We start from the raw sequence: 115,343 nt of genomic DNA, 5'->3' as shown, positions 1-115,343 counted from the left end.
TCGACGTCCTCGCGGAAGTCATCCCGATCGCCAAGGGCATCTACACGCAATACCAGAACACCGATCGCCTCGGCCTGAAGCGCATCGACCCCAAGCAGATCGGCTTCACCGTCGATACGCCGGTGCCGTACCGTCTGGTCGATTTGATCTCGCTGATCGACGAGCGCATGGGCAAGCTGGAAAACCGCTCCTCGCGCATCATCTATCACAAGCTGATCTCGCGCATCGAGGCGGTCCGCAACGATCCGCGCTATGCCTTCATGTTCGACAACGCCAATGTCGGCGGCGATACCATGGCCGAGGTGATCAGCCATCTGTTCCGCCTGCCGGCCAACGGCAAGCCGATGACGGTGATGCAGCTCGCCGGGTTCCCGGCGGAAGTCATCGATTCCGTCGTTTCGGTTCTTTGCCGGATGGCCTTCGATTTCGGCCTGTGGAGCGACGGCGTCTCGCCGATGCTGTTCGTCTGCGAGGAAGCGCACCGTTACGCCTCGGCCGACCGCAATATCGGCTTCGGGCCGACCCGCAAGGCAGTGTCGCGCATCGCCAAGGAAGGCCGCAAATACGGCGTCTATCTCGGCCTGATCACGCAGCGCCCCGCCGAGCTCGACGCCACCATCATCTCCCAGTGCAACACGCTGTTCACGATGCGTCTTGCCAACGACCGCGACCAGGCGCTGCTGCGCGCTGCGGTGTCGGATGCGGCTGCGAACCTGCTCTCCTTCGTCCCCTCGCTCGGCACCCGCGAGGTGCTGGCGTTCGGCGAAGGCGTCGCGCTGCCGACACGGCTGCGCTTCAAGGAAGTGCCGCCGCATCAATTGCCGCGCGGCGAAGCCACCATCTCGAGCGTGCCTTCGGTCACCTCCGGTCACGACATGCATTTTGTCGGTGCCGTGCTCGAGCGCTGGCGCGGTGCGACCTCGCAGCGCGATGTCCCGAACGACCCGGTGTTCCAGGCGCCGCCGGCCAAGACGCTGACGCCGGCCGAGACACCGATGCTGCAGCCCTCGATGGGGCTGGACCCCGACCGCTTCTCGCTGCTGAAGAAGCCGCTGCGGTAGAGTGGGCTCGTGTCCCGGACGCGGTGCAGCGTGCAACGCTGCTCCGCAGAGCCGGGACCCACGCCGCACACGCCGCTTTCTCGAAAAACATGGCCCCGGCTCTGCAGCGCACCGCTGAAGAAGCGCTGCGCTGCGTCCGGGGCACGAGACCTTGCGACGCCTCTGGAGCGTCTCGCCCGCATCGACTATGGTTGCCGGCCCCAAGCCGGAATCCATGCCCATGACAAAGCCCGCGCAACGCTTCCCCGCACCCGCCCTCGACACGCTCCCTGACGACATCCGCACGCGTCTCCTCGCCGTGCAGGAAAAGAGCGGCTTCGTGCCGAACGTATTTTTGACGCTGGCCTACCGGCCCGACGAGTTCCGGGCTTTCTTCTCCTATCACGACGCGCTGATGGAGAAGGACGGCGGCCTCACCAAGGCCGAGCGCGAGATGATCGTGGTCGCGACCTCGGCGGCCAACCAGTGCCAATATTGCGTGATCGCCCATGGCGCGATCCTGCGCATCCGCGCCAAGAACCCTGTGATCGCCGACCAGATCGCGATCAACTACCGCAAGGCCGACATCACGCCGCGCGAGAAAGCGATGCTCGATTTCGCGATGAAGATCTCGGCGGACGCGCAGCGGATCGCCGAGGAGGATTTCGCAAGCCTCGCCCCCCACGGCTTCAGCGACGACGACATCTGGGACATCGCCGCGATCTCGGCCTTCTTCGCGCTGTCGAACCGGCTGGCGAATTTCACCGGCATGCGGCCGAACGACGAGTTTTATTTGATGGGACGTCTGCCCAAGACGTGACTTGAAAGCAATGACGGAGCTCGACTGGCCCGAAATCCTGCTGCGCCTCGGCGTCGCGACGCTCGCCGGCAGCGCAATCGGCCTCAACCGCGACCTGCAGGGCAAGCCGATCGGACTGAAGACGCTCGGCATCGTCGGCCTCTCCACCGCGACCATGGTGCTGCTCGCACTGCAGCTCGCCGAACCCAGCAAGGTCGTCGATGCAACGAGCCGGGTGATCCAGGGCATCCTCACCGGGATCGGCTTTCTCGGCGCCGGCGTCATCGTCCACGAAAGCGAGTGGTTTCGCGTCCACGGATTGACCAGTGCCGCCTGCACTTTCCTAGCCGCCTGCCTTGGCATCGTCTGTGGTACCGGGCAATGGAAGATTGTCGCAGTAGCGCTGGCGCTCGCCTTCGTGCTGCTCACGGTCGGGCGACGCATCGAGCGCCACGCGCACCGCGCGCTCGGCGGCAAGGAGGAGGCGCACGAGGACCACCGGCAAACGTAGCGGCCTTTGCGCCCCCGCTAGCGCTTCACCATCAACGGAAGCGCCGGCGCAAAGCGCTCGGCAAATGTCAGTGTCCTGGCCTGGTAGACCGCGGCAAACGACGCCGAAATTCCTGCTGAGGCGACCGCGAGCAAGGCAATTACGAAAGCGAGACGGCGCATTGCTGCCTCCTGTGTGAGCTCGACTACCTTCAATACATGGGACGGCTTTGTTTCAGGACCACTTCGTGGGCGCGGAAAATGATTTCACTCAAGCGGCTGTGATGAGATCCGGCTCGCAAAGCTGCAGCACCTCAATCGTCGTCCGCCGGCCCACACCAGCCGGGCAGATAGATCGCATCCTTGCTCTTGGCCGCGGCCAGCGCCTTCTCCATCGCCTTGTCGAAATTGGCATCGACCGCCTTGCGCGTCAGCTTGCGGCGCAGGAAATCAGCCCACAGGAATTCGGAGAACGGCGTGGTGTCCTTGGCGAAGCCGCCCATGCGGCGGAGCTCGCCGGCGAGGCTGCGGTAGGGATCGTCCTTGAGGTCGTCGACCGATTTCGGCAGATCGCGGAACGGACGACGCTCGCCCTTGCTGTCGTAGGGATAGACCCAGCGCTTGTTGTCCATCACGCCCCAGAACGCCTCGCGGTCGACCATGCGGAGATCGCCGACGACGGTGACCAGCACCTGCTTGATGCCCTCATCGTGCAGCGCGCGGCCGAGATGGTGATGGTCGATCACGTAGTAGCGCCCGTCTGGGCCGGCGACGACGGGGATCATGTGGGTGCCGAGCAGGTCGGCCTGCTTCTTCTTGCCGTGCTCGCGCCAACGCTTACGCTTCTCCTTGACCTCGCGCATGCCGACCGTCATCTGCGTTGGCCGAAGCGACAGGATCGGTACCGGGTGCACTCTCGGCTCGCGCGCATTGGGGGTCATGATCGAAGGGCCTCTCAGTTGGTTGCAACGGCTGCTCCAGGTTCCCGATTATGCCATGGGCCTTGTGGCGGCAACATGCGTTCGAAGCGAGAGGCGCTATTGTCCGGTTGTTGTTGCAGCGCAACCCGCGCGTCCCTGACGCCGGGACGACAACCCGGTCCGACGCGCGTTCGCGGCGGTGCAAGCAAGCGCCCAAGAAATGTTCATGAAAGATGAAATGATCATGAAAGATAATGCGAATGCGCAATGCACGTGCGCGTTGAGAAGATTTTCTGCAACCCCTGTGTCGCCTATGCTATCTAAAAATCGCTGCTTCGGAGTGATCCCCGTCCCATGAAATCCCAGCGGCCCATAACCTCGGACGACGAGCACCGGGTGCTCCAGTTCAGGCCGCGCACGACGCCGCCCCCTGTGATCCACCGGGGCAGCGGCATCGTACAGCCGCTGCATGCGGCAGCCCCCGAACCGCCCGACCTGTCTCGTTACGAACAGCCCCGCGATGCGCCGGACGACTTCCGTCATCGCATGCTCGCCAATATCGCGGCGCTCGCCTTCACCATCGCGCTGACCGCGATCGGGATCTGGCTCGCCGTCAGCATCGCCGATTTGCGCCGAACCCAGGATTGCGTGCTGATGGGCCGGCGGGACTGCGTCAAGATCACGACGCCGCACATCTAGGCCCGGCCTGGCGCCGGAAGCCTCCCCGCCGGCAGACCACCCCGGCTGGGGCCTCCCGACCGGCATCCCCAGGGCTGTCCACGGCCCCGTCCGGCTCCATTGAACTCAGGGCGGCGCTCCGATATACGGGCTTTCGACCCGTCCAGAGGGGGTTAGAGGGCGTCATTCGGGGCGCGATGCCCACCCTCCGTGCCACCCTGGGATATCTTACAAATACCCGCAATATATCAAAGGCTTAGTGATGTCCTCCACATTCGATCAGGTCGCTACGATCATCGCTGAAACCTGCGACATCCCGCGCGACACGATCACGCCGGATAGCCATGCCATCGATGACCTTGGCATCGACAGCCTCGATTTCCTGGACATCGCGTTCGCGATCGACAAGCAGTTCGGCATCAAGCTGCCGCTGGAAAAGTGGACCCAGGAAGTCAACGACGGCAAGGCGACCACCGAGCAGTATTTCGTGCTGAAGAACCTGTGCGCGCGCATCGACGAGCTGGTTGCCGCCAAGGGCGCCAGCGCCTGATCGGGCGATCATGCAACTCGAATACTTCCACATGATCGATCGCATCGTCGACCTCAAGGTCGACGAGAAGAAGATCGTCGTCGAGGCCCAGGTCCCCAAGGAGAGCACCATCTTCGAGGGGCACTTCCCGGGCTATCCCCTGATGCCCGGCGTGCTCCTGATCGAATCGATGGCGCAGGCCTCGGGCTTTCTGCTGCTTGGCGTCTTGAAATTCGAGCGCATGCCGATTCTCGCCGCCGTGAAGGAAGCCAAGATGCGCGGCTCGGTGTTCCCGGGCGACCTGATGACGCTCGAAGCGAGCGTGGTCCATGAGGGCTCAGGCTATGCCATGACCGAGGCCAAGATCCGGGTCGGCGGCAAGCTGCGCGCGAATTCGACGCTGACCTTCACGCTGATCCCCTTCCCCAATTCGGATATGCGCGGATACATGGACGCGGTCGCAAAACGCGTTGGCTTTCCGCAACAGGCCATCTCGCCATGACTGACACCGCTTCGAAGCCGGGCCAGACGGAAGTCTGGATCACCGGCATTGGTCTTGCCACCTCGCTCGGCGAAGGTCTCGACGCCAATTGGGCCGCGCTTCAGGAGAAGCGCATCAATGTCGACGAGAAGGGCTTTGCGCCCTTCATCGTGCACCCGCTGCTGCCGGTGTCGTTCGACAGCCAGATCCCGAAGAAGGGCGACCAGCGCCAGATGGAAGCCTGGCAGCGCATCGGCGTCTACGCCGCGGGCCTGGCGCTCGATTCCGCCGGCATCAAGGGCAACAAGGATATCCTGTCGAAGATCGACATGGTGGTGGCCGCCGGCGGCGGCGAGCGCGATCTCAACGTCGACACCGGCGTGCTCACCGCCGAGGCCAAGGGCGCCAATGCGCCGGGCTTCCTCAACGAGCGCCTGATGAGCGATCTCAGGCCGACGCTGTTTTTGGCCCAGCTCTCCAATCTGCTCGCCGGCAACATCGCCATCGTCAACGGGCTCGGCGGCACCTCGCGCACCTTCATGGGCGAAGAGGTTGCGGGCGCCGATGCCGCGCGCATCGCGCTGTCGCGCATCGCCTCGGGCGAGAGCGACATCGCGCTGGTCGGCGGCTCGCACAATGGCGAGCGCAAGGACCTCATGGTCCTCTACGAATTCGGCGACTTCAACCTGAGGGACAAATTCGCTCCCGTCTGGGCGCGCAAGGACCACGCCGGCTTCGCGCTCGGCTCGGCCGGCGCCTTCCTGGTGCTGGAGTCGAAAGCGCATGCGGAAGCGCGCGGCGCAAAACCGTACGCGAAGCTGTCGAGCGTGGTGACTGATCTGGCCCGCCGCAAGCAGGGCGGCGACATGGAAGCGACGCTGGAGAAGCTTTGGGACAAGCTGCCGAAGCGCGATGGCAAGGGCGCGATCATCTCGGGCGCAACCGGCGCGGAGCCGGCGACGTCGGAGGAGCGCGGCTTCCTGAAGAAGCACGCCGACTTCCCGGTGCGCGCGACCGGCACGATGTTTGGCCACACCATGGAAACGCAATTCCCGCTCGGCATTGCGCTCGCGGCGCTCTCGATCTCGCGCGGCGCGCTGTTCCCGCCGAACGATACGACCGGGACCGAGATTGAAATGCAGGGGGCGCCCACCCAGATTGTCGTGGTGGGAGCCGGACACTGGCGCGGCGAAGGCATGGCGCTGGTCGAGGCGATTGACTAGCTCTAACGGGGGATCGACATGACAGCACCACGCGACAAACTCGGGCGTCCCGTTGTCGTCGTCACCGGCATGGGCATCACGACCTCGCTCGGCGCCGGCAAGGCCGACAATTGGTCAAAACTGGTCGCGGGCGAATCCGGCATTCGCACCATCACGCGCTTTCCGATCGACGGCCTGAAGACCACAATGGCCGGCACGGTCGATTTCGTCAGCGTCGATCCGTTCTCCTCCACCGGCCTGTCCGAGCGGATGGCTGAGCTCGTCACCCAGGAAGCCCTGGAGCAGGCCGGCATCGGCGCCAATGGCGATTTCCCGGGCCCCCTCTTCCTCGCGGTTGCGCCGGTCGAGGTCGAATGGCCGCAGCGCCGCGAGCTCGGCCGCGCCGTCGGCGCGCCCGACTTCACCTATGACGATCTCTTGCGCATCTCCGGCGGCGGCAAGTACAGCGCCTATCACCACCGCTTCATGTTCGGCTCGGTTGCTGCGCACCTCGCGGAGACCTTTGGCACCAAGGGCTCGCCGATCTCGCTGTCGACGGCCTGCGCGTCCGGAGCCACCTCGATCCAGCTCGGCGTCGAGGCGATCCGCCGCGGCGAGACCGATGCCGCGCTGTGCGTCGCCACCGACGGCACCGTCAATCCGGAAGCGCTGGTGCGCTTCTCGCTGCTCTCGGCGCTGTCGACCCAGAACGATCCGCCGCAGGCGGCCTCTCGCCCCTTCTCCAAGAACCGCGACGGCTTTGTCATGGCCGAAGGCGCCGGTGCGCTGGTGCTGGAGAGCTATGAAGCGGCGACCGCGCGTGGCGCAAAGATTCTCGGCGTGATCGCCGGCTGTGGTGAGCTCACCGATTCCTTCCATCGCACCCGCTCGTCGCCTGATGGCAAGCCGATCATCGGCTGCATGAACAAGACGCTGGCCGATGCCGGCATGACGCCGGACCAGATCGACCACATCAACGCGCACGGCACCGCGACGCCCGAAAACGACAAGATGGAGTACAACACGACTTCGGCCGTGTTCGGCGATCTCCTGCAGAAGATCCCGGTCACCTCCAACAAGTCGATGGTCGGCCACACTATCTCGGCTGCGGGTGCGGTCGAGGCGATCTTCTCGCTGCTCACGCTTGAGCATCAGCGCATTCCGCCGACCATCAACTACGACAATCCGGATCCCACGATCCTGTTCGATGTCGTCGGCAACAAGGCGCGCGATGCCCGCGTCACCGCCGTGATGTCGAACTCGTTCGGCTTCGGCGGCCAGAACGCCTCGCTGATCCTGACCCGCGAACCGGCCTGACCGGGCGCATGGCGCTGCTTCCTGCGAGCACGAAGGCCCGCGCGCGGGTGGCCGCAAAATCCATCGGCGGCGGCCTGATCGGTGCCGCCACCGTCGGCCTGCTCCGCACCACGCGCTATTTCGATCCGGTCAAGACCTCGGACTTTTTCGCGCGCGTCACCAAGCTGATCGGCCCGCGCCTGCGCGAGCATCGTATCGGCCGCGCCAACCTCGCCGCGGCCTTTCCCGAGAAGTCACCGGAAGAGATCGAACAGATCCTGATGGGCGTGTGGGACAATCTCGGCCGCGTCGGCGCCGAATTCGCCCATATGGACCATGTCTGGGACTACGACCGCGAGCATCCGGAACGCAGCCGAATCGAACTACCGCCACGCACCGTCGAGCTGTTCGATCAGATCCGGGACGACGGCAAGCCGGCGCTGATCTTCACGTCCCATCTCGCCAATTGGGAACTGCCGGCGATCGCCGCCGTCGCACACGGGCTTGATGCCGCAATCCTCTATCGCCGCCCGAACATCGCCTCTGCCGACCGCATCATCCAGGAGATGCGCCAGGTCAACATGGGCACGCTGATCCCGGCGGGGCGCGACGCGCCGTTCCGGCTCGCGCAGGCGCTGCAGGACGGCAAGCACGTCGCCATGCTGATCGACCAGTATCTGACCGGCGGCGTCGAGGTCAGCTTCTTCGGCCGCAAGACCCGCGCCAATCCGATGCTGGCGCGCCTGTTGCGCCAGGTCGAATGCCCCATCCACGGCGTCCGCGTCATCCGCAAGCCCGGCGGCCGCTTCCGCGGCGAGCTGACCGAGGAGATCAAGCCGGTGCGCGACGCTGACGGCAAGATCGACATCCAGGGCACGACGCAGGCGATCACGAGCGTGGTGGAAGGCTGGGTGCGCGAGCATCCCGAGCAGTGGCTATGGCTGCACCGGCGGTGGCGGTAGCAACTTGAACCGAAGTTGCATACAGTCCATTATTTTAACACGCGAAACCTGTATCAGCTAGCGAATCGAGCCGTTTGCATTCCGACATCGCCCCCCAAACAGCCGGTCTGGAGCAGCATGACCCATCCCTGCCGCGTCCTCATGATCTATCCGAAGTTCGTTCCGAACTCGTTTTGGAACTATACGCAAGCCTGCGAACTCGTCGGCGCGAAGTATCCGGCGGCGCCACTCGGCCTGATCACCGTCGCCGCCATGTTGCCGAAGCAATGGGACATCCGTCTCATCAACCGTAACACCGAGTCATTGACGGACGCGGACCTCGACTGGGCCGATCTCGTCATGATCGGCGGCATGCTCAACCAGCAGCCTGATGCGATCCACCTGATCGATCTCGCCCATCGGCACGGCAAGCCGGTCTGTGTCGGTGGGCCTGACGTCTCCTCCAGCCCGCATCTCTATGCGGATGCGGACTTCCAGGTGATCGGCGAGGCCGAGCAGATCATCGAGCACTTCATCGCCGCCTGGGACAAGGGCGAACGCAACGGCGTGTTTGTCGCGGAGAAATTCAAGGCCGACGTCACGCTCAGCCCCATGCCCCGCTACGATCTGCTGAACTTCGATCACTACCTCTTCATTGGCGTGCAATATTCGCGCGGCTGCCCGTTCACCTGCGAGTTCTGCGATATCATCGAGCTGTATGGCCGCGTGCCGCGCACCAAGACCAACGATCAGATTCTCGCTGAGCTGCAGGTGCTCTACGATCGCGGCTATCGCGGGCATGTCGATTTCGTCGACGACAATTTCATCGGCAACAAGAAAAACCTCCGCACCCTGCTGCCACGGCTCAAGGACTGGCTGGAAGAGCGCGACTATCCGTTCGAGTTCTCGACCGAAGCCTCGATCAACATCGCGGACGACAGCGAATTGTTGCAGGCCATGAAGGACGCGAACTTCTTCGCGATTTTCGTCGGCATCGAGAGCCCGGATCCGGAAACGCTCGTGCAGATGAAGAAAAAGCAGAACACCAGACGCAATATCGCGGAGTGCGTCCACAAGATCTACAGCTACGGCATGTTCGTCACGGCCGGTTTCATCGTCGGGTTCGATACCGAGAAAGCCTCGATGGGCCAGGCCATGATCGACTTCATCGAGGAGGCGAGCATTCCGGTCTGCATGGTCGGACTGCTCTATGCGCTGCCCGGCACGCAGCTGACGCGGCGGCTGGCCGCGGAAGGCCGCCTGCACCAGGGCCACGACCTCATGCTTGCCGAGCAGGCGGGCGATCAATGCACGCTCGGCTGCAATTTCGACACCAAGCGCCCGCTTCGTGACGTGCTTGCCGATTACAAGGCCGTGCTCGGACACGTGTACAGTCCCACCGCCTACGCAGGACGGCTGTCGCGTCTCGCCGCCATGCTCGACCGCTCCAACCGGCGCCGCGAGCTGCCGGATGGCGACGTGCGCAAGAGACTCGGCGGCATCGAAAGCGTGCACAGGATCATGCAGGCCCTGCCGGAGGTCCGCGAGCCGTTCTGGAAGACCTTCGTCGAGATCGCCAAGACCAATCCAGGCGCGCTGCGTTACATCGTGATGCTGATGGCGCTGTACATGCACCTCGGCCCGTTCGCCAAGCGCGTGATCGGTGAGATCGACCGGCGCATGGCCGAGCTGGACGAGATGCCTGCGGCGAGGGTCGCGGTAGTTAATCAGGCGCGAGCGCCGGTATAGCTAGACCCACTGACCGCGATATTCGCGGATCCAGCCCTCGATCACCGACGTGACCGCCTGCGTCTACGCGGGTGCGCAGCCACCGTCACTTCCCCGTCTTAACCCTGGTCCAGAGCCGGTTGATGATGCGCGGGATCGCGGGCGAGACGCGCGCGAAGGGCGCGCAGGCGCTGCGGACGGCAAGCACGTCGCCATGCTGATCGACCAGTATCTGACCGGCGGCGTCGAGGTCACCTTCTTCGGCCGCAAGACCCGCGCCAACCCGATGCTGGCGCGCTTGCTGCGCCAGGTCGAATGCCCGATCCACGGCGTGCGCATCATCCGCAAGCCCGGCGGCCGCTTCGCCGCGGAGCTGACGGAAGAAATTCCGCCGGTGCGCGACGCCGAGGGCAAGATCGACATCCAGGGCACGACGCAGGCGATCACGAGCGTGGTGGAAGGCTGGGTGCGCGAGCATCCCGAGCAGTGGCTATGGCTGCACCGGCGGTGGCGGTAGCGCCTCACTGCTCCGGCAAGCCTGCGTCGACCATGGACTGAACGACCTGATCGGCGGCTGCGAGATACACCGGGCTCGCATTCTTCCTCGGCGGCGCGACGTTGAGCTTGGTCGTGCCGGGCTGCAGCTTCAGGCCCTCTTCGATCGCAGCCTTCGCCTCCTCAAACCGCCCCGATCGCTGGTAGGCGACGGCGAGCAGCATGTGCGAGCGCCCGGTCGCCGGCGTAATCGCGATCGAGCGCCGTATCCAGGGCACCGCCTCTTCGCCCTGCCCCTTCAGCAGCGTCGCCCAGCCCGCGCCGAGCAGCCAGGTCCAGCGCGAGGCCGCCGGTGTGTCGTAGCGGTCGGCCTGGCGGAAGGTCGCGAGCGCATCGTCGAAGCGGCCGAGAAAGATCTGCCCGAGGCCGATCAGATAGAGCGCAGGCCCATTCCAAGGATCGAAGCTCAGCGCCTTGGCGCAGGTCACGAGACTCTCCACGAAATGATTGGTGGCGCTCTGGAAGCGGCAATAGGCCTCGAGCACCGGAATCGAATTGGGCTTCGACCGCAACGCCTGCTCGAGGGTCGCGCTGGCCCGGGCCTCGACCATAACGGCTTCATCCGGGCTGAACCAGCGCATCTGGATGCCGCGCATCTGAAGCGAGGCGAGCGCGACCGCGACGTCGAGATTGTCGGGCTCGTCGTTGAGAGCCTTCTGCAGCATGCTCTGTGCCGCGCCAAAACGCTCGCGCGTGGTGTGGTTGATCGAAGCGAGCGCCTGCTCGACGGCCACCTTGTCGCCGCCCGCCGACGATTTGCGGCTCGCGGATGACGATGCGCTCGGCTCCAGAATTTCATTCAAGCGACGCGCTAGCAGATGACCGACGCTGGCGACGAGCCGGGACTGCGCGAGCTGCGCGTCCGCCTCGTCCGCGGCGACCGACGCCGCGACGACCGACTGAACCTCGCCGGTGCCCGACTTGATGATGCGCGCGCGCAGTGTCCAGAGCTGATCGCCGTGCTGTAATTCGCCACGCAGCTCGTAATCGGATGATGCGGCGGACACAGCGCTCTCGCCGCCAGTGACCGCCAATCGTGGCGCAAGCACGCTGATGTTCTGGATCTTCGCAAAACCATCCGTGAGGCGAGCGGTGAGCTCGGCGGCCATCACGGCATCGCGGGAATCGTTGCTGTCGTCAACGATCGGCATCACGGCGAGCCGCGGCGGCGTTCGCTTGAACAGGAGATCCGGCTTCAGCACGGGCGCGGCAACCGCAAGCCCCATGACGATCACACAGAGCCCGGCCACGACGGCGACCATGGCTTGCCGGCTCAAACCGAACATGGCGCGCTGCGGCCTCACGGCGGCGACCTCGGACGGCGGCAGCGGCGCGACCTCGCCGGCCGGGTCCAGCCGGGTCTCCTCGGCCTGCACCGGTCCGGCATCGGGCGCAGTCACAACCTCCATCGCCAGCAGGTAGCCCCCTCCCGACGCGAGCTTGATCAACTGCCGCCGCTCGTCGCCGAGCGCGGCGCGAAGCTCGCGGATGCATTGAAACAGGCTGTCCTCGCCGACATGGACATTCGGCCAGACCGCCTCCATCAGCTCCTGCTTGCTCAGCACCCGGCCGCCGCTGGTCGCGAACAACCGCAGCATCTCGAAGGTCTTGGGCCGGAGCTTGATCGGAGTGCCATCGGCCCCGCGCAGCTCCGCGCGCTGCGGGTCCAGCTCGAAGCCGGCGAAACGAAGCAAATGATCCCCCAAAGCGTCTCCCGAGGCGGCTCGTATAGAGGAACTGTGTCGAAAAAGCCCCAGAATTTATCCTGAAGCGGAAATATCAGAAATCTTCAGAAAGCTCCTAACCCCTTATCAGGACACCGCCCCCGACCCGGTGCGATGAATCCTCTCGAGGACTCGCGACCGCGTGCTTTGGGGGAAGTTGGTGACGGGGAAAGATTGTTTCAAAGCGACCCGCCGTCTGCGGGCCGCGCTGCTCACGTCGTCTGCGCTGGCCTTGGCCTGGGCGCTGCCGGCCGTGCCATCGCGCGCCGCGTCGAATGGCACCTGGCTCCCCTCTCCCGGCAGCAACGACTATGCCACCGGCTCCAACTGGGACGGCGGCTTTGTGCCGGCGGGCACGGCTTCCTTCGGCACCTCGAACACCACAAGCCTGGTGATTACGAGCGCCAGCGTCGGCGGCTGGACCTTCAATGCGGGCGCCTCGAACTACACTTTTGACGTCAGCGGTCAGTTGAACTTCACGGGTGCCGGCATCACCGTCAACGGCGGCAGCGTCACGATCAACTTCAACGGCATCCAGTCGCACGCTGATTTCTCCAGCGGCACCCTTGGCGACGCCACCATCAACAACAATGGCGGCGACCTCCAGTTCTTCGCCGGCAGCACGGCCGGCAATGCCGCGCTGAACAATAACGGCAACGGTCAAATCATCTTCTTCACGTCGACGACGGCCGGTTCGATCGCCGGCAACGGGTATTATGACCTTCAAGGCAACCAGCTCACGGTCGGCTCCAACAATCTATCGACTGTCGAAAGCGGCCAAATCTATGGCGGTTCGCTGGTCAAGATCGGCGCCGGCACGCTGACGCTTGCGTCGTACCACACCATGACCGGCGACGTCACGATCAACGGCGGCACGTTACAGATCGGCGGTTCTGGCATGGGGACCTCCCAAGCCATCCAGGGAGCCGTCACTGTCGGCGCCGGCGGCACCTTCAGCGTCGTCAACTCCGACCTCGTCGGCGTCACCACCGTCTCCAACAGCGGGACCATGACGTTCCGCAACGATCCCGGCTATTCTAGCAGCGCCAGCTCCGCCAATATCACCAACAGCGGTACCCTCTCCTTCTACAACGACGGCACCGCCGAGAACGCGACCATCGCCAACACGGCCAGCGGCACAGTCAACTTCTACGACCGGAGCACGGCCGGAAACGCCACTATCACCACCGATCCCGCCAGCGGCAACCGCGTGACCGTCAGCTTCAACGACTCGAGCACTGCCGGAAGCGCTGCCATCACCAACAACAACACCCTGGCCTTCAACAATTCGAGCACGGCGGGAAGCGCGGGCATCACCAACAACGGCTTGATGAATTTCCGCGACAGCAGCACGGCCGGCAGCGCGACCGTCAGCAACAACGGCGGCCAGATATACTTCTACAACACCAGCACGGCCGGCAGTGCCACCATCGCCAACAACACCTACGGCCAAATCATCTTCAATGACTCCAGCACGGCCGCAAACGCCAGCATCACCAGCGGTTACTACAGCTTCGTCGGCTTCTACAATTCGAGCACGGCCGGCAGCGCCGCCATTACTGTCAACAACGCCGGCAGACTAACTTTCTACGACACCAGCACGGCTGGCAGCGCGACCATCACCAACAACAGCGCCGGCTCCACGTATTTTTACGGCACCAGTACTGCTGGCAGCGCCACGATCAACAACAACAACGGCGGCTCCATCACGTTTTACAACACCAGCACCGCTGGCAACGTAACGATCAACAACGACGGCTCAGTCGATTTCAGCCAAACAAGCACGGCGGGAAGCGCCGGCATCACCAACAACGGCACCTTGAACTTCAACGCTTCGAGCACGGCCGCAAGCGCAACCATCACCAACAACTTTGCGATGTCGTTCGTTGGCGCCAGCACGGCTGGCAGCGCGACCATCACCAACACCTATAATCTATTCTTCAACGGCACCAGCACGGCCGGCAACGCCGTCATCACCAACAATGGCGGCGGCATCTTCAACAATTCCGTCGGAATGATCTCTTTCCAGGGCACCTCGACCGCGGGCAATGCGCAGCTGATCAACAACGACCCGAGCGCCGTCTTCGATTTCTCCGGCAGCTCCGGCCCGAACGGCGACCGCAAGCTCAGCGCCGGCTCGATCGCCGGCAACGGCACCTTTTATCTCGGTGCCAACGAGCTAAGTGTCGGCGGCAACAATCTGTCGACCACCGTCAGCGGCGTGATCGCCGATGGCGGCTACGGCGGCGGCACCGGCGGCTCGCTGGTAAAGACCGGCACCGGCACGCTGACGCTATCAGGCGCCAACAGCTATACCGGCGGCACTACCTTCGCCGGCGGAACGGTTAGCGTCTCCTCAGACGCCAATCTCGGCGACCTCGCAGGCAGCCTGACTTTCAACGGCGGCACCCTGGAAGTCACCGGCACGACATTCAACGCCTCCGCACGCACCGTCAACCTGGGTGCCGGCGGCGGCACATTCGACATTGCGGACGCAGCCAACAATTTCGTCATTAGCCAGAGTGTCAGCGGCGGCACACTGACCAAGTCCGGCGCCGGCACGCTGACCTTGACCGGCGCCGGAAATTTTTCTGGCGCGACGGTGTCCACCGGTACGCTGGCGTTCAGCGCCAACGCCACGGCCGGCAACGCCGCCATCGCCAACAACGCCCAGCTGACCTTCGCCGACAACGCCACCGCCGGCAATGCCACCATCACCAACGCAAATCAGTTGACGTTCTACGGCCACACCACGGCCGGCAACGCGATCATCACCAACAGCGGCAATGTGCTGTTCGACGGCGATTCGACGCCCGACAACGCGCAGCTCATCAACACCGCGTCCACCGCCGTCATCAACTTCTTCACCCCCGGCCTGAACAGCGACGGCAAGATCAGCGCCGGCTCACTCGCCGGCAGCGGCCGCTTCGACATCAACGGCGCAGAACTGACGGTTGGCGGCAACAATTTGTCGACCACCGTCATCGGCGTGCTCACCGGCGACGGGAGCATCACCGGGACATCACTGATCAAGGTCGGCACCGGCACACTGACCCTGGCGGGCGTCAACACCTACACCGGCGCAACGGCAGTCGATGGCGGCACGCTCGCGGTGAACGGCTCGATCGCGTCCTCCAGCAGCCTCACCGTGAACAGCGGCGGCACGCTCGGCGGCACCGGCATCGTCGGCAACACGACGATCGCGAGCGGCGGCACGCTGGCGCCCGGCAATTCCATCGGCACCCTCACCGTCAGCGGCAATCTGGCGTTCACCTCCGGCAGCTTCTACGGGGTCGAGGTCTCCGCGTCCGCCGCCGACCGGACCAACGTCTCGGGCATCGCGACGCTTACCGGCGCCAACGTGCAGGCGGTGGCGATCCCGGGCAGCTTCCGCAGCCAGACCTACACTATTCTCAATGCGACCGGCGGGCTCGGCGGAACGCAATTCGCCGGGCTGAGCGTCACCGGCAGCTTCAGCCCCACGCGCAACCCGCATCTCACCTACGATCTGAACAACGTCTATCTCGTGCTCGATCCCGGCACGATCGTGCTGCCGGCGGGCACAGGCGCCAACCAGAATAATGTGGCCGGCGCCATCAACGGAGCCGTCGCAGGCGGCGGGACGCCGCCCGCCGGCTTCGATGTACTGCTCAACATGGGCCAGCCGCAACTCAACGGCGCGCTCGGCCAGGTCTCGGGCCAGCCGGGCGCCGCAGGCACGCAAGCCTCGTTCAACGCCATGCAGCAATTCGTCGGCATGCTCGATCCTTTCGGCGGCGGCAGCACAGATGGCGAGCGCGGCGCAGTTTCTGGCGATGCTGGTGCAATGGGCTATGCGTCCACCGGCCCGCGCGACGCCAGGGTGCGCGAGGCCTATGCCGCATTGACACCGCGCGAGGCCAGCGGCGAGGTCATCGACCGGCGCTGGGGCGTGTGGGCCTCCGGCTATGGCGGCGCCAGCACATTGAACGGCAACGCAGCGGCCGGTTCGAGCTCCACCACCAGCCGTATCTACGGCACCGTGGTCGGTGCCGACTATCGTCTCTCGCCGGACACGCTCGTCGGCTTCGCGCTCGGCGGCGCAGGCTTCAACTTCTCGGTTGCGGATGCGCTCGGCGGCGGCCGTGCCGATCTCTTCCAGGCAGGCCTCTATGCCCGCCACAACTTTGGGCCCGCCTATCTGTCGGCCGCGCTCGCCTATGGCTGGCAGGACGTCACCACCGATCGCACCGTGACGGTCTCGGGCACCGACAAGCTCACCGCCAACTTCAAGGCCAGCACCTTCTCAGGCCGACTGGAAGCCGGCTGGCGCTTCGCACCCATCCCCGCCTCCAGCTTCGGCGTAACGCCCTACGCAGCGGTGCAAGCCACCACGTTCCACCTTCCCGGCTACGGCGAGACCGCGATCGTCGGCAGCAACCAGTTCGCGCTGTCCTACACTGCGCAAGACACGACCAATGTCCGCACCGAGCTCGGCGCCCGCACCGACCAGCGCTTGCTCGTCAACAACGGCGTGCTCACACTGCGCAGCCGGCTCGCCTGGGCGCACGATACCAACACCAACCGTTTCGTGAACGCCGCCTTCCAGACGCTGCCCGGCGCAGCCTTCACGGTCAACGGCGCACGGCCCGCCGCAGACTCCGCGCTGGTCGGTGGCCGCGCGGAGATGAAATGGCGAAACGGCCTCTCACTCGCGGGCACCGTCGAGGGAGAGTTCTCCCGCAGCACGCAGATGTACACAGGCAAGGGCACAGTGCGGTATGAGTGGTAGGTGGCGCCTTGCGCTCGCGATGCTTCGCGTTGAGCGCGGTGTCCGGACCTAATGGCGACGATGCCATTCTGCCGGTGTTTTGCCCGACGAGTCAAATGACGCGAGCCCCACTCAGCGGCGTGCCCGACCGTGCAATTCATGCCGCGCGCGAGGTGCCACGAGTCTTTTTCGCCAGCGGGGCGATTCAACCAAGCCGCAGCTCGAATTAAGCACCGTCACCGCCGGCAACGCGCCGGCGGCGGTTCTACTGTGCATGGGGTTGTTTTGCGGAAATCGCGTTGCCGGGTTGGCCGCGGCCCCTCTACCGCCCCGTCTTCACCTTCGTCCACAGCCGGTTGATGACCCGCTGCGTCGCCGGATCTCGCGCCGTGATGACGAATAGCTTTGAGAGCGTGGCGTCGTCCGGATAGATGTTCTTGTCGTTCAGGATTTTCGGGTCGACCAGCTTCTGGCTGGCGAGGTTGCCGTTGGCGTAGGACAGGAAGTCCGAGTTCCTGGCGGCGACGTCCGGACGATAGAGATAATTGATCAGCTCGTAGGCTTCCCTGACGTTCCTGGCATCTGTAGGGATCGCGAGATTGTCGAAGAACATCTGCGCGCCCTCCTTCGGGATGGCGTAGCCGATCTCGATGCCGCTGCCATTGCCTTTCCTGGCTTCGGCAGCACGGGCGCGGGCCTGCATGATGTCGCCGGACCAGCCGACCACGAAGCAGATCTCGCCGGTGGCAAGCGCGCTCAGATATTCGGAGGAATGAAACTTGCGCACGAAGGGCCGCACTTTCGCGACGACATCGGCAGCCTTCTCCAGGTCAGTCTGCTTGGTCGAGTTCGGATCGAGCCCGAGATAGCTCAACGCCGCCGGAAAGATGTCGTCAGCGGAGTCGAGCATGTGCACGCCGCAATCTCTAAATTTTGCCAGGTTCTCCGGCTTGAAGACGATGTCCCAGCTGTCGATCTTCACGTCCGGCCCGAGGATCTGCTTCACCTTGGCGACGTTGTAGCCGATGCCCGTCGTGCCCCACATGTAGTTCGCGGCATAATCGTTGCCGGGATCGTAGGTCGCGAGGTTTTTGGTCACCATCGGCCAGGCGTTGGCGAGGTTCGGCAGCTTCGACTTGTCGAGCTTCTGGAAGATGTTGGCCTTGATCTGGCGCTGCAGGAAATAGGCGGTGGGCACCACGACGTCATAGCCGGACTTGCCGGCCATCAGGCGGGTCTCCAGCGTCTCGTTGGCGTCGAACGTGTCGTAGACCACCTTGATGCCGGTTTCCTTGGTGAAATTCTCAAGGAGGTCCGGCGCCATGTAGTTCGACCAGTTGTAGAAGTTGACGACCCGCTCCTCGGCGCCCGCCCCTTGCGAGAGCAACGTCAGCGCTGCGGCGATTGCGAGACCAATGCCAAAGCGAGAGCGGCTGACGTTCGTCATCTCGGTCTACCTCATGCGCCCGCGTATCGCGTCCGACAGCCGCTCCAGCGCGGTGTCGAGCGTCTGGTCCTTCTTGGCAAAGCAGAAGCGGACCACCGAGGTCACCGGGTCCTGCTCGTAGAACGCCGAGACCGGGATCGCCGCGACCTTGTAGTCTTTCACGATCCGCCAGCAGAACTCGGCATCGCTCTCGTTGAGCCCGAGCGGCGACAGGTCGACGGTGAGGAAGTAGGTGCCCTGCGACTTCAGCACGGGGAAGCCCAGGCTCTCCAGTCCCTTGGTCAGGCGGTCCCTGCTCCGCGTCAGATCCTTGCGCATCGACAGGAAGTACTCGTCCGGCTTGCCGAGGCCGTAGGCGACGGCGGCCTGGAGGTTCGGCGCGGTGGTGAAGGTCAGGAACTGGTGCACCTTGGCGGCGACGCGCAACAGCGGCGGCGCGGCGCAGACGAAGCCGATCTTCCAGCCGGTCAGCGAGAAGATCTTGCCGGCCGAGCCGACCTTGATGGTGCGCTCGCGCATGCCGGGGATGGTGATCAGCGGGATGTGCTTGTGCTCGTCGAAGGTGACGTGCTCCCAGACCTCGTCGCAGATCGCGATGACGTCGAATTCCTGGCAGTAGCGCGCGAGCAATTCGAGGTCCTCGCGCGGATAGACCACCGCGGAGGGATTCAAGGGGTTGTTGAACAGCACCGCCTTGGTCTTTGAATTGAAGACGCTTTTCAGCATGTCCTCATTCAGCCGCCAGCCCGGCGGCTCGAGCCGCACCAGGCGCGGAATGCCGCCGGCCTGGCGGATGATCGGCAGGTAGGAATCATAGACCGGCTGGAAGCAGACCACCTCGTCGCCGGGCTGCACCAACGACAGGATCGCCGAGGTCAGCGCCTCGGTGCCGCCCGAGGTCACCATCACCTCGCTCATCGGATCGAGCTTGAGGTTGTGCCAATGGCCGTAATGGGTCGCGATCGCCTGGCGCAGTTCAGGGATGCCCATCATCGACGGATACTGGTTGTAGCCGTTGAGCGAGGCGTCGGCGGCGGCGCGGCGAATGTCGTCCGGACCGGGATCGTCAGGAAAGCCCTGGCCGAGATTGATGGCGTTGTTGTCGCGCGCGGCCTGCGACATCGCCTCGAAGATGGTGACGGGAAGGTCGGCGAAGACCCTGTTCAGCGAAGAGCTCTTGGTCGTCATCGCCGGGTCAGCCACCGACCTTGCTGGGAAGACCCGCCGCCTTCCAGCCGAGCATGCCGCCGGCCAGATGCTTGTCGTAAGGCAGGCCCGCGGCCTGGGCGGCGAGCGAGGCGGTCACCGAGCGCTTGCCCGAGCGGCAGGCGAACACGACCTCCTTGCCTTGCGGATCGGGGATCGCCTTGGGGTCGAAGGTCGAGAGCGGCACGACCACGCCGTAAGGATAAGCCTCCGCCTCGACCTCGTTCGGCTCACGGACGTCGACGAGCAGATAGCGCCCTTCCGCGACACCCTTGGAAACCTCCTCGGGGGTCAGATCCTGTACTTGATTTGCCACATCATCCTCCAACGTCGCGGGGCGCTTTCCGGGCGATCCCGGCGGGCGGCAACCTCGCCTCTTGGCATGCGAAAATCAAGCGCTACAACGGCTTGAGCTGCCTTGCGCAAGTTAAAGCTAAATCGCAGCGACTTGAAGTGCGACCTTCAAACGGAGGATCAGATCGTGACCTGCGTGCCGACCTCGACCACGCGGCCGCTCGGGATCTGGAAATAGTCGGTGGCATCGTTGGCGGAGCGGCTGAGCGAGATGAACAGCCTATCCTGCCAGCGCGGCATACCCGAATGGGCGGCGGGCTTGAGCGCCCTGCGCGACAGGAAGAACGAGGTCGACATGATGTCGAACTGCCAGCCGAGCTTGCGCGCGATGGCCAGCGCCTTCGGCACGTTGGGCGATTCCATGAAGCCGAACTTCAGCGTCACCTTGGAGAAGGTCGGGCTGATCTGCTCCAGCTTCACGCGCTCGGCCGGATCGATGCGCGGGGTCTGCGCGGTCTCGATGGTGAGAATGACATTCTTCTCGTGAAGCACTTTGTAGTGTTTCAGACTATGCATCAGCGCGGTCGGCGCGCTCAGGGGATCGCTGGTCAGGAACACGGCCGTTCCGGGCACCCGTTGCGGCGGCCGTTTCTCCAGCATCGCCACGAGGTCGGCGAGCGGGAATTCGAGCTTGCGCGACTTCTCGAACAAGAGCCGGCTGCCGCGCCGCCAAGTGTACATCAGGAGGATCATGAGGGCGCCGAGCGCCAGCGGCACCCAGCCGCCCTCGAACACCTTGAGCAAATTGGCGGCCAGGAAGGTCAGGTCGAGGAACAGGAACGGCGCGATCAAGGCGGCAGCGGCGAGCGGCGACCACCGCCAGACCTTCCAGATCACGACGAAGCCCATCATCGCCGTAACCACCATGGTGCCGGTGACGGAGATGCCGTAGGCGGAGGCCAGCGCACTGGAGGAGCGGAACAAGAGCACCAGTAGCATCACCGCGACCAGCAGCAGCTGGTTGATGCGCGGGATGAAGATCTGGCCGGAATGGGCTTCGGACGTATGGCGAATTTCGAAGCGCGGCAGCAGGCCGAGCTGGATCGCCTGACGCGTGAGCGAATAGGCGCCGGTGATGACCGCCTGGCTGGCGATGACGGTGGCGGCGGTGGCGAGCACGACCATGCCGCCACGGAACCAGCCTTGCGGAAACAACTGGAAGAACGGGCTCTCGATCGCGCCGGGATCGCCGAGCACCAGAGCGCCCTGCCCCAGATAGTTCAACGCCAGCGAGGGCAGCACGATGAACATCCAGGCGGTCTGGATCGGCCGCTTGCCGAAATGGCCGAGGTCGGCATAGAGCGCCTCGGCGCCGGTGACCGCCAGAAACACGGCACCCAGCGTCACGAAGCCGATGATGCCGTGGTGGAGCATGAAGGACACCGCGTACAGCGGGTTCAAAGCGAACAGAACTTGCGGCTGCTGGATGATTGGATGGACCGCCGCCACCGCAATCACGGCGAACCAGACGCACATCACCGGGCCGAAGAAGGCCGCGACGCGGGCGGTGCCGCGCGATTGCACGGCGAACAGGACGACCAGGATCACCACCGTCAGCGGCACGACGTAAGGCTCGAACGTCGCAGTGACGTCCTTCATGCCTTCCACCGCCGACAGCACCGACAGCGCCGGCGTGATCACGGCATCGCCGTAGAACAAGGCGCCGGAGATGATGCCGAGCAGGACGATGGTCGCCCCGCCGGTGCCGACTGCGCGCTGGGCCAGTGCCATCAGCGCGAGCGTGCCCCCCTCACCGTTGTTGTCGGCGCGGAGCAGGATCACGACGTATTTGAGCGTCACCACGACGATGAGTGCCCACAAGATCAGGGAGACCACGCCAAGGATCGCCGCCGTCGTCGGCGTCCCCTCGGCGCCTGAAGCCGCGGTCACCGCCTCGCGGAACGCGTAGAGCGGGCTGGTGCCGATGTCGCCATAGACCACGCCGATGCTACCGAGCGTCAGCGCACCGAAACCGGCGGTCGTGTGGGCATCGCCATGCCCATTGGCCGCCGCCGTTTCCGGGGCGGGAACTGCTACGTCACTTGTCATGGGAGAGCCTGGTGGCCTCTAAAAATGCTTCACTGCACAATGGCGGAGGAGCGCGCGCGGCTTATAGTCCTGCGCTGATGGCATAGCCTAGCCCGATTTTGGGCCCTTGGCATGCAAAATCCGCATGGGTCCGCAATTGCGTCCCGATGGAAGGTTCAAATGGTGACCTGGGTTCCGACTTCAACCACCCGCCCGGTCGGAATCTGAAAATAGTCGGTGGCGTCGTTGGCGGACCGGCTGAGCGCGATAAACAGGTGGTCCTGCCAGAGCGGCATGCCCGACTGCGCCGAGGCCTTCAGCGAGCGCCGCGACACGAAGAACGACGTCGACATGATGTCGAACTGCCAGCCCTGCTTGCGCGCGATCGCGAGCGCCTTGGGCACGTTCGGCTGCTCCATGAAGCCGAAGCGCAAGCGGACCTTGGAGAACTTCTCGCTGATCTTCTCCATCTTGAAGCGCTCGGAGAGATCGACCCGCGGCGTGTGTGCGGTTTCGATGGTCAGAATCACATTGTGCTCGTGCAGCACCTTGTTGTGCTTGAGATTGTGCAGGAGCGCGGTCGGCACGAAGGCGGGATCGCTGGTCAAAAACACCGCCGTGCCCTTGACGATGTGCGGCGGCCGCTTCTCCAGGGTGCGGATCAGATCGTCCAGCGGCACCTCGATCCGGCGTGTCTTCTGGATCAGGATCCCCGAGCCGCGCCGCCAGGTCCAGATCGTCCCCGCCATCGCCGCACCGAACAGCAGCGGCACCCAGGCGCCTTCGAGCAGCTTGAGCAGGTTGGCGCTGAAGAAGGTCATGTCCACCATGACGAAAGGCAGGATGACGACCGCAGCGGTCGCGGCCTTCCAGTTCCACAATTTCCAGATCACCACGAAGCCCATGATGCCGTCGGCGACCATGGTGGTGGAGACCGCAATGCCATAGGCCGAAGCCAGATTGCTGGGCGTGTGGAACAACAGCACCAGCAGCATCACGCCGATCAGCAGCAGCCGGTTGACGCGCGGCAGATAGATCTGGCCGGCATGGGCCTCGGAGGTGTAGCGCACCTCGAAGCGCGGCAGGAGGCCAAGCTGCACCGCCTGATAGACCAGCGAATAGGCGCCGGTGATCACCGCCTGGCTGGCGATGACGGTGGCTGCAGTTGCAAGCCCGACCAGCGGTAGCACCAGATGCTCGGGCACCATGCGATAGAACGAGTGCTCGATCGCGCTCGGGTCGGACAGCACCAGCGCGCCCTGCCCGAAATAGTTGATCAGCAGCGCCGGCAGCACGAAAAACATCCAGGCCGACTGGATCGGCTTGCGGCCGAAATGGCCGAGGTCGGCATAGAGCGCCTCGCCACCAGTCACGGCGAGGAAGACCGCGCCGAGTGTCACCAGACCGATCGTGCCGTGCGACAGCAGGAATTGGAACGCATAATAGGGATTGATCGCGGCCAGCACCGACGGATCGTCGGCGATGTGAATGACGCCCAGCACCGCCAGAACCGTAAACCAGACCACCATCACCGGCCCGAAGGCCGAGGCCACCAGCGCGGTCCCCTTGCTCTGGACCGCGAACAGCAGCACCAGGATCAGCACCGTGAGCGGCACGACATAGTGCTCGAACGCGGGCGTCGCGAGCTTGAGGCCGTCGACCGCCGACAACACCGAGATCGCCGGCGTGATCATGGAATCGCCGATGAACATCGAGGCGCCGACCACGCCGAGCGCGAGCAGGAACCAGCTCCGCCGCCCCAGCGCCCGTTGGCCGAGCGCCATCAGCGAGAGCGTGCCACCCTCCCCGTTATTGTCTGCGCGCAGCAGCAGCAGCACGTATTTGGCGGTGACGACGATCAGCAGCGCCCACAGGATCAGCGACAGCACGCCAAGCACCATGATCCGCGTTGCCGGCTCGCCGTGGGCTGCCCCTCTGACTGCCTCGTGGAACGCATAGAGCGGCGAGGTGCCGATGTCGCCGAACACGACACCGATGCTCCCGAGCGTGAGGGACCAAAAACCTGAGGTGACCGGCCCTTCCTGGGTCTCGGTCGATGTGATGCTCGCCGTCATGAGGGTGGAAAACGCTCCGTCCCTGGAATTGATCCGGCGCCTTTTGACGCTTCCGGCGCGCCTGTCAATCGGCCCCACCACCATAGCAGGCGCGGCGGCAGATGCTGTGACGGCGGGGCCACGTTCGCCGCCTTCGCGACGAATAGCCTCAGGTAAGATGGTAGCACAAGGGCCTTAAAGTTTGGGCATGATCTCCGCGCAAACGCGTTCCGCGTTTGTCACGAGGGAAAACCGCTGCATACTTTTCCGGATCATGCCCTAAGGCTTCAAGTTCGGCGGCAGCGGCGGATCTTCACGCATCAAGGTGATGGTCACGCGGCGGTTCGCGGCCAGCGAGGGATCGTCCGGGAACAGCGGCTGGGTGTCCGCCTTGCCGGAGACGGCGAAGACATGTGACGGCGGCAGGCCCTCGCGCTCGAGGATCTGGCGCACGGCATTGGCGCGGTCGGCCGACAGGTCGAAGGCGCCGTAATCGCTGCGGGTCGGCACGAAGCCGGCCGCGGTGTGGCCGGCGATGGAGACGCGCAAAGGGGTCGCCTTGAGCGGGACCGCGAGCTTCTCGATCAGGCGGCGGGTGCGGTCGTAAGGTACCTTGGAGCCGTCCGCGAACATCGAGCGGCCGTCCTGGTCGACGATCTCGAGGTTGAGACCCTGCTTGGTCTCCTCGAACATGATGTGCTTGGACATCTCGGTCAGTTCCGGCATGTCCTGCAACGCCTGGCGCAGCGAGGCGGCGGCAAGCGCAAAATTGCGATCGATCTTCATCTTCGCACCCGAGGTGCGGTCGCGATCTTCCTGGTCCGGCGTCGGCGTGTTGGAGGCGTCCTCCGGCTCGATGTGGTCGACGTTCTTCAGCCGCGGGCGGGTCGGCAGGCCGTCCGACTCGACGATGCCGGCATAGCGCGCCTCGCTCTGGACGCCGAAGGCGTCGCGCATCGAGCCTGCGACGACCTTCAGCTTGTTGGCATCCTGGGTCGAGAAGGCGACGAGCATGACGAAGAAGCTCATCATCAGGCCCATCAGGTCGGCGAAGGTCACGAACCAGCCGTGACCGCCTCCGTGTGCATCGCCGCGTTTCTTCTTGGCCATGACCTAAATCCGATACCCACCGTCAGGCCGGGACCGGCTCGCCTTCGGCGTGGCGGTGCTTCTCGGGCAGATAGGCCAGCAGCATTTCGCGCACCAGCGTCGGGCTCTTGGAGTCGCGGATCATCAGGATGCCGTCGATGATCAGCGTGCGGTTGGTCTCTTCGTCCAGGAGCTTGCCATGCAGCTTGTCGGCGATCGGGATGCAGAACAGGTTGGCGACCAGCGCGCCGTAGAGCGTCGCGAGCAGCGCGGTCGCCATGAACGGGCCGAGCTTGGAGGGATCGGTCATGTTGGCGAACATCTGCACCATGCCGATCAGCGTGCCGACCATGCCGAAGGCGGGGGCGCAGTCGCCGACGGCGCGGTAGATCTTGCTGCCTTCGTCCAGATGCATCAGGAAATTGTCGCGGTCGCGCTCGAGATTGTCGCGGATGAAATCGAGGTCGTAGCCGTCGGCGACGTAGCGGATGCCCTTGGCGAGGAATGGCTCGTCGGTCTCTACTTTTTCGAGGCCCACCGGGCCCTGCTTGCGGGCGATCTCGGCGATGCGGGCGAGTTCGTCGACCAGATCGTGCGCCGACAGACGGCTCATCGTGAAGGCGAACTTGGCGCCGAGCGGCAGGCCGTGCATCAGCGCCGAGAGCGGAAAGCGGATCATGGTCGCTGCGGTCGAGCCGCCGAAGATGATGATCATCGCATGCTCGGAGACGAACATGTGAAGATCGCCCCCCAGCAGCATCATCACCGCGATGACGATAATGCCCGCCACGAGGCCGACGCTCGTCATGATATCCATGGGAGACTCCAACGCGTACGCAACAGCGGCCATCCTGGCCGGTGGCGCAGTCCAACCCCGGACCGCGTTGAAAACCCTAGAGCGCCGCCCTTAAAGCCGCGTAAAGGTTAAGTTCAGCAGGTGCGACGGAGCGGCGCGGCACGTCGAAAAGCCGGCGGCTTTGTCGTTCGGAGATATGAATCTCAACGCTTTGCTAACCATAAATGAGGCGCGTCAGGAAGAAAGTCCTGTCAGGCTCAGGCTGAGCGCACGCAAGCGCCTGCGCGCATCGGAATCATAGGCCTGCGGATTGGCGCGCGCCTCGTTCATGCCGTTGAAGAACAGGCCGCTGCTGCCGGCAACGTCGTCGCCTTCGACCAGATGCAGGATTGCCGAGCCGCCCTGCGCGACGGTCGAGATCGGCGTGATGCCGCCGGCGCGCACCATCGTGGTATTCATGTAGGTCGCCGGATGCAGCGCGTTGACGGTGACACCCGCGCCCTTCAGCTCTTCAGCAAGATCGATCGTGAACATGATCTGCGACAGCTTGCTCTGCGCATAGGCGCGCGAGCCGCTGTAGCCCTTCGTGATCATGACGTCATCGAAATCGATCGGATGCTGGCCGAGCGAAGCGACATTGACGATGCGCGACGGCGCGCCGGCCTTCAACAACGGCAGCAGCAGATGGGCGAGCAGGAACCCCGAGAGATAGTTCACGGCAAAGCGCAGTTCGTGACCGTCGCGGCTCTCCTGCCGTTGCGGCCCATCGCTCTGCGAGCCGATGCCGGCATTGCTGACGAAAACATCGAGGCGTTGATGATCCCGCGTCACGACCGCGGCGAGCTCGCGCGTGCCAGCCATCGACGACAGATCAGCCTGATAGAAGGTCGGCGCCATGTGGCCGGCCTTCACGATCTCGTCGATCAGCGCTTTTGCCCGCGCCGCATCGCGACCGTGGATCAGAACCTTCGCGCCTTCGCCAGCAAGGCGGGTTGCAACATAGCGCCCGACACCATCGGTCGAACCGGTGATCAGCACAGTCTTGCCGGCCATGTCCATGGCGTCACTCCGTCGATTTGGAAGCGAACTGCATCTACGTTGTCGTTCCACCTCTCCCTCCGGGGTCCCCTCGGGGGAGAGGTGTAGGAAACCTCAGTGAATCTCCGCCGAGCGCTTCAGCGCGGCCTTCAGCTTCTCCAGCGAGAAGTCCGGGCTGCGCGCGATCTCGAGGATCGGCGTCTCGCGGCGGCCGCAGAGCTCGGCGGCCTCGGGGAGTTTCGCGGCGACATCAAGCGGGATGATGATCGCGCCGTGCTGGTCGGCGTGGATCAGATCATCCGACTTCACGGTCATGCCGGCGACGCGCACCTCGCCGCCAAAGCTCTCGGCATGCACCCACGCATGCGACGGGCCGATCGAGCCGGCCAGCGCCTGGAAGCCCGGGGCCCATTGCGGAATGTCGCGGATCGAGCCGTCGGTGATGACGCCGAGGCAACCGAGCGCCTTGTGCACGTTGCTCTGCACCTCGCCCCAGAACGCGCCGTAGCCGACGTCGGGGCCGTCGATGTCCTGGATCACCGAGATCCGCGGCCCGTGACCGGTGCCAACATATTCGTAATATTCGATGCGGCGCTTCGACTGCTCTTCGGCGGGCAGCGACGATTTCAACACCGAGCGGATCGCGACGGTGCGGGCGTAGCCGACGATCGGCGGCAGATCCGGGAACGGGCAGACCAGCTGCCTGGTGGTGTAGCCGATCAGGCGGCGCTCGGGCGCCACGATCTCCATGGCGTTGCAGATCGTCGGCGTGTCATAGCGGCCCAGCGCTTCGAGGACGGAAGCGGGCAGCGGCCCGGTCGCAGAATTCGTCACGGCGTTCTCTCCCAGATTGGCGGCCGCTGTTGGCGCGGTACCGCCGGCACAGGGCGATATAGCCGAGATCGGGCCTCAACCCAACTCAGGCGCTCTCATGGCAGCTATCCGCGTGCGCTCGCTCAGTGCAGCCGTCCGGGCCGGTCGTCGTCATCGTGCGGCGGCTCGGACAGGTTTGCCAACGTCGGTGCAGACGGCGGCGACGGCACCTCGCCGCCTGCAGGCACTGTCGCTTCCGTTGCGCGGGCCTGATCGCGGTAGGATTTGTAGCCGAGCGGCAGGCCGAGCAGATAGAGCACCGTGCCGATCGAGAGCACGTGCCAGGGATAGGCGATCAGGATCGCGATGAAGACGATCACCGCGACGAACGCCGGCAGCACGAGCTCGGGCGGCACGCGCATCCGCTTGGTCTTGCCGGAGAACACCGGCAGCCGCGAGACCATCAGGAAGGCGATCAGCAGCGTATAGGCCGCCGTCACCGCCGCGGGCGCGCGGCCAAGCTCGAGGAAGGCGACGTAGATCGGCAGCAGCACGGTGATGGCGCCGGCCGGCGCCGGCACGCCGGTGAAGAAATTGGCCGCGAAAGCCGGCTTGTTCGGATCGTCCATGGTGGCGTTGAAGCGCGCGAGCCGCAAGCCGCCGGAGATCGCGAACACCATCGCGGCGATCCAGCCGGCATTGCCGAGCTCGTGCAGCTGCCAGAAGTACAGCATCAGGCCGGGGGCCACGCCGAAATTGACGAAGTCGGCGAGGCTGTCGAGCTCGGCGCCGAACTTGGACTGGCCCTTGATCAGGCGCGCGACGCGGCCGTCGATGCCGTCGAGCGCAGCCGCGAACACGATGGCGTAGACGGCGAGCGACATCCGCCCCTCGATCGACAGCCGGATCGAGGTCAGGCCGGCGCAGATCGCCAGCAGCGTGATGACGTTGGGCACCAGCATTCGCACCGGGATCGGGCGGAACCGCCGGCGGCGAATATCGGGATCTCTGTAGTCGTAGGGCGTCATTGGCGCGTCCTCACCTGTTGGCGAGATATAGCAAGCCGTGTTCCCTTCCGCCATTGCGGCGGAAGACCCCCGACACCGGCTTCTTGGTTAATTGGCGCGATAGGTGCGGCTGGGATCGTCTCCCGTGAGGTCGGCCAGGATGGTCTCGCCGGCGATCGCGGTCTGCCCTTCCGAAACCAGCGCCTTGGTCCCAACAGGCAGATAAACGTCGAGCCGCGAGCCGAACCGGATCAGGCCAAATCGTTCACCGGCGCCGACCGCCTGCCCTTCCTTGACGAAGCAGACGATGCGCTTGGCCACGAGGCCCGCGATCTGGATCACGCCGATGCGCCCCTGCGGAGTCGAGATCACCAGCGAATTGCGCTCATTGTCCTCGCTCGCCTTGTCGAGCTCGGCATTGATGAACAAGCCGGGCCGATAGGCAATGCGATCGACCCTGCCCGCGATCGGGCTCCGGTTCACATGGCAATTGAACACGCTCATGAACACCGAAATACGCGGCAGCGGCCGGTCGCCGAGCCCGAGCTCGGCCGGCGGCAGCGCCATGGTGATCATCGAGACGCGGCCGTCGGCGGGCGACACCACGAGCCCGTCGCGCACCGGCGTCACGCGCACGGGATCGCGGAAGAACAGCGCGCACCACACCGTGATAATGGTGCCGATCCACCCGAGCGGCGACCACAGCCAGAACAGGACGAGGCTTGCCAGCGCAAAGCCGCCAATGAAGGGATAGCCCTCCTTGTGGATCGGCGGGATCTGACGCTGGATCGAATCGAGAATGGACATCGCTATCTGCCGCTCAGGGGTTGATGGCGCGGGTCGTCTCGCGCACCGGAGTTGTTTAGGCCAGAGTTGGGACCCGAGACAAGCTCACTCCGCGGCCGCTTGCGCTGTGAGGGCGTCCTCGACCGGGGGCGGCTCCCGGTTGGGCGCCTCGCTGCTGTCGGCCATCCGGGCCAGTTTCTCGCGTGCGGCCTCGGCTTCACGCTGCCTGTTCCACATGCTGGCATAGAGACCGCCCTGTGCAAGCAGGGTGGCATGGGTACCGCGCTCTGCGATCCGGCCCTGGTCCAGCACGATGATCTCGTCGGCGCCGACGATGGTCGAGAGCCGGTGGGCGATCACGAGCGAGGTGCGGTTCTTCGCTACGCGGTCGAGCGCGCCCTGGATCTCGTGCTCGGTGTGGGTGTCGAGCGCCGAGGTCGCCTCGTCCAGCACCAGGATCGGCGGCGCCTTCAACACGGTACGCGCGATTGCGACGCGCTGCTTCTCGCCACCCGACAGTTTCAGGCCGCGCTCGCCGACCTGGGTCTCGTAGCCCTTGGGCGACATGCGGATGAAATGGTCGATCTGTGCGAGGCGCGCCGCCTCCTCGACCTCGTCATCGCCAGCGTCCCAGCGGCCGTAGCGGATGTTGTAGCGGATGGTGTCGTTGAACAGCACCGTATCCTGCGGCACCATGCCGATCGAGGCGCGCAAGCTCGCCTGCGTGACCTCGCGGATGTCCTGGCCGTCGATCAGGATTTTTCCGCCGGAGATGTCGTAAAGGCGGAACAGCAGCCGCGAAATGGTCGACTTGCCGGCGCCGGACGGGCCAACGATCGCGACCGTCTTGCCCGCGGGCACCTCGAAGCTGATGCCTTTGAGGATCGGCCGCGTCGGCTCATAGGCAAAGCGCACGTCCTCGAACCGCACGGTGCCGGCAGAGACGGCCAGCGGCTGCGCGCCGGGCTCATCCTTGATCTCGGCCTCGCGGCCAATCACGCCGAACATCTTCTCGATGTCGATGATTGCCTGCTTGATCTCGCGATAGACCATGCCCATGAAGTTCAGGGGCTGGTAGACCTGGATCATCATCGCGTTGACCAGCACGAAATCGCCGACCGTATTGGTGCCGTTGCGCACACCGATCGCGCACATCAGCATGGTCGCGGTCAGGCCCAGCGTGAAGATCACGGCCTGCCCGGTGTTGAGCACGGCGAGCGAGGTATAGGTGTGAACGCTCGCCTCCTCGTAGCGCGCGACCGATTTGTCGTAGCGCTGCGCCTCGCGGGCCTCGGCGCTGAAATATTTGACTGTCTCGTAGTTGAGCAGCGAGTCGATCGCCTTGGTGTTCGCCTCGGTGTCGGAATCGTTCATTTTGCGGCGGATGCCGATCCGCCATTCGGTCGCGATGTAGGTGTAGTACATGTAGAGCGTGACCGTGATCAGCGTCGCCGCCACGTAGCGCCAGTCGAACTGCCAGAGCAGCACGGCCATCAGCAGCGAGACCTCGACGATGGTCGGGATCAGCTGCAGGATCACCATGCGCACGATGACCTCGATGCCCTCGCGGCCGCGCTCGAGCACCCGCGTCAGGCCGCCGGTCTTGCGCTCGAGATGAAAGCGCAATGACAGCTCGTGCATGTGGACGAAGGTGATGGTGGCAAGCTTGCGCACCGCGTGCATGGCGACACGCGCAAAGATGCCGTCGCGCCATTGCGTCAGCATCGCCATCACGATGCGCATGACGCCGTAGCTCGCGGTCAAGAGCAAGGGCGAAGCGACCACCCAGAGGTGCCAGTTGTCGGCCTGCACCGGCGCGGTGTTGGCTCCCGTGAGCGCGTCGGTTGCCCATTTGAAGCTGAACGGCACCATCAACGTAATCAGCTTGGCGGCGAGCAGCAGCACCATCGACCAGACCACGCGCATCTTCAGGTCGAAGCGGTCGCCCGGCCAGATATAGGGCCACAGATGCGCCAGTGTGCCCATCAGGGTAGCCCGCTCCAGCGGTCCAGCCGCAGGCTCTGGCACGTCGGGAACGTCTGGCGAATAAGGTGGGCTCATCAAGAAACCTGAAGGCCCGCCGGATGCGGGCGCGGTGCGATTAACTGTTTTCGCTCGTCATATAGAAGCTTCCAGGGGCGAGCGCACCCCGCTAGGTGGCGAATCTTCGATTGTTTGTCGCCATTTACCGGTAGATTTCCGGGTGGTCCGAATCACCGATTGGGCTTGACGCCCCTTCGCTGCAATGCATCATGGTGCCAATGAGCACGATCAAAACTGTCTGTGTCTATTGCGGCTCCGGTCCCGGAACCAATCCCCACTTCACCGAAGGCGCCAAGGCATTCGGCAAGGCGCTCGCCGAAAACAACATCCGCCTGGTCTATGGCGGCGGCTCGCTTGGCCTGATGGGTTCGGTCGCGACCTCCGTGCTCGATCACGGCGGCACCGTCACCGGCATCATTCCTGAATTCCTCCGGAAGCGCGAGAATGCGCTGACCCGCGTGCAGGAAATGATCGTCACCCCCGACATGCACGAGCGCAAGCGGCTGATGTTCGAGCGCTCCGACGCCTTCGTGGCGCTGCCGGGCGGCGTCGGCACGCTGGAGGAGCTGGTCGAGCAATTGACCTGGAAGCAGCTCGGCCGTCACGCCAAGCCCGTGCTGCTCGCCAACATCGACAATTTCTGGGAGCCGCTGTTCTCGCTGCTGTCGCATATGCGCCAGACCGAGTTCATCCGCGCCGGCCTTTCGATCGATATCCTCAAGGCCGATCGCGTCGAGGACATCTTGCCGAAGCTGAAATCGGCCGTGGCCCAGATCGCCGAGGCGGAAAAGCAGCTCGCCCCGGACGTCGCGCGCAAGCTGTAATCACTCCTGCGGAAACGTCACCGCCTCGATCCGGTTACCATCGGGATCGACGACGAAGGCTGCGTAGTAACGCACGCGATCGTGTGGGCGGATGCCCGGCGCGCCATCGGATGCGCCGCCGCTCGCAAGCGCGGCGGCGTGAAACGCATCGACCTCGCCTGTCGTCTTCGCCCGCAGGCAGATGTGTACGCCGCTCTCCGGCGGCACATGCGGCATCGCCTCACGCAGATTGATCCAGAATTCGGGATAGGCCCTGCCGAAGCCGACCGTGCGCGGCCGTGTGATGAGGCGCGTGAGCCCGAGGGCGGCGAGCGTGGCCTCGTAGAATTTAGCGGCGCGTTCGAGATCGCTGACGCCGACGGAGATGTGGTCGATCATTGGAGTCCCCTTCGCATCGCCAACTCCTCATCCTGAGGAGCGCGGAACGCGCGTCTCGAAGGATGAAGGCCCGGCTGGTGGCCTCGCCCTTCGAGACGCGCGCCAAGAGCGCGCTCCTCAGGGTGAGGGTCTGGCTTGCCCACTCGCCTCGCGACTGCGCCCCCTACGCCGGCGCGCCCGACTTCACGAGCTTGTAGATCACCGAATCCATCAGCGCCTGGAACGAGGCGTCGATGATGTTCGGGGACACGCCGACCGTGGTCCAGCGATCGCCATTCTCGTCCTCGCTCTCGATCAGCACGCGCGTGACCGCGCCGGTGCCGCCATTGAGGATGCGCACGCGGTAGTCGATCAGCGTCAGGCCCTCGATGTACTTCTGATACTTGCCGAGGTCCTTGCGCAGCGCGACGTCGAGCGCGTTGACGGGACCGTTGCCTTCGGCTGCCGAGATCAGATGCTCGCCGGCGACGTCGACCTTCACGACAGCAAGCGCGACAGTGACGCGCTCGCCGTGCGAATTGTAGCGCTGCTCGACATTGACGTCGAACTGTTCGACCTCGAAATAATGCGGCACCTTGCCGAGCGTCCGGCGCGCCAGCAGATCGAACGAGGCGTTGGCGGATTCATAGGCGTAGCCCGCAGCCTCCCGCTGCTTCAATTCCTCGACCAGCCGCGTCAGCTTCGGATCGCTTTTCTCGTAGGCGATGCCGGCGCGGTCGAGCTCGGCCATGACGTTGGAGCGGCCGGCCTGGTCGGACACCAGCACCTTGCGATGATTGCCGACCGTTTCCGGCAACACATGCTCGTAGGTCTGCGGATCCTTCATCACGGCGGAGGCATGAATGCCGGTCTTGGTGACGAAGGCGCTCTCGCCGACATAGGCGGCATGGCGGTTCGGCACGCGGTTAAGCATGTCGTCGAGCGTGCGCGAGACTTTGACGAGGGTCGCGAGCTTCTCCGGCGTGACGCTGATATCGAAAGCGTCCGAAAATTCCTTCTTCAATTTCAGCGTCGGGATCAGCGAGCAGAGGTTGGCGTTGCCGCAGCGCTCGCCGAGTCCGTTCAGCGTGCCCTGGATCTGCCGCGCACCGGCGCGAACCGCGGCCAGCGAATTCGCCACCGCCTGCTCGGTATCGTTATGAGCGTGGATGCCGACATGATCGCCGGGGATGTGCTCTGTCACCTCGGTGACGATGGCCTCGACCTCGTTCGGCATGGTGCCGCCATTGGTGTCGCACAGCACAATCCAGCGTGCACCGGCCTCATAGGCGGCCTTGGCGCAGGCGAGCGCGAAGCTCGCGTCTTCCTTGTAGCCGTCGAAAAAATGTTCGCAGTCGAGCATCACCTCGCGGCCGGCGGCCTTTGCGGCCGCGACGCTGTCGCGGATCGAGGCGAGGTTTTCCTCTTTCGTCGTCTCCAGCGCGACGCGCACCTGATACGCGGATGACTTCGCCACGAAGCAGATCGCATCGGCCTTCGCTTCCAGCAGCCCGGCGACGCCGGGATCGTTGGAGACCGAGCGCCCTGCCCGCCGCGTCATGCCGAAGGCGGTGAAGCGCGCATGGTTGAGCTTCGGCTTGCTGCCGAAAAATTCGGTGTCGAGCGGATTGGCGCCGGGATAGCCGCCCTCGACATAGTCGATGCCGAGATCGTCAAGCATCGCCGCGATGACCCGCTTGTCGGTCAGCGTGAAATCGACGCCGTTGGTCTGCGCGCCGTCGCGCAGCGTGGTGTCGAACAGATAAAGGTGCTCCTTGCTCATTGCGGCGCTCCGAGCGTCTTCTTCATGGTGGTGTTGGCGAGCCACTCATCATTGATGGTGACGCTGTTGCGCTGCATGGCGACATAGCCGCGCTTGGCGAAGAAATTCTGGGCGGTATCGCTGGCATCGACCGTGAGGGCCGCAGCACCGCGGCCGCCGGCGAGCTTTTCCAGCGCGTCGACCAGCATGGTCGCGATGCCCTGCCGGCTTACGGCCGGATGCACGTAAAGCATGCGGATGTGATCGGTGCCGCGCAGCGACGCGAAGCCGACGGGCGAACCGTCCAGCGTGGCGATCAGCGTCAGGTCGGCCGCCAGCCGCTTGCCGAACTCCTCAGTCTCGGCCGCCGCTATCCAGGCCTCCTGCTGCGCCTCGCTGTAATCGTCGCCGGTCAGCTCCTGGATGCTGGCGACGAAGATCGCGGCCAGCATCGGCACGTCGGCCGGCAAAAATGGCCGCAAACCAGGCTTGGGATGCGCTTGTGCCATCACGCGAGCTCCCAGGTCGTCACCGGCTTGCCGTCGGCATCCTTGCCGTCCTTGATCACGATGCCTTTGGCGGCGAGCTCATCACGGATGCGATCGGACTCCCTAAAGTCTTTTCGCGCGCGCGCAGCGGTGCGCTCCGCAATCAGGCGATCGATCTCGCCAGCGTCGACTCCGCTCGCCCGGCGCTTGCGGCCTTCCCATTGCGCCACGCTCTCGGACAGGAAGCCGAGCAGACGCAGCGAGGCTGAAAGGCCGGCCGCATCAGACGCATTGCGCAGACCATGCAGCGCCGCGATCGCCTGCGGCGTGTTGAGGTCGTCGAGCAGAGCGCCGACCACGGACGCTGCCGGCTTTGACGGCGCGACGTCGGCCGCAAAGCGATACCAGTCGTTGAGCGTCTTGGCGCTCTCCTCCAGCGACTTCATGGTCCAGTCGATCGGCGAGGTGTAGTGCGTCTTCAGCATGTTGAGGCGCAGCACCTCGCCCGGCCAGTCCTTAAGCAGCTCATGGATGGTGATGAAGTTGCCGAGGCTCTTCGACATCTTCTCGCTCTCGACCTGCAGGAAGCCGTTGTGCATCCAGTAGTTCGCCATGCGCTGCTGGTGGAAGGCGCAGCAGGTCTGGGCGACCTCGTTCTCGTGATGCGGAAACACGAGATCGATGCCGCCGCCATGGATGTCAAACTGCTCGCCGAGATGCTTCCAGGCCATGGCCGAGCACTCGATGTGCCAGCCCGGACGGCCCTCAGCCTTGATACCGGCCGGCGACGGCCAGGACGGCTCGCCCGGCTTCGACGGCTTCCACAGCACGAAGTCGGTCGAATCCTTCTTGTAGGGCGCGACGTCGACACGGGCGCCGGCGATCATCTCGTCAAGCGACCGCTTCGACAGCGCGCCATAGCGCGGCAGCCCGGAATTCGCCGCGTTCATCGCCTGCGGCGAGAACAGCACGTGGTCCTCGGCGGCATAGGCAAAGCCGCCCTTGACCAGCCGTTCGATGATCTCGCGCATCTCGCCGATGTGCTCGGTCGCACGCGGCTCGACGCTTGGCCGGAGCGCGCCAAGCGCATCGACGTCGGCGTGAAACTGCTTGCCGGTCTGCTCGGTGACCTCACGGATCGCCTCGTTCAGCGGCAGCCCTGGAAAATCCCGCGCGGCACGGTCGTTGATCTTGTCGTCGACGTCGGTGATGTTGCGGACGTATTTGACATGCGCCTCGCCGTAGATGTGCCGCAGCAGCCGAAACAGCACGTCGAACACGATCACCGGCCGTGCATTGCCGATATGGGCGAAGTCATAGACGGTCGGTCCGCAGACATACATGCGGACATTCTTCGCATCGAGCGGCACGAAGGTGCGCTTTTCCCGGCTCAACGTATCGTAGAGGCGCAAGTCCATGTGGATACCCATCGGCTGTTGGCCGGGCGTCCAGTGCTCTCAATGTGGTTGAGAAAAGACGGCTCCAGCCAGCGAATCGCTAGCTCGTAATCTCGCAAATGCTGCAAATGGCGAGGAGACCGTTCATGCGGAACATATGGGCCACGAAGGGGGCTTGCGTCAAGAGAGCCGCGAAAATGCCGCCTTATCTCCGCAAAGCGCGCACGTCCCGGCGCAATGGTTCCATTCTCCTTAACCTTTTGAGTTTATTAAGGTGAGGCGTGTCCCCAGCCCCCGGTGCAGCCATGCGATCCCTGCTCGCGCTCGTCTCCTGTACCTCCATCATCGCGGCATCCAGCGCTTTCGCCGAGACCCGCGTCTTCATCATCGCCAACCAGGCCGACGGCTACGGCGTCGACCAGTGCCTGGCCAAGGGCGAGAAATGCGGCGCGCAGGTCGCCCGCACCTACTGCCTGTCACGGGACTTTGCGCAGGCCTCCGCCTACCGCCGGGTCGATCCCGACGAAATTACCGGCTCTGTCCCCAAATCCGGCGCAAACTGCTCCCATGGCCATTGCGACGAATATGTCGCAATCACCTGCCAGCGTTGAATTCGCTCGGAACTGGCGGACCTTAGGACCCATTTACGGCCCCTGAAACGACGTGACGATGCCGCAGGAAGCGGCTATTGGAGGGCGCGCTTCGGCCCCCAAATCACATTGGAAGTCACTTGGGGCCGTGACCTCGCTAGAATGGCGGATATGCCTGAATTTTTGTCTCTGTCCCGTGCCCGCTCCCTCCTTGCCTGCACCGTGCTTCTGAGTGCGATCGCGCTCGCCACTGACGCCTTTGCTCAGGCCGGCCCGCCCGGAGCGCCGCCTCCGCCCACGCAGGGCGGCCTCGGTCCGAACCCGATGTGTGTGCGACTGGAAGGACAGCTCGCCGCGCTCGACCGTGGCGGAAGCAGTGATCCTGCGCGCGACGACCAGATCCGCCGCTACCAGGATTCCCAGACCCGCCAGCAGGCCGAGCTCGACCGCGTCACCATGCAGGCCAAGCGCATGGGCTGCGATTCCTCCGGCTTCTTCTCGCTGTTCAACGGCCAGTCGGCGCAATGCGGCCCGGTTAACACCCAGATCCAGCAGATGCGCGCCAATCTGGACCAGATCACCGGCAATCTCGAACGCCTGCGCGGTGGCGGCGCCGGCGGCAGCCCCGAGCGCGACAGCCAGCGCCGCTCGGTGCTGATGGCACTCGCGCAGAACAATTGCGGCCCGCAATACGCCAATGCCGCGCAGTCGCAGGGGGGCAACTTCCTGAGCAATCTGTTCGGCGGCAACAACGCCAACAATCCGCCGGGTGCGCCGCCCTCCGATCTCGGCGGCCCGCAGTCCGGCACCTATCGCACCGTCTGCGTGCGCACCTGCGACGGCGCCTATTTCCCGATCTCGTTTGCGACCGTGCCGGCGCGGTTCCCCGATGACGAGAAGACCTGCAAGGCGCTGTGCCCGGCGGCCGAAGCCGTGCTCTATGCCCACCGCAATCCCGGCGAGGACATGAACTCGGCGGTCTCCATCGGCGGCCAGCCCTACACGGCGCTGCCGACCGCCTTCAAATTTCGCAGCGAGTTCAACCCGTCCTGCTCCTGCAAGGCGGCGGGGCAGAGCTGGGCCGACGCGCTGAAATCGGCCGACGACAAGGCGTCCGCCGAGCAGCAGGGTGACATCATCGTCACCGAGGAGAGCGCCAAGAAGATGCAGCAACGGCAGCTCACGAAGGGCGCGCCGGCGAATGCGAAGAAGGGCGCAACTCCTGCGCCGACGACGGCTACCGCCCCGGCCGCAGCACCGCCTGCGGATACAAGTACGGCAAGCTCGTCAGAGAACAAGCCGATCCGCTCGGTCGGTCCGACCTTCCTGCCGCAGCAGCAGAAGTAAGCATCGACTTGCTCAGTGTCATGCTCCGCGAAGGCGGGGCATCCAGTACCCCGCGGCGGAAATCGTCTCCGACAACATCCGCCGCGGGGTACTGGATCATCCGCCTTCGCGGATGATGACAGTGGAATGGGTAGCGAGACCGCCTGCCTTACCCACCGCACCAACTCGACAGCCCTATCCCTCAAACGCGTCGATCGACGCTTTGCTGCCGCGCGACACCAGCATCTCGTCGGGCGCCGGCAACGCCTCGCCCCGATCGCGAAAGCGGTTGGTGATGGGATAGCGGCGGTCGCGGCCGAAATTTTTTCGTGTCACCTTCACACCGGGCGCGGCCTGGCGGCGCTTGTATTCGGCGACGTTGAGGAGATGGTCGATGCGGGTCACCGTCTCGCGGTCGAAGCCCGCGGCGATGATCTGGTCGAGCGGCTCCTCGCGTTCGACAAGGCGCTCGAGAATGGCATCGAGCACCTCGTAGGGCGGCAGCGAGTCCTGATCGGTCTGGTTCTCGCGCAGCTCCGCCGTCGGCGGACGCGTGATGATATCGGGCGGGATTACTTCGCCGGCCGGTCCAAGCGCGCTGTCGGGCTTCCATGCATTGCGCAAGCTTGCCAGCCGGAACACCTGCGTCTTGTAGATGTCCTTGATCGGATTGAAGCCGCCGTTCATGTCGCCATAGAGCGTGGCATAGCCGACCGACATTTCCGACTTGTTGCCTGTCGTCACCACCATCAGTCCGGTCTTGTTGGAGATCGCCATCAGCAGCGTCCCGCGGGTACGGGCCTGGAGGTTTTCCTCGGTGATATCGGGCGGCAGGTTCTTGAAGATGCCGGACAGAATGGTCTCGAACCCGCCCACCGCTTCCGCGATCGGCAGCACCTCGTAGCGGATGCCGAGATGGCCGGCGAGCTCGCCCGCGTCCGCAATCGAGTGTGCTGCCGTGTAGCGATAAGGCAGCATCACGCCGTGCACCTGATCGGCACCGAGCGCGTCGACCGCGATCGCAGCGCAAAGCGCGGAATCGATGCCGCCGGAAATGCCGAGCAGCACGCCGGGAAAGCCGTTTTTGGTGACGTAGTCGCGCAAGCCCAGTACGCAGGCCGCATAGTCGGCCTTGTCGCCCTCGGGCTGCTCCACGATCGGACCGGTGCAGCGCCAATCGCCGCCGTTTCTGATGAAGCGCAACGTCGTGATGCTCTCTGCGAACGCCGGCAGTTGCGCGGCGAGCGAGAGATCGCCATTGAGCGCGAAAGACGCGCCGTCGAACACGAGCTCGTCCTGGCCGCATACCTGGTTGAGATAGACCAGCGGCAGGCCGCTCTCGGTGACCCGCGCGACCGCCACCGACAGACGCACATCGTTCTTGTCGCGGGCATAGGGCGAGCCGTTCGGTACCAGAATGATCTCGGCGCCGGTCTCGGCCAGCGTCTCGACCACGTTCTCGTAATCCTCGGATTCTTCCAGCCAGATGTCCTCGCAGATCGGCACGCCGATCCGCACGCCGCGCACGGTGACGGGGCCTGCCGCGGGTCCGCGCGCAAACAGCCGCTTCTCGTCGAACACGCCGTAGTTCGGCAGATTGCATTTGAAACGCAGCGCCGCGATCCGCCCGCCGTCGAGCAGCGCGCAGGCATTGTAGAGCCTGCCGTCGTCGACCCAGGGCGTGCCGACCAGCAGCGCCGGCCCACCGTCACCGGTCTCGCGCGCGAGCGCTTCGATGGCGGAACGGCAGGCAGCCTGGAAGGCCGGCTTCTGCACCAGATCTTCCGGCGGATAGCCGGCGATGAACAATTCCGGAAACAGCACGAGATCGGCGCCGTCGGCGATGGCGCGCGCGCGTGCCGAGCGAACCTTCGCGGCATTGCCTTCGATGTCGCCCACGGTCGGATTGAGCTGGGCCAGCGTGACCGCGAATGCGTTGAGACGTTCGGTCATGGCCGTCTCGTCCAGCTAGAGGAATCCCAGACGCTCGATGATCGCGATGATCCAGAACGCGCCGGCCATCAGCAGCGCTACGCCGACCGCGGCCGAGCCCATGTCCTTGACCCGTCCGATCTGCTTGTCGTGATCCATGGTCAGGCGGTCGGCGAGCTTCTCGATCGCGGTGTTGAGCAGCTCGACCACCAGCACGAAGGCGACCGAACACACCAGCTCGACCGCGCGCGTCGCGCTGGCGGCGACGAACCACGCCACCGGCACCGACAGGATCAGCGCAAAGATCTCCTCGCGGATGGCCTGCTCCGAACGGAACGCAAAGGCCATTCCGTTGCGGGAGTTGATCGTGGCCTTCCAGATTCGCAGCAAGGTCCTAGAGCCCCGCTGCGGCCGGCATCGGCCTGACCTTGCCGGCGCGTTCCTGCTTCAGCAGCTCGGCGACAAGGAAGGCCATGTCGATGGATTGCTCGGCATTGAGGCGGGGATCGCAGACCGTGTGGTAGCGGTCGTTGAGATCCTCGTCCGTGATGGCGCGGGCGCCGCCGATGCACTCGGTGACGTCCTGGCCGGTCATCTCCAGATGCACGCCGCCGGCATGGGTGCCTTCCGCGGCATGGATCGTGAAGAACGACTTCACCTCCGACAGCACGCGATCGAACGGCCGCGTCTTGTAGCCTGACGTCGAGGTGATGGTGTTGCCGTGCATGGGATCGCACGACCAGACCACCACTCTGCCCTCGCGCTTCACGGCGCGGATCAGGCCCGGCAGATGGTCGGCGACCTTGTCGGAACCGAAGCGGTTGATCAGCGTCAGCCGGCCCGGCTCGTTGTCGGGATTGAGCACGTCGATCAGCTTCAACAGCTCGTCCGGCTTGAGTGACGGGCCGCACTTCAGGCCGATCGGGTTCTTGATGCCGCGGAAATATTCGATGTGTCCGTGATCGAGCTGGCGGGTGCGGTCACCGATCCAGATCATGTGGCCCGAGGTCGCGTACCAGTCGCCGGTGGTGGAATCGACACGGGTCATGGCCTGCTCGTAGCCGAGCAGCAGCGCCTCATGGCTGGTGTAGAAATCGGTGGCGCGCAGCTCCGGATGGCTCTCGAGATCGAGGCCGCAGGCACGCATGAAGTTGAGCGCGTCCGAGATGCGGTCGGCCAATTCCTTGTAGCGGCGGGACTGCGGCGAGTCCTTGAGGAAGCCGAGCATCCATTGATGCACGCTGCCGAGATTGGCGAAGCCGCCGGTGGCGAAGGCGCGCAGCAGATTAAGCGTTGCGGCCGACTGGCGATAGGCCATCAGCTGGCGCTGCGGATCGGGCACGCGCGCTTCCTTGGTGAAGGCGATGTCGTTGACGATGTCGCCGCGATAGCTCGGCAGCTCGACGCCGTCGACCTTCTCGGTCGGCGACGACCGCGGCTTTGCAAACTGGCCGGCGATGCGGCCGACCTTCACCACCGGCACCGCGCCGGCATAGGTCAGCACCACGGCCATCTGCAGCAGCACGCGGAAGAAGTCGCGGATGTTGTTGGCGCCATGCTCGGCAAAGCTCTCGGCGCAATCGCCGCCCTGCAACAGGAAGGCCTCGCCGGCCGCAACGCGCGCCAGCGCCTTCTTCAGATTGCGCGCCTCGCCGGCGAACACCAGCGGCGGAAAGGTTGCAAGCTGCGCCTCGACGTCGGCCAAGGCCTTGGCGTCGGGATAATCGGGCACCTGTAGCACCGGCTTGCTGCGCCAGGACTCGGGCGTCCACCGCTCGGACATCGCAATCTCTCCGTGAAGCAAAAAGTGCAACCTGATCTGTGGGTTGCGAGGGCCGCCTTATACACAGGCTGGCACGACACCGCCAGTTGTAAATCCATTTCGCAATGCAAACCCTTGCGGGCACAGCCGAATTCGCATTTGCTAGGGGTAAGTTCAAGGGCGAGCTGCGCGCGCTGTGCTTCTCCGACGATCCTTGGGCAACGCGGCCGGCGGTCGAACTGCTCACATCCGGCTTCACGGCGATCAAGCCGGAGGTGCTGACGGTGAAGCCGTCCGACGTCGGCGCCAAGGCGATCGGCCATTTCGGCTTCTTCCGCCCCGAGCATCGCGACACGCTGTGGCGCGGCGTCGCGGAATGGATCCAGGGGGAGTGACGGTCAGGCAGCGGCCGCGGGCAATTTGACGACAACACGCAACCCGGTTCGCCCGCATTCGGCGATATTCGCCGCTTCAATCAACCCTTCGAGCCGATCGACGATCCGCTTGACGATCGACAGACCGAGACCAACGCCATCGCCCTCGGGACGCTTGCCCCGGAAGAACGGCTCAAAGATCCGGCCGATTTCCTCTGGCGCAACACCGGGCCCGCTGTCCTCGATCTCCAAGATCGCCGTGTTGCCGTCGCGATAGACCCACACATCGATCCGTCCGCCCCGCGGAGTGAAGCGGAGCGCGTTGTCGAGAAGATTGCGGGCCAGGGCGGCGAGCATCACGACTTCACCGCGAACCATGGTCGGCTCGACGCGCGCGAAGCCGAGATCGACGCCGCGAATGGCTGCCTCGGGTAACAGTTCCGCGACACCCCCCTTCGCAACGTCATCCAGCATCACAAGAGGCATCGTCGCGATCCCAGCCTGCCCCGCATCCTGTCTCGCGAGCGCAAGCAGTTGCTCGAGCAAATGCTTCGTTCGGCCGATGCCCTGCCGGAGGGCCGCCACGCGGTCGCCTATGCCGGGCTGCAGATCGACAGAATCGAGATTCTCCGCTTGCAGGCTCAGCGCCGTGATCGGCGTGCGCAGTTCATGTGCGGCATCGGCCACGAAGCGGCGTTGCTGGTCCATCAGGAGGCGCATCCGCTGCAACAATCCGTTGATCGAGGTGATGAAGGGATGCAGCTCGCTCGGCATCTGCGCCGCCGGCAGCGGCGTCATATCATCGGCGCGCCTTCCATCGAGATCGCTGGCAAGATGAACCATCGGCAGCAGCGAACGCGCAATGACGATAGCCGTGACCAGCAACAAACAGGGAATGAGCGCCGCAATCGGTAGCACGGTGCGGAACGCCATGTCGCCCGCGATCTCGTCGCGCACGGAGGTGCGTTGCGCCACGGCGAACCTTGTGCCGTCAGGCCGCGTCCGCAGCAGCACGCGGATCGGCAGCCCCTTTCGTGTCGCCAGTGCAAGGCCGTCCTTGAGGCTCCAGAGTTGCCCGTCGTCCTCGGACGCCTGATCGATCAACCACACCTCGGCATCTTCATCCACGCCGTGCAGCTCCCGGCCGCCTGTCAGACTACCGCTCTGTACGAGGCCCGCGATCTGGATCAGGACAGAGTCCTGCATTTCGATCGCCTCGTTGAAAGCCCAGTGATGGGCGAACAGACCGCCGACTAGTCCCGTCAGAAGAATGATCGCGGTGAGACCAGCAAAGAGACGGCCCCGCAAGGACCTGATCATGGGCGATCCACCATCCAGCCGACGCCGCGCACATTGCGGATCGCATCTGTGCCAAGTTTCTTGCGCACCGCATGGATCAGGAACTCGATCGCGTTGCTCGCGACCTCCTCGTTCCAGCCATAGAGCTGTCGCTCCAGTTCGCCGCGCGACAAGATTGTGCCAGGGCGCGACAGCAGCGCCTGAAGCAGCGCGAATTCGCGCGCAGTCAGCACCGCGGATTTCGCAAGATAAGACGCCTCCCGGCTTGCAGGGTCCAGCTGCAGCGCTCCATTGCCAAGCAGTGCCGGCGCGCCGCTGGCCTCGCGGCGCGTGACCGCGCGCATCCGCGCCAGCAGCTCGCGGATCTCGAACGGCTTGACCAGGTAATCGTCCGCGCCGAGATCGAGCCCCTCGATCCTGTCGTCGAGGGCATCGCGCGCCGTCACGATGATGACGGGAAGCTTGCGGCCGACAGCACGCAGCCGCCGCAAAATATCACGGCCATCGGTATTCGGCAGACCGAGATCGAGCAGCAGCACCTCGTAGGATTCGCTCTCCGCGGCAAGCAGCGCGGTGTGTCCATCCCTGACCCAGTCGACGGCGTAGGCGGCATCCTTCAGCGCCTGCTCGACGGCGGCGCCAACCATCCTGTCGTCCTCGATCAGCAGAACCCGCAAATCGATCCTCAAGCTCCGCCGGACCATCCGGCCTCAAAATCATGGCCATTCCGACTTAGCGCAGAGTTAGCCAGCGCCAGCAGGCCAAAATTGCGGCGAGGGCCGCCCAGCCCGGAAATTTCTCATCCCTAAGTCGGGGCTAAGTCCCCTGCGCGACGGTCCGACATCTTCGGCTTTTGGAGATTTGGGCGTGTCGCAATATTCAGGCTTTGGCGCAAGACGGATACTGAACAAGGTTCCCGAGGTCACCGCGATCTTCTGGACCATCAAGATCCTCTCCACCACGGTCGGCGAGACCGGCGCAGACTATCTCGCAGTCCATGTCGGCCTCGGCGCCAGCCTGACCGCGATCTGCATGACCGGGCTGCTGATTGCCGCGCTGCTGCTGCAACTGAGCCGCAGCACCTATGTGCCGTGGGTCTACTGGCTCACCGTCGTCCTGGTCAGCATCGTCGGCACGCAGCTCACGGACCTCCTGACCGACAAGCTCGAGATCAGCCTCTACACCAGCACCGCCGCCTTCGCCGCTGCGCTCGCAGCGACCTTTGCGGTCTGGTATGGCGCCGAACGCACGCTGTCGATCCGCAGCATCGTCACGACACGGCGCGAGCTGTTCTATTGGACCGCGATCCTGTTCACCTTCGCACTCGGCACTGCCGCCGGCGATCTTGCGACCGAAGCACTCGGTCTCGGCTTCCAGGTCGGCGTCGTCGCATTTGGCGCGCTGATCGCGGCGGTGGCCGTCTCCGACACCATCGGCGCCAATCCCGTTCTCACCTTCTGGCTCGCCTACATCCTCACCCGCCCGCTCGGCGCCTCACTCGGCGATCTGCTGTCGCAGTCGCGCGAATATGGCGGCATGGGCCTCGGCACGATCCAGACCAGCATCGCCTTCCTCACCGTGATCATCGGTCTCGTTGCCTGGGTGACGTTCGAAGGCGACGGCGCGCGCCGCGCCGGCCCCGCGCAGTAACCCAATCACAGCTTCAACGCATCCTGCATGGACGCAGGAGCCACACCAGGAGAGAGAGCATACGATGAAACTCATCCCCGCCATCGCCGTTTGCCTCGTGACAACCTTTTCCGGCGAACCAAACATGCACGCAAGCCAGCACATCACCTCCGTGCCACTCGCGGAGGCCGCGACGGCCAAGCTTGGCGATCTCACGCCGTTCCGCAGCATCGTCGTCGACGTCGCGGCGCTGATTGACAAGGGCGACCTGCCCGGTGCCAAGACAAGGATCAAGGACCTCGAGACCAAATGGGACGAGGCCGAAGCCGGATTGAAGCCGCGCGCAGCCTCCGACTGGCACACCGTCGACAAGGCGATCGATCGCGCGTTGGAGGCACTGCGCGCGGGCACGCCGGATGCCGCAAAGTGCAAGCAGGCCATCACCGATCTGCTCGCGATCATGGATAGCATCGCCAAGGCCTGACGCCGACGAGGACATCATGCAAGATTACACAAAGAGCAGCCTCGCCGGCGAAAGCAAGGTCCCTGAGGTCACGCTCGGATTCTGGATCATCAAGATCGCGGCCACGACGCTGGGCGAAACCGGCGGCGACACCGTCACGATGACGTTGAACTGGGGTTACCTGGCGGGCACATGCCTGTTCCTGGCAGCGATGGTCGTCCTGGTCGCCGCCCAAATCCGCGCGCGCAAATTCAATCCGGCGCTGTACTGGGCGACCATCGTGGCCTCGACCACCTTCGGCACCACGATGGCTGACTTCGCCGACCGCTCGCTCGGCATCGGCTATGCCGGCGGTTCGACGCTTCTTCTCACCTGCCTCGTGTTGGTGCTCGGCCTCTGGTATCTCGCCGAGGGAACCATTTCGGTCAACAGCGTCAGCACGCCGCGGGTCGAGGCCCTCTATTGGGGCGCGATCACCTTCTCGCAGACGCTCGGCACCGCGCTCGGCGATTGGATCGCAGATACCGGCGACATGGGCTATCGCGGCGGCGCGCTGATCTTCGCAGCCGGGCTTGCCGTGATCGCCGCGCTCTATTTCTGGACCCGCGTCTCACGCGTCACGCTGTTCTGGGTCGCGTTCATCCTGACGCGACCGCTGGGCGCAACCGTCGGCGACTTCCTCGACAAGCCGCTCGATCACGGCGGCCTAGCACTGAGCCGGCCGCTGGCCTCGGCCGTGATCGCCGTCTTCATGGTGGTCTGCCTGCTGCTGATCCCGCAACGCGCGGGGCAGCATCCCGGACATCGTGAGACGGCCGAGCAAACCTGAGCAGCGGACGACGGGCCCCGCCTAGCGAATGATCGTCGTCAGCGACGAGTAGCGCTTGTTCGGCCTGGATTCAGTCGCCGAGAATTGCGCGAAGGCTTCGCTGACGCGAGTCGCTGGCGGCGTGTCGCTGGCAAAGCGGAATTCCTTCGGCCGCGGCGCGTAGAAGCTGGCACTGTAATAGGAATCGTCGAAGCGCGCCTCGCCGATGCCGAACAATGCGTCGCAAACGAACAGGAGCGCATAGACTCCCGCGACCGCCGCGACGACCTCCTTGAGAACTGACATGCTGATGCCCCAACCTTTGCAGGCAGGATGCACGTCGGTTCCAAAATCGAGGTTTAAGGCAGCATGCTTCTTGTCCGCAAGGTATACCGCCACTGAGCGGATTGCAGACAATTTTATCGATCTGGAAAAAGAGAGCCCGCCTGACCGGGCGGATCAGGCGGGCTCCAGGGTTGGCCGCTCGGGAGGTATCAGACGGCCAAATTCATCCAGACAGCCTTGGGCTCTGTGAAATTGTCGAGCGCGGCGGTGCCATGCTCGCGGCCGAGGCCGGAATCGCGCTCGCCGCCCCAGGGCAGCCGCACGTCGGTATAGCCATAAGTGTTCATCCAGACCGTGCCGGCGCGCGCCCGCTTGGCAAAGCGCTGCAGCTTGCCGATGTTGCGGCTCCAGACGCCGGCGGCGAGGCTGTAGGCCGTGCCGTTAGCGATCCGCAAAGCATCAGCCTCGTCCTTGAACTTGATGACGCTGACGACGGGGCCGAAGATTTCTTCCTGGGAGACCCGCATCTCGTGCGCGACGTTCGCGAACACCGCGGGGCTGATGAAATAGCCACGCTCGCCGACCCGCTCGCCACCGGTAACGAGGGTCGCGCCTTCCTTCTGGCCGATCTCGACATAGTCGAGGATCGACTTCATCTGCTTCTCGGAAATGACGGGGCCGAGCGCCGTCTTGCGATCGAGCGGATCGCCGATTCTGATCGACTTTGCGCGCGCAGCGAGACGCTCGACAACCTCGTCATAGGCCTTCTCCTGCACCAGCACGCGGGAGCCGGCCGAGCAGACCTGGCCCGCGTTGAAGAAGATGCCGGAGGCCGCAGCCTTCGCAGCAGCTTCAAGATCGGCATCGTCGAAAATCACGTTGGCCGACTTGCCGCCGAGTTCGAGCGAGACCCGCTTGAAGTTGCTGGCCGCGCCCTTCATGATTCCGCGGCCCACGCCGGGCGAGCCGGTGAAGGTGACCTTGTCGACGTCGGGATGATTCACCAGCGCATCACCGACGACGCGGCCGGGTCCTGTCACGACGTTGAAGACGCCCGCCGGCAACCCGGCTTCAAGCGCGAGTTCGGCGATGCGCAGCGCCGACAGCGAGGTCAGCTCGGCCGGCTTCATCACGATGGTGCAGCCGCAAGCGAGCGCCGGCGCCAGCTTCCACATCCCGATCATCAGCGGGAAATTCCACGGCACGATCGCCGCGACCACGCCGACCGGCTCGCGCATGGTGTAGGTCAGGGCATCGTCGCGCACGGGCACGACGTCGCCGCTGATCTTGTCGGCCCAGCCGGCGTAATAGATCAGCGTGTCGACGGCCGCTGGAAAGTCCTGGCGCGCCGTCGCCGAGATCGGCTTGCCGGCATCGATCGACTCGAGCTCGATGATCTCATCGGCGTTTTGCTTGAGCAGGTCCGCCCAGCGCAGCAGGATCTGGCCGCGCTCGGAGGCACGCATCGTGCGCCAGGGGCCTTCGAAGGCGCGGCGGGCGGCGGCCACGGCGTGCTCGACATCGGCCTCGTTGCCTTCGGCGATGGTGGCGATGACCTGGCCGGTGGCGGGATTGAGGGACTTGAAGGTGCGGCCGGAGTTCGCAGGCACGCGGCGGCCGTCGATGAACAGATGCTGCGGCCGGGACATGAACTCGCTGGCCGGCGAGTGAGCAAAGTCATATGCAACAGACATCATATCCACTCCGTTTATGGTACACCAGATTAGGCTGACAATAGCCGGAGTAAATATGATATGGTTTGCAAATGGACGACCTAAATATGAAGTACAGTTCATAAGGAAGGCCGGATGCTTCAGATCGAGATCGAGGCCGTCTGGCGGTTCCGACGGGAGGGCAGCCCGCGCACCGTCATCGTCATGCTGGGCGTGCTCAACGAAATCAGGAAGACCGGAAAGATCACGAGCGCGGCGAGCGACGCGCAGCTGTCCTACCGGCATGTCTGGAATCTGATCGAGCAGTGGTCGGAGTTTTTCGGAACGTCCCTGGTCGAAACCCAGCGCGGTAAGGGTTCGAAGCTCACGCCGTTCGGCGAGCGGCTGGTGTGGGCCGGCGAGCGCATGCAGGCGCGGCTTGGGCCGCAACTCGAGAACCTCGCGCAGGAGCTCGCGAGCGAGATCAAGCCGTTCCTCGAACAGCGCCCCTCGGTAATCCGGGTGCATGCGAGCCACGGCTTTGCGGTGGCGAAGCTGCGCGAGTTCCTCGACCGTGAGCCCGGCATCGGTGTCGATCTCCGCTACGTCAGCAACCAGCACTCGCTGGTCTCGCTGGCGCAAGGCGCCTGCGACCTCTCCGGCCTGCATCTGCCGCACGGCGCGCTGCGCGCCCAGGGCATCAAGGCCGCGCGCGAATGGCTCGATCCGCGCGAGGACCGCATCATCAGTTTCGTCACGCGCGAGATGGGTCTGATGGTCGCGCGTGGCAATCCGCTGCGCATCGCTTCGCTTGAGGATCTCACCCGGCCCAACGTCCGCTTCGTCAACCGAGACCATGATTCCGGTACGCGCCTCTTGTTCGATCAGCTCCTTGCCGCGAACGGCATCGACGAAAACAGGATCAACGGCGCGCAGCAGATCGAGTTCACCCACGCCGCAGTCGCGGCCTATGTCGCGAGCGGCATGGCAGACGCAAGCTTTGGTGTCGAGGCGGCCGCGCGGCATTTCGGCCTCGATTTCATCCGCATCCTCACCGAGGATTATTTCTTCGTCTGCAAGCGCGCCTTCCTCGACACCAAGCCGATGCAGCGCATCCTCGAAATCATCCGCAGCGCCGATTTCCGCGCCGCCGTCGCCACGCTCCCCGGCTACGTGCCGTCGGACACCGGCACCGTGACCGGCGTGAAGGCGTTCCTGGAGATGCACGCCGTGCGATGATGCGGCACGCCGCCCGCACCTTGTTCACGGTGGGCAAGAATGGCAATCTGCGTTTCGAGCCTTTCACGTGAGCCCGTCATGTCGCGCGCGAGCGCCAAATCCCTTCCCCAGCTGAGCCTTCGCATCGACCTTGCCGGCGAGGATCGTATCGGGCCTGGCAAGATCGAGCTGCTGGAGCAGATCCGCGAGCAAGGCTCGATCTCGGCGGCCGGCCGCGCCATGGACATGTCCTACAAGCGCGCCTGGGATCTGGTCGACGAGATCAATCGAATCTGCCGAAATCCCGCGGTTGAGCCACAGGCCGGCGGCAAGAACGGCGGCGGTGCAATGCTGACGCCCTTCGGCGAAAAACTCGTTGCCCGCTACCGCAAGATCGAGCGCGACGCAGCGCGCGCGGTGCACAAGGAGCTCGAAGCGCTCAAGAGCGACATCGCGCGCTCCCGCAAATCGTGACCGGATGGACGGGATCGCGCCGATGCTGCTGATCGGGGTCAATCGCTCACCATTCACGCGTCGCGTTGCGATCACGCTCAAAATTTACGGGGTGCCATTTGAGCAGCGCGCGCTTTCCGGCTTCGGCGACCGCGCAGAGGTCACGGCCAGCAATCCGTTTGGCCGCATTCCGGCGCTCGTGCTCGACAGCGGCGAGACATTGATCGACAGCGACGCGACTCCGGTCAGTAGACCGGCTCGTCCTTCAACGCCGCGATCACCTGCTCGCCCGGCGCAGTCAGGCGATAGGTCACCAGCGGACGGCTCGATGGCGGCTTGCGGTCGATCTCGACGATGTAGCCGCGCACCATCAACGCTTCGAAGCTGCCATAGTAGCCGTACATGCTGATCTCGTTCTGCCTGAGCAGCTTGAACTCGTGCAGCAGGCGGATCTCGTTGCCCGAGAGCAGCGAGCGGCGCACGCGCTGCACGAAGCTCGCGCGCTGCTCGAACCAGGCTTGGTCGGGGAGCTCGCGCGAGGGCGGCACGCCGTCGCGATCGCACGGGCGCGCCTCGACATCGGCTCGCACCGCCGGCAGCGACGGCATGCTGCTGCCGACCGCTTCCCTGGCGTCATCGAGCAACGCGATCGGCCAGCGTCGCTTGTTGTCGACCATGACCGGCGGCGGCACGACATTGTCGCGCACCAGCTGCTCGAAGCGGCCGGCGGTCACGCCGACATAAGCGGCCGCGCGGCGGCGGTCGACGAGGCGGGCATCGCGCCCCTGCTCCAGCTCGCAAGCGATTATCTCGTTCACCCCAAATCCCCTGCCCGCATCGTTGCGGGCGCGCCGCCGCGCGGGCCCGAAGGGCCCGTCGGCACATGACACTAGGGTGAAACCGACGCTCTCAAAAGGCAGAGAAATTCGTACATGTTGCTGCCGTTTCGGCAACAGCTATAGTGCCGAGGGGGCTTCATGCGATTTCACTCACCGGCCATCCAGTACTTCCATGCCGTTCGCCGGACCGGCTCGATCCGGGCAGCTGCGCGCGTCCTGAACGTCGCCTCGTCCGCCGTCAGTCGTCAAATTCTCAAGCTTGAACAAGAGGTTGGATCACCCCTGTTCGAGCGAACGACGCGCGGCCTGACCTTGACGACGGTCGGCGAGATGCTGGCCCGGCACGTCATGAACGTGCTCCAGGACCTTGATCGCTTCCGTTCGGACGTGGCGTCCCTCTCCGGCGCCTGGCACGGCAATATCAGCATCGCCTGCATCGAATCCCTCACCGAGTCGGTGTTGCCGGATCTGATCGCCACGCACCGCAGCCAGGCCCGGCGCGTCAGTTTCACCACCGAAGTCATGGGTTCGTCCGCCGTGCTCGAAGCATTGCGCCGGGGCGAGGCCGATATCGGCATCGCCATCGCGCTCAGGCATCCGCCGGACCTGCGGCAGGTGGCGCTGAAACGATTTCGCCTCGGCGCGCTGGTGGCGCGCGAGCATCCGCTGGCGCGCCGCAAGACGGTCACGCTGGAGCAATGCCTCGCATTCCCCGTCATCCATGCGCTGCCGGAGCTGTCGATCTACCATTTGTTGCAGCCGCTGATCGCGCAGCTCTCCGAGACGCCGGAGCCTGCGATCCAGGCCAACTCGATCGACCTGATGCGCGAACTCGCCGCGCGCGGCGTCGGCGTTGCCTTCCAGACCCAGCTCGGCATCGGCCGGCTGTCACGCGACGCGCAGCTCGTGTTCCTGCCGCTCGACAATGCCGGCAGCCCGGTCTGGTCGGATCTCGGCATCTATGTCCGCGCCGAGCGCACCCTGCCCGCCTTCACGGAATCATTTCTGCAGGAGCTGGTGCGCGAATTGGGCGAACGCGAGCGGCGGGAGAATGCGGCGTATCCGCAAGTCGCGTGAGAAGCACCGCACTAACCTCTGAGCTCCGGCAGGCTCGAGCGTACGCTCAGCCGTGGCCGTTCTCCTTGCGATGCCCGTTGTCGGCGAGGCGGTCGACCCAGGCGATGCCGATCGCCGAGATGATGAAGGTCAGGTGGATCAGCACCTGCCACATCACGCCGGTCTCGGTGAAATTGCTCCGCGTGGTGCCGAGATTGCCGGCCTCGATAAACGTCCTGAGCAGCGAGATCGAGGAAATGCCGATGATCGCCATCGCGAGCTTGATCTTGAGCACACTGGCATTGACGTGGCTCAGCCATTCCGGCTCGTCGGGATGACCGTTGAGGTTCAGGCGCGAGACGAAGGTCTCGTAGCCGCCGACGATCACCATCACCAGCAGGTTGGAGATCATGACGACGTCGATCAGTCCGAGCACGACCAGCATGATCTGCTGCTCGCTGGCGTCGAACGAGTGCGCAACCAGATGCCAGAGCTCTTTCAGGAACAGCAGCACATAGACGGCCTGCGCGACGATGAGGCCGACATAGAGCGGCACCTGCAGCCAGCGCGAGCCGAAGATGAGCTGGGCGAACGGGCCGATCTGCGGCCGCGGCGCGAGGTGCGCCGAAGGTGCCTTGGGTTCAGACGACATCGATCACTCCAGGAAAGCGAAGGCAGGAAAACGAAGGCAGGACTTAGAGGCTTGCGATAACAGGCGCGAGCTCGAGCGAGCCGCGATAGATCATCTCGAAGGCGACATAGACGATGATGGCGAGGCCGACATAGGCGATCCAGCGCTGCTTTTGCAGCACGCGGCCGAGCAGATCGGCGGCAACGCCCATCAGCGCGACCGACAGAACCAGGCCGAAGACGAGGATGTAAGGGTGCTCGCGCGCCGCGCCCGCGACCGCGAGCACGTTGTCGAGCGACATCGAGACGTCGGCGGCGACGATCTGCAACGCAGCCTGCTTGAACGTCTTGCGCGGCGCCGGCGCGGCGGTCGGGCCACCGCCATGGCTGAACGCAAGCTCATTCGCATGCGCAGCCTGCTCGCGTAGCTCGCGCCACATCTTCCAGCACACCCACAGCAGCAGCACGCCGCCGGCGAGCAACAGCCCGATCACTTGCAGGAGCTGGGTCGTGACGCCGGCAAAGACGATACGCAGCGCGGTCGCGGCCACGATGCCGACGACGATGGCGCGGCGGCGCTGATGGGCCGGAAGGCCGGCTGCGGCGAGGCCGATGACGACGGCATTGTCGCCGGCGAGCACGAGGTCGATCAGAACGACCTGGAGCAGCGCGGTGAGCGCATCGGCGGTGATGAATTCAATCATGTTCGGTCATTTTTCGAAACTGACGGATCCAGCCAGTGCGGCTTGCGGCGCTCGATCCAGTCAAAGACCTTTGAACGCGACGCACGCAGCGCCGGCATGTCCTCGGCGAGCAGCGCGAGGCCGAGCGGCAGCATCCAGATGCCGAGCACCGGCAGGAAGGACAGCACGCCACCGACGATGAGCAGCGCGCCCGAGGGAATCCGGACCCAGCGGCTGGACGGTTGCAGGAGATAATTGACGGTGGAGGCAAGGCGCGGCGGTAACCGATGAACGAGCGCGTCAAGCCGCGGGTCGCCGACGGCCGGCTGGCCGGTGGCGCCCTCAGATCTCGTCCTTTGCTCGTCCGAAGCTGCGCTCATGCTCACTCCTTTGCGGCGACGCTTATCGCAACCGGCCCGACCGGCTTCGCGCGCGGCAGCACCAGCGTCAGCAGGCGCAACAGCTTGATCGCCTGCACCTCGTGCGGATCCACGTCCTCGTCCGCGGCCGCGACGCGCTCCGACAGCTCGATGAGATGGGACGACAGCGGCAGGTCCGAGACCGGCCGCAGCGTGTCGATCACCACATTGGCGAAATCAGGCTCCTCGAGCCGTTCGGCGAGCTCGTCGAACATCGAGAACAGCCGCTCGTCGCTGATGTGCGGCGCCAATCCGCGTTCCCTGATGAAGCGGATCACCTCGTCGCGCTCAACCGGCGAGATGCGCCGGTCGGCTACGGCGACCAGCGCGCCGGCAATCACCAGCGCCACCGCAGCCTGCTCGTTGAAGCTGCGCGGCTCGGTGATCTCGATCTCGATCGGGGTTGAAGTGGTGGCGTCAGACATCGTCGCTCCTCATTCTTGCGAAATGGCCGCGCGGAGCTACCGATGGGGACGATTTGGTCGGAGGGAACAGAGAAGGCCCGACGATCGGCCGATCCATCGCATTCGCGCGGGACAGGTCATCCGACATCGCGAGGTTTAGCCGACACAGTCGACGTCCTCGCCAGAGGGGCCCGGATTCTTGTTCTCCGCGGAGATAAAGCCAGGTGAGCCGGAATCAAGACGACAACGCTGCGACCAGCCGCCGCATCGGGGTTCCGTGTTGTCGTGCTTCCTGAACAGGAGACCGGCCATCCTAGCAAAGTCTAACAACGACTAACGGGCCAAAAATTCGACATGGATGCAGATTGACGTTGCAATCTGGAATTCGCCGGGTTGTGCTCGTCACGCCTGGAAACGCCCATGGCACGCTTGCTTTCCGTCAATGTCGGCTTGCCGCGCGACGTCGCCTGGCAAGGCCGGACGGTCCATACGGGCATCTGGAAGGCCCCCGTCGAGGGCCCGCGCAAGGTGCGCCGGCTGAACATCGACGGCGATGGTCAGGGCGATACCGCAGGCCACGGCGGTGAACAGCGTGCCGTGTACGTCTATCAGGACGATTCCTATCGTTACTGGCAAAAGCATCTCGGTCGGTCGAACCTCGTTCCAGGTCAATTCGGTGAGAATTTCACCGTCGAGGGCCTCGCCGACGCGGAGGTCTGCATTGGAGATCGTTACAGGATCGGCTCTGCCCTGTTCGAAGTGACGCAACCGCGCGTCACCTGTTATCGGCTTGGCATTCGCATGGAGGAGCCGGACATGGCCGCGCTGCTGGTCAAGCACGGCCGGCCCGGCTTTTATTTTCGTGTGATCGAGGAAGGTGACGTCGAGGCCGGCGATGAGATCGTTCAGGTCGCGAGCGGCCCTGAAAGCATGAGCGTGTTCGAGATCAACGCGCTGCTTTACCTGCCCCCTCACCCGCGCGACCGCCTCGAACGCGCGCTACGGATTCCCGCGCTGAGCGGCGGCTGGCGTCATTCCGTTGTGGCGCTGCTTGAGCAGAAAGACAATCCGGCCACAGGAAATGCCGGGCTCGGCCCGGCGGCGAGCCCACCTCCGGCCTGGCACGGATTCCGGCCGTTTCGCGTCGCGCGCAAGATCGCCGAAACCAATAGCGTAACATCGCTGATCCTCGAGCCGGCGGACGGATATCCCGGCACCGTCGCCTCGCCCGGCCAGTTCGTCATCGTCCGGCTCGGGCCCTCCACGCCTGCGATGACCCGCAGCTATTCGCTGTCGAGCCACTCCGACGCGGCGACCTATCGCCTCAGCATCAAACGCGAAGCCCACGGCATCGCCAGCACCTACATCGCCGACGAGCTCCGGCCCGGCGACCTCGTGCAACTCGGCGCGCCGCGCGGCAGCTTCACGCTGCAGCAGGGTACGCGGCCAATTGTCCTGCTGAGTGCCGGCATTGGGGTGACGCCGGTGCTCGCCATGCTTCACGCGCTCGCTGCGGAGAAATCGTTACGAGATGTCTGGTGGCTGCACGGCACCCGCAACGGCCGCGAACATGCGTTTGCTGCCGAGGTGCGCGAACTGTTGGCTGGGCTCGCTCGCTCTCACAGCCATGTCTGCTACAGCGCGCCCGATCCGAGCGATCGCCCCTCGGCGGATTTCGACAGCGCTGGACATCTGGATCTACGCCTGCTCCAGCAACTCCACTTGCCGAAAGACGGCGACTTCTATCTCTGCGGACCGGCCGGCTTCATGAGCGACCTCACGGCCAGCCTGCGCTCCCTCGGCGTCGCGCCCGATCGCATCCACACCGAATTGTTCGGCGCCGGACCATCCCTGACGCCCGGCATCGCTGCTTCACGGAAGTTGCCCGCGCATGTGCCGCCCGGCGTACCGGGCCCGGGGCCCATGGTGTCCTTTGCGCGCAGCGGCCTCAATGTCTGCTGGGGACCGTCATATGCCAACCTGCTCGAATTGGCCGAAGCCTGCGACGTCCCCGTGCGCTGGTCATGCCGGACCGGCGTCTGCCACAACTGCGAGAGCGGACTCGTTGCGGGAGAAGTCAGCTATCAGCCCGATCCGCTCGACAGACCGGCGGAGGGAAATGTCCTGATCTGCTGCGCACGCCCGCAAGGCGACATCGTGATCGATCTCTAAGACACAGGAGAGTCCTATGCGAACGGACATCGTCCCGGGAGTGACCTTCCCGGATTACGAGCTCAGCGACCACACCGGCAAGCACCGCAAGCTCTCGGAGCTTCAGGGTGGAAATCCGATGATCGTCGTCCTCGGCCGCGGTGGTTTCTGTCCGAAGGACCGTCGTCAGACCGAGGGGCTGGTGCAACTCCATCGCGAGATGGAGGTGGGTTATTGCCGGCTGGTCACGATTACCACCGACACCATCACCCAGACCAACGAATATCGCAGCGGCGCGGGAGCGCACTGGCCTTTCCTGTCCGATCCCAGGCGGACCGTTCAGAAGGACCTCGACATCGCCGAATACACCGATCCGATCCACAACCCGATGATTCCGCATGTCATCGTGCTGGAGCCCGCCTTGCGCATTCACAAGATCTACAACGGCTACTGGTTCTTCGGCCGCCCGACCGTCGAAGAGCTTCGTCAGGATCTCAGAGCCGTCAGCATGACGTGCCGTCCGGACTGGGACATCACGGCGCCAGGCTTCAGGGCGCAATGGGACCAGGGCCGCAAGGAGCATTTTTATCCCTACGGCAAAGCTTACGTCGAAACGCTCGGCGAACAGGATTAGAAGCACATTCCGACTCGTCGGTCCCGACGAATGCCGGCCTGGAATGTGGGTGATGCAGAAGAGAACCGATCCCGGCCGCCGCGCCGGTCGCATGGGCGCACGCGAGATCTACGAGGCGCTGCGCGATCAGATCATGTCGCTGGTCTACGGCACTGACGGCCTGTTGCCGTCATCCCGCGCATTGGCTGACGAGATGGGCGTGGCGCGCTCGACGGTCACCGTCGCCTATGAGCAGCTCGCCGCCGAAGGCTTTATCGAAACGCGCCATGGCGCCCGGCCGCGCGTCGCGCGCTCCGTGGTGGAGCGCGGACGCACGCGCGCGACCTCCCGGCCATCGACGCGCAAGGCGCGGCTGTCGGCATTCGGCGAGCGGCTGCGCCAGGACCCGCCGCACTGGACCGCGCCGCCGCGCGGGCTCGTCGCGAATTTTCGCTATGGCGAGCTTTCGCCGTCGGACTTTCCAGTGCTCGCATGGAAGAAGGCCGTGACGGCTGCAATGGCGCGCAGGCCCGAGCGGCTCGCCTATGACGATCCCTGCGGTGCGCTGCGGCTGCGGACCGCGCTACAAGGTTATTTGTGGCGATCGCGCAGCGTGCGCTGCGAAGTCGACCAGATCGTCGTCGTCAACGGCTCGCAGCAGGGCCTCGATATCTGCGCGCGCCTGCTGCTCGATGCGAGCGACCGCTTCGTGATCGAGGATCCCGGCTACCAGATGGCGCGGCACACCTTCGCGGCGACGGGCGCCGTCGCGGTGCCTGTTGCGGTCGATGCGGAGGGCCTTCAGACCGAGCGGCTCGACGGCATCGCCGCCCGCCTCGCCTATGTGACGCCGTCGCATCAATATCCGCTCGGCGGCGTCATGCCGATTGGACGCCGACACCAATTGCTGGCGTGGGCCAGACAGAACGACGCTCACGTGATCGAGGACGATTACGACAGCGAGTACCGCTACGACACCAAGCCGATCCCACCGCTGCATGCGCTGCAGGGCGGCGATAGCGTGATCTATCTCGGCACCGTCTCCAAGACGCTCTCGCCGACCTTGCGGATCGGGTATCTCGTGGTGCCGCAGGCGTTGCGATCCCTGTTCGTCGCCGCCAAGCAGATCATGGACCGGCACACCCCGCTGATCGAGCAGGAGGCGCTGGCGGCGATGCTGGAGAGCGGCGCCTATGACAGGCATGTCAGGCGCGTGCGCCGGCGCAACGCCGAGCGCCAGCAGGCGCTGCTCGACGCCCTTCGCCGCCGCTTCGGCGATCGTGTCAGGATCGACGGCACGGCCGCCGGCCTGCATGTGGTGGCCTGGTTCGACGATTTGCCGCAGAAGCATGAGGCAGCGTTGATCAAGGCCGCCCGCGCCAAGGGCGTCGGCATCTATCCCGTCTCCGCCCTGTTCATAGGCCCGCGCGGTGCGCGGAAGACGATCGGCCTCGTCATAGGTTATTCGGCGCTGGAGGTGGCGCAAATCGAGCGGGGCTGCAAGCTTCTCGCGCAAGCGGTTGCCGAACTGGACTGATTAAATCGTATAAAACTGGCAGTTTCCTACAGTCCAGATCGCGGCTATCTCCGCAGCCAGAACGGAGACACGCCATGTACATTCCGCCCGCCTTCAGGGACGACGACATCGAGAGCATCCGCGCGACCATCCGCGCCGCCCGCCTCGCAAGCCTCGTCACGGCCACCGCAGAGGGCCCGGTCGCCACGCCCTTGCCGCTGTTCCTCGACGAGAGCGAAGGCGAGCATGGCGTGCTGTACGGGCATGTGGCGAAGGCCAATCCGCAATGGAAGCTCCCGCCGGTCGGCGATGCGCTCGCCATCTTCAGCGGACCCGACGCCTATGTGACGCCGTCCTGGTATGCGACCAAGCAGGAAACCGAAAAGGTCGTCCCGACCTGGAATTACATCTCCGTGCACGCCTACGGCCCGGTGGAGTTCTTCCAGGAGCCGGAGCGCCTGCTCGAGGCCGTGACGCGGCTGACCAAAAAGCACGAAGGCGCGCGCGCGAAGCCGTGGGCGGTCAGTGATGCGCCCGCAGACTTCATCGCGGCGCAGCTGCGCGGGATCGTCGGCGTGCGCATCCCCGTGGTGCGGTTCGAAGGCAAGCGCAAGATGAGCCAGAACCGGCCCGAGGCCGATCGCATCGGCGTCGCGCGAGGTCTCGCCGCGAGCGAGGATCATGGCGATCGCGAGGTCGCACCCTTGATCCCGCTTCCAGTCTAGTCTCCGATCTCCTTGCGCAGCCGGTGGGCGTATTCCGCGCCCCATCCGAGGCCGAGCGTCACCGAGATCAACGAGCCGAGCAGTACGCCGAATTTGGCGGCGTCGAGCAATCTGTCGTCGGTAAAGGCGAGCATGGCGATGAAGATCGACATGGTGAAGCCGATGCCGGCCAGCAGCCCGATGAGGCAGACGCCGCCCCATGACACGCCCGGCGCGAGCCGGCATCCACCGGCGCGCACCGCAAGCCAGGTCGCACCGATTACACCGATCGGCTTTCCCGCGCAGAGCGCAAGCCCGATGCCGAGTGTCACGAATTCGACGCCGCCGGTGAATTCGGTGGTCCTGAGGTCGACACCGGCATTGGCCAGGGCGAACAGCGGCATGATGGCGTAGGCGACCCAGGGATGCAGTGCCGTCTCCACGCGGATGACAGGCGGCAACAGCTCGGGCTTCGCCGAGCGAACCGGCGTGATCAAGCCGAGCACGACACCCGCAAGTGTCGGATGCACGCCTGCCATGAGGAAACCAGCCCAGACAACGAAGGCCGGAAGGACATAGGCGAACGCAGAGCCGACGCCGAGCCGTTGAAATCCCAGCGCCATGAGAACACCGAGCGATGCGACGATAAAGCCGTTGAAATCGATCCCGCTGCTGTAGAACAGCGCGATGATGAGAACTGCGATGATGTCGTCGATAATGGCCAGGGCGAGCAGGAAGACCCTGATATTGGAAGGGATTGACCGCCCGAGCAGTGCGAGGACGCCGACTGCAAAAGCGATGTCCGTCGCAGTTGGTATCGCCCAGCCCTGGCTGCGGCCCGTGACACTGTTGAAGCTCAGATAGATCAACGCGGGGACGACGACACCGCCGACGGCCGCCAGCACCGGCAGAATGGCCTGGTCGAACCTGTTGAGTGCACCCTCGTGGATTTCGCGGCGGATCTCCATGCCGACGACCAGAAAGAAGACCGTCATCAACGCGTCGTTGATCCAGAAATGCAGGGGTCTGACGAAGGCGTGCTCGCCAAGGCGAAACGCAATCGGCAGGTTCCAGACGTCGTGATACGAATGGGCATAGGGCGAGTTGGCCCAGAGCAACGCAGCAGCCGCGGCCGCCAGCAGCACGATGCCGCTAACGGCCTCGACATGCAGGAAATGCTGGAGCGTCGTGAGCGCTCGCTCGATGAAAACCGGGGAGTTGGGGAGGCCTCGGCCGGGCAGCTGATCATTCATGGGCGCACGCATCCTGCGTGGCGGCCCGACCATCGCTTGACCTGTCGCTGCCCAATGCAGCGAGCACCCGACGCTGTTCTACAGAACGCTGCGATGAAGGCAACCCCTGTCCGGCGCATCTGCGTCGAGCAGCAGCCGGAACCCTGACGCGGTGCGGATCGTTAGTGCTCCTCACGACACATTGCCAATGGGAACTCCATGTGCCGCTGGATCGCATACCGGGGCGAGACGACCTCGTGCGAACCTTATGTCACCGAGCCCGAGCATTCGCTGATCGCGCAGAGCATTCGCTCGTCGGCCTCGTCAACGAAGGCGAACTCCGCGAGCGGCTGCGCTTCACCAGCGCGATCGCGAACGGACGCGATCTCTACGCATTTCGCGTCGCGGTCAACGACGCCGCCAACACGCTCTACTACCGCGAATCCGGCGGCGGCCATGTCATCGTCGTGTCCGAGCCGTTCGACAAGAAACGGACTGGACCGAAGTGACGCCTAACCACGCCCTGATCTCTCGCGCGCCCGAAAGCGTGAAAATTGTTCCGTTCGACCTTGCAATTTCCACTGCGACCGACGCGGAACCCGCCCCGGTCCGAAGAATTATCGCCCGCAGGTAATACCGCTGCCGGGTGGCTCATGGCATTTGCTCCGGACGTTTTGAAACTGCTGCGACTGGATCCCTCCGCCGACAAGCAGCATCTCGTCATTCGCTCGGCCGGCGGACGCGGCAAGGCGGCCGAATATTCCTTCGGCATCGAGGAGGAATACTTCCTCGCCGATCGCCGCACCCTGGAGGTCGCGATCCAGACTCCCAACGAGCTGTTCGAGTCGGCCAACTGGTCAACCGGCGGCCAGGCCATGCGCGAGATGCTGCAGTCCCAGCTCGAGGTCGCCACCAACGTTCACGTCGACGTCAATGACGCACGGGAGGAGCTGAGGTTCCTGCGCCGTGAGGTCGCCAACGTCGCCGCACAATATGGTTTTGTGATCATGGCCTGCGGCACGCACCCGACCGCGGTCTGGCGCATGTCGCAGCCGAGCCCAAGGCCGCGCTACGAGGAGATGATCGAGGACCTTCGCAGCATCGGTCACCGCAACATGATGTGCGGCATGCATGTGCATGTTCAACTGCCGGATCCGGAGAAGCGGATGGCGGTGATGCGGGCGATGCTGCCGCATCTGCCGCTGTTCATCGCCCTGGCGGCGTCCTCGCCGTTCTGGAATTCGCACAAGACGGGATTGAAGGGCTACCGGCTCGCGGCCTATTCCGAGCTGCCGCGCACCGGCCTGCCCGAGTTGTTCGAGAGCAAGCGCGATTACGACGATTACGTCGGCGCGTTGCAGCGTTCCGGCGTGATCCCCGACGAAAGCCACATCTGGTGGGCGATGCGGCCGTCGATCAAGCACCCGACGCTCGAGCTACGCGCGCCCGACACCTGCACCTTCGTCGACGACGCCATTGCCGTCGCCTCGCTGTATCGCTGCCTGACGCGGCACCTCTATCTGAGGCCGCATTTGTCGAAGGAAGTCACCGCGGTCGAGCGCGCGATTGCGGTGGAGAACAAATGGCGCGCCCAGCGCTACGGCACCGACTGCATCTTCGCCTCAAACGACGGACCGGTGACGATCTCGGAGCTGCTGTCGCGACTCATCGACGATATCACTGAGGATGCCGCCGCGCTGGAATGCAGCGCCGAAATCGAGCACTGCCGCACCATCGTGGCGCGCGGAAGCTCGGCCGAATTCCAGCTGCGCGCCTATCGCGAGAATGGAGACGACATCGCGGCCGCCTCGCGATGGATCGCAGCATCGACGATATCAGAGACGCGCGCAGACGCCGGACGGCGCGCGCCAGCACCGTCATAGCCCTCGCGCAAGCTTCGCCAACGAAAACGTCTCTTCTGAACTTGCTACCCGTAGGGGAATGAATGACTGACATCACCTGGTGCGCCGGTTGCGGCCACAGCCTGGTTCCGATCCTGTCCGAGAAGGGCCGGACAACGCCGAACTGCTTCTGGTGCGAGGGCGTCGACGCGCGGACCATGGAGATGGCGAAGTGGGCGGACAGCCCGGCCGGCAAACCGGATCGGGCCGCGCCTCACTCCCTTGATTGAGCCGCTCTCTGTGTCAAGCCCTCGCCACCAGGCGTGGACGGAACACAGAAGCGACCGTCGGGGCAGGAGCAGCGACCGGCTTTCGTGCCCGTCGGAGCCGCGGGATGAAGAAGCTGTTGACGAGGATCGGCTCGTTGTCGCCGAGCGCGGTCCGCTCCTTCACCAGCCCGCTCATGATCGAACGCATCTTGATGACCTCCTGCGCCACGAAGCTGCAGTCCTCATCGCGATTGATCTGCTCATGCATGATCGCCTCAGCCTCGCGCATGCTGACGCGAAGCGCCCTGATCGTTCTGCGAATGTCGTAGATGCGGTTGTCCATGGCTGCCTCCCTCTCGGTCGCAGCATAAGAACAAAACATGAACATATTGTCAATCGCCGCCCTGAATAATTGCGATGCTTGCTGACAAATTAGACAAGTCGGCCCGCTCTCCCGGACGTGCGAGGCACGAGCGCAGCGGCGAACGATCGAAGCCAGCGGGCGATCTAACCTCCCGTGCAACCACCGGATTTTTTCCTGACCGGGCTCGCCGCGCCGCGGCGCCGGCCCTGGTTGCTGCTTCGCAAACCAACTGGCCCAAAATTCGCAATGACGTTGCACGCGAAGCAATGGCGCAGAGCGGAGAACGTCATGAACGTGCATGCTGCGGGCGATCTCAAGACGACCGGCCTCACCCATCCGAACGGCGCGCCGCTCCGCCTCAACACCCAGGATTTTGTGGCGATCGATCGCGACCGGAATGCGAAGTTCGAAGCGACCTATCGTCCGCAGGCCCTCTACAACCGCGCCAACGAGGGCTTTCACGCCAACAACGAAACCTTCCTGCTCCACGAAGTCGCGACCAATTTGCCGATCTATCGCCCCGACACCGGCCCCACCGACTTCCATCTGCATCTGCCGCCGGGCGGCTTTCAGCTCGTGCTGGTCACCTCGGGGGCCTTCACCTTCGACTATGACGGCCGCTTCTACAGTGTCGGCCCGGGCGCAGTGATGCTGCAAAGCGCGATCGTGCATCGCCAGCTGTTCTACACCTGGTCGGGTCTGTCGACGGAAGAGAATTTGAAGACGCCGCAGACGGTGGTGCCGGATCCGATCTCGATGGGCTATTCCGGCAAATTCCTCGAAGCCTTCATCACCGATCCCACGACGTTTCCGAATCCGACCATCGTTGGCCCGGACCAGATCAACGAAGCCGAGACGCCGCGCGTGGCCTGGAGCCATCCGCTGCATGATCGCCCCGCCAATGCCGGCTTCTGGCTTCAGGATCCCCTGGCGCTGGATGCGCTGTTCAAGCCGCTCACCGATGGCACGATCAAATCGGCGCTGCCGGTTTACGTGCGCGATATCGGCATCGAGGTGCCGAGCGGCCAGCTCGTCACCGGCCACATCATCGCCACCGATCCGCGCAGCCAGTCGCTGCTGCCGAAGAGCACATCGGCATCAGCCGATGCCGCCGCGTTCGCCAAGGGCGAAGTCGTGATCTATCGCGTCATTCGCGGCACGGCCGAATTCAAGAACAAGGCGGGCCAGACCTTTGAGCTCGCTGCCGGCGACGTGGTGACTGCAGGCAAGAGTGCGATCAGCCTCGTCGCGATCGGTGAGAACACGCAGGTGCTCAGGCTCGGTCTCCTCAAGGGCATGAACGATCTTCGCAGCTGGACGCCGACGCAACGCGACGAGATCGACGGTTTGGCCAGCCAGATCATCACGCAAAAGGACATTCGTCCGCTGCGCACCGAAGGCCAGCCGGTCGGATATCTCTACGCGTAAGCGCGAGCCCCTACTCCGCCGCCTGGCGCACGTGGCGGGCGGTCGGCGTGCGCATCGTGACCAGCTCTTCGGCCGCGGTCGGATGCAGCGCGATGGTCGCGTCGAAATCGGCTTTCGTTGCCTTCATCTTCACGGCAATCGCGACGACTTGCGTGACCTCGGCGGCGCAATCTCCGACGATGTGACAGCCGAGCACGCGGTCGGTCGAGCCGTCAACGATGAGCTTCATCAGCACGCGGGTGTCGCGGCCTGACATCGTCGCCTTGATCGGCCGGAACGTCGTCTTGTAGATGTCGACGTGGCTGAACTGCGCGCGCGCTTCGGTTTCCGTCAGACCGACCGTGCCGACCTCCGGCTGCGAGAACACCGCGGTCGGGATGGATGAATGATCGACCTGCACAGTACGCTTGCCGAACACGGTGTCGGCGAAGGCATGGCCTTCGCGGATCGCGACCGGCGTCAGGTTGAAGCGATGGGTGACGTCGCCGATCGCGTAGATGCTGTCGGCCGAGCTCTTCGAGAAATGATCGACCGCGATGCCGCCGTTCTTCGGGTTGATGGCGACGCCGGCCTTCTCCAGGCCGAGATTGGCAACGGCCGGATGACGGCCGATCGCGAACATCACCTGGTCGGAAGCGAGGCTCGATCCGTTCGACAGGTGGGTGGTGAATTCCTCGCCGTGGCGATCGACCTTGTTCACCGTGCAGCCGGTGAGGATGGTGATGCCCTGCTTCTCCATCTCGCTGCGGACGTGCATGCGGACGTCTTCGTCAAAGCCGCGCAAGATGTTGTCGCCGCGATAGATCACGGTGACGTCGGAGCCGAAGCCGGCGAAGATGCCGGCGAATTCCAGCGCGATGTAGCCGCCGCCCTGGATCACGATCCGCTTCGGCAGCTTCTTCAGGTGAAACGCCTCGTTGGACGAAATCACGTGCTCGATGCCCGGGATCGGGGCGCCATGATTGGGCGCGCCGCCGGTGGCGATGAGGATGTATTTTGCGGTGATCTTCTTGTCGTCCGCGAGCAGGCGGACGGTGTGCTTGCCCTCGATCACGGCGCGGCTCTTCACGATCTGCGCGCCCGACTTCTCGACATTGGTCGTGTAGGCCGCCTCCAGCCGCGCGATCTCCTTGTCCTTGTTGGCGATCAGCGTCGGCCAGTCGAAGGTGGCGGGCGGAACGGTCCAGCCGAAGCCCGCGGCGTCCTCGAGCTCGTGACGGAAATGCGAGCCGATCACGAACAGCTTCTTCGGCACGCAGCCGCGGATCACGCAGGTGCCGCCCATGCGGTACTCTTCCGCGATCATCACGCGGGCGCCGTAGCCGGCCGCGATGCGGGCGGCACGCACGCCACCCGAACCGCCACCGATGACAAAGAGGTCGACGTCGAATTCAGCCATTGTCCACTCCGACCTCTTTCAAGGATGATCTAGACAGATAGGTACTGTCAGATTTCCTTGCCACGCTTGCGCATCTCGGTACGGAAGACGCCCATGACGACCTCGGAGAAGTTCTGCGCCCACGCATTCATGACCTGCATGCTGAGGCTGATGGCCTTGGGCTCGTTGGTGAGCAGCTTCTGGCCGAGCGGCGACTTGTAGAACGTGACGAGATCCTTCAGCTCCTGCTCGGTGAATTCGCCGGCATAGACCCCCACCATCCCATCGCCGATCTCCTGCTCGCGGCCGGCAAGCTGCTTGGCAACGATCGGGGCGAGCTCGTTGAGATCCTTCTGGTAGTTGAGGTTCTGCCCGATCAGCGTGCCCTTGACCTTCTCCACCATGCCGGGCACGGCGTTGGCGTACATCGCGCTGGCATGCTTCAGCGTCAAGATCTCCCTCGCCGCCGCAATCGCCCCCGGAGAGGGTGCCGACGGGGCTGCCTGCTGCTGCGCGGTTGCAGGCACGGCCCCGAGTACCAGCGCGAAAGCGAGGCACGCAGCGGGCACGATCTTCAAAACACTTTTCATTCCTAGTCTCCTTTCGGCTTACGCCGTTCAATCACGCGGATTCCCTCGCCACCCGCCAAAACAGCCGAGCTGGCCAAGCCGATAAACAATCCATGCTCGACCACGCCGGGGATCGCGCTCAACGCCTTGGCGAGGCCAGGCGGATCCACAATCCGCTCGAGCTGAGCATCGACGATCCAGTGGCCGCCATCGGTGACGAAAACGTGGCCGTCTTTGGCCTTGCGGACCGCCATTTGGCCGGAAACGCCGCATTCCGCAAATGCCTTCTCAATGGCTCGGCGCGTCGCGCCAAGCCCGAACGGGATCACCTCGACCGGCAACGGAAACTGGCCGAGCATCGGCACCCATTTGGTGTCGTCGGCAATCACGATCATGCGATCCGAGGCGGCCGCCACGATCTTCTCGCGCAGCAACGCACCACCGCCGCCCTTGATCAGATTAAGCTCGGGATCGATCTCATCGGCGCCGTCGACCGTAATGTCGAGATGGTCGATCTCATCGAGCGTGGTCAGCGGCACGCCGCAGCGCTCCGCAGCGGCGCGCGTCGCCTCGGAGGTCGGCACGCCGATCACCTTGAGGCCGGCGGCGACGCGCTCGCCGAGCAGCTCGACGAAATGTTTTGCGGTCGAGCCGGTACCGAGGCCGAGCTGCATGCCGTCGCGCACCTCTTCCAGCGCGCGCGCTGCAGCCTGCCGCTTCAACTGGTCCATGTTCACGTTTGGGCCGCCTCTCAAAGCCGGGAGTGCCGCTGGTATCGTCGGTTGCGGCGGGCCTATGTAGCCTCGTTTTTCCCCGGAGAACAGGGTCTGGGAACAGGCCTATAACCCGATCTTATAGCCCGGCCCCTTGCACTGGCCCGGCCGGGCCGGTAGCGCTTGGACCATGAGCTCCCCCTATACTCTCGTCTTCGATCTCGACGGCACGCTTGTGGATACGGCGCCCGACCTGATCACCGCGCTGAATCACGTGCTCGACCGCGAAGGCCTGCCGCCGGTGCCGATGGCCTCGGCCCGCAACATGATCGGCGCCGGCGCCCGCAAGCTGATCGAGCGGGGGCTGGAGGCCGAGGGCCGCACGGTCACGCCTGCCGACATGGACCGGCTAACGGCTGATTTCATCGCCTATTACGCCGACAATATCGCGGTCGAATCGCGGCCCTTCGAGGGGCTGCTGGACGCGCTCGACCTGTTTGCAGCCCAGGGCCATCGTCTCGCGGTCTGCACCAACAAGCTGGAATGGCTGTCGAAGCGGCTCTTGGACCAGCTGGACCTCACCCGGCGGTTCGCGACGATCTGCGGCGCGGACACTTTTGGGGTCCAGAAGCCCGATCCGACCATTTTCCGCGAGACGGTGGCGCGGGCCGGCGGCGAGATCAAAGCCAGCATTATGATCGGCGACGCCGGAACCGATGTCGGCGTGGCCCGGCGCGCCGGGGTGCCTGTGATCGGGGTCAGCTTCGGCTACACGGACGTGCCGATCGCCGATCTGAAGCCGGACCGGCTGATCCATCACATGCGCGACCTGCCGGCCGCCGCCCACAGTCTGATGACGGCTTAGGCCCCAGGCAAGGCCCTGACATAGCTGGCTTATTCCAGGGAACCCTGCGTTAACCATCTATTAACTATGCGCAGCCGGCCGGTTGCTTGCCCCAGGCGACGCCCCTAAGGTCCGCGCGGGGTTATGTGGCGGTTCGTCGCAGCAGAAGTGGATGGTCATGCGTCGTGTTATCGCGATTGCGTTAGCGGGAGCGAGCCTTGGTGGCTGCTCCTCGGTCTCTTGGGACATGTTCAAATCCGCGCCGCCGACCGTCCAGGTCCGGCTCGAATCCAATCCCCCGGGGGCTGACGCCACGACCTCGCTGGGTGCGGGCTGCAAGACCCCCTGCTCCGTCTCGGTTCCCGCCCCCGAAGCCCCGTTCACGGTCGCTTTCGCGCTGCCCAGGTACCAGCCGACCAGCGTGCCGGTGAACGTGATCAAGAATCCCGGCGATTTCACCACGCCCGCCTCGGTGACCACCGATCCGAATCCGGTTTTTGCTGAGCTTCAGCCGGCGGGGCCGCCCAAGCCCGTGAAGAAGAAGCCGCACCGGCCGAAGAAGCCGAAACCGGCCGCAACCGCGCCCGCCGCAGCGCCGGCCGACGCTGCAGCGCCCGCGGGCGGTACGCCGTTCCCCGATCCGAACGCGGGCAAGCGCTGATCCGGGCGTCAATCTACGTATACCACCCGATTGTCCTAGCCGCGTCCGATGCTTAGATTGTGCCGACGGCACCGCTGAAGCAAAGGTGCGCCCGTCGCCGTAAGTGACAAGGCATTTGGTATGAACGGATCTTCTGCGAGCCCTCTCGCTACAGCGAGCCCTCTCGCGTCAGCGAGCCCGAGCGCCGCGCTGTCGAGCGCGATGACCGATCCGTTCGGGCGGACCATCTCCTACCTGCGCGTCTCCGTCACCGATCGCTGCGATCTGCGCTGCTTCTATTGCATGTCGGAAGACATGACGTTCCTGCCCAAGGCCGACCTGCTGACGCTGGAGGAACTCGACCGGCTCTGCTCGGCCTTCATCGCCAAGGGCGTGAAGAAGCTGCGGCTCACCGGCGGCGAGCCACTGGTCCGGCGCAATGTGATGTCGCTGGTGCGCTCGCTGTCGCGCCATCTCATGAGCGGCGCGCTGGGCGAGCTGACGCTGACCACCAACGGCACGCAACTCGCAAAACATGCCCGCGAACTCGCCGATTGCGGCGTTCGCCGCATCAACGTCTCGCTCGACACGCTCGATCCCAGGAAGTTTCGCGAGATCACGCGCTGGGGCGAGATCGACAAGGTGCTGGAAGGCATCGAGGCCGCGCGTGCTGCGGGGCTAGCCGTGAAGATCAACGCGGTGGCGCTGAAGAACCTCAACGAGGACGAGCTCCCCGACCTCTTGCGCTGGGCCCATGGCAAGGGAATGGGACTGACCCTGATCGAGGTGATGCCGATGGGCGAGATCGGCTCGGGCCGCATCGACCAATATCTCCCGCTGTCGCTGGTGCGCGCGCGGCTCGCCCAGCAATTCACGATGATGGATCTGGCCGAGAGCACCGGCGGGCCGGCGCGCTATGTCGGCGTCGCCGAGACCGGCGGCAAGCTCGGCTTCATCACGCCGATGACCCACAATTTCTGCGAATCCTGCAACCGGGTGCGCATCACCTGCACGGGCACGCTGCACACCTGCCTCGGCCACGAGGATGCCTCCGATTTGCGCGAACCTCTGCGTGCATCTGATGATGACATGCTGCTTGCGGCTGCGATCGACCACGCCATCGGGCTGAAGCCCAAGGGCCACGATTTCGTCATCGACCGCCGCCACGACCGCCCGAGCGTCAGCAGGCATATGAGCGTGACCGGCGGCTGAGGATCGCCGCCCGCGGCCATATTCCCCTTAACTATCAACAAACTTCCGATTGACTGGCGGCACCGCCGCTGGTTTTGTGCGGCTGCCTTAAGCCTTCGCGGCGGAACAAGCCGAGGCGCCCAGTCGGCGCAGACTCAAAGACGGGCCAGGCAAGAATCTGGGGAGGACCTATCGTTGCAAGCGCTCCTGAAGTTGAGCCGTGGAATCGACGCGTTCACACGTTGGACGGGCAAGCGTTTGGCTTGGCTGATCCTCGTCGCCGTGATCATCTCTGCCGTCAACGCGATCGTCCGCAAGACCTTCGATGTCTCGTCGAATTCGTGGCTCGAGCTGCAATGGGTGCTTTTCAGTATCGTCTTCCTGCTCTGCTCGCCGTGGACCCTGCTCGACAACGAGCACATCCGGATTGACATCTTCAACAGCATGATGCCGAAAAAAGCGCGCAACATCATCGATGTCATTGGCCATGCGTTTTTCCTGCTGCCGCTGACGATCGTGATGATGATTACTGGCATACCGTTCTTTCAACGCTCGTTCGACGTCAACGAGCAATCCGGCAATGCCGGCGGCCTGCCGCAATGGCCGGCGAAATCGCTGATCATGATCGCCTTCGCCTTCCTCTTCGTTCAGGGCATCTCCGAATTGATCAAGCGCATCGCGGTGATGCGCGAGCTGATTCCCGATCCTCACGAGTCGCAGGTGACGGCGATCGAAGCCGAGGTCGAGCACCTCGTCCAGGCGATCGAAAAGAAGTGACGAGCGGCGTTCTTCAGGGGGATCTATGACCGCGTTTCTCATCGCCAATATGGCGCCGATCATGTTTGCGTCGCTGGTGGTCATGCTGCTGCTCGGCTATCCTGCGGCGTTTTCGCTCGGCGCCGTCGGCCTTATCTTCGCAGTGATCGGAATCCAGCTCGGCGAATTCCGGCCGGACTTCCTGCAAGCGCTGCCGGAGCGCGTCTACGGCGTGATGAACAACGACACGCTGCTCGCGATTCCGTTCTTCACCTTCATGGGCCTGGTGCTCGAGCGATCCGGCATGGCCGAGGACCTGCTTGACACCATCGGCCAGTTGTTCGGCACCATCCGCGGCGGCCTCGCCTACGCGGTGGTGTTCGTCGGCGCGCTGCTTGCGGCGACGACCGGCGTGGTCGCGGCGTCCGTGATCTCGATGGGCCTGATCTCGCTGCCGATCATGCTGCGCTACGGCTATGACCGGCGCATGGCCACCGGCATCATCGCCGCGTCCGGTACGCTTGCGCAGATCATTCCGCCTTCGCTCGTTCTGATCGTGATGGCCGACCAGCTCGGCAAGTCGGTCGGCGACATGTACGAAGGCGCGTTCATTCCGGGCCTGGTGCTCGCCGGGCTCTATGCGGGCTACGCGTTCCTCGTCACCCTGATCTTCCCGAAAGCCGCTCCGGGCCTGCCCAAGGAAGCGATCGGGTTCCGCGAGGAGAGTGGCGACCGCGGCCTGCGGTCGCTGGGCGTGTTGTTCCTGGCGAGCTGCGTGTTCGGCTGGCTCATGATGCGGGGTTCGGAGACGCATGGGGCCGATTTCGTCGTGCTCAGCATGTTCTTCGCTATCCTGTTCGCCTTCTTCGTCGCCGTGGTGAACTGGCTCACCGCCCGATTCCTCGGCTTCCGCTTCCTCTCGAAGATGGCGCAGCAGACCACCTTTGTGATGGTGCCGCCGCTGTTTCTGATCTTCCTCGTGCTTGGAACGATCTTCATCGGCATCGCGACGCCGACCGAAGGCGGCGCTATGGGCGCGACCGGCGCTCTCATTCTCGGCGGCATGAAGCGGCGGCTGTCGTGGGACTTGATTCGCCAAGCCGTGGAATCCACGGCGAAGCTGTCCGCGTTCGTCGTCTTCATCCTGGTCGGCGCGCGCGTGTTCTCGCTGACCTTCTACGGCGTCAATGGCCATGTCTGGGTCGAGCACCTCCTGACCTCGCTGCCCGGCGGTCAGGTCGGTTTCCTGATCTTCGTCAATGCCTTCGTGTTCGTGCTGGCGTTCTTCCTCGACTTCTTCGAGCTCGCCTTCATCGTGATCCCGCTGCTCGGACCCGCGGCCGAGCATCTCGGCATCGACCTGATCTGGTTCGGCGTCATCCTCGGCGTCAACATGCAGACCTCGTTCATGCATCCGCCATTCGGTTTCGCTCTGTTCTATCTGCGCTCGGTCGCGCCGAAGGAGTCCTATCTCGACCGCGTCACCAAGAAGCGCATGGAGCCGGTCACGACGGGGCAGATTTATTGGGGCGCGGTCCCGTTCGTGGTCATTCAGGTCATCATGGTGCTGCTGGTCATCACATTCCCGTCGATGGTGATGCACTACAAGGGTGTGCAGTCGAACATCGACCCCAACTCCATCAAGATCGAGGTTCCGCAGATCGAGCTGCCGCCGCTCGATTTCGGTCAGCCGCAGAAGTAGCGGCCATGGCTCTCGCCGTCATGCTCCGCCCAGGCGGAGCATGACGCGCGTGACACGCGCCGGAAACGCGGGCATACCGGGCCATCCTCCAACCCATGGACCGCCGTTTATGCCACGATCGCACACCGCTCCATCGCTCGCTCGTCCGTTGCTCGCCTCGCTCTGGCTGGTTTGTGCCGCGACCGTGGCGCGTGCCGAGCCGGTAGCCGAGGTTCATGCGCTGGCGCAGAAGGAGCAGCAGCCGCTGCTCGACACGCTGCGCGATCTCGTCAGCATCGAATCCGGCAGCAAGGACGTCGAGGGCCTGAACGTGATCGCAGGCCGCGTGGCCGACCAGCTCAAGCAGGCCGGCGGCACGGTGGAGATCCTGCAACCCACCGACATCTATCGCCTCGACGACACGCCGGAGAAAATCGGCCCGGCCGTGCACGCTGTGTTCAAGGGCACCGGCAGCAAGAAGATCATGCTGATCGCTCATATGGATACGGTGTACCTGAAGGGCATGCTGAAGGACCAGCCGTTCCGCATCGACGGCGACAAGGCCTACGGCCTCGGTATTGCCGACGACAAGCAGGGCGTCGCGCTCATTCTCCACACCGTGGCGATGCTGCAGAAGCTGAATTTCAAAGACTATGGCACGCTCACCGTGCTCACGAATGGCGACGAGGAGATCTCCTCGCCCGGCTGGCGCAGCACCATCACCAAATTCGCCGCCGATCAGGACGTGGTGTTTTCGTTCGAGGGCGGCGGCACCGACGGCACGCTGCGGCTCGCCACCAGCGGCATCGGCTCTGCCTATCTGACAGTGATCGGAAAATCGTCACATGCCGGCGCACGGCCCGAGGGCGGCATCAATGCGCTCTATGAGCTCTCGCACCAGGTGCTGCAGATGAAGGACCTGTCAAAACCCGAGCAGGGCCTGAAGCTGAACTGGACGGTGTCCAAGGCCGGTACCAACCGCAACGTGATCCCGGCCGAGGCCTCGGCGCAGGCCGATGCGCGCGCGCTCAAGGTGTCGGATTTCGACGAGCTGGAGAAGGCGCTGCAGGACAAGATCAGGAACCGCCTGCTGCCGGATTCCAAGGTCGCGCTGAAGTTCGAGGTGCGCCGTCCGCCGCTCGAGGCCAACGACGCCTCGCGCCATGTCGCGGCCTACGGCAAGACGGTCTATCAGGAGCTCGGAATGCCCCTCAAGGTCGACGAGAAGGCGACAGGCGGCGGCACTGATGCCGCCTTTGCCGCGCTCAAGACCAAGGGCGCCGTGGTCGAAGGCATGGGCCTGTCGGGCTTCGGCGCACATTCCAACGACGCCGAATATGTCCAGATCAACAGCATCGTGCCGCGTCTCTACCTGACCACGCGCATGATCATGGATTTGTCGACCGGCAAGCTGAAATAGTCGACACTTTCTTCTCACCTTGTGGAAGAAGTCAATCGAACTCGCCGACGCTCAGATCGTCCCCTCTCCGAACACGGGCCAAGTCGTCACGGCCCGTATTGCGGGGCCGGCTTCTGATTGAAGTCGTGCTCGTCGGGGACGCAAGTAAAGCTCGCGGCATCGTTGGCGCTGCCGCTTCCATTGTACTTCGCGATCTTGGGGAATACGCAAAGCGGCCGCGTCATCTGCACGTTGGGCGGAGTGTCGTTGACATATTTGGTCGCAGTGACCGCATCCGGCGCCGTGCCGTTCTCGACCCAGTTCACGAGCGATGGAAGGAGAACGAAGGAGTTTGGACCGGGTCCGCCGCCGCAGTGATGCATGCCGGGGACCATGTAAAGCCGGGCATAGCTCTGGGTCCTCTCCAGCGCGGATCGCTTGCCGCCCCTCTCATCGAACCGCACCTCCTCGACACCATGCCGCGAATGCTCGAAATCGTGCCTGTCGCGCTCCACGAGTGCATTGAAATAGTTGATGCTGACTTGCGACGGAACACCCTGGTCGGCCCAACCGTGGTACATGATCAGCTTGCCGCCATGTGCGCGGAACGCACTGAGATCGGTGCTGTTGGCATTCATCGGCTCGGCGAGCTGGTCATCCACGGCTTTGAGATCGCGGTGAATGTCGAAATTCGTATAGTTGATGGCACTCCCCGGCTGGCCGAAGCTTGGACCGAACACCCAATACAAGGGGCCGTCGGAGAGCGGCTCCGGAAGCAGCTGCTTTCCCATGAGGCCGAGAGCGTTGATGTCTTCAATCTCGGTGCCGCGCGAATACGCGGGAGAGACCACATCGCCGTTCACGGGGTCGATGACGCCGGCGTAGTAACTCTGCATCCTCGTGACCTGCTCAGCGGTCAGGCACGCCGGCGGGAGGTTACCGCCCGTACATTGCAGAACCTTTGGATCGAAATGGCAGTCGCGCGGATCCGACAGGAATTGGTCAGTCTTGACGCCGCCATCCCGGCCGGCGCAGTGCGCCAGCACCGCCTTGTTGATCAATGACATCTGGCCGGCCTGCATGAGGCTTCCAGGAGTTGCATGCGCGATCTGCCACCCGTAAGGCGTTCCTGCATACGAGCGTGAGCGATTGAAGGGCGCTGCGCCGGCCATGATGCCGTCGTAGTCGTCAGGATAGCGCTGCGCCTCCATCAACGCGTTCTGGCCGCCGGTCGAGCAACCGAAGAAATAGCTCTTGTCGGCGTTCCGTTGATAAAACGCCGCGGTGATCGCCTTGCCCTGCACCGTCATCAGGTGAATCGCCCGATGGCCGAAATCCGTGATCCGTTCCGGGTGCCCATAGAGACCAGCGGTCGGATTGGCCGGCTCCCCCAACGCAATTGCGAGCGTGTTGCCCTGATTGCCGTTGGAACCGCAGAAGTAGTTGGTGCACCCCGAGACCCCGGTGCCGAGACCGGTGTTGGCGACCGCATATCCGGCTTTGAGGCGCAAGGCGAGAGCGCCGTAGTCGATGAAGCCGCCGAACCCGCCACTTCCGAGGCCGAGAAATCGTCCGCCCCATGTGCTTTCCGGCAGCCAGACCTCAATCTTGATCGACGAGTCGGTCGTGGGCGCGATCGTCGCCGTGACACGACAAAACGTCGGCAATCCCGTGAGGTACTGCGCCGGGTTGGTGCCTGGAATGGCGAAAACGCCGGAAATAACATCGGTCGCCGATGTGATGGTCGTCTGCTCAAGAGCGAGCGTTTGCAAGCTTGTGCACTGCGTCGCCATGGCGGGCGTGCAAGCAGCCACGACAAGAACACCTGCGGCCGCACCGATGAGACATAGACGATGCATGATCTGTCTTCCCCAAATCTTTCATTCCAGTTGCACCAAACAGGCGCACAATTTAGAATGGCACGACATCATGACGTCTGGAAGAGGCGAGCGCACGGTCTCATCGCACTTCTCTCAAAATAACTTGGCATGATGCTGCGGAGCGGCGAGTCCGCCGCCTTCCCGACTTCCGCTTGCTGGAAGAGCTGGCCCGTTCGCACGCGAGTGTATCGGATGATGCGATCCGCTCTAGGCGGGTGCTGCGACGGCCTTGTCCGCCAGCCTGAACCGCAGCGTGAACTCGGCACCGCCGCCGGGGAGATTGTCCACTGCAACCGTTGCGGCGTGATCGTCGGCGACGCCGCGCACGATCGAAAGGCCCAAGCCCGCGCCGTCGCTGCGCTGGCGATCCCTGCGCCAGAAGCGCTGGAAGATCAGGTCGCGTTCGGCTTCCGTGACGCCCGGACCGCAATCGCGCACGCGCACCGAACCATCGTCGCCGACCTCGACGTCGACCGAGGTCTCTTTCGCGGTGAACTTGATGGCGTTTTCGGCGAGGTTGAAGACCGCGCGCTGCAGCATCTCGGAATTGCCGTGAATCATCACCGGCGCATCGGCGCCCCGGAGCGCGATGTCCTTGTGCTGCGCGATCGCGAACGGCGCGATCGCGCCCACGACCTCGGCGCAGACGGCGCGCAAGTCGGCGGTCTCACCGGGATCGAGCACCAGCGTGTCGAGCTCAGCGATCTCCAGCAGCTGCGCGACGATCCGGCTCATGCCCTCGATGTCGTCATGCAGCGCCTGCCTTGCCGCGCGGTCGCCAAGCGTCTCGATCCGTGTGCGCAGAATCGCGAGCGGCGTGCGCAATTGGTGGGCGGCGTCGGCCGTGAACTGGCGCTGCACGCGAAAACCGTCCTCGAGGCGGTCCAGCGCCTGGTTGACGGCGGTGACGAGCGGCATGATCTCGCGCGGAATCTGCTCCGTCGGCAGGCGGATGTGCGTACGCGCCGGGCCGATATTGCTGGCTTCCTCGGACGCCTTCCACAGCGGCGCGATCGCGCGGCGGAAGATGATGATATCGATGGCGAGCAGGATCAGCAGAATGGGAATGGTGATCCACCCGACCCGGCGGAAGAAGTTGGACACGATGTCGTCAGTGATGACGTCGCGATGCGACAGGTCTTCGGCCACCTGGATGCGAACCGTGGTGTCGCCGATCGTCTGGGTCACGTCAGCGCCGGAAATCGACTCTGATTCCACGTCACCGGTCTTCTTGTGCGACGAGAACAGCAGGCGGCCGTCGGCGTCTCGGATGTCGTACTGGTAGCGGCCATAGGCTTCCGAATAGAGGCCGCGAAGGCTCTCGGGCAGATTGAACGTCACCTTGCCGTCGGGCCGGACCGCGATACGTTCCGCCAGCGTCTCGGCCTGGGCGCGCATCGCAGCGCGATGCAGCTGGTCGATCTCGGAGTTCAAGAGCCAGAACAGAACCAGTGGCAGGAAGATCGCGACCACCGCGACCGCGATGATGTGCATGAACACGATGCGCGAGATCAGCGATTTGAACGACGGCCTGGTAAACGACCCGGCGGCGGCCACGCTATTTCTCCTCGGCCATCATGTAGCCGACGCCGCGGATGGTGTGGATCACGACCTTGGCGCCATGCTCGGCGAGCTGTTTGCGCAGCCGGGAGACGTACACCTCGACCGCGTTGGAGGCGACCTCGCCCTCGAGCCCGAAGATGTGATCTTCGACGTTCTTCTTCGGCACCACCCGCCCCTGCCGGCGCAGCAGGATCTCCAGCACCGAGGTCTCGCGCGACGAGATGATCCGCGGCTTGTCGTCGACGAAGATCTGGCGGCTTTCGGTGTCGTAGACGAGATTGGCAAGCCGCAGCGAGCGGCCCAGCAGTTGGCCCGGACGGCGCAGGATCGCCTCCAGCCGCGCCACCAGTTCCTCCATCGCGAACGGCTTTGCGAGGTAGTCGTCGGCACCGCTGCGTAAGCCCGTGACGCGGTCCTGCAAGCCGCCGCGCGCCGTCAACACCAGCACCGGCAGCGGCTCCATCTGCCGCCGCAGCTCGCGCAGCACCGACAGGCCGTCGCCGTCGGGCAGGCCGAGGTCGAGGATCATCGCGGCATAGCTGACATTGTGCACCGCCTCGCGCGCCTCCTCGGTGCTCCCGACGATATCGCTCTCATAGCCGGCGGCCGCCAGCCCGCTGGCCACGAGCCGCGAGAGTTCGACATTGTCCTCGACGATCAGAAGGCGCATCGCATGTCCGCCGGATGGGTCCGGTGCAATCACGCGGCTCGCGCCGCATCATCGCTCTCTTCCACCATTCCGGTCGCCTCGGCCAGCGAAAAAAGCACCCCGGCAGGTGGACCGGTCGCTCCGTTCCGTCAGGCTCGTGTAAGGCAATCAGGGCGTGTCTTCACAACGCCGCGAACGTTGTTGGGGGCGCGCCAAGGGCATTGCCGCTTTCCTGCATAAGGGCAGCGGTGCGAACGAATAGCCCCGGAGCCTTCGCTCCGAGGCTTTCGCGACGCCGATGCAGCTCAGCTCTGCGCGTGACGCGCCATGAAGCTGTCGTAGCTGAGCTCGGCAACCTGGAACCACGAATAATCGTTGTTCGAGAAGTTGGTCAGCGATTCATAGACCTTCTTGAAGCTCGGATTGGTGGTGGCAATCTCGCTGTGCAGCTCCTTGGCGGCCTTGAAGGAGGCCTCCATGACCTCGTGCGGGAAGGCGTGCAGCTTTGTACCGCCTGCGAGCAGCCGGCGCAGCGCCTGCGGATTGGCCTGATCATATTTCGCCATCATCCAGTTGTTGGCTAGGTGGCCGGCCTGCTCGAGCGCGCTCTGATAGTATTTCGGTAGGGCGTTCCACTTATCGAGATTGACAAACGTAATCAACATGGGGCCGCCTTCCCACCATCCCGGATAGTAGTAGTGCGGCGCAACCTTGTAGAAGCCGAGCTTCTCGTCGTCATAGGGACCGACCCACTCGGCGGCGTCGATGGTGCCCTTCTCCAACGCTGGATAAATGTCGCCGCCGGCGATCTGCTGCGGGACCGCACCGAGCTTCTGAAGCACACGCCCGGCGAAGCCGCCGATGCGGAACTTCAGTCCCTTGAGGTCATTGACCGTTTTGATCTCCTTGCGGAACCAGCCGCCCATCTGACAGCCGGTATTGCCGGCGAGCAGCGAGGTGACGTTGTAGCTCTTGTAGAACTCGTTGAGGACCTCCCGGCCCCCGCCCAGCATGTACCAGGCCTGGTTGATGCGCATGTTGGGCCCGAACGGCACCGACGAGCCGAAGGTGAAGGTCGGATCCTTGCCGAAGTAATAGTACGAAGCGGTGTGACCGATTTCGCAGGTGCCGTTCTGCACGGCGTCGAGCACTTGCAGTCCGGGGACGATTTCGCCGCCGGCAAATGTCTGGATCTGGAATTTATTGTCGGTCGCCTCGGCGACGGCCTTGGCCATCATCTCGGCGCCGCCATAGAGCGTGTCGAGCGATTTCGGCCAGCTCGTCGGCATGCGCCATTTGATCTCCGGCATCGACTGCGCGATCGCGGGAGCCGCGAGCGTCGCGGCACCCGCCGCACCAAGTCCTGTGACCTTGATGAAGTCTCTTCTCTTCATGGTTTCCTGCCCTGATGGATGGTGATTGAGGGCCTTCTTGTCGAGGCTTGGAGCGCAGCATGGCGCAAGGACCCGGCGAATGCCATCGTGATCGCACTGCGGCAAAGAAAAAGCCCGGCGTGCCGGGGCCAGGCTCCTCGCTGCTTTTTCGAAAGATCAGCCGCGGGCAGATCGCGAAGCTGACAAGGCCGGGAATGCGAGGTCGCGATCCGCTTGGCGGACGATAGAGGCGGCGTGTGTCGAATTTGGTAGATACAACGGGTTTAAGCCGAACAAGGCTCGATGTCTGGTAAGGGGCCAGAAGCTGACTTGGCCGAGTTCGCCATCGACGTCGGCTTCGGGCCAGAAGCGGAAATGGTCCGCGTCTACTCAATGATTCGATCGGCCCGCGCTAAGACACTGTCCGGAATTGTAACGCCAAGCGCCGCGGCCGTTTTCAGATTTACACCAAGCTCGAAAATTACCGGCTGTTCGACTGGGTAATCGGCCGGGTTGGCCCCTTTGAAAATGCGGTCGACGTACTGCGCGACCTTTATGTAGATCGCCTCGATCTTGGGATGATAACTCGCCAGCGCGCCCAGAGGCATGAATGGGCTCGATTGATAGACTGCCGGCAGTTTTGACTTCGCAGCCAAGCCGGGAATGGTTGGTCGCGTCACATCTCCGAGCACAAAGAGGGCATCGCAGCTTTCCCGCTTCATTGTCTCAAAAGCGGCCTCAAGATCGTCGGGCGTCGGAGCCGCTACCTGAATCGCCGATACGCCTAGAGTATTTGCGGCAATTTTGGCCAATTGGTACTGTTCAGGATGCGTTGGATTGTTGGACGTCAATACGGCAATGCGCTTAACCGATGGGACGATCGCGTGGAGGAGTTCGACGGCCTTGCCGACGGAATCGCCCATCATGTTGGCCATGCCGGTAATATTGCCGCCCGGATGGGAGAAGCTCTTGATGAAACCCGATCCAATGGGATCCGTCGCTGGGGCCATGATGATCGGGATGGTCGCCGTTGCGCGTTGGGCTGCAACAATGGCCGGAGTCGTAATGGCAACGATGACGTCGGGATGTAGACCAATCAACTCGGTCAAGAACGCGGGCAAACGTTCAAGCCTTCCCTCGGCGCTCCGGTCGTCTATGATAAGGTTCTGACCTTCGATATAGCCAAGACGCTTCATCTCCGCGCGAAAACATCGAAAACCGCATGATCAGCCGGGTTCGCGAGAGAGCCCGGATACAGATATGCGATCCGCCAAACTTTCTTCGTTGTCTGGCCCGTTGCCAGACTAGGCCAGGACAAAACTGTAGTGCCCAAAATTTGAATGAAGTTGCGTCGCAGCATATCTGCTCCCCGAAGACGACGGAAAGGTCACGCAAGCTGAGCAATCTTTGTCGCAAGAGGTGGCTTTGTACAGAGGGTGTCTTAGCGGGGTGGGACGATGGGGCGCGGCGTCTGCGCCTCCAAGGTCACCTTGTCAAAGGCTACCCTCCATAGCCAGAATGACCTTGAGCCAGAATGACCTTGGTCGGGTCACCTCTATGAAGCCGACATCCCCGCGCTCTGGGCTGAGTTCAGCCACGGGCCAAGGGCGGACGTCCGCGGCGGCTCTCATACGGCGAGAAGCGATCGTCAACGCGGCTCGCGAATGCTAAGAACGCGAGTGACTAGCGCTGCACCGGGGAGGCTCGCGGGTAATGGAAACATCGAAGAGCAGATTGCCTACCGGCGGCTTCGCTCGGCTGGTCCCCGAGTTGGACGTGTTTGATTTGCAGCAGAGCGAGGCGTTCTGGTGCAGGATACTGGGCTTTCAGATCGCATATCAGCGACCTGCAAGCCGCTTCATGCACATAGAGCTGCAAGGCTCTCAGCTCATGTTAAAACAACGAAATGGCAATTGGGAGACTGGGAAACTTGAGCGTCCATTAGGACGCGGGATTAACTTCCAGATGTTCGTTAACTCGGTCGCTCCCCTCGTTGAAGCCTTGAGGAAAGCGAATTGGCCACTTTTCAGAGAGTGTCACGATGCCTGGTACGAGATTGCGGGCGAAGAGCGGGGCAACAGGCAATTTTTGGTGCAGGATCCAGATGGTTACTTGCTCCGTTTCGCAGAAGATCTAGGCAGAAGGTGATCGGTTCGACGACGTCCCTCACGTGCTGCGCGATCATGCGATCTCGTGGGGGCGCATGCCTTGAGGTCACAGGTGATGTCGACTTGGGGTCAAAATCGGCCCTGTCATCGCTCGAATTGGACGCAAGTACGTCTCCAATTGGGGGCAGAGCAGACGTGCTCTGCGCTGCCCTCACATACGGCTCCGGGCCAATAGAAGTCGATGACGCACTCGCAATAGCAGTACAGGTGGACGTCTGAATGGATGGGCAGAGCGGACATGCTCTGCCCATCCATTGCAGGCCGCTTCGGGCCCAATAACCGACATTAACCGGTGGGGCATCCCGAAAGCCGCAAAGAGTTGCACACGTGCGGCGCGAGCGTTTAAAGGGGGAAAGGGGATATCTGCGCCTGAGATATACCGCGGTCACTGCGGCCATGCTCTAGCGGACCATAGCGCCAATTCGGTACAGCAGATGGCGCGGAACTGCGCAAAGCCAAAGAAGTATTAAGGCGCAGTTAGTTCCGCCATGAGTGCCTTAGCGGCACGGAAGTCAGGTGTCTCGTATCCTTCCGTGAACCACCCGTAAATGGAGCCAAGGAGACCTCGCGCCTCGACTACCCTACCCTGGTCGCGCCAAAGCCGAGCCAGACTCATGGCCGCACGCAACTCGAATGACTTGGCGCTCTGGCCCTGTGCAACGTGGAGCGCGGTTTGCAAATACGCCTCGACCTCATCCGGTGAAGCACCACGAATGCGCTGCAATTCGCCACCGAGGCATGCAAGTTCTGCCTCCCACATGTGCTCATTATTGCGTGCAGCGAGGTCCTTTGCTTCAGCGAGAGCAACGAGACCCTTGTCGCCGTCACCCAGTTGCAGGTACGTCGCCGCCAGCATGCACAAGTACCGAACCTCGTACCAACTGGCTCCGAGCCGGTTCCGCTCGTTCAGACTTTGGCGCATGAGCGTCAAGCCACTCTCCACGTTACCTTCCCGTGCCATCGCCCAGCCCCGCAGGATGAGTCCGCTCAACCGCCAGTAGTTCAAGCTGTGTTGATCAGCGAGGTCGATGATAGCGTCCGCGTGCGCATGCGCAGCCGCCACATCACCCATCAGCTCCGCAGGCGCCGCCCCGCCATAGACCTCCATGTGGGCGGTAAGGTTCGTCTGGTTCAACTCCACAGCGTACTCAAACGCCGTGCGGCTCGCCCTCTGCGCCTGCTCGGGGTAGCCAAGGATCCAAAGCACAATCGCCAAGTAGGGTAACGCAGAAGCCTTCGGGTCATGGACATAATGCACAGGCGGCGGCCGATGCGCCTTCGGCTCATAGCGACTCAGAATCGTCTCGAACTCGGAGCGGGCCTTAAGAAAGTCACCGGCGTGCATGGCCGTGAGAGCTGCCAAGCGATGCGCCGCCAACTCCAGTGCCGTGTCCCCGGTGCGCTCGGCGGCGCTACGCGCCTCGGCCGCCAGGCTCTGCATGGCGCCGTAGTCGCCTCTTACAAAATGGAAAATGAACTTGCCGCTGATCGTGGCGAACAAGGCGTCCGCGTCGTCAAGTTCTTTGCAGAGCGCGTGAGCCCTATCGAACGCAGTGCCGAGCTGCGGAGCCGTGTATCCGTGAATGGCGATCAGCGGACCCCCGATTGCCGTCTGCAGCGCGAGTTCCTGGCGATCCCGCTCCGGCCCCTCTCGACAGGACTTGAGCGCCTCTAACCCGCTTGTGAGATGAGTGATCGCTTCGAGATTGGCGGAACGCCCCGCGGCGTTCCGGCCGGCCCGCAGCCAATAGCCGACGGCCCTGTCCGCCAGCCCAGCCTCGGTGAGATGCGAAGCAATCGTCTCCGGCTCTGCCTCCGCACGGACAGGATAAAGCTCTTCGAGAGCAGCGGCAATACGAGCATGGATCTGCTGCCGCTTGCTCCTCAAGAGGCTCTCGTGCGCGATGTCCTGTACCAGCGCATGTTTGAAGCTGTAGCCAATATCCGGCGGAATTCCATGCCGGAATATGAGCTCCGCCTCCAGTAGTTCATTGAGAGCAAGCTGGAGGGCATCCTCATCGAGCGGAGCTACTGCTTTCAGAAGGTCGCGTCCGAACTCTCGGCCAATGCAGGCTGCGATCTGGGCGACTTCCTTCACCGGTGCCAACCGGTCCAGACGAGCCATCAGCGAGTCCTTGAGCGTTGTCGGGATCGCCAGCGGCGGTAACGGACCTATCAGTTCATAGCAGTTGCCCCGCTCCCTAAGGAGCCCGGATTCGAGGACGGTCTTAGTCAGTTCCTCGACAAACAACGGCACGCCATCCGTCTTGGCCAAAATCTGCTCAAGCACCTCCTGTGGAAGCAATCTGCCGCCGGTTATCCGGTTGACCACGGCCGCGCCTTGCCTGCGTCCCAGCCGGCTCAAAAAGAGTGCTGTCACGTGTCCATGTCCCGTCCAGCGCGGAACGAATTCCGGTCGGAAGGTAATAATCATGAGGACCGGGAGGCGCTGCACTTCATCAACAGCCCGGTCGAGGAGTTCGAGCATGGTGGGGTCGGCCCAGTGGACATCCTCGTAAATGGCAAGCAGAGGCTGTCTTGCCGCCAGGCCTCGTACCTGCTCCAAAAGAGCCTGAAACGTTCGCTCCTTCTTCTGGTGTGGACCGAACTTCAGTGGCGGGTATCGGTCGCCTGTCGGGATTGCCAACAGGTCCGCGAGAACGCGTGCGCTCTCATACGCGTCGTCTGTCGCAAGAGCGAGCATCGCCTCGAGCTTATCGAGCTGCTCTTCGGGAAGGTCCTCCCGCCGAATTCCCGCTGCTCGTTCAAGGAGCCCAATGACAGGGTATAGGGCGCTGTTGGTATGGAATGGCGAACAGAAATGGCTCAGGGGTGTGTGCGGAACACCCGCGAGCTGGTCGCGCAGGGCCCGCAGGAGGCGGGATTTGCCGATGCCTGGTTCGCCGCCAAGCAGGACGATCTGTCCCTCTCGCTCTTTCGCCCGCTCCCAGCGATCCAAGAGAAGTGCGAGTTCCTGGTCGCGCCCGACCAGCGCAGTCGTCGACACCCCGTGCTGTGCGTCGAATCGACTCTCCGCCGCGCTCTCACCGATCACCAGCCAGGCTTGCACTGGGCCAGGGAAACCTTTTAGAGGCACTGTGCCGAGATCATGGTACATGAAGGCTTCGCCAATTAGATGGCGCGTTGACTCGGCGATCACAACGCTGCCTGGCTCGGCGAGCCCTTGCAATCGCGCGGCCAGGTTCGGAGTCTCACCGATGACCGCACGCTCGCGGGCCTCGCCTTCTCCGATCAGTTCGCCGACGACCACCAGGCCGGTTGCGATGCCGACGCGAGCGGCAAGCACTGCACCAGCGGGCTCGGCAAGGGCCGCGACCGCCTTAGTCACCCGCATGCCGGCGCGAACGGCACGCTCCGCCTCGTCTTCATGGGCCCGCGGCCAGCCGAAGTACGCGAGCACGCCATCGCCCAGGAACTTGGCTATGTGGCCTTCGAACCGGGTGATCTCGCCTGCCACGGTGTTCTGGTAGGTCTGCATGAGGTCTCGCAGCTCCTCAGGGTCGCGCCCCGAGGCGAGCGCGGTCGAGCCCACCAGATCGACAAACATGACGGTGAGTTGCCGACGGTCAGCATCCGACGGGAGTGCTACCTTCCGCTCTATAGCCGACGCGCGAGCCTCAACAGGGTCGGGAGCATGCGATGAACCGTGTGCGTAAATCGCTTTCAGCACCGTCTTACGCGGGCCGAGTGGCAAGCCAAGTTCCCGCAGGTCGCCGTCGGTCAGCTCTGACAGGATCTCGGGCGTGACTTCGGCATCCTGGAAGGCCTGTATGTAGCGCTCCAGCCCAAGGCCACGAAGCCATTCCGCGATATCCACGCGAAGTCTCCTCGCGAGGCGTCAGGCGGCACACACGGCCAGCTCAGTTGAAGGTATGCAACCTCAGCTTCAGCGAACCGTCCGCCTGACGCTCGAACACGTGGGTGGCGATGCCAGAGAAGCTTGCAGGCTTGCCATCCTTGTCCTTGCCTTTGGCGCTCCAGTTTGCCGTGCCATAGACGACCTTGTCATCGCCACCCGCGTCGATCACCTCAAGTTTGTGGTCCGTTACGCCGTTGGCGTAGAACCCGGCGAAAAACTTCTCGATCGCCGCCGGACCCGACGCCACCTCGTGGGTTGGCGGCAGCACCTTCGCGTTCGGCAAATATAAGGCGACAACGGCCTTCGCGTCGCCCTTGTTGTACGTCGCATCAAATGTTGCGTAAGCCGCCGAGACATCGTGCTGGGGGTCACCGGCGAGGGACCTTACTGGCGCGACTGTGAGCAAACAAAGAGCGAATGCCGCTGCAAGAATCGAGCGCATGAAATCCTCCCTTTTAGATTTGCTTTTGTAAGGGTGTGAAGTTTACCACCACGGTGGTGCACCGTAAAGCGCGGGCTCAACAGCGCGGGCTCAACTGGGCATCGGATCGACGCTCTGCAAGGTCGCGGGCGCGACCTTTCCATCTGGGGTTTCGTTCGGATCGACAAGCACCGATAGCGATTTGTCCCCACACAGATATCCGACAACGACTCCCATCTCAGAAACTCAGGAGAGTTTCTGCATTGCCGAGGGATTTAAAAAGCGCCCGCCGCTATTGGCACGTCGCGTGGGGCGGCGAGTGGGAAATGTTACCGGCATTTATCAGGTTCGATGTCGCAGTTGGGTCACAAGCTGACCTCAGGCGGATAGCCCTCTCAGGTCGACAATGAGCCAAAAGCCGTCGTGTATAGACGGCTCCGGCGAGGGTCACAGGCGGGGTTAGTCCTTACTTGCGGAGGAAGCCAGAAAAGGCAGAAGTGCTAGGAATAAGGTGAGGATCGGCATGGCATAAAGCACGATCAGGGCTGGCACACGCCGATTAGGGCGTGGACTCATAAGCTCGTAGCCAAATCCGAATGGCTGCGAGCTTGATGAACGCAAGGTAGTTGGCCGCGAGTTTGTCATATCGCGTGGCGACCCGCCGACATTGCTTGATCCGGTTGAAGAACCGCTCGACCAGATTGCGTGCACGGTAGAGATAGGGGCTAAAGCAGATGGGATCTTTGCGGTTAGATTTCGGTGGAATATTGGCCCATGCACCGCGCTGACCGGCAAATTCTCTGATCCAATCTGCATCGTATCCACGATCAGCGAGCAACATAGCCCCTGATTTCATATCAGATAGCAGCTCGGTGACGAGCCGATTGTCATGGGCCTCACCGGTCGTCAGTTCGAGGCGAACGGGCAATCCGTTAGTATCGACGCAGGCATGTATTTTGGTCGTTAACCCGCCTCTCGACCGGCCCATCAGCCTTGTTTCGCCACCTCCCGCGCAACCGCCATGCTGGTGGACGCGGACAATTGAAGTGTCGATCATCTGGACGGAGCTATCATGGGCTTCGGCGAAAGCCTCCATGATCAAGTCCCAGATGCCAGCCATTCGCCAACGAACGAACCGGTTGTAGCAGGTCGTGTAGGGCCCAAAGCCCTCCGGCAGATCGCGCGATGGTGCGCCTGACCGCAATATCCAGAAGATGCCGTTGAGGACCCGTCAGTCGTTGACCCTCGGCACGCCGCGCGACTTGTTCGGAAGGAACGGGCTGATGGCAGTCCATTCAAAATCCGTGAGTTCATATCTCATGATTCGAGGCTCCGGTTCGGAAATCTTGAATCACGCCTATCCCGTTCTCCGCAAGGTCGATTTCAGGTCCGAAATGGACCGGAAAAGCGGACATGCAGCAGATATGTCAAAAGCGACACGAATGACCCCAAGCTGACTTCGACGATCACCGCCTGCCGCGAATTGGAGCGACAAGCAATTCAAAATGAATCAAAAAAGTTGCGGCTGTTGCGTCTGTGGGTTTACGTCGCTGCGCGCTTAAGCAGCCGGGCTCGGCGATTCGGAAAGCCAAGGCGCTGACCGAAGCCGACATGCCTGCGGCGCGGTCCATCATCTGCGTCCCCGCAACTCCAGTGCCACCCCTCCAAGTGTCAGCACGAATGCGCAGATTTCCCGGAAACCTAGCGCTTCACCGAGAATCGCAGTGGCAGACAGCGCGCCGACAACCGGGACCAGTAGAAGCCCGGTCGATGCCGTCGCTGCGGGAACACGCTCAAGGGCAGCGAACCACGAGAGATAACAGAGAGCCATGGAACACACCGCCTGGTAGGCGAGCCCGCCTGCTCCAGCGAAGCTCAGCGGCCTGATCTCCGACCCGTTGAGGGTCAAGCCAACGACGATCATTGCCGCCGAACCGAGGCCGATCTGCCACGCGGTTGAGACCATCGGCGGCAGTGGAATAGGCGCCCGGGAGGTGACCGCGCGCCAGGGCGAACAGGATGGCCGCGGCAAGGGCGAGCGCCACGCCCGGAAAGGTTTCGATCCCGCCTCCAAAATTCGCCCCCATAAGGAGGACCAATCCGGCCAGCCCGAGGCACAGGGCGATCACACTTCGCAGCCTGGGGCGCTCCCCAAGGATCGGCCAGGCGAGCAACGTCGCCCAGATCGGCATGGAGTAAGTCAGCAGCGCAGCTTGTGCCACCGTAAGCCACAGCAGCGCCAGGGCTGTGAAGCCCATAGGGGCGAACACATTAGTCGCTGCCCCGAGGGCGAGCCGCGGCGCCAGGCTGCGCGAGGGTAAGAGGTTCTGTCCCCGCACCACCGCGATGATGGCAAGGCCGAGCGCGGCAGCCAGCCCGGCGCAACCGCGGGCGAACAGCGGCGGCCAATCGTGCATGGCGAGCTTCATCATGGGCCAGCCGAGGCCCCAACCAACGGCGGTCGCGACCACAAGCAGCAGGCCCCAAGCGTGCGAGCGAATAGCGCGATTGCATTTGTTCAACGGGGTATTGGGCGTCATTTCGGTCTCTGCTGCAGTTCGGAACATAGTCAGTGCGGCCGCCGCACAGCCGGCCATATTGGGCTTCCCTCGGCCGGTCGGCCCATAGGACGCGGAAAGATTGAGCCGCCCGCCGGTAATGATCGACCGCAGCCGAAGGGTAGCCGCCGGGCGCAGCCTCGCTGGCCCTTGCGTCAGGCGGCCGGTCTCCGCCGCGTCGAATCCGACAAGGCGATAGGTGACGCCCACAAGGGCTACGGTGTTCCCGTCATCCCGCGGACCCTTGGGCGCCTCGATCGCCTCACCGCGCGTCTAGATCGCTTTCGGCCGACACGGCACAAAACCAATCGGAGTGAAAGTGTAAACCGCGTCGCCGTTCTGATTGTAAGCAATCCACTTGATCAAAACGGTGCCTTGAGGCTTGGACTTGGAAGGCGTGAGGTCAACAACTTCGCCTTCGACGAACAGGATATCGCCGGGTCTCACCGGCATCATCCAGCGAAGACCGTCAACTCCGAGACCAATGAGGGGATGAGGACCAAACGGACGAGTTTGAACCGCAAGGCTCATTGCTATGGCAGCGGTGTGCCATCCCGATGCTGCGAGGCCTTTGAAAATCGTTTTTTGCGCAGCGTCATCGTCTAGATGAAACGGCTGCGGATCGAACTTGGCCGCGAACTGCTTGATATCGTGCTCGGAGACTTGGACAGTTCCACTTTTGAAGCGCATTCCCAAAGACAAATCCTCGAACCACTCGATCATCGCCAGTCCCTCAAATCACTGTGGGGCGTGGCCGATTGGTCCCGGCCATCGACCTCGCTTGACGGTATTGTCGCGTATCGCTGCCCGCCGACCCCGCCTCCAAAATTCGCCCCCATAAGGAGGACCAATCCGGCCATGCCGAGGCACAGGGCGATCACACTTCGCAGCCTGGGGCGCTTGCATTTGTTCAACGTCGTAAAAGGGGTATTGGGCGTCATTTCGGTCTCTGCTGCAGCGGAGCCAGTCTCTTTACAAGCCGCATTACGCCCGGCGCGCCGAGACTCGCAGAAATCTTGAAGCCAGCTTTTGCTGCCACCCCCAGCATTTTCTTATTACTAGCAAATGTCTCAGCCGTGATCTGACGAACGCCGGCCTCTGACGCGAAGCGTTCAAGTCTGCCCAAGAGCAGTTTTGCGAGGCCGTTACCCTGCCAGGAGTCGGCTACCGATACTGCAAATTCTGCTGATGAGACGTCGGCCGCCCGCGCATAGCGCGCTTCACCAATCACGACTTCGCAGCCATCGACGAAGACTTCGGCAACGAGCGCGACATGATTGGCATAGTCAACCTGCGTGAATTGCCGCAATAGTTCGGAAGACAGTTCACTGACAGGATGCATGAACCGACTGCACCGCGCGTCAGCGGAGAGACCATGGAAGAACGCGTTCAGGAGTTCCCGATCCTGCGGCAAGACAGGCCGGATAACGACACGTTCGCCAGCAGTCAAACGTAGCACGTCGATCAATTCGGTAGGATAACGCTGGATTTGGTAAGCCATACCTCCATCGCTCGGCGCCCCAAAAATGAGACACGTGGGCGTGCTGTGGGCGAGCAAGTGTCCTTTGCTGTCGGTGAACCGTTCTTCTGGCTTGGCGAGCGCCTCAGCATCGTTCGCATCGAACATGTGTCGGGTAACGCCGGTGTGATCCATTACCATCTGCGTAGGTCCAGCTTATCGATAGGCGTAAGGTCACTGCGGGGTGGCCTAAATCGCGAGTCACGGTCAGCAACGCGTCGATCTCTTGCCATGCTCGGCATCCCCTCCGAAGGTGGAGGCCGCACGTTCGAATCGTGCCGGGTGCGCCACACCGGCAGCTCAGTCGAAATGGAAGCCCAAGAAAAATTGCTCCCTCTGCGACCGACGGCGGAGCCGATAGACGGACACCACTCCGGACGGAGCCGGGTTACGGCGTAGCCGACGACTGCCAATCACGCTTTCGGCCACAGGACCAATTGCGTGTTGCGAAAGTAAGCGATTGCAACGCCATCGGCCTCGCGGCGCACTTCGGCGTCCCACACTTGCGTGGTACGTCCTTTATGTATCGGACGCGCCGTACAGACCACGATGCCCTCGCGTGCCGTTCCGATTAGGTTGCTCTTGAGCTCCACGGTGGTGAAACCACTGGCGCCGGCCGGAAGGCCGCGCAGAGTCCCGTAACCACAGCAGGTGTCAGCGAGTGACGTCACGGTGCCGGCGTGCAGATAGCCATGCCAGGTGGCGTGGGCGCTGCTTACCTCAAGCGTCGCGACAACTTCATCAGCCTCTACTTTACGAAAGCGCATCTCAAGGAGACCGGGGAGATAATCGTCGCCGGCTGCGTTCCAGGCGTCCAGTGTTTCGGGGATCTTGATATCCATTGATCTGCTCTCCTGAATGACGCGCGGCAAGCAACGAGAGCCGTGCACCGAAAAATGTCCTCGATTCCTATGTAGGCCGTTCGAGGATATTATCGCTCCGAAATGCTGGCGCGTTGGGTGCGTAATCCGGACCGCTTCGCCGAGGTTTCTGGCGCTAACGCAGTGGGGCGAAGAACATGTCACCGGCCGAGACGCTCCGGTCGAAATCATTGATCGTCAAGGAAAGCCTCCGCGTGTACGTGAGGAAGCCGAAGCGATAGGCATTCCAACGCTGGCCGCAGCAACGCGGAAGACGCGTCGTAGCATCCTGTTCTCCCGCACGAAGCGACGGAGCGGAATGAGGTGGACTCGGGCGACAGGCGTCGCCGCATCGTTTGCCGCGATCACACCTGTTCGTCGCGATAGCGGCTTCCGAGACGACCGAGCGGCTCGGTCTCGCGTGGCGACGCCACACCCGGGCGGCGTTCAACGAGCAAGGTCAGAATTCCATACCCCACAGACAACGCCGGCCAATCCATACTGCTCTGGCAACTTCACTCATGGTTAGGAAGGAACACACCATGTCAGCTCATCTCCTCATTATCTATCCTATCCCCAAAGACGCCGTGGCGTTTGAGCGCGCCTATCATGACGAGCATCTTTCCTACGCCGGCCCGAGACTCATCGGCGCGACAGGTATCGTCACCAAGCGCGTGGTCGGGCCGGCGTTTGCGCCACCGCCCTACCATTGGATGTCCGATGTAAGCTTTCCGACGATCGATGCACTGAAAAGCTGTGCAACGTCCAAGGGCGGCAAGGAAGCCCTGGAACACGCCGCGTCGATCAGTTCCGGCGGCGCGCCGACGATCGTTGTCGTCACCGACGAGACTTAATACTCGTCCCGACACAATCCAACAGGCGCGGGGGTACGGATTCCGGACCTGTGCAACTCGGCCATACCTGGTAGTCTGCCGGGATGGCCGGGTATGGACAGTTTTGCTCGATCGCGCGCGCCCATGAAGTCTTGGGTGGACGCTGGACGCTACTTGTGGTGCGGGAACTTCTCTGCGGGAGCCGACGCTTCAACGACATTCGCCGAGGCATTCCTCGCATCTCCAAAACCATGTTGTCGGAGAGGCTCCAGGAACTGATCGCTATCGGCGCAGTCGAGCGCCACGATGGAAACTCGGGGCCGGAATATGAACTCACGGCGTCCGGGAAGGAGATCAGCTCCGTCGTCATGGCCTTGGGCACATGGGGTCAGCGCTTCCTGCCGCGTCAGTCCGAGAAGGAAAATCTCGACGCGGAGCCGCTGTTCGTCGATATGCAGCGGCGCGTGCGGAGCGATGCGCTCCCCGCTCGACCGATCGTCGTTCGGTTCGAGATCGACGCTATGAAGCCCCGCTTTCTGCTGCTCAAAGCATCCGAAATATCTTTTTGTCTGGTGAACCCCGGGTTCCCCGAGCCATTGCTCGTGCGCGCAAAGCTACCAGTTCTAGTTGCGTGGTGGCGGGGGGACGTCAGCTTCATCGAAGCGAAACGGCTGGGGCTCGAGCTTTCTGGAAAGCGCGATCTGGCCCGCGCGTTTCCGACATGGTTCGATCGGTATCTTTTCGCGGATGTATTGCCGGTCGACGCCAGGTCTCAGCCTCGACGAGCGGCAGCATTTTGAGCGAGGGCAGGTCAAGAACGGTGCCGATGAGCCAGTCGAGGAGTGGCGAATGTCCAACGCCCCGACTGAGCGCCACCGCCAGATATTGGTCTAACTCGCTCATTTATCACACGCGCGTTGGACTCTCTCCTTTCCGCATGAGGAACTGAGAGAACCCAATCGGGCAAGACCAGCACACCTTATCTAAGTTCCAATGCTTGGTCTCAAATTCCACCGAGTGATCGCCTAAAGCAATCTGCATGATCCGTCTTGCGTCAGCCTCGTCCGGAATTGGCCGATGTTGTTGCAAAAGTGGAAAATCGAACTGCCGTAAAAATCTCGCGAAAGTTGATATCGAGGCCTCTCCGCTGCTGCATCGGCTTTCAGTGCCATTACGGGGATCCGAGATCGATCTTGGATCAGTCGATATGGTCCCTCACGTCGTCGCGCGCAAAGCGCATCAGCGGTTCTAAGAATTTCTGTTCAACGTCCCAAAAAGACTTTTGCAACAACATCGGCCCTTTTCGGACCTTTTGGGATGTCCGGTTTGAGTCCGCAAAGCGCCGGGTAGCGGACATGAGCCAAGCCGCGCTCGCGAGCCTCGATTTTATGAGTACACACCCTAGAATAACGCTCGATCAGGATCGCATGAACAATGCGATTAGTTTCCTGCCAACCGCTTCCGCTGTTTCGGATGTCGTTCAGAGGAGCTCTCCGAATACTGGTAATGAAAGCGACATAGACAGCCATCAGAACGAGATACACGTAGAACCCGTGCTCACCGATCAGATTGACCATTTCCTGAATCGTCGCATGGATACTCATGGCCAATTACCCCCTCAAAAGCGGCTCTGAGCTCAGCCAGCTGGTCGCTTGTTGCCCCCTGCTCCGCATCGGCCCGACTTGTCGGCAAGTCCACGTAAGCAATCGGCTCATCGAACTGGCTCGCCGTGAAGTCATACCTGCGGCCTCCGATCCGATTGTAGAAATGATCGCCGGCCGGCAGCGGCGTCTTCAACAACTCGCCCCCGAAAAGTTCATGAACGAGCAGCGACGTGACGTTGCATTGCCCCGCCGCGCGATTGTCCGCCGCCCATTGGCTGGCCGTCGACAACGACCATGCCCGGCGCAGCGCGCTTTGAACCTCATCGGGATCAAAGCCCATGGTTCCTCCAGGGATCGCCGCCGCGATGGATAATTCGGATTATGCGATGATCGCTTTCTGCCACTGTTTTGCCCGACGTGTCAAACGGCTTCGCAGCTCGGCTGCCAACTCCATCCGCGCGTCATTGCGAGCGCAGCGAAGCAATCCAGAATCTTTCCGCGGAGGGACTCTGGATTGCTTCGCTGCGCTCGCAATGATGTTGTGGGGCACGTTGACCGATGGAGACGGCCAGCAGTTTGACGCGTTGGGATAAATCGGAGGAAGGGGCAATCGCCACGCAGTCGGCGCCAACGCGACGATTAGCCTGACGGTGAGCATCCGGAATACCATCAGTAAGAGGTGCACCTCTGCCACCCCGCCTCTACTGTGCATGGGGTTGTTTTGCTGTTTTTTGGTTGGTCCCCGATACGCTGCCAAAGAAAAAAAACCGGCCTCGCGAACGAGGCCGGGCCATTTGGTCTTACGACTTGCTCGAAAGATCAGCCGCGGGTGCGCGAGCGGATCATGAAGCTGTCGTAGGTGTATTCGGCGACCTGCCACCACAGATATTGGTCGGACCGGTAGGCCTGCATGGCGTCGATCGACTTCTTGAAGTCGGCGTTCTTGGCCGAGATCTCGCTCCACAGCTCGTTGGTCGCCTTGAGGCAGGCCTCGAGCACTTCGTTGGTGAAGGGACGGAGCTGGGTGCCGCCGGCAACCAGACGCTTCAGCGCGCCCGGGTTCTGCATGTCGTAGCGCGCGGCCATCCAGGTGTTGGCGTTAGCCATCGCGTTGGTGAGGATCGCCTGGTAGTTCTTCGGCAGCGAATTCCACTTGTCGAGGTTGGTGAAGGCGTGGACGGTCGGACCGCCTTCCCAGAAGCCCGGATAGTAGTAGTACTTCGCGACCTTGGCGAAGCCGAGCTTCTCGTCATCGTACGGGCCGACCCACTCGGCCGCGTCGATGGTGCCCTTTTCCAGCGCCGGATAGATGTCGCCGCCTGCGAGCTGCTGCGGCACCACGCCGACCTTCTGAAGCACCTGGCCGGCGATGCCGCCGATGCGCATCTTCAGACCCGACAGATCCGCAACGGTCTTGATCTCCTTGCGGAACCAGCCGCCCATCTGGGTGCCGGTGTTGCCGCAGGGGAAGCCGATCACGTTCGACTTCTTGAAGAAGTCATTGCCGAGCTGCTCGCCGCCGCCCTGGTACCACCAGGAGTTCTGCTGGCGCGCGTTGAGGCCGAACGGCACCGAGGCGTAGATCGCCCAGGTCGGGTCCTTGCCGACATAGTAGTAGGAGACGGTGTGGCACATCTCGACCGTGCCGTTCGAGGTCGCGTCGAGCGCCTGCAGGCCGGGGACGAGTTCGCCGGCGGCGAACACCTGGATCTGGAACTTGTTGTCGGTCATCTCGGCGACGTACTTCGCCACCTGCTCGCCGCCGCCATAGATGGTATCGAGCGACTTCGGGAAGCTCGACGTCATGCGCCACTTGACCTCGGGCGAGGACTGCGCAATCGCCGGCGAGGCCACCGCGGCGGTTGCCGCCGCACCTGCTGCCGACACTTTCAGGAAATCACGACGCTTCATCTTCAGGTCTCTCCTTGCTGGGGTGTTTCCCCGAACTTCCTCTTTGCTGCCGCTCATTCCGGCGACACGTGTCTTGCCGCGTCAAACCGAAGGGGCTTCGCCGCCGTGGCGTTTAACACGGAAGCCCTTGCCGCGGAACGCGACAATGGCATGACGGGGGGCGACCAAAGTCGCATGTCCCCAGACAATCGGCTCAAGCGGCTGCGATGACGCCCTTGAGCTGGTCCCGGACCTGTCCCGCGATGGCGCGATAGATCGCCGCATGGGGTCCGTCCGGCTCGCTGTCCACGACGGGATTGCCGGCGTCCGAGGTGGCGCGAATCGCCATGTGCAGCGGGATTTCGCCCAGGAACGGTACTCCGAGCTTCTCGGCCTCGTGTCGCGCCCCGCCATGGCCGAAGATGTCGGATTTCGTGCCGCAATGCGGGCACTGGAAGTAGCTCATATTCTCGACGATGCCGAGCACGGGCACGTTGACCTTCTTGAACATCGCAAGCCCGCGCCGTGCGTCGATCAGGGACAGGTCCTGCGGGGTCGAGACGATGACGGCGCCCTTCAGCGGCACGTTCTGCGCCAGCGTGAGCTGGGCGTCGCCCGTGCCCGGCGGCATGTCGACGACGAGCACGTCGAGCGTGCCCCAGGCGACATCGCGCAGCATCTGCGTCACCGCCGACATCACCATCGGCCCGCGCCAGATCATCGCGGTCTCTTCCTCCACCAGGAAGCCGATCGACATGATGGCGAGGCCGAAACGCCGGAGCGGAATCATCTTGCGCTCGCCGTCCAGCTCCGGCTTCTCATGCAGGCCGGTCAGCCGTGGCACCGAGGGGCCGTAGATGTCGGCATCGAGCAGCCCGACCTTGAGGCCGAGGTCGCGCAGGCCCAATGCCAGGTTCAGTGCGGTGGTCGATTTGCCGACGCCGCCTTTGCCCGAGGCCACCGCGATCACGGCGGCGACGCCCGGAATTTCGGACTGCCGCGCCATCGGCGATTGCCCCCCCTGCGGCGGCTTGTGGGCGTGGACCGGCTGCACGCCGGGTGTCCCACGACTCGGCTGCGGTGGCGGCGGCGGTGCGGCGCCCGCCTTGCGCTCGGCTGTCAGCGCCACCAACACGGTGGTGACGCCGGGAATGCCGCGTACGGCGGCCTCGGCTTCGGCACGGACGGATTCCCAGGCCCGCGCCTCGGCGGCATCGACATTGATCGAGAAGAACACCTTGCCGTCGGACGCGCTGATCGGGCTCAGCACGTTGGCATTGGTGAGCGCGACCCCGCGGGGCGACTTGATCCTGGCGAGGCTGTCGAGAACCTGTTGCTGCGTCACGCTCAAAGCGCATCTCCTGAAGTCCGGATGCGAGACCCATTAGAGCGGAAACGGCCAAAAGGCTACTGCTTGCCGATATCGTCAGCCATCTCGACAGGCGCGGCCCCCTGCTCCAGGGCCGCCTCGTAATTGAGCTCGATCATGACCCCGTTGGGGTCGTGGACGAAGATCTGCCAGAGGTCGCCGCCGGGCACCTGGCGGGAGTCGAATGCGATGCCCTTGGACGTCAGCCGCTGCTTCATGCCATCAAAGCCGCGGCTGACGAAGGCGACGTGGTGGACCACGCCGGAATCCGGCTTTTGCGGCTCCGAGGTCGGAGAAATATCGACGAGGTGCACCACCGGCTTGCCCTCGCTGTACATCCATGCCCCCGGGAAGGCGAAATTCGGCCGAGCGCCTTTTTCCAGGCCCAGCACGTCCTCGTAGAAGCGGACCGTCTCGGCCAGATTCCGGGTCCGGATGTTGAAATGATCGAGGACGCCAACGCTCACGCCACCCATGCCTTTGCTCCCTTGTTTCGAAGTCCTTGAGGTCCACCATCCTAGCACAGGGGGCCGCCAAACGAAGCCGTTGCCCTCCGGCCGCAAGGGTTTATGGTGCGCCCGGTTCCGCCCTCAGGCGGAACCTCAGGACCCCGGCTGGCGCCCCTCGCCCGGCTGCAACCGTAAAACTCAAGCTACGGACACACACATGGCTAAAGTCGCTTTCCTCGGTCTCGGCGTGATGGGCTTCCCCATGGCCGGACACCTCGTGAAAAAAGGGGGCCATGAGGTCACCGTCTACAACCGCACCGCTGCGAAGGCGAAGGAGTGGGCGGACAAGTTCGGCGGCAAGACCGCGGCAACCCCGAAGGCCGCGGCCGAAGGCCAGGATTTCGTGATGTGCTGCGTCGGCAACGACAATGACCTGCGCGCGGTCACGATCGGCGCCGACGGCGCGTTTGCCGGCATGAAGAAGGGCGCGACCTTCGTCGACCACACCACCGCCTCCGCCGAAGTCGCGCGCGAGCTCGACGCGGCCGCGACCAAGGCCGGCTTCAAGTTCATCGACGCGCCCGTCTCCGGCGGCCAGGCCGGGGCTGAGAACGGCGTGCTGACGGTGATGTGCGGCGGCACGCAGGACGCCTATGCCGGCGCCGAGCCGATTATCACGGGCGCCTATGCGCGGATGTGCAAACTGCTCGGGCCCGCCGGCTCCGGCCAGCTGACCAAGATGGTCAACCAGATCTGCATCGCCGGCCTCGTGCAGGGCCTCTCCGAGGGTATCCACTTCGCCAAGAAGTCGGGCCTCGACGTTGCCGCCGTGATCGAGACCATCTCCAAGGGCGCGGCGCAATCCTGGCAGATGGAGAACCGCTACAAGACCATGAACGAGGACAAGTATGATTTCGGCTTCGCGGTCGAATGGATGCGCAAGGACCTCTCGATCTCGCTGACTGAGGCCCGCCGCAACGGCGCCAATCTGCCGGTGACGGCGCTGGTCGACCAGTTCTACGCCGAGGTCGAGAAGATGGGCGGCAAGCGCTGGGATACGTCGAGCCTGCTCGCGCGTCTCAATCGTTAACTTCTGACCAAGTGAACTTCTGACCAAGTGAACTTCTGATAAAGTGAACTCCTAATCAAGTGATCCTGCCTTGCTGATCGCGCTCGCCGCAATTTTCGCTCTCGCCTATGCGGCGATCGCGCTCGAACATCCGATCGGGGTCAACAAGAGCGCCTCCGCGCTGCTAGCCGCGGGGCTGCTCTGGACGGTCTACGCGATTTTGACGGGCGACCACACGCTGGTTGGCCGTCAGCTCGACGAATCCGTCGCCTCCACCGCCCAGATCGTGTTCTTCCTGATCGGCGCGATGACCATCGTCGAAGTGATCGACGCCCATGACGGCTTCGAGGTCATCACATCCCGGATCGGTACGACGAGCCAAGTCCGCCTGATATGGCTGATCGGCTTTGTAACGTTCTTTTTGAGCGCGATCCTCGATAATCTGACGACGACCATCGTCATGGTCTCGCTGATTCAGCGCCTGATCGCCCGGCGCGAGGATCGCCTGCTGTTTGCGTCCCTCATCGTCATCGCTGCCAACGCGGGCGGCGCTTGGACCGTGATCGGCGACGTCACCACGACCATGCTGTGGATCGGCGGACAGATCACGCCCCTGAAAATCATGGCCGCGGTGTTCCTGCCCTCCCTGCTCAATCTGCTGGTGCCGCTTGCCTTCCTCAGCTTTTCGTTGAAAGGCAAGACCGTCGCGGCGCCGCCGAAGGACGACGGATTCAAGAGCGTCGATCCGTTCGAGCGCAACGTGATGTTCTATCTCGGGCTCGGCGTTCTGATTGCGGTGCCCGCGTTCAAGACGGCCACGCATCTTCCGCCGTTCATGGGCGTCCTGTTCGGGCTCGGCATCGTGTGGCTGGTTGGCGAGATCGTTCACCGCGACAAGGATGAGCATGTCCGTCAGCCGCTCTCGCTTGCTCACGCCCTGACGCGGATCGACATGGGCTCGATCGTGTTCTTCGTCGGCATTTTGCTCGCGGTCGCCAGCCTCGAACATGCGGGCCTGCTGTCCATGCTGGCGAAATGGCTGGACGCCACGATCGGCCGCCAGGACGTCATCGTCGTCGTGCTCGGCCTGCTCAGCGCGGTGATCGACAATGTGCCGCTGGTCGCCGCGACGATGGGCATGTACGACCTCGGCCACTATCCGCCGGACAGCTTCCTCTGGGAGTTCATCGCCTATTGCGCCGGCACCGGCGGATCGATCCTGATCATTGGATCCGCCGCAGGCGTTGCCGCCATGGGGCTCGAGCGGATCGAGTTCCTCTGGTACGCCCGCCGCATCGCCGTGCCCGCGCTTGCGGGCTATCTGGCCGGCGCCGTGGTCTATGTCGCGCAGCACGCTTGGCTGCATTGAGCGGCGGCTGCCGGATTCAAATTAACGCCCGGTTAACGCAATTCTTTAGCTCCTTAAGTCACCTCTTAAGGATTTCTTGCCAGAGATAGACAATGCAGAAGGCCCGCGTCCGACGTGGGCAGGAATCGTTGTTGCTTGATGAGTAACCCCGCTGAAAAGCCTGAGGTAGTGCAGCTTCCGGCCGAGCCGGTCAGCGCCCCATCGGCGAGCAGCCGACGAGCTGCGTCGCAGCGGGTGCGCGAGGCGCGCGATAAGTTAACGTCGACCAGTGGAACCCGACCGGCCTTCGACGCCGAGATGCTGCGCCAATATGCGCAGACGCGGCTGTCGGCCTCCTATGTCGTGATGCTGCTGATGGTCACGACCGGCCTGCTGTTCGGGCTCTGGATGCAGCCGATCCCGGCTGCGGCCTGGACCGCCGGGATGCTCTGCATCCACGCCGCGATGATCCGCAGCTGCCGCCGCTTCCTGGCCGAACCCGCTTCGCCCATTGCGACACGCGCCTGGCGGACGCGCTTTGTCGTGCTCGACCTGCTCTACGGCCTGTGCTGGATGGCGATCCTGATCCATCCCGTGCTCGACATGGTCACGGAATCGCTGATGATGTTCCTGATGCTGCTGGTGATCGCAGTGTCGAGCATGCTCGCCGCCAACCTGCCGATCGCAGCGCTTGCCGCCACCGCGCCGGTTGCTGTCGCCATGGCATTGAGCTTTGCGATGAGCGGTTCGCTCGACAATTATATCCTGGCAGCACTCGCTCTCGCGGCCGAAGGCTATTTCGTGCTGCTGGCACACCGCCTGCACTCCTCGACCTTCGCCACGCTCGAGGCGCGTGCGGAGAAGGACGCGCTGATTGGCGAACTCGAACAGGCGAAGGCGATCTCGGACGAAGCGCGGCACCGCGCCGAATCAGCCAACGTCGCCAAATCGCGCTTCCTCGCGCAGATGAGCCATGAGCTGCGCACGCCGCTCAATGCCATTCTCGGCTTCTCCGAGGTGATGAAGAGCGAGATCTTTGGCGCGCATGCGGTGCCGGTCTACAAGGAATATTCGGCGGATATCCATAATTCCGGCGTGCACCTGCTCAACCTCATCAATGAGATCCTCGATCTGTCGCGGATCGAGGCCGGCCGCTACGAATTGAACGAGGAAGCGGTGTCGCTGGTTGGCGTCGTGGCCGACTGCCATCATCTCATGAAGCTGCGCGCATCCAGCCGCGGCATCACCATCCACGAGGTGTTCGAGCAGGCCATGCCGCGGCTCTGGGCCGACGAACGCGCGATTCGCCAAGTCGTGCTTAACCTGCTCTCCAATTCGATCAAGTTCACCCCGCAAGGCGGCGAGATCTGGCTCAAGGCCGGCTGGACCGCTTCGGGCGGTCAGTATCTGTCGGTGAAGGACTCCGGCCCCGGCATCCCCGAGGACGAGATCCCGGTCGTGCTCGCCTCGTTCGGCCAAGGCTCCAACTCGATCAAATCGGCCGAACAGGGCGCTGGCCTCGGCCTGCCCATCGCCAAGAACCTGATCGATCTGCACGGCGGCACGTTCACGCTGAAGTCGAAGCTGCGCATCGGCACCGAGGTGATCGTCACCTTCCCGCCGGAGCGCGTGATGAGCGCGCTCGCGCCGCTGTCGGAGGAAGCACCGCCGCTCCAGCCGGAGAGTTCCATGGTGCCCGACGAGAAGCGCCGGCCGCGTCACAGGCCGATCATGAGCGCGGGCACGGGCTCGTAAACACATGCTTGCAGACATGCCCGCCAATCCCCCACTATGTCCTGATGAGCAAACAAACGCCGTGCGTCGCCGTCTGCATGATCGATCCCAGGACCAAGCTGTGCTTCGGCTGCGGCCGGACCTTGCCAGAGATCGCGCGCTGGCACGCCATGGAGAGCTCGGAACGACTGTCGGTGATGGCGCTGTTGCCGGCCCGCATGGCGGACGCCGGCCTGCAGCCGATCGCGGGATTGCCGAAACGCGCCTGACTGGCCTGCGTGCCATCGGAGGCGTGCGATGATCCGCTTCCTGCTCGTTCTCATCACGCTCGCCGGCACGGCCGGCGCCGTCGTCGCCTATGGCGATCCCGACCAGATCGCGCGCGCCAGCCACAAGGTCTCGCACATTTTTCGCGCGCAGACAGCGACGCCCGCCCCCGCCGTGCAAATCCAGCGCGGCCAGGGCGGCGAATTCGCGCTGCGCGCCAAGATCAACGGCGTGGCAACGCCGATGGTGATCGATACCGGCGCCACCTCCGTGGTGCTGACCTGGGAAACCGCGAAGGCGATAGGGCTGCCGCTCGAGATGCTCGAATACGACGTCGACCTCGAAACCGCCGGCGGCCACACCAAGGCGGCGCGGCTCACGATCGACCGCCTCGCCGTCGGCCATCTCGTCGAGAAATCGGTGCCGGCGCTCGTGGTGCAGCGTGGACAGATGAAGACCAACCTGCTCGGCATGAGTTTCCTCGATCGCCTTGAGAGCTGGGGCGTGCGATCCGATACGCTGATGCTCACCGGCTACCCGGAGCTCCAGAGCAGCCACCGCCGCTCGCGCACGGCGGTCGATTGACGGCGAGCCGCGGCAGCGCCCTCCGTCCGCGCAAAGTCACTTCAACCAAATAGCCAACCATGAAGTTCGCAAACGAACTCGGCTGTGGCATTTCAGCTATTTACAAACCGCCTGGTCGGTTTATAAAGGAGAGGTATTCCCGGATCGGGGTTGGACGAGCGCCGCTCTGCGTGACGGAGACGGCCAAGTGGGAGATTGAGAGTGATGACTGCGAGAGCCGCCTTACGTTGCGCGATGCGCACCCTGCCCTTTGCGGTGGCATTCGCCGCAAGCAGCGCGAGCGCGTCCGATCTTTCGCCGCGTTACGCCGCACCGGCCTACACGGCGCCGCAGCCCGTCTATTCCTGGACCGGTCTCTACGCCGGTCTCAACGCCGGCTACGCCGAGAGCGGCGACAACGCCTTCAACAATATTGTCGGGGTGAGCGGTGGCAGGGTCAAGGGCGCGTTCGGCGGCGTGCAGATCGGCTACAACTACCAGCTCTCGCCGATGTTCGTGGTCGGCATCGAAAACGATTTCGAAGGAGGAGACATCAAGAACCACGACGCGATCAACAGCGCCGCGGTCAGCCTGCCCTGGTACATGACCGGCCGCGCCCGCGCCGGCATCGCGACGACGGATTCACGGCTGCTGTTCTTTGGGACCGCAGGTCTCGCCACCGGCGAATTGAAGGACGGCCCGATCAACAAGATGAAGATGGGCTGGACCGCGGGCGGCGGCGTGGAATGGGCGTTCCTGCCGAAATGGTCGGCCAAGGCCGAGTATCTCTACACCGAGTTCAAGCACGACGACCTGCCGGACTGGAACGCTGCAAAATTCCACAGCTTCCGCGTCGGCGTAAACTACCATTTCGACCTGTTCCGCTAAGCGTGATCGGGAGAGAGAGAGTCGGACACCGCGATCCGGCTCTTTCTCGTGGCTAGGCAGCCTCCGCCGGCGCGCGTGCACCAACACACGCGATCGCATCACGCAAGACGTCGACGCCGGCGCCCGGCTTCACACCTTGCTCGGCGAGATGGCGGCGGAAAGCGCGCGCGCCCGGCACGGCTTGGAACGCACCGACGAAGTGGCGCGTGATGGCATGTAGCCGCGTGCCGCGCGCAAGCTGCGTCTCGATATAGGGTATCATCGCCTCGAACGTGTCCTGCATGGTCGCATGCGGCGCCGCCTCGCCGAACAGGTCGGGATCGACTGAGAGCAGCCGCCACGGCTCCTGATAGGCGGCGCGGCCGAGCATCACGCCGTCGACATGCGCAAGATGCGCTTTCGCCTCCTCGATACTCGGAACGCCGCCATTGATGATGACAGGCACATCCGGCATCGCGCGCTTGAGCAGATAGACGCGGTCATAGTCGAGCGGCGGGATGTCGCGGTTCTGCTTCGGCGACAGACCGTTCAGCCAGGCCTTCCGGGCGTGCACGATCAACGCGTCGCAGCCAGCAGCGACCACGGCATGCGCGAGCGCATTGAGCGCCATTTCGGGATCCTGGTCGTCGATGCCGATGCGGCATTTCACCGTGACGGAAATGGAGACCGCGCGCTTCATCGCCTCGACACATCTCGCGACGAGCTCCGGCTCCGCCATCAGACAGGCGCCGAACCGTCCGTCCTTCACACGATCGGACGGGCAGCCGACATTAAGATTAATCTCGTCATAGCCAAAACCCTCGCCGATCCGCGCAGCCTCAGCGAGGTCGCGCGGATCCGAACCGCCAAGCTGTAGCGCCACCGGATGCTCAACCGCGTCGAAGCCGAGCAGCCGCTCCCGATCACCATGAATGATGGCGCCGGTGGTCAGCATCTCCGTATAGAGCAACCCCCGCCGTGTCAGGTGACGGTGGAACACGCGGCAGTGCCGATCGGTCCAATCCATCATGGGTGCCACGGAAAAGCGATAGTCTTTATATTTCAATCGTTTATCCTACTATCTCAATGGGGTAGAAGAGGAACGTGTGCACTCCAAACTAGCCGAAATTGCACACGTTTGTACCCGTTTTGACCTCTCGGTGCACACATAGTGCACACGAAAGCCGGAGTGCACACGCGTGGCGACCTTCACTCAATTGACCTCCGGGAACTGGCGCGTTCAAGTCCGCCGCAAGACCCGCTATGTGGCCGAGACGTTCCGGCGGCGCAAGGATGGCGAAGAATGGGCGCTCGAAATGGAGCGCAATATCGACCGCAACGGATCGTCGAAGCCACGCGTGGTGCGGATGGCCGGCATAGTTGCGTTGCGCACGTAGTTCCGTCGCCGTACCGAGAGCATCCGAGATACGCTTGGCGGTGCGCTCGTCATTGGCGGCAAACGCAATGCGGACATGACAATTGTCCAGGATGGCGTTGTTCTCGCCATAGGCCTTTGCGATCTGGTTGAGCGACTGCGCGATCAGATAGGCGCGGATGCCGTAACCGGCCATGAAGGCGAGCGCGCTTTCGAAGAAGTCGAGCCGGCCGAGAGCAGGAAACTCATCCAGCATCATCAGGAGCTGGCGGTGCCTGCGGTCACCTGTCTTGGTGTTCAAGGTCTCGGTCAGCCGGCGGCCGATCTGGTTGAGGATCAGCCTGATCAGGGGCTTGGTACGGCTGATGTCCGACAGCGGAACGACGAGGTAGAGCGTGACGGGCTTGTCGGCACTCACGAGGTCGGCAATGCGCCAGTCGCAGCTTTCAGTGTTTCGGCTGACGACGGGATCGCGGTAGAGCCCAAGAAAGCTCACGGCGGTCGACAGGACGCCGGAGCGTTCGTTTTCGGACTTGTTGAGCAGCTCTCGTGCGGTCGCGGCGACGACCGGGTGCACTTTCGGCTCCGCCTCGGTGCCGAGGTGATTGGTTGCCAGCATGATCCTGAGCGTCTTCTCAAAGGACTGCGCAGGGTCGGCCATGATCTCGGTGACGCGGGTCAGCGTCTTGTGCTCTTCCGCATAAAGGACGTGAAGAATGACGCCGACCAGAAGCGAATGACTGGTCTTTTCCCAGTGGGTTCGGCGTTCGAGCGCACCTTCAGGATCGACCAGGATGTCGGCAATGTTCTGGACGTCGCGGACTTCGGCCGCCCCTTTGCGCACCTCAAGCAGCGGATTGTAGCGGGCGCTTCTTGAATCGGTCGGATTGAACAGGAGGCAATGCGAGAACGTCGAACGCCAACCGGAGGTCAATTCCCAGTTTTCGCCCTTGATGTCGTGAACCACCGCAGACGAGGTCCAGGACAGCAATGTGGGCAACACCAGTCCCACGCCCTTTCCCGACCGGGTCGGTGCAAAGCACATGACGTGCTCCGGTCCATCGTGGCGCAGATAGTTGTTCTCGAGGCGCCCCAGGAAAACGCCCCTGGACGCGAACAGGCCAGCGGTCTTGATTTCCTTCGGAGTAGCCCACCGAGCCGAACCGTAGGTCGTCACCAATTGGCTTTGGCGGGCGCGCCAAACCGAATTGACGATCGCAAACAGCGCGCCCGCGATGCCGCCGGCGGCGGCGATGGCTCCGCCCTCCTCGAAGATCTCGGGCGCATAGGCCTCGTAGGCGAACCACCATTCGAACAATCGCCAAGGCAGATAAACGGGATGGCCGACGATCAAGAACCACGGTTCACCCAGGCGCTGCTGATAGCCGAGAGCCGCGGCGGTCCATTGCGTCGCGCCCCAGGTCGACACAACGACGATGCCGAACACGACGGCAATCTGACCGACGTAGATTTTTGCTGGAAACATCCGGCTCGCCCCACTCACTCACCCCACGTGAGCAGCGCGATGAAAGAAGCGAATGCGCTTGGCGTTCAATCGAAATAAAAATCGCGTCCGGGAAGTGAGAGCAATGTCGATCAGGCGTGCGGAGGTGAGAAGGATCTGCGTCAAATCTCGGCCGAGATGATCCAACGCCTCAACAAAAGGTGAGTGACCAGCTCAATTTGGATGACCTTGCCGCGGACAGCGGCGCACCGAAAGCAGGTTGCCAAACTCAGGGGCGGAACCAGCCAAACCCCGCATGTGATGGGCAAGACGCGCCGATTCGGCGCGAAATCGCGATTGATTCCCGTTATACTCACTTCGCGAAGTGAGTATAAGACCGCTGGACGCCCGGTTCCATATCAATTATACTCAATCCGCAAACTGAGTATAATCTCGGGAAACGACCATGCCGGCCCCTACCCTCGTCGCCCAGACGACCTATGCCGAGCTCCTTGAGCGCACCGCCAACGCCGCCTTCCAGGACGCGTTCGCGGACGCCGGCTCGTTCACGGCCAAAAGCATCAATGGCCGCAAATATTGGTACTTCCAGACTGGCACCGGCGCCGATCGGTCCCAGCGCTATGTCGGGCCGGAGACACCGGAACTGCTGGAGCGCATCGCCCACCACAAGGAAGTTCGCGAAGACGAACGCGAGCGCCGGGCGCTTGTCTCCACCCTGGTCCGATCGTTCAGCTTTCCTCGCCCCATTCCCGAGATCGGCGACGTCATCGCAGCGCTCGCCAAGGCCGGCGTGTTTCGCCTTCGCGGCGTGCTCGTGGGAACGATTTCCTACCAAACCTATGCTGCGATGCTCGGCGTTCGCCTGTCCGCCGGCTCGCTGCAGACCGGCGACGTCGACATTGCCCAGTTCAAGAATGTCTCGGTGGCGGTCGAGGACTCCACGCCGCCCGTTCTGGAGGTGCTGAAGGAAGTCGACAAAACCTTTCGTGCCGTTCCTCACGTATCTGATGGCCGACGCGTGACGAGCTATGCCGCCAAGGGCGGTTTGCGCGTCGACTTTCTCACACCCCACGAAGGCAAGGAGACCAGTCGCCCCCAAAAGCTACCTGCCCTGAACACGGACGCCCAGCCGCTGCGCTTCCTGGACTTCCTGATCCGCGATCCTGAGCCCGCGGTGATCCTGCATGGTGCCGGCATCTACGTGCACGTGCCGGCTCCGGCGCGCTACGCTGTCCACAAGCTCATCGTCTCCCGCCGGCGCCCGGAGGGGTTGGCGAAACGCGATAAAGACCTGCAGCAGTCCGAGGCTCTGCTCGCGGCTCTCGCCGAAAAGCGGCCCCAGGAGCTGAAGTCTGCGTGGGAGGAGGCCCATGGCCGCGGCCCTAAATGGCGCCAGCTGATGCTCGAAGGGCTTGCTTTGCTTTCGGCGTCCGTTCGCGACGTGGTGCTCAAGACCATTGGTGCGCCTCGCTCGGTCATTCCAGGCATTGACCTTTCCTTCGAAAACCCACCTGCGCGCTATGACTTCAGCCGCGACGTCGTGACATTCCAGGGCCAAGCACTCGGCGGCGCAGTCAACTGCGCGGTCAGCCGCGAAGCGCTGGACGACCATTTTGGTGCCGACGGCCTCGGGCAAGAGGGGCGCGTAGAAGCGTTCCTCAAGAACAGGTCGAGGATCGAGGAGATCGCTCGCGCCAAATATCTCGCCTCGCCGGTCGACGAGCCCGGCGCCGTCCTGGTCAAGACGTCCGACGTCGATCGCCTTTCGACGCAACGAGCACCGAAACGGAAGTAAGCCCTTCGTCATCGTCCGATCCCGCGCTTGATGCCGATCGACCAGGATATGCCCTCCCCGCCAACCTGACCGCTGACCAATTGCCCACGCGCTCGCTCCAGCACCGGCCGCCACGGCACGAGCACGAACTCATGGGATCGTTCGATCAGGGCGAACCGACCGCTATTCAGCGTCAGCATGCGCCGGTAGACGCCGTCGATCTTGTCGCCGGCCTTCGCGTCGAGGTGTTCAAGGCGGGTGCGTGCAGATATATCCGCCGCGGTCCGCGCCAGCTCGCGTTTCTCGAGGGTCTCGAGCATGTTCCGCGCGAAACGTACCTGTCCGCCTTGCTCTCGTGCCAGCCCCTGCTCGATCAGCCATTGCCGCCTCGCCCGCAGCGCGGTCTCGACTTCCGCACCAAAGCCGGTCGACGCGAGTTCATCCGGCTCCTTTCCAACGAGCCTGCGATCGAGCCAGGTTGCCCCCAGCGCCTGCGGCAGATCCTCCAGCCTTTGCCATGAGAGCACCGCGACCCGCACCGGATTACGCGATTGCTGAAGTTTCTCGTACCGAAGCGCCCGGTCAAGATAGTCCCGTCCCACACTCCAATTGCCGTCGGCAAGACGGTTTACCCACCCCTTCGCGCCGCATCGCCTCCAGACGTCGGACGTGGGCTCCGACAAACTCGCCCGATGCATGCGAGTCGAATGTTCGATGTAAACGCTCGCTATAATTCCCGTCATGCATGGCGGCTATCTCTGCGATTGTCCGGTCGGTCGCGCGCGGTTCAGCGACGCGCGATCTGAGCTCCAGAATCGTGTTCCGGACAGGCGGCTCCTCGTTGGCACCGAGGGTACCGAGCTCAGCATAGTGCGTTCGGCCGTCCACCCCATCGATGACGACATAGCGGCGTTCCGTCAGTTCGTCAGCAAACCCTTCGCCAACAACTCGCCCAACCAGGCGATGAACGCCTCGCTCCGGATCGAAGATCGCGTAGTCACCGGCCGCCCGCGCAATTCCTGCAGCGGCCATCTCACGGTGCATGGTCTTGATGATGTCACCCCGTTCCCCCATGCGTCTGAGCTTTGGCTCAAGCTCGGCGGCGATCCGCCACCGGCCGGGCTCACTCTCCTCTGCCAAACCCATGCGCTCTAACGTTCGCAGCCGACCGATCCGGGCTGTTTGCCAGGCAGGTTCCCGTCCAGACAGCGCCCGCAGCTCAAGCACGCCGTCCGGAGCATCTCGCAGGATGCTCCGGTCAAGCCGCGTGAGCCGCTCGGCCGTGATCTCCTGCGGAAGCTTGCGAGCGACCTCGATCTCTGTTTCAGGGCCGAGCTCTCGCGTGATGAGTTCCGCAGCCCTCGTTCGAAAGCCATGAGCGATGTAGTCACGCGCGATGACGAGATCGTTTCCTTCGCCATCCTTGCCGCGTAACACGATGTGGGTATGAGGATGGCCGGTGTTGAAATGATCGGCCGCAACCCAGTCGAGCCTGGTGCCGAGGTCCTGCTCCATCTGCCGCATGAGGTCGCGGACGAACGGCTTCAGGTCGGCTAGCTCTGCGCTGTCCTCCGGCGCAACGATAAACCGGAACTGGTGGCGATCCCCAGTGCTGCGTTCCGTAAAGGCTTTGCCATCGGCGCGGTCATTGCTGGCGTCGTAAAGCTCCCCTGGTTCGCCCTCGCGCGTGACGCCGTCGCGTTGGACGTAACGGAGGTGGGCTCGCACGGCACCCAGGTCACCTGACTTGATCCGCACGATCCGTGCCTTGACCACGACACGGCGCTGGCCCTGGCTACGTCCGCGCCCGGCCAACACCGCACCTTGCGCGTGGCCACGGCCGATGCGGCCGCCGGTACCCGAAGGGCCGAGACACCCGTAGGTGGCTCGGTGAGGAGCGAAGCGACGAGTAGAGCGCGGGCCGAAGGCATCGCCCGTATGCAATCAGCACCTCATTATCGCACTCCTCGCGAACTCTTGCGTGAGCGAGGGTCCTTCAGTGGCAAACCCGAACGTCTTAGCGTCACGATCGTGTTGCGGCGTTTCGAATGTAAGGCGAAGGCCTGACTGCCGCCGCCCGTCCCCCATGGCCGGGCCCATGGGAAGATGCCCGCCTCAAGGTCGGCGATGATGTGGGCCGTGATTTCCTCGTAGAGACTTGCTTTCGGTTTGGTCGCGTGATGGTGGGTTGAACCCTTGGACATGATGATCTCCGCTCGCTTCTCTTCCGCGCCCTGCCCCCGAAAGGCGGGGTGGGCGGCGAAGAGCGACCGGAAAGCCCCGAACGTAGAGGCGGGCCGCACCGGTACGGCCGGAGCGCAAGCGGAGGACCGCGCCACGCAAACAATCGTCCTAGAGAGATTTAAGGAGGCGCGGTTGCGGACTGCCGGTTCGGGGCTATGCGGGAGCGCCGCCCACCCCGCCTTCCGGGGGCCATCAACATGCGCCGGCCGCTTGCGGCCGGCTCCGCAAGGTCCCGGCTCTTGCGATGCGGTTGATCTATTGATGTATCGGTCGGGACTGATCGTTGGTGCTGGACCCGCAGGCGCCAATCCGATGAGAGCACGTTGTGTGCGCCAGGGATCGAAGCCGAAGGCCGAGACCGGGAAGCGGGCTCGGTTCACGAGAGCCCGGCCCGCAAGCGCTGCTTGCGGGCGGCGCCCGTTACGAAAGCAGATCTTGGACACTGCGGCTAATGGCTTGATCACCCAGAGACACGGCCCATTCGAACAGGGTCTGCCGGATCGTCGTTGCGAAGATGCCGTAGTGGGCGAGACGAGTGAGCACAAGGGGCCGATCGGCATCATGCCGTCCGACTGAAAGATCCGCGAGGAGCCGGATATCGTAGCCGTGCCTTGCTCCTTCCAATGCCGCGATCAGCACCTCTTCCTCGAGGAATGCGCCGCCCAGGAAGATGACGCCAGCGTCTGATGCTGCCAGCCGCGCCGCGACGCGCGGATGGCGCCACAAGGACACGACATCGATCTCGAGATGCTCGATGCAAGCGGCGATCCGATCCGAAAGAGCGCCCCGGTCGTACTCGCCAACAGCGATCGGGGGGATCCCAAACAGCTCCTGACAGGCCGCCAGCAAAGCTACACTTCTGCCATCGCGGAGGACGGGCGCCGGAACGCCCATCCCCCTGCTTCGCGTCATGTTCAAGAGAATGACGCAGCTATGATGCGGATCGGCCAGCATGCACGTGCCACCCGTCAAACGATCTGAGATCTAGGCCGCCCTGCGCTCCGAACCGGTTCCCACAAGGACCGGTCCATTGACTCCCGCTTGCCGATACATAGCCGCAAGTGCCTCATCCGAATCGTGAAGGAAACCGGCCAGCGCGATGGTTTGCCCAAGTGGCTGCGGCTCGGACAACCGCTCCAATGGCCAGCCGGCTCGCCTCAGAATACGCTCCATCCGCGCGTCAGTAACCGTCACGATAGACTGTGCGCCCTTTGCTCGCATTGCCTCGATCATCGCGGCAAACAGCACAAAGGTTGCGCGACTGAGTCCATGTCGGCTGGCCTCGAAGGTGCGCCCGGTGTCGACGCAGAACCTCGAACTTTCGAGAATTCGCTCGTCTCGGGGCGCCGCGCGGTTGCCCAGCAAATTACCGAAGGTGTCGGCAAGCATTGTTGGGCCAGTGGTCGGCAGGAGCCTGACGCAGCCCAGGACCTCTTGCTGTTCTGAGACCGCCAGAATGTAAGTCGGACTCAGGGCATCATAGACATCGATCTCCATATCTCCCGAGATCGAGACGCTCCAGTCAAGGCGGTCCTTGAAGATGCGGCGGCGGAGCCGATACATCGACGTGAGAACGTTCAGGTGACGACCAAATTCGGACGTATGAAGCGCGATGGCATGCATGCTGACCTCCTCAAAATACGGGGAGGCTTTGAGATCAGGAAAAGGGACGGTGGTCGCCTGTCAGATTTTGCAGGTACCGGTCGCCCGGTTGGATCACGTTAGATCACGCTGCTGGAATACATTGCACCAATCGTCACGCCGGACCAGCGCAAGCGCGTTTCTCGTCTTATCTTCTTGTCGAGGGCCGTGGGACGGACCAATCAAACGAGCAGACCGCGGCGCAAGGCCACTGCGACGCACTGGGCAATCGACGCTGCGCCAAGTTTGCGGCGCGCGTTCTCAAGGTGAAAAACGACGGTTCGCGGCGCAATGGCGACAAGAACTGCAATATCGGCGACCGTCTTTCCTTGCGCCGTCCATCCAAGGCACTGACGCTCGCGTTGGGTCAGTTCACTTTCGCCTTGCTGCGGTGCGGCGAACGCTGCTTCGAGCTTGGCCGAGACGTGAACATGGAAATATAGGCCGACCTGCTGGACGATATCTTTCCATTCTCCGGCTGTGCGATCCGAATCAATCTCGCGATCGCTCGTCGCCAACGTGAAGGCGGCGACTCGTCCGAACCCTCCCCTGATGGGTACTGTGATTCCGGATCGAATGCCGAATGTGGTTGCCTCATCGAAGAAGTGCCGCTGCTCCCGACTCCCTGCTGGCGCGCGAGCTACCCCGCCCCAACTGAAAATGTCACGCTCCACCTTGGCACGAAGGACCACAGGATCGAGCTGCTGATATCCCAGATCGAAGTAGCGACTCGTCCAGGATTTCGGGTAGGACGAGATCAGCGTGGCTCTGTCGCCGTCCAGGCGCAGATAGGCAAATCGCTGGAACCCAAGCCTTTGCGCGCACCGACTGGCAACGCGTTCAAACGCATTCTCATCGCCTGCCGTTTGGATGGCGTCGACGAATTCCTGGAACGTATTCTCAATGAGCTTCATTTTTCCAACAGCGTATCGAGAGATGTCTCAGCCAGGTCGCGAGCGCGATAGCGATGTCCCCCACTTGAGAGACAATCAAGTTGGGCCGATCTCAATCGGCAATGTCGCGTGAAACCGACGATCGATGCCGGCGTCTATTCAATCAAGGTGAGTTCCTGCGCCGGCCCTCGATGAGGTCGAGAATTGCCCGGGCAGCTTCAAGAACGTTTGTGCCGGGCCCGAATACGGCAGCGACGCCCTCGTGAAATAGATGATCGTAATCCTGCCGGGGCACCACTCCGCCACAAACGACAATGATGTTGCTGCGTCCGACCGCCTTCAATTCTTCGATGACTTGCGGAACGAGCGTCTTGTGCCCTGCCGCAAGGGACGAAATGCCAAGCACATGCACGCCAGCACGAACAGCCATGGCCACGGCTTCCGCCGGGGTCTGGAATAGCGGACCGGTCGTTACATCGAAGTCAATGTCCCCGAACGCCGATGCGATAATCTTCGCGCCACGATCGTGGCCGTCCTGGCCCAGCTTGGCGATCATGATTCTGGGTTGCAGGCCGATGGCTTGCGAGATTTCGCCGACCCGCGATAAGAGGGTTGTGAACTCGGGATCGTCTCCGTACGCAGAACCATACACGTTGGACACAACCTCGGGGACCGCCTCATGATTACCGAAGGCTGTCCGCATTGCGTCAGACATCTCACCAACCGTCGCACGACATCTAGCGGCGTCGGTCGCCGCCGCAAGCAAGTTGCCCTCGCCCGTCAGCGCGACGTGTTTCAGTGCGGCCAATGCAGCATCGACGTTATTCCGATCGCGCGTCTTCTTGATCCGTGCGAGACGCTCGATCTGCGAGACGCGCACGGTAGCATTGTCGATCTCGAGAATGTCGATAGGGTCCTCCTGCTCAAGTCTATAGCGGTTAACCCCGACGATCACCTGGTCGCCGCGGTCAACCGCGGCCTGCTTTCGTGTCGCAGATTCTTCGATGAGCCTCTTCGGCCACCCGGTCGAGATTGCACGCGCCATTCCGCCCATTCGTTCAATCTCTTCCATAAGCTGCCAGGCTTCTTGGGCGAGATCGTCCGTCAGGCGCTCTACAAAATATGACCCTGCAAGGGGATCGACGACATCGGTAATGCCTGTTTCATGTTGAAGGATCAGTTGTGTGTTGCGAGCGATCCGCGCCGAGAATTCAGTCGGCAGCGCGATCGCCTCATCAAATGAGTTCGTATGTAGGGATTGCGTTCCGCCCAAGACGGCGGCCAATGCCTCGTAGGCGGTCCGTACAATGTTGTTGTATGGATCCTGCTCCTGAAGCGATACACCGGAAGTCTGGCAGTGGGTACGGAGCATCAACGATGACTGCTGCTTGGGCTGAAATTCCGCCATCACGCGCGACCAGATCAGTCGGGCGGCCCGCAGCTTTGCCGCTTCCATAAAGAAATTCATTCCAATCGCGAAAAAGAACGAAAGCCGTCCGGCAAAGTCGTCGACATTGAGGCCCTTAGCGAGAGCCGATCGAACGTATTCGCGGCCGTCGGCAAGTGTGAACGCGAGCTCCTGGACCAGTGTCGCTCCGGCCTCCTGCATATGATAGCCGGAGATCGATATAGAGTTGAAACGCGGCATGTTCCGCGCCGTGTGCGCAATAATGTCCGCGATGATCCGCATCGACGGCTGCGGAGGATAGATGTATGTGTTTCGAACCATGAACTCCTTGAGAATGTCGTTCTGGATCGTCCCGGACAGTGCTTCCTGAGCAACGCCCTGCTCTTCTCCCGCGACAATGAAGGTTGCCAAGATGGGAATGACCGCTCCATTCATGGTCATCGAAACCGACGTCTCGCCGAGAGGAATGCCGTCGAAGAGGATTTTCATGTCTTCGACCGAGTCGATGGCAACGCCAGCCTTGCCCACGTCGCCTAAAACGCGAGGATGATCGGAGTCGTATCCGCGGTGCGTCGCCAAGTCGAAAGCGACTGACAATCCTTTTTGTCCGGACGCCAAAGCTGCACGATAGAACGCGTTGGATGCCTCCGCGGTCGAAAACCCAGCGTACTGCCGAATCGTCCACGGCCGGCCGGCGTACATCGTCGCCCGCGGGCCACGAACGAATGGCCGCATCCCAGGCAACGAGTCCAGGTGGGCAATGCCGTTCAGGTCCGACGCCGTGTAGATGGGTTTGATCGCGATGTTTTCTGGCGTTCTGCGTACGAGCGTGTCGGGATCGGCCTTCAGTTCCTTCTCCGCGAGTTTGCTCCACTGATCCGGAAATATCATCGCTCGTCCTTCCTGACCTCTCATGCCTTTGGTAACCGAACTCATTGGAATTCCAGGATCAGCGCGTCTACCGCAAGCGTCGCACCGGCGCTGGCGTGGATCTTCTTCACCGTGCCGTCCTGCTCGGCGCGGAGCACGTTCTGCATCTTCATGGCCTCGACCACGGCCAGCGTCTCGCCGGCCTTGACCTCCTGGCCTTCGGTCACAGCGATCGAGACGATGAGCCCGGGCATCGGACACAGCAGCTTCTTGCCGGTGTCGGCAGCCGTGGTCACCGGCATCAGGCGCGCGGAGGCGGCTTCGGCTTCGGTCCAGACATAGACGGGGACCTCGACGCCCTGATGCGCGAGGCGGATGCCGTTTGCGACCGGGCGTGTCTGCACCGCGACGAAATGGCCGTCGATGGTGCCCTGCCAGACCGGATCGCCCGGCTTCCACGGTGACTGCAACAGATGCACGTTGCCGGCCTTGCCTTCGGCATCGACGAAGCGTACCGCGACAGCGTCACCCTCGCGACCGACCTCGAGCTGGATTTCCTGACGATCGAGCCAGACCGCGCGGCGGCGCTCGCGCTGCACGACGCGGCCCCCCATCTGGCCCGAGATCTGACGCTTGCGCTCGCCGAGCACGTGGTCGATGGCGGCGCCGACCGCAGCGATCCGTCGCGCGACCTCGCCTTCGGGTACACGCACCACAAAGCCCTTGGGGAATTCTTCCGCGATGAACCCGGTCGAGAGATTGCCCTCGCGCCAGCGCGGATGGTGCATCAGCGCCGACAGGAACGGGATGTTGTGCCTGATACCGTCGACATAGAACGAATCCAGCGCGGTCGCCTGTGCCTCGATCGCGGCCGCACGCGACGGCGCGTGCGTGACGAGCTTGGCGATCATCGGATCGTAATAAATCGAGATCTCGCCGCCCTCCTGCACGCCGGTGTCGTTGCGCACGGTGATGCCGTCCTTGCTCACTTCCGCCGGCGGGCGATACTTCACCAGCCGCCCGATCGAAGGCAGGAAGTTGCGGAATGGATCTTCCGCGTAGAGACGCGATTCCAC

104 protein-coding genes and 8 pseudogenes (1 of these 112 running past the window's edge) are annotated in these 115,343 nt (G+C 63.5%); 48 read left to right on the top strand and 64 right to left on the bottom strand.

Annotation, left to right across the window (positions count from 1 at the left end; all coding sequences use genetic code 11):
- From YUA_RS0119540 to YUA_RS0119530, 3 genes are all read left to right on the top strand, one after another.
- Positions 1-1,061, top strand: the 3' portion of a protein-coding gene (locus tag YUA_RS0119540; protein ID WP_027532226.1) for an ATP-binding protein. Its footprint begins 676 nt before the window's first position; only the last 1,061 of its 1,737 coding nucleotides appear in the window; its start codon lies beyond the left edge, outside the window; its stop codon occupies positions 1,059-1,061.
- A gap of 220 nt (positions 1,062-1,281) precedes the next feature.
- Positions 1,282-1,860, top strand: a complete 579-nt coding sequence (locus YUA_RS0119535) for a peroxidase-related enzyme (RefSeq protein WP_027532225.1) — start codon at positions 1,282-1,284, stop codon at positions 1,858-1,860.
- A gap of 10 nt (positions 1,861-1,870) precedes the next feature.
- On the top strand, positions 1,871-2,350 hold the full coding sequence (locus YUA_RS0119530) for an MgtC/SapB family protein (RefSeq protein WP_027532224.1): 480 nt from the start codon (positions 1,871-1,873) through the stop codon (positions 2,348-2,350).
- 17 nt (positions 2,351-2,367) lie between these two features.
- Here the strand turns inward: YUA_RS0119530 and YUA_RS51085 are convergent, their stop codons facing one another.
- Together YUA_RS51085 and YUA_RS0119520 are read right to left on the bottom strand one after the other, a co-directional pair.
- Complete coding sequence (locus YUA_RS51085; protein ID WP_198029460.1) at positions 2,368-2,511, bottom strand: hypothetical protein; 144 nt, start codon at positions 2,509-2,511, stop codon at positions 2,368-2,370.
- A 131-nt stretch (positions 2,512-2,642) separates the two neighbouring features.
- Entirely contained in the window at positions 2,643-3,269 is a 627-nt protein-coding gene (locus YUA_RS0119520; RefSeq protein WP_027532223.1) for a ParB-like protein, read from the bottom strand.
- 333 nt (positions 3,270-3,602) lie between these two features.
- Between YUA_RS0119520 and YUA_RS0119515 the strand changes: the two genes are divergently transcribed.
- The 8 genes and pseudogenes from YUA_RS0119515 to YUA_RS0119480 all read left to right on the top strand — a co-directional run.
- Positions 3,603-3,947 carry a hypothetical protein gene (locus YUA_RS0119515; RefSeq protein WP_027532222.1) on the top strand — a complete coding sequence of 115 codons (345 nt, stop codon included), beginning with the start codon at positions 3,603-3,605 and terminating at the stop codon, positions 3,945-3,947.
- Between the two features lie 241 nt (positions 3,948-4,188).
- On the top strand, positions 4,189-4,476 hold the full coding sequence (locus YUA_RS0119510; protein WP_007592476.1) for an acyl carrier protein: 288 nt from the start codon (positions 4,189-4,191) through the stop codon (positions 4,474-4,476).
- A gap of 10 nt (positions 4,477-4,486) precedes the next feature.
- A complete protein-coding gene (locus YUA_RS0119505) occupies positions 4,487-4,957 on the top strand; it encodes a 3-hydroxyacyl-ACP dehydratase FabZ family protein (protein ID WP_027532221.1) in 471 nt (156 codons plus the stop codon).
- Positions 4,954-6,159 carry a beta-ketoacyl-ACP synthase gene (locus tag YUA_RS0119500; RefSeq protein ID WP_027532220.1) on the top strand — a complete coding sequence of 402 codons (1,206 nt, stop codon included), beginning with the start codon at positions 4,954-4,956 and terminating at the stop codon, positions 6,157-6,159. Before YUA_RS0119505 ends, YUA_RS0119500 begins: the two co-directional genes overlap by 4 nt.
- Before the next feature lie 18 nt (positions 6,160-6,177).
- Positions 6,178-7,455, top strand: a complete 1,278-nt coding sequence (locus YUA_RS0119495) for a beta-ketoacyl-ACP synthase (RefSeq protein WP_027532219.1) — start codon at positions 6,178-6,180, stop codon at positions 7,453-7,455.
- 8 nt (positions 7,456-7,463) lie between these two features.
- Positions 7,464-8,396, top strand: a complete 933-nt coding sequence (locus YUA_RS0119490; RefSeq protein ID WP_027532218.1) for a lipid A biosynthesis lauroyl acyltransferase — start codon at positions 7,464-7,466, stop codon at positions 8,394-8,396.
- A gap of 117 nt (positions 8,397-8,513) precedes the next feature.
- Complete coding sequence (locus tag YUA_RS0119485) at positions 8,514-10,124, top strand: B12-binding domain-containing radical SAM protein (protein ID WP_027532217.1); 1,611 nt, start codon at positions 8,514-8,516, stop codon at positions 10,122-10,124.
- A 169-nt stretch (positions 10,125-10,293) separates the two neighbouring features.
- Positions 10,294-10,620: pseudogene (locus YUA_RS0119480) on the top strand (lipid A biosynthesis lauroyl acyltransferase); the annotation flags it as partial.
- Between the two features lie 4 nt (positions 10,621-10,624).
- Here YUA_RS0119480 and YUA_RS0119475 read toward each other — a convergent pair.
- A complete protein-coding gene (locus tag YUA_RS0119475) occupies positions 10,625-12,352 on the bottom strand; it encodes a winged helix-turn-helix domain-containing protein (protein ID WP_027532215.1) in 1,728 nt (575 codons plus the stop codon).
- A gap of 190 nt (positions 12,353-12,542) precedes the next feature.
- On the opposite strand from YUA_RS0119475, the gene YUA_RS44450 reads away from it, so the two are divergent.
- Complete coding sequence (locus YUA_RS44450) at positions 12,543-17,153, top strand: autotransporter domain-containing protein (protein WP_156947174.1); 4,611 nt, start codon at positions 12,543-12,545, stop codon at positions 17,151-17,153.
- A 301-nt stretch (positions 17,154-17,454) separates the two neighbouring features.
- On the opposite strand, the gene YUA_RS0119465 is transcribed toward YUA_RS44450, so the two are convergent.
- The 12 genes and pseudogenes from YUA_RS0119465 to YUA_RS0119410 all read right to left on the bottom strand — a co-directional run bounded on the left by YUA_RS0119465 (position 17,455) and on the right by YUA_RS0119410 (position 31,811).
- Entirely contained in the window at positions 17,455-18,579 is a 1,125-nt protein-coding gene (locus tag YUA_RS0119465; RefSeq protein WP_027532214.1) for a polyamine ABC transporter substrate-binding protein, read from the bottom strand.
- A gap of 6 nt (positions 18,580-18,585) precedes the next feature.
- Positions 18,586-19,767: an aminotransferase gene (locus YUA_RS0119460; RefSeq protein ID WP_035971284.1), complete on the bottom strand. Its 1,182-nt coding sequence runs from the start codon at positions 19,765-19,767 to the stop codon at positions 18,586-18,588.
- A 7-nt stretch (positions 19,768-19,774) separates the two neighbouring features.
- The gene (locus tag YUA_RS0119455) at positions 19,775-20,101 is read right to left on the bottom strand and encodes a rhodanese-like domain-containing protein (protein ID WP_027532212.1); all 327 of its coding nucleotides are present in this window, start codon (positions 20,099-20,101) and stop codon (positions 19,775-19,777) included.
- Between the two features lie 158 nt (positions 20,102-20,259).
- On the bottom strand, positions 20,260-22,188 hold the full coding sequence (locus YUA_RS0119450; RefSeq protein WP_027532211.1) for a potassium transporter Kup: 1,929 nt from the start codon (positions 22,186-22,188) through the stop codon (positions 20,260-20,262).
- Between the two features lie 155 nt (positions 22,189-22,343).
- Positions 22,344-24,242, bottom strand: a complete 1,899-nt coding sequence (locus YUA_RS0119445; protein WP_027532210.1) for a potassium transporter Kup — start codon at positions 24,240-24,242, stop codon at positions 22,344-22,346.
- A 258-nt stretch (positions 24,243-24,500) separates the two neighbouring features.
- Positions 24,501-25,331 (bottom strand): flagellar motor protein MotB, encoded by an 831-nt coding sequence (locus YUA_RS0119440; RefSeq protein WP_027532209.1) that lies wholly within the window; start codon positions 25,329-25,331, stop codon positions 24,501-24,503.
- A 22-nt stretch (positions 25,332-25,353) separates the two neighbouring features.
- Positions 25,354-26,127, bottom strand: a complete 774-nt coding sequence (locus YUA_RS0119435; RefSeq protein WP_027532208.1) for a motility protein A — start codon at positions 26,125-26,127, stop codon at positions 25,354-25,356.
- A gap of 213 nt (positions 26,128-26,340) precedes the next feature.
- A complete protein-coding gene (locus tag YUA_RS0119430; protein WP_027532207.1) occupies positions 26,341-27,165 on the bottom strand; it encodes an SDR family NAD(P)-dependent oxidoreductase in 825 nt (274 codons plus the stop codon).
- A 93-nt stretch (positions 27,166-27,258) separates the two neighbouring features.
- Entirely contained in the window at positions 27,259-27,978 is a 720-nt protein-coding gene (locus YUA_RS0119425; protein WP_027532206.1) for an RraA family protein, read from the bottom strand.
- 122 nt (positions 27,979-28,100) lie between these two features.
- Entirely contained in the window at positions 28,101-28,985 is an 885-nt protein-coding gene (locus tag YUA_RS0119420) for a phosphatidylcholine/phosphatidylserine synthase (protein WP_027532205.1), read from the bottom strand.
- Positions 28,986-29,072: 87 nt separating this feature from the next.
- Positions 29,073-29,798: pseudogene (locus YUA_RS0119415) on the bottom strand (phosphatidylserine decarboxylase); the annotation flags it as partial.
- A 57-nt stretch (positions 29,799-29,855) separates the two neighbouring features.
- A complete protein-coding gene (locus YUA_RS0119410; RefSeq protein WP_027532203.1) occupies positions 29,856-31,811 on the bottom strand; it encodes an ABC transporter ATP-binding protein/permease in 1,956 nt (651 codons plus the stop codon).
- 200 nt (positions 31,812-32,011) lie between these two features.
- Here YUA_RS0119410 and YUA_RS0119405 point away from each other — a divergent pair, with 200 nt between their 5' ends.
- Positions 32,012-32,617: a TIGR00730 family Rossman fold protein gene (locus tag YUA_RS0119405; RefSeq protein WP_027532202.1), complete on the top strand. Its 606-nt coding sequence runs from the start codon at positions 32,012-32,014 to the stop codon at positions 32,615-32,617.
- Here the strand turns inward: YUA_RS0119405 and YUA_RS0119400 are convergent, their stop codons facing one another.
- The 4 genes from YUA_RS0119400 to cysS all read right to left on the bottom strand — a co-directional run bounded on the left by YUA_RS0119400 (position 32,618) and on the right by cysS (position 36,642).
- A complete protein-coding gene (locus tag YUA_RS0119400) occupies positions 32,618-32,995 on the bottom strand; it encodes a VOC family protein (protein WP_027532201.1) in 378 nt (125 codons plus the stop codon).
- A gap of 163 nt (positions 32,996-33,158) precedes the next feature.
- A complete protein-coding gene (cimA, locus tag YUA_RS0119395; RefSeq protein ID WP_027532200.1) occupies positions 33,159-34,757 on the bottom strand; it encodes a citramalate synthase in 1,599 nt (532 codons plus the stop codon).
- On the bottom strand, positions 34,754-35,245 hold the full coding sequence (locus YUA_RS0119390; protein WP_027532199.1) for a GNAT family N-acetyltransferase: 492 nt from the start codon (positions 35,243-35,245) through the stop codon (positions 34,754-34,756). The genes cimA and YUA_RS0119390 overlap by 4 nt, the downstream gene beginning before the upstream one ends.
- Positions 35,245-36,642, bottom strand: a complete 1,398-nt coding sequence (gene cysS, locus YUA_RS0119385) for a cysteine--tRNA ligase (RefSeq protein ID WP_027532198.1) — start codon at positions 36,640-36,642, stop codon at positions 35,245-35,247. Before cysS ends, YUA_RS0119390 begins: the two co-directional genes overlap by 1 nt.
- 284 nt (positions 36,643-36,926) lie before the next feature.
- Between cysS and YUA_RS0119380 the strand changes: the two genes are divergently transcribed.
- Positions 36,927-37,232 (top strand): hypothetical protein, encoded by a 306-nt coding sequence (locus YUA_RS0119380; RefSeq protein ID WP_027532197.1) that lies wholly within the window; start codon positions 36,927-36,929, stop codon positions 37,230-37,232.
- 141 nt (positions 37,233-37,373) lie between these two features.
- Positions 37,374-38,558, top strand: a complete 1,185-nt coding sequence (locus YUA_RS0119375; protein ID WP_027532196.1) for a DUF2865 domain-containing protein — start codon at positions 37,374-37,376, stop codon at positions 38,556-38,558.
- 174 nt (positions 38,559-38,732) lie between these two features.
- On the opposite strand, the gene YUA_RS0119370 is transcribed toward YUA_RS0119375, so the two are convergent.
- From YUA_RS0119370 to YUA_RS0119360, 3 genes are read right to left on the bottom strand one after another with little or no spacing between them, the layout of a single operon-like run.
- On the bottom strand, positions 38,733-40,490 hold the full coding sequence (locus tag YUA_RS0119370; protein ID WP_027532195.1) for an NAD+ synthase: 1,758 nt from the start codon (positions 40,488-40,490) through the stop codon (positions 38,733-38,735).
- A 15-nt stretch (positions 40,491-40,505) separates the two neighbouring features.
- On the bottom strand, positions 40,506-40,859 hold the full coding sequence (locus YUA_RS0119365) for a diacylglycerol kinase (protein ID WP_027532194.1): 354 nt from the start codon (positions 40,857-40,859) through the stop codon (positions 40,506-40,508).
- A gap of 4 nt (positions 40,860-40,863) precedes the next feature.
- Positions 40,864-42,252 (bottom strand): class II 3-deoxy-7-phosphoheptulonate synthase, encoded by a 1,389-nt coding sequence (locus YUA_RS0119360; protein WP_027532193.1) that lies wholly within the window; start codon positions 42,250-42,252, stop codon positions 40,864-40,866.
- Positions 42,253-42,401: 149 nt separating this feature from the next.
- Between YUA_RS0119360 and YUA_RS0119355 the strand changes: the two are divergent.
- A pseudogene (locus tag YUA_RS0119355) lies at positions 42,402-42,626 on the top strand (alpha/beta hydrolase); the annotation flags it as partial.
- Positions 42,627-42,629: 3 nt separating this feature from the next.
- Here YUA_RS0119355 and YUA_RS0119350 read toward each other — a convergent pair.
- Positions 42,630-43,562: an ATP-binding protein gene (locus YUA_RS0119350; protein ID WP_198029459.1), complete on the bottom strand. Its 933-nt coding sequence runs from the start codon at positions 43,560-43,562 to the stop codon at positions 42,630-42,632.
- Positions 43,563-43,676: 114 nt separating this feature from the next.
- Here YUA_RS0119350 and YUA_RS51080 point away from each other — a divergent pair, with 114 nt between their 5' ends.
- Positions 43,677-43,862, top strand: coding sequence for a hypothetical protein (locus YUA_RS51080; protein WP_198029458.1), 186 nt, complete (start codon positions 43,677-43,679; stop codon positions 43,860-43,862).
- A 59-nt stretch (positions 43,863-43,921) separates the two neighbouring features.
- Here YUA_RS51080 and YUA_RS0119345 read toward each other — a convergent pair whose 3' ends face one another.
- Complete coding sequence (locus YUA_RS0119345) at positions 43,922-44,581, bottom strand: response regulator transcription factor (RefSeq protein WP_027532190.1); 660 nt, start codon at positions 44,579-44,581, stop codon at positions 43,922-43,924.
- Between the two features lie 190 nt (positions 44,582-44,771).
- On the opposite strand from YUA_RS0119345, the gene YUA_RS0119340 reads away from it, so the two are divergent.
- The 3 genes from YUA_RS0119340 to YUA_RS0119330 all read left to right on the top strand — a co-directional run bounded on the left by YUA_RS0119340 (position 44,772) and on the right by YUA_RS0119330 (position 46,825).
- The gene (locus YUA_RS0119340) at positions 44,772-45,554 is read left to right on the top strand and encodes a hypothetical protein (protein ID WP_198029457.1); all 783 of its coding nucleotides are present in this window, start codon (positions 44,772-44,774) and stop codon (positions 45,552-45,554) included.
- Between the two features lie 124 nt (positions 45,555-45,678).
- Positions 45,679-46,017 carry a hypothetical protein gene (locus tag YUA_RS0119335; RefSeq protein ID WP_371259900.1) on the top strand — a complete coding sequence of 113 codons (339 nt, stop codon included), beginning with the start codon at positions 45,679-45,681 and terminating at the stop codon, positions 46,015-46,017.
- Between the two features lie 16 nt (positions 46,018-46,033).
- Entirely contained in the window at positions 46,034-46,825 is a 792-nt protein-coding gene (locus YUA_RS0119330) for a membrane protein (protein WP_027532187.1), read from the top strand.
- Positions 46,826-46,846: 21 nt separating this feature from the next.
- Here YUA_RS0119330 and YUA_RS0119325 read toward each other — a convergent pair whose 3' ends face one another.
- Positions 46,847-47,110, bottom strand: a complete 264-nt coding sequence (locus YUA_RS0119325) for a hypothetical protein (RefSeq protein WP_027532186.1) — start codon at positions 47,108-47,110, stop codon at positions 46,847-46,849.
- 188 nt (positions 47,111-47,298) lie between these two features.
- Positions 47,299-48,783 (bottom strand): aldehyde dehydrogenase family protein, encoded by a 1,485-nt coding sequence (locus tag YUA_RS0119320; protein WP_027532185.1) that lies wholly within the window; start codon positions 48,781-48,783, stop codon positions 47,299-47,301.
- Between the two features lie 114 nt (positions 48,784-48,897).
- On the opposite strand from YUA_RS0119320, the gene YUA_RS0119315 reads away from it, so the two are divergent.
- The 3 genes and pseudogenes from YUA_RS0119315 to YUA_RS52615 all read left to right on the top strand — a co-directional run.
- The gene (locus YUA_RS0119315) at positions 48,898-49,980 is read left to right on the top strand and encodes a substrate-binding domain-containing protein (RefSeq protein WP_027532184.1); all 1,083 of its coding nucleotides are present in this window, start codon (positions 48,898-48,900) and stop codon (positions 49,978-49,980) included.
- Positions 49,981-50,058: 78 nt separating this feature from the next.
- Positions 50,059-50,433, top strand: coding sequence for a winged helix-turn-helix domain-containing protein (locus YUA_RS0119310; RefSeq protein ID WP_027532183.1), 375 nt, complete (start codon positions 50,059-50,061; stop codon positions 50,431-50,433).
- A gap of 4 nt (positions 50,434-50,437) precedes the next feature.
- Positions 50,438-50,638 (top strand): annotated as a pseudogene (locus tag YUA_RS52615) (glutathione S-transferase N-terminal domain-containing protein); the annotation flags it as partial.
- Between the two features lie 19 nt (positions 50,639-50,657).
- On the opposite strand, the gene YUA_RS0119305 reads toward YUA_RS52615, so the two are convergent.
- A complete protein-coding gene (locus tag YUA_RS0119305) occupies positions 50,658-51,230 on the bottom strand; it encodes a hypothetical protein (RefSeq protein WP_027532182.1) in 573 nt (190 codons plus the stop codon).
- Between the two features lie 159 nt (positions 51,231-51,389).
- Here YUA_RS0119305 and YUA_RS0119300 point away from each other — a divergent pair, with 159 nt between their 5' ends.
- Positions 51,390-52,328: a LysR family transcriptional regulator gene (locus YUA_RS0119300; protein WP_027532181.1), complete on the top strand. Its 939-nt coding sequence runs from the start codon at positions 51,390-51,392 to the stop codon at positions 52,326-52,328.
- A 46-nt stretch (positions 52,329-52,374) separates the two neighbouring features.
- Here YUA_RS0119300 and YUA_RS0119295 read toward each other — a convergent pair whose 3' ends face one another.
- From YUA_RS0119295 to YUA_RS0119280, 4 genes are read right to left on the bottom strand one after another with little or no spacing between them, the layout of a single operon-like run.
- Positions 52,375-52,959, bottom strand: a complete 585-nt coding sequence (locus YUA_RS0119295; protein ID WP_027532180.1) for a TIGR00645 family protein — start codon at positions 52,957-52,959, stop codon at positions 52,375-52,377.
- 43 nt (positions 52,960-53,002) lie between these two features.
- A complete protein-coding gene (locus tag YUA_RS0119290) occupies positions 53,003-53,641 on the bottom strand; it encodes a TerC family protein (protein WP_027532179.1) in 639 nt (212 codons plus the stop codon).
- Positions 53,638-54,000 carry a hypothetical protein gene (locus YUA_RS0119285; protein WP_027532178.1) on the bottom strand — a complete coding sequence of 121 codons (363 nt, stop codon included), beginning with the start codon at positions 53,998-54,000 and terminating at the stop codon, positions 53,638-53,640. The genes YUA_RS0119290 and YUA_RS0119285 overlap by 4 nt, the downstream gene beginning before the upstream one ends.
- A gap of 2 nt (positions 54,001-54,002) precedes the next feature.
- On the bottom strand, positions 54,003-54,464 hold the full coding sequence (locus YUA_RS0119280; protein WP_027532177.1) for a TerB family tellurite resistance protein: 462 nt from the start codon (positions 54,462-54,464) through the stop codon (positions 54,003-54,005).
- A gap of 399 nt (positions 54,465-54,863) precedes the next feature.
- On the opposite strand from YUA_RS0119280, the gene YUA_RS0119275 reads away from it, so the two are divergent.
- From YUA_RS0119275 to YUA_RS0119260, 4 genes are all read left to right on the top strand, one after another.
- Positions 54,864-56,615, top strand: a complete 1,752-nt coding sequence (locus tag YUA_RS0119275) for an MOSC and FAD-binding oxidoreductase domain-containing protein (protein ID WP_027532176.1) — start codon at positions 54,864-54,866, stop codon at positions 56,613-56,615.
- A gap of 16 nt (positions 56,616-56,631) precedes the next feature.
- The gene (locus tag YUA_RS0119270; RefSeq protein WP_027532175.1) at positions 56,632-57,228 is read left to right on the top strand and encodes a redoxin domain-containing protein; all 597 of its coding nucleotides are present in this window, start codon (positions 56,632-56,634) and stop codon (positions 57,226-57,228) included.
- Positions 57,229-57,280: 52 nt separating this feature from the next.
- A complete protein-coding gene (locus tag YUA_RS0119265; protein WP_027532174.1) occupies positions 57,281-58,744 on the top strand; it encodes a PLP-dependent aminotransferase family protein in 1,464 nt (487 codons plus the stop codon).
- A gap of 74 nt (positions 58,745-58,818) precedes the next feature.
- A complete protein-coding gene (locus YUA_RS0119260) occupies positions 58,819-59,448 on the top strand; it encodes an FMN-binding negative transcriptional regulator (RefSeq protein WP_027532173.1) in 630 nt (209 codons plus the stop codon).
- Here YUA_RS0119260 and nhaA read toward each other — a convergent pair.
- Positions 59,445-60,680, bottom strand: a complete 1,236-nt coding sequence (gene nhaA, locus YUA_RS0119255; RefSeq protein ID WP_027532172.1) for a Na+/H+ antiporter NhaA — start codon at positions 60,678-60,680, stop codon at positions 59,445-59,447. The genes YUA_RS0119260 and nhaA overlap by 4 nt on opposite strands.
- A 236-nt stretch (positions 60,681-60,916) precedes the next feature.
- Here nhaA and YUA_RS51755 point away from each other — a divergent pair, with 236 nt between their 5' ends.
- The 3 genes from YUA_RS51755 to YUA_RS0119240 all read left to right on the top strand — a co-directional run bounded on the left by YUA_RS51755 (position 60,917) and on the right by YUA_RS0119240 (position 62,790).
- Positions 60,917-61,168: a hypothetical protein gene (locus YUA_RS51755; RefSeq protein WP_027532171.1), complete on the top strand. Its 252-nt coding sequence runs from the start codon at positions 60,917-60,919 to the stop codon at positions 61,166-61,168.
- Positions 61,169-61,312: 144 nt separating this feature from the next.
- The gene (locus YUA_RS0119245) at positions 61,313-62,542 is read left to right on the top strand and encodes a carboxylate-amine ligase (RefSeq protein ID WP_027532170.1); all 1,230 of its coding nucleotides are present in this window, start codon (positions 61,313-61,315) and stop codon (positions 62,540-62,542) included.
- A 62-nt stretch (positions 62,543-62,604) separates the two neighbouring features.
- Positions 62,605-62,790, top strand: a complete 186-nt coding sequence (locus YUA_RS0119240) for a hypothetical protein (protein ID WP_027532169.1) — start codon at positions 62,605-62,607, stop codon at positions 62,788-62,790.
- A 13-nt stretch (positions 62,791-62,803) separates the two neighbouring features.
- On the opposite strand, the gene YUA_RS51075 is transcribed toward YUA_RS0119240, so the two are convergent.
- Complete coding sequence (locus tag YUA_RS51075) at positions 62,804-63,112, bottom strand: hypothetical protein (RefSeq protein WP_035971301.1); 309 nt, start codon at positions 63,110-63,112, stop codon at positions 62,804-62,806.
- Between the two features lie 309 nt (positions 63,113-63,421).
- On the opposite strand from YUA_RS51075, the gene YUA_RS0119230 reads away from it, so the two are divergent.
- Positions 63,422-64,561, top strand: coding sequence for a hypothetical protein (locus YUA_RS0119230; RefSeq protein ID WP_027532168.1), 1,140 nt, complete (start codon positions 63,422-63,424; stop codon positions 64,559-64,561).
- A 10-nt stretch (positions 64,562-64,571) separates the two neighbouring features.
- Here the strand turns inward: YUA_RS0119230 and gor are convergent, their stop codons facing one another.
- From gor to rpiA, 3 genes are read right to left on the bottom strand one after another with little or no spacing between them, the layout of a single operon-like run.
- The gene (gene gor / locus YUA_RS0119225) at positions 64,572-65,960 is read right to left on the bottom strand and encodes a glutathione-disulfide reductase (RefSeq protein ID WP_027532167.1); all 1,389 of its coding nucleotides are present in this window, start codon (positions 65,958-65,960) and stop codon (positions 64,572-64,574) included.
- A gap of 47 nt (positions 65,961-66,007) precedes the next feature.
- Positions 66,008-66,529 (bottom strand): DUF2059 domain-containing protein, encoded by a 522-nt coding sequence (locus YUA_RS0119220; RefSeq protein ID WP_027532166.1) that lies wholly within the window; start codon positions 66,527-66,529, stop codon positions 66,008-66,010.
- A 2-nt stretch (positions 66,530-66,531) separates the two neighbouring features.
- Complete coding sequence (gene rpiA, locus YUA_RS0119215) at positions 66,532-67,245, bottom strand: ribose-5-phosphate isomerase RpiA (RefSeq protein WP_027532165.1); 714 nt, start codon at positions 67,243-67,245, stop codon at positions 66,532-66,534.
- Between the two features lie 166 nt (positions 67,246-67,411).
- Between rpiA and YUA_RS0119210 the strand changes: the two genes are divergently transcribed.
- The 6 genes from YUA_RS0119210 (at position 67,412) to YUA_RS0119185 (ending at position 73,753) form a co-directional block, all read left to right on the top strand.
- A complete protein-coding gene (locus YUA_RS0119210; RefSeq protein ID WP_027532164.1) occupies positions 67,412-68,086 on the top strand; it encodes an HAD-IA family hydrolase in 675 nt (224 codons plus the stop codon).
- 157 nt (positions 68,087-68,243) lie between these two features.
- Complete coding sequence (locus YUA_RS0119205) at positions 68,244-68,726, top strand: hypothetical protein (protein ID WP_027532163.1); 483 nt, start codon at positions 68,244-68,246, stop codon at positions 68,724-68,726.
- Between the two features lie 120 nt (positions 68,727-68,846).
- Positions 68,847-69,917, top strand: coding sequence for a GTP 3',8-cyclase MoaA (gene moaA / locus YUA_RS0119200; RefSeq protein ID WP_084292700.1), 1,071 nt, complete (start codon positions 68,847-68,849; stop codon positions 69,915-69,917).
- 174 nt (positions 69,918-70,091) lie between these two features.
- Entirely contained in the window at positions 70,092-70,673 is a 582-nt protein-coding gene (locus YUA_RS0119195) for a TRAP transporter small permease subunit (RefSeq protein WP_027532161.1), read from the top strand.
- A 25-nt stretch (positions 70,674-70,698) separates the two neighbouring features.
- A complete protein-coding gene (locus YUA_RS0119190) occupies positions 70,699-72,354 on the top strand; it encodes a TRAP transporter large permease subunit (RefSeq protein WP_027532160.1) in 1,656 nt (551 codons plus the stop codon).
- A gap of 109 nt (positions 72,355-72,463) precedes the next feature.
- Positions 72,464-73,753 (top strand): M20/M25/M40 family metallo-hydrolase, encoded by a 1,290-nt coding sequence (locus YUA_RS0119185; protein ID WP_035971278.1) that lies wholly within the window; start codon positions 72,464-72,466, stop codon positions 73,751-73,753.
- Between the two features lie 86 nt (positions 73,754-73,839).
- On the opposite strand, the gene YUA_RS0119180 is transcribed toward YUA_RS0119185, so the two are convergent.
- The 5 genes from YUA_RS0119180 to YUA_RS0119160 all read right to left on the bottom strand — a co-directional run bounded on the left by YUA_RS0119180 (position 73,840) and on the right by YUA_RS0119160 (position 80,393).
- Entirely contained in the window at positions 73,840-75,591 is a 1,752-nt protein-coding gene (locus tag YUA_RS0119180; protein ID WP_084292698.1) for a tannase/feruloyl esterase family alpha/beta hydrolase, read from the bottom strand.
- A gap of 228 nt (positions 75,592-75,819) precedes the next feature.
- The gene (locus YUA_RS0119175; protein WP_027532157.1) at positions 75,820-77,169 is read right to left on the bottom strand and encodes an ATP-binding protein; all 1,350 of its coding nucleotides are present in this window, start codon (positions 77,167-77,169) and stop codon (positions 75,820-75,822) included.
- A 1-nt stretch (position 77,170) separates the two neighbouring features.
- A complete protein-coding gene (locus tag YUA_RS0119170) occupies positions 77,171-77,845 on the bottom strand; it encodes a response regulator transcription factor (protein ID WP_027532156.1) in 675 nt (224 codons plus the stop codon).
- A gap of 284 nt (positions 77,846-78,129) precedes the next feature.
- Positions 78,130-79,218, bottom strand: coding sequence for a TRAP transporter substrate-binding protein (locus YUA_RS0119165; RefSeq protein ID WP_027532155.1), 1,089 nt, complete (start codon positions 79,216-79,218; stop codon positions 78,130-78,132).
- Between the two features lie 365 nt (positions 79,219-79,583).
- Complete coding sequence (locus YUA_RS0119160) at positions 79,584-80,393, bottom strand: ABC transporter substrate-binding protein (protein ID WP_027532154.1); 810 nt, start codon at positions 80,391-80,393, stop codon at positions 79,584-79,586.
- Positions 80,394-80,910: 517 nt separating this feature from the next.
- Between YUA_RS0119160 and YUA_RS0119150 the strand changes: the two genes are divergently transcribed.
- Positions 80,911-81,345, top strand: coding sequence for a VOC family protein (locus YUA_RS0119150; protein WP_051383271.1), 435 nt, complete (start codon positions 80,911-80,913; stop codon positions 81,343-81,345).
- A 486-nt stretch (positions 81,346-81,831) separates the two neighbouring features.
- On the opposite strand, the gene YUA_RS0119145 is transcribed toward YUA_RS0119150, so the two are convergent.
- The 8 genes and pseudogenes from YUA_RS0119145 to YUA_RS0119110 form a co-directional block, all read right to left on the bottom strand.
- A complete protein-coding gene (locus tag YUA_RS0119145) occupies positions 81,832-85,203 on the bottom strand; it encodes an adenylate/guanylate cyclase domain-containing protein (protein ID WP_027532152.1) in 3,372 nt (1,123 codons plus the stop codon).
- Positions 85,204-85,246: 43 nt separating this feature from the next.
- Positions 85,247-85,687, bottom strand: coding sequence for a nuclear transport factor 2 family protein (locus YUA_RS0119140; protein WP_027532151.1), 441 nt, complete (start codon positions 85,685-85,687; stop codon positions 85,247-85,249).
- 538 nt (positions 85,688-86,225) lie between these two features.
- Positions 86,226-86,987, bottom strand: a pseudogene (locus tag YUA_RS48400) (IS5 family transposase).
- A gap of 309 nt (positions 86,988-87,296) precedes the next feature.
- A complete protein-coding gene (locus YUA_RS51750; RefSeq protein WP_245285200.1) occupies positions 87,297-87,590 on the bottom strand; it encodes a DMT family transporter in 294 nt (97 codons plus the stop codon).
- A gap of 220 nt (positions 87,591-87,810) precedes the next feature.
- Positions 87,811-88,095, bottom strand: a pseudogene (locus YUA_RS51745) (EamA family transporter); the annotation flags it as partial.
- Positions 88,096-88,497: 402 nt separating this feature from the next.
- Positions 88,498-88,953, bottom strand: coding sequence for a MaoC family dehydratase (locus YUA_RS0119120; RefSeq protein WP_027532149.1), 456 nt, complete (start codon positions 88,951-88,953; stop codon positions 88,498-88,500).
- A gap of 208 nt (positions 88,954-89,161) precedes the next feature.
- Positions 89,162-89,878, bottom strand: a complete 717-nt coding sequence (locus tag YUA_RS0119115) for a GNAT family N-acetyltransferase (protein WP_198029456.1) — start codon at positions 89,876-89,878, stop codon at positions 89,162-89,164.
- A gap of 278 nt (positions 89,879-90,156) precedes the next feature.
- On the bottom strand, positions 90,157-90,585 hold the full coding sequence (locus YUA_RS0119110; protein ID WP_035971276.1) for a PaaI family thioesterase: 429 nt from the start codon (positions 90,583-90,585) through the stop codon (positions 90,157-90,159).
- A 560-nt stretch (positions 90,586-91,145) separates the two neighbouring features.
- On the opposite strand from YUA_RS0119110, the gene YUA_RS0119105 reads away from it, so the two are divergent.
- Complete coding sequence (locus YUA_RS0119105) at positions 91,146-91,457, top strand: hypothetical protein (protein WP_035971275.1); 312 nt, start codon at positions 91,146-91,148, stop codon at positions 91,455-91,457.
- 83 nt (positions 91,458-91,540) lie between these two features.
- Positions 91,541-92,236 carry a helix-turn-helix domain-containing protein gene (locus YUA_RS0119100; protein ID WP_027532145.1) on the top strand — a complete coding sequence of 232 codons (696 nt, stop codon included), beginning with the start codon at positions 91,541-91,543 and terminating at the stop codon, positions 92,234-92,236.
- Between the two features lie 462 nt (positions 92,237-92,698).
- On the opposite strand, the gene YUA_RS50050 is transcribed toward YUA_RS0119100, so the two are convergent.
- The 5 genes from YUA_RS50050 to YUA_RS0119070 form a co-directional block, all read right to left on the bottom strand.
- A complete protein-coding gene (locus YUA_RS50050) occupies positions 92,699-93,013 on the bottom strand; it encodes a hypothetical protein (protein ID WP_156947172.1) in 315 nt (104 codons plus the stop codon).
- Positions 92,994-93,380: a hypothetical protein gene (locus YUA_RS44425; protein WP_051383268.1), complete on the bottom strand. Its 387-nt coding sequence runs from the start codon at positions 93,378-93,380 to the stop codon at positions 92,994-92,996. Before YUA_RS44425 ends, YUA_RS50050 begins: the two co-directional genes overlap by 20 nt.
- 479 nt (positions 93,381-93,859) lie before the next feature.
- The gene (locus YUA_RS0119080) at positions 93,860-94,951 is read right to left on the bottom strand and encodes a TRAP transporter substrate-binding protein (RefSeq protein WP_027532143.1); all 1,092 of its coding nucleotides are present in this window, start codon (positions 94,949-94,951) and stop codon (positions 93,860-93,862) included.
- A 193-nt stretch (positions 94,952-95,144) separates the two neighbouring features.
- Positions 95,145-96,281 carry an Mrp/NBP35 family ATP-binding protein gene (locus tag YUA_RS0119075; protein WP_027532142.1) on the bottom strand — a complete coding sequence of 379 codons (1,137 nt, stop codon included), beginning with the start codon at positions 96,279-96,281 and terminating at the stop codon, positions 95,145-95,147.
- 56 nt (positions 96,282-96,337) lie between these two features.
- A complete protein-coding gene (locus tag YUA_RS0119070) occupies positions 96,338-96,775 on the bottom strand; it encodes a VOC family protein (protein WP_027532141.1) in 438 nt (145 codons plus the stop codon).
- Positions 96,776-96,941: 166 nt separating this feature from the next.
- Between YUA_RS0119070 and YUA_RS0119065 the strand changes: the two are divergent.
- The 6 genes and pseudogenes from YUA_RS0119065 to YUA_RS0119040 form a co-directional block, all read left to right on the top strand.
- Positions 96,942-97,838, top strand: a pseudogene (locus tag YUA_RS0119065) (NAD(P)-dependent oxidoreductase); the annotation flags it as partial.
- 70 nt (positions 97,839-97,908) lie between these two features.
- The gene (nhaD, locus tag YUA_RS0119060; protein ID WP_027532139.1) at positions 97,909-99,186 is read left to right on the top strand and encodes a sodium:proton antiporter NhaD; all 1,278 of its coding nucleotides are present in this window, start codon (positions 97,909-97,911) and stop codon (positions 99,184-99,186) included.
- Positions 99,187-99,324: 138 nt separating this feature from the next.
- Entirely contained in the window at positions 99,325-100,920 is a 1,596-nt protein-coding gene (locus YUA_RS0119055; RefSeq protein WP_027532138.1) for a HAMP domain-containing sensor histidine kinase, read from the top strand.
- 44 nt (positions 100,921-100,964) lie between these two features.
- Positions 100,965-101,168 carry a DUF1289 domain-containing protein gene (locus YUA_RS0119050; RefSeq protein ID WP_027532137.1) on the top strand — a complete coding sequence of 68 codons (204 nt, stop codon included), beginning with the start codon at positions 100,965-100,967 and terminating at the stop codon, positions 101,166-101,168.
- A gap of 28 nt (positions 101,169-101,196) precedes the next feature.
- Positions 101,197-101,751, top strand: a complete 555-nt coding sequence (locus YUA_RS0119045; RefSeq protein WP_027532136.1) for a TIGR02281 family clan AA aspartic protease — start codon at positions 101,197-101,199, stop codon at positions 101,749-101,751.
- 204 nt (positions 101,752-101,955) lie between these two features.
- Positions 101,956-102,618, top strand: a complete 663-nt coding sequence (locus YUA_RS0119040) for an outer membrane protein (protein WP_027532135.1) — start codon at positions 101,956-101,958, stop codon at positions 102,616-102,618.
- A gap of 52 nt (positions 102,619-102,670) precedes the next feature.
- Here the strand turns inward: YUA_RS0119040 and dusA are convergent, their stop codons facing one another.
- Positions 102,671-103,663 (bottom strand): tRNA dihydrouridine(20/20a) synthase DusA, encoded by a 993-nt coding sequence (gene dusA, locus YUA_RS0119035; protein WP_084292695.1) that lies wholly within the window; start codon positions 103,661-103,663, stop codon positions 102,671-102,673.
- Between the two features lie 283 nt (positions 103,664-103,946).
- A pseudogene (gene traG / locus YUA_RS44420) lies at positions 103,947-105,458 on the bottom strand (IncP-type conjugal transfer protein TraG); the annotation flags it as partial.
- A gap of 424 nt (positions 105,459-105,882) precedes the next feature.
- Between traG and YUA_RS44415 the strand changes: the two are divergent.
- Positions 105,883-107,232 (top strand): GSU2403 family nucleotidyltransferase fold protein, encoded by a 1,350-nt coding sequence (locus YUA_RS44415; RefSeq protein WP_051383267.1) that lies wholly within the window; start codon positions 105,883-105,885, stop codon positions 107,230-107,232.
- Between the two features lie 8 nt (positions 107,233-107,240).
- Here the strand turns inward: YUA_RS44415 and YUA_RS52330 are convergent, their stop codons facing one another.
- From YUA_RS52330 to YUA_RS0118990, 8 genes are all read right to left on the bottom strand, one after another.
- The gene (locus YUA_RS52330; RefSeq protein ID WP_256375374.1) at positions 107,241-107,813 is read right to left on the bottom strand and encodes a DUF3363 domain-containing protein; all 573 of its coding nucleotides are present in this window, start codon (positions 107,811-107,813) and stop codon (positions 107,241-107,243) included.
- Complete coding sequence (locus YUA_RS52325; RefSeq protein ID WP_256375373.1) at positions 107,794-109,155, bottom strand: relaxase/mobilization nuclease domain-containing protein; 1,362 nt, start codon at positions 109,153-109,155, stop codon at positions 107,794-107,796. Before YUA_RS52325 ends, YUA_RS52330 begins: the two co-directional genes overlap by 20 nt.
- 11 nt (positions 109,156-109,166) lie before the next feature.
- Positions 109,167-109,415, bottom strand: a complete 249-nt coding sequence (locus tag YUA_RS52610) for an ArdC-like ssDNA-binding domain-containing protein (protein ID WP_371259898.1) — start codon at positions 109,413-109,415, stop codon at positions 109,167-109,169.
- A 460-nt stretch (positions 109,416-109,875) separates the two neighbouring features.
- On the bottom strand, positions 109,876-110,409 hold the full coding sequence (locus YUA_RS0119010) for a hypothetical protein (protein WP_027532133.1): 534 nt from the start codon (positions 110,407-110,409) through the stop codon (positions 109,876-109,878).
- A 30-nt stretch (positions 110,410-110,439) separates the two neighbouring features.
- Positions 110,440-111,078, bottom strand: coding sequence for an acyl-homoserine-lactone synthase (locus tag YUA_RS44405; protein ID WP_035971274.1), 639 nt, complete (start codon positions 111,076-111,078; stop codon positions 110,440-110,442).
- Positions 111,079-111,278: 200 nt separating this feature from the next.
- Positions 111,279-112,010: an autoinducer binding domain-containing protein gene (locus tag YUA_RS0119000; RefSeq protein WP_027532132.1), complete on the bottom strand. Its 732-nt coding sequence runs from the start codon at positions 112,008-112,010 to the stop codon at positions 111,279-111,281.
- Positions 112,011-112,152: 142 nt separating this feature from the next.
- Positions 112,153-114,288, bottom strand: coding sequence for a methylmalonyl-CoA mutase (gene scpA, locus YUA_RS0118995; protein ID WP_027532131.1), 2,136 nt, complete (start codon positions 114,286-114,288; stop codon positions 112,153-112,155).
- A gap of 41 nt (positions 114,289-114,329) precedes the next feature.
- On the bottom strand, positions 114,330-115,343 hold a 1,014-nt coding region (locus YUA_RS0118990), incomplete at its 5' end, for a biotin/lipoyl-containing protein (RefSeq protein ID WP_027532130.1).

It is taken from the genome of Bradyrhizobium sp. WSM3983 (assembly GCF_000473045.1).
Classification (GTDB): domain Bacteria; phylum Pseudomonadota; class Alphaproteobacteria; order Rhizobiales; family Xanthobacteraceae; genus Bradyrhizobium.
Note: the sequence above shows the minus strand (reverse complement) of the source record. Positions and strands in the feature narration are given on the sequence as shown.

Bases quoted from the DNA above. Each gene is read 5' to 3' on its own strand.
- YUA_RS0119535 (WP_027532225.1), top strand. From the start codon at position 1,282: ATGACAAAGCCCGCGCAACGCTTCCCCGCACCCGCCCTCGACACGCTC.
- YUA_RS0119530 (WP_027532224.1), top strand. From the start codon at position 1,871: ATGACGGAGCTCGACTGGCCCGAAATCCTGCTGCGCCTCGGCGTCGCG.
- YUA_RS51085 (WP_198029460.1), bottom strand. From the start codon at position 2,511: ATGCGCCGTCTCGCTTTCGTAATTGCCTTGCTCGCGGTCGCCTCAGCA.
- YUA_RS0119520 (WP_027532223.1), bottom strand. From the start codon at position 3,269: ATGACCCCCAATGCGCGCGAGCCGAGAGTGCACCCGGTACCGATCCTG.
- YUA_RS0119515 (WP_027532222.1), top strand. From the start codon at position 3,603: ATGAAATCCCAGCGGCCCATAACCTCGGACGACGAGCACCGGGTGCTC.
- YUA_RS0119510 (WP_007592476.1), top strand. From the start codon at position 4,189: ATGTCCTCCACATTCGATCAGGTCGCTACGATCATCGCTGAAACCTGC.
- YUA_RS0119505 (WP_027532221.1), top strand. From the start codon at position 4,487: ATGCAACTCGAATACTTCCACATGATCGATCGCATCGTCGACCTCAAG.
- YUA_RS0119500 (WP_027532220.1), top strand. From the start codon at position 4,954: ATGACTGACACCGCTTCGAAGCCGGGCCAGACGGAAGTCTGGATCACC.
- YUA_RS0119495 (WP_027532219.1), top strand. From the start codon at position 6,178: ATGACAGCACCACGCGACAAACTCGGGCGTCCCGTTGTCGTCGTCACC.
- YUA_RS0119490 (WP_027532218.1), top strand. From the start codon at position 7,464: ATGGCGCTGCTTCCTGCGAGCACGAAGGCCCGCGCGCGGGTGGCCGCA.
- YUA_RS0119485 (WP_027532217.1), top strand. From the start codon at position 8,514: ATGACCCATCCCTGCCGCGTCCTCATGATCTATCCGAAGTTCGTTCCG.
- YUA_RS0119465 (WP_027532214.1), bottom strand. From the start codon at position 18,579: ATGACGAACGTCAGCCGCTCTCGCTTTGGCATTGGTCTCGCAATCGCC.
- YUA_RS0119460 (WP_035971284.1), bottom strand. From the start codon at position 19,767: ATGACGACCAAGAGCTCTTCGCTGAACAGGGTCTTCGCCGACCTTCCC.
- YUA_RS0119450 (WP_027532211.1), bottom strand. From the start codon at position 22,188: ATGACAAGTGACGTAGCAGTTCCCGCCCCGGAAACGGCGGCGGCCAAT.
- YUA_RS0119445 (WP_027532210.1), bottom strand. From the start codon at position 24,242: ATGACGGCGAGCATCACATCGACCGAGACCCAGGAAGGGCCGGTCACC.
- YUA_RS0119440 (WP_027532209.1), bottom strand. From the start codon at position 25,331: ATGGCCAAGAAGAAACGCGGCGATGCACACGGAGGCGGTCACGGCTGG.
- YUA_RS0119435 (WP_027532208.1), bottom strand. From the start codon at position 26,127: ATGGATATCATGACGAGCGTCGGCCTCGTGGCGGGCATTATCGTCATC.
- YUA_RS0119430 (WP_027532207.1), bottom strand. From the start codon at position 27,165: ATGGACATGGCCGGCAAGACTGTGCTGATCACCGGTTCGACCGATGGT.
- YUA_RS0119420 (WP_027532205.1), bottom strand. From the start codon at position 28,985: ATGACGCCCTACGACTACAGAGATCCCGATATTCGCCGCCGGCGGTTC.
- YUA_RS0119410 (WP_027532203.1), bottom strand. From the start codon at position 31,811: ATGAGCCCACCTTATTCGCCAGACGTTCCCGACGTGCCAGAGCCTGCG.
- YUA_RS0119405 (WP_027532202.1), top strand. From the start codon at position 32,012: ATGAGCACGATCAAAACTGTCTGTGTCTATTGCGGCTCCGGTCCCGGA.
- YUA_RS0119400 (WP_027532201.1), bottom strand. From the start codon at position 32,995: ATGATCGACCACATCTCCGTCGGCGTCAGCGATCTCGAACGCGCCGCT.
- cimA (WP_027532200.1), bottom strand. From the start codon at position 34,757: ATGAGCAAGGAGCACCTTTATCTGTTCGACACCACGCTGCGCGACGGC.
- YUA_RS0119390 (WP_027532199.1), bottom strand. From the start codon at position 35,245: ATGGCACAAGCGCATCCCAAGCCTGGTTTGCGGCCATTTTTGCCGGCC.
- cysS (WP_027532198.1), bottom strand. From the start codon at position 36,642: ATGGACTTGCGCCTCTACGATACGTTGAGCCGGGAAAAGCGCACCTTC.
- YUA_RS0119380 (WP_027532197.1), top strand. From the start codon at position 36,927: ATGCGATCCCTGCTCGCGCTCGTCTCCTGTACCTCCATCATCGCGGCA.
- YUA_RS0119375 (WP_027532196.1), top strand. From the start codon at position 37,374: ATGGCGGATATGCCTGAATTTTTGTCTCTGTCCCGTGCCCGCTCCCTC.
- YUA_RS0119370 (WP_027532195.1), bottom strand. From the start codon at position 40,490: ATGACCGAACGTCTCAACGCATTCGCGGTCACGCTGGCCCAGCTCAAT.
- YUA_RS0119360 (WP_027532193.1), bottom strand. From the start codon at position 42,252: ATGTCCGAGCGGTGGACGCCCGAGTCCTGGCGCAGCAAGCCGGTGCTA.
- YUA_RS0119335 (WP_371259900.1), top strand. From the start codon at position 45,679: ATGCACGCAAGCCAGCACATCACCTCCGTGCCACTCGCGGAGGCCGCG.
- YUA_RS0119330 (WP_027532187.1), top strand. From the start codon at position 46,034: ATGCAAGATTACACAAAGAGCAGCCTCGCCGGCGAAAGCAAGGTCCCT.
- YUA_RS0119325 (WP_027532186.1), bottom strand. From the start codon at position 47,110: ATGTCAGTTCTCAAGGAGGTCGTCGCGGCGGTCGCGGGAGTCTATGCG.
- YUA_RS0119320 (WP_027532185.1), bottom strand. From the start codon at position 48,783: ATGTCTGTTGCATATGACTTTGCTCACTCGCCGGCCAGCGAGTTCATG.
- YUA_RS0119315 (WP_027532184.1), top strand. From the start codon at position 48,898: ATGCTTCAGATCGAGATCGAGGCCGTCTGGCGGTTCCGACGGGAGGGC.
- YUA_RS0119310 (WP_027532183.1), top strand. From the start codon at position 50,059: ATGTCGCGCGCGAGCGCCAAATCCCTTCCCCAGCTGAGCCTTCGCATC.
- YUA_RS0119300 (WP_027532181.1), top strand. From the start codon at position 51,390: ATGCGATTTCACTCACCGGCCATCCAGTACTTCCATGCCGTTCGCCGG.
- YUA_RS0119295 (WP_027532180.1), bottom strand. From the start codon at position 52,959: ATGTCGTCTGAACCCAAGGCACCTTCGGCGCACCTCGCGCCGCGGCCG.
- YUA_RS0119290 (WP_027532179.1), bottom strand. From the start codon at position 53,641: ATGATTGAATTCATCACCGCCGATGCGCTCACCGCGCTGCTCCAGGTC.
- YUA_RS0119285 (WP_027532178.1), bottom strand. From the start codon at position 54,000: ATGAGCGCAGCTTCGGACGAGCAAAGGACGAGATCTGAGGGCGCCACC.
- YUA_RS0119280 (WP_027532177.1), bottom strand. From the start codon at position 54,464: ATGTCTGACGCCACCACTTCAACCCCGATCGAGATCGAGATCACCGAG.
- YUA_RS0119275 (WP_027532176.1), top strand. From the start codon at position 54,864: ATGGCACGCTTGCTTTCCGTCAATGTCGGCTTGCCGCGCGACGTCGCC.
- YUA_RS0119270 (WP_027532175.1), top strand. From the start codon at position 56,632: ATGCGAACGGACATCGTCCCGGGAGTGACCTTCCCGGATTACGAGCTC.
- YUA_RS0119265 (WP_027532174.1), top strand. From the start codon at position 57,281: ATGCAGAAGAGAACCGATCCCGGCCGCCGCGCCGGTCGCATGGGCGCA.
- YUA_RS0119260 (WP_027532173.1), top strand. From the start codon at position 58,819: ATGTACATTCCGCCCGCCTTCAGGGACGACGACATCGAGAGCATCCGC.
- nhaA (WP_027532172.1), bottom strand. From the start codon at position 60,680: ATGAATGATCAGCTGCCCGGCCGAGGCCTCCCCAACTCCCCGGTTTTC.
- YUA_RS0119245 (WP_027532170.1), top strand. From the start codon at position 61,313: ATGGCATTTGCTCCGGACGTTTTGAAACTGCTGCGACTGGATCCCTCC.
- YUA_RS0119240 (WP_027532169.1), top strand. From the start codon at position 62,605: ATGACTGACATCACCTGGTGCGCCGGTTGCGGCCACAGCCTGGTTCCG.
- YUA_RS51075 (WP_035971301.1), bottom strand. From the start codon at position 63,112: ATGGACAACCGCATCTACGACATTCGCAGAACGATCAGGGCGCTTCGC.
- YUA_RS0119230 (WP_027532168.1), top strand. From the start codon at position 63,422: ATGAACGTGCATGCTGCGGGCGATCTCAAGACGACCGGCCTCACCCAT.
- gor (WP_027532167.1), bottom strand. From the start codon at position 65,960: ATGGCTGAATTCGACGTCGACCTCTTTGTCATCGGTGGCGGTTCGGGT.
- YUA_RS0119220 (WP_027532166.1), bottom strand. From the start codon at position 66,529: ATGAAAAGTGTTTTGAAGATCGTGCCCGCTGCGTGCCTCGCTTTCGCG.
- YUA_RS0119210 (WP_027532164.1), top strand. From the start codon at position 67,412: ATGAGCTCCCCCTATACTCTCGTCTTCGATCTCGACGGCACGCTTGTG.
- YUA_RS0119205 (WP_027532163.1), top strand. From the start codon at position 68,244: ATGCGTCGTGTTATCGCGATTGCGTTAGCGGGAGCGAGCCTTGGTGGC.
- moaA (WP_084292700.1), top strand. From the start codon at position 68,847: ATGAACGGATCTTCTGCGAGCCCTCTCGCTACAGCGAGCCCTCTCGCG.
- YUA_RS0119190 (WP_027532160.1), top strand. From the start codon at position 70,699: ATGACCGCGTTTCTCATCGCCAATATGGCGCCGATCATGTTTGCGTCG.
- YUA_RS0119185 (WP_035971278.1), top strand. From the start codon at position 72,464: ATGCCACGATCGCACACCGCTCCATCGCTCGCTCGTCCGTTGCTCGCC.
- YUA_RS0119180 (WP_084292698.1), bottom strand. From the start codon at position 75,591: ATGCATCGTCTATGTCTCATCGGTGCGGCCGCAGGTGTTCTTGTCGTG.
- YUA_RS0119170 (WP_027532156.1), bottom strand. From the start codon at position 77,845: ATGCGCCTTCTGATCGTCGAGGACAATGTCGAACTCTCGCGGCTCGTG.
- YUA_RS0119165 (WP_027532155.1), bottom strand. From the start codon at position 79,218: ATGAAGAGAAGAGACTTCATCAAGGTCACAGGACTTGGTGCGGCGGGT.
- YUA_RS0119160 (WP_027532154.1), bottom strand. From the start codon at position 80,393: ATGAAGCGTCTTGGCTATATCGAAGGTCAGAACCTTATCATAGACGAC.
- YUA_RS0119150 (WP_051383271.1), top strand. From the start codon at position 80,911: ATGGAAACATCGAAGAGCAGATTGCCTACCGGCGGCTTCGCTCGGCTG.
- YUA_RS0119140 (WP_027532151.1), bottom strand. From the start codon at position 85,687: ATGCGCTCGATTCTTGCAGCGGCATTCGCTCTTTGTTTGCTCACAGTC.
- YUA_RS51750 (WP_245285200.1), bottom strand. From the start codon at position 87,590: ATGATCGTCGTTGGCTTGACCCTCAACGGGTCGGAGATCAGGCCGCTG.
- YUA_RS0119115 (WP_198029456.1), bottom strand. From the start codon at position 89,878: ATGGATCACACCGGCGTTACCCGACACATGTTCGATGCGAACGATGCT.
- YUA_RS0119110 (WP_035971276.1), bottom strand. From the start codon at position 90,585: ATGGATATCAAGATCCCCGAAACACTGGACGCCTGGAACGCAGCCGGC.
- YUA_RS0119105 (WP_035971275.1), top strand. From the start codon at position 91,146: ATGTCAGCTCATCTCCTCATTATCTATCCTATCCCCAAAGACGCCGTG.
- YUA_RS0119100 (WP_027532145.1), top strand. From the start codon at position 91,541: ATGGCCGGGTATGGACAGTTTTGCTCGATCGCGCGCGCCCATGAAGTC.
- YUA_RS50050 (WP_156947172.1), bottom strand. From the start codon at position 93,013: ATGGTCAATCTGATCGGTGAGCACGGGTTCTACGTGTATCTCGTTCTG.
- YUA_RS44425 (WP_051383268.1), bottom strand. From the start codon at position 93,380: ATGGGCTTTGATCCCGATGAGGTTCAAAGCGCGCTGCGCCGGGCATGG.
- YUA_RS0119080 (WP_027532143.1), bottom strand. From the start codon at position 94,951: ATGAAGCGTCGTGATTTCCTGAAAGTGTCGGCAGCAGGTGCGGCGGCA.
- YUA_RS0119070 (WP_027532141.1), bottom strand. From the start codon at position 96,775: ATGGGTGGCGTGAGCGTTGGCGTCCTCGATCATTTCAACATCCGGACC.
- YUA_RS0119055 (WP_027532138.1), top strand. From the start codon at position 99,325: ATGAGTAACCCCGCTGAAAAGCCTGAGGTAGTGCAGCTTCCGGCCGAG.
- YUA_RS0119050 (WP_027532137.1), top strand. From the start codon at position 100,965: ATGAGCAAACAAACGCCGTGCGTCGCCGTCTGCATGATCGATCCCAGG.
- YUA_RS0119045 (WP_027532136.1), top strand. From the start codon at position 101,197: ATGATCCGCTTCCTGCTCGTTCTCATCACGCTCGCCGGCACGGCCGGC.
- YUA_RS0119040 (WP_027532135.1), top strand. From the start codon at position 101,956: ATGACTGCGAGAGCCGCCTTACGTTGCGCGATGCGCACCCTGCCCTTT.
- YUA_RS44415 (WP_051383267.1), top strand. From the start codon at position 105,883: ATGCCGGCCCCTACCCTCGTCGCCCAGACGACCTATGCCGAGCTCCTT.
- YUA_RS52610 (WP_371259898.1), bottom strand. From the start codon at position 109,415: ATGTCCAAGGGTTCAACCCACCATCACGCGACCAAACCGAAAGCAAGT.
- YUA_RS0119010 (WP_027532133.1), bottom strand. From the start codon at position 110,409: ATGCTGGCCGATCCGCATCATAGCTGCGTCATTCTCTTGAACATGACG.
- YUA_RS44405 (WP_035971274.1), bottom strand. From the start codon at position 111,078: ATGCATGCCATCGCGCTTCATACGTCCGAATTTGGTCGTCACCTGAAC.
- YUA_RS0119000 (WP_027532132.1), bottom strand. From the start codon at position 112,010: ATGAAGCTCATTGAGAATACGTTCCAGGAATTCGTCGACGCCATCCAA.
- scpA (WP_027532131.1), bottom strand. From the start codon at position 114,288: ATGATATTTCCGGATCAGTGGAGCAAACTCGCGGAGAAGGAACTGAAG.